Source organism: Pseudomonas sp. Con_6, from assembly GCF_059379395.1.
Map to the genome: position 1 here is coordinate 2805239 of NZ_CM182011.1, position 111772 is coordinate 2917010.

The 111772-nt window shown below is 63.8% G+C and carries 106 protein-coding genes, 1 tRNA gene, 1 other RNA gene, 2 pseudogenes and 1 riboswitch (1 of these 111 only partly in view); of the genes and pseudogenes, 55 read left to right on the forward strand and 55 right to left on the reverse strand.

The genetic code is table 11. The annotated features are described in order from the left end of the window. Positions 1-122: 122 nt before the first annotated feature. Positions 123-374 carry a DUF2790 domain-containing protein gene (locus AC5QPF_RS12530; RefSeq protein ID WP_494963510.1) on the forward strand — a complete coding sequence of 84 codons (252 nt, stop codon included), beginning with the start codon at positions 123-125 and terminating at the stop codon, positions 372-374. 1 nt (position 375) lies between these two features. Here AC5QPF_RS12530 and dkgB read toward each other — a convergent pair whose 3' ends face one another. The 3 genes from dkgB to AC5QPF_RS12545 all read right to left on the reverse strand — a co-directional run bounded on the left by dkgB (position 376) and on the right by AC5QPF_RS12545 (position 3096). After that, complete coding sequence (gene dkgB, locus AC5QPF_RS12535) at positions 376-1179, reverse strand: 2,5-didehydrogluconate reductase DkgB (protein WP_494963511.1); 804 nt, start codon at positions 1177-1179, stop codon at positions 376-378. 227 nt (positions 1180-1406) lie between these two features. After that, the gene (locus tag AC5QPF_RS12540) at positions 1407-2294 is read right to left on the reverse strand and encodes a dihydrodipicolinate synthase family protein (protein WP_494963512.1); all 888 of its coding nucleotides are present in this window, start codon (positions 2292-2294) and stop codon (positions 1407-1409) included. Positions 2295-2313: 19 nt separating this feature from the next. Then, a complete protein-coding gene (locus AC5QPF_RS12545; protein WP_494963513.1) occupies positions 2314-3096 on the reverse strand; it encodes an aldolase in 783 nt (260 codons plus the stop codon). Between the two features lie 164 nt (positions 3097-3260). Between AC5QPF_RS12545 and AC5QPF_RS12550 the strand changes: the two genes are divergently transcribed. The 3 genes from AC5QPF_RS12550 (at position 3261) to AC5QPF_RS12560 (ending at position 7133) form a co-directional block, all read left to right on the forward strand. Continuing rightward, entirely contained in the window at positions 3261-3800 is a 540-nt protein-coding gene (locus AC5QPF_RS12550) for a helix-turn-helix domain-containing protein (RefSeq protein ID WP_494963514.1), read from the forward strand. Between the two features lie 72 nt (positions 3801-3872). Beyond that, positions 3873-6293 carry a hypothetical protein gene (locus AC5QPF_RS12555; protein WP_494963515.1) on the forward strand — a complete coding sequence of 807 codons (2421 nt, stop codon included), beginning with the start codon at positions 3873-3875 and terminating at the stop codon, positions 6291-6293. 54 nt (positions 6294-6347) lie between these two features. Continuing rightward, positions 6348-7133 (forward strand): helix-turn-helix domain-containing protein, encoded by a 786-nt coding sequence (locus tag AC5QPF_RS12560; RefSeq protein WP_494963516.1) that lies wholly within the window; start codon positions 6348-6350, stop codon positions 7131-7133. On the opposite strand, the gene AC5QPF_RS12565 is transcribed toward AC5QPF_RS12560, so the two are convergent. Both AC5QPF_RS12565 and AC5QPF_RS12570 read right to left on the reverse strand, forming a co-directional pair. Beyond that, entirely contained in the window at positions 7122-7709 is a 588-nt protein-coding gene (locus AC5QPF_RS12565; protein WP_494963517.1) for a LysE family transporter, read from the reverse strand. The two genes, AC5QPF_RS12560 and AC5QPF_RS12565, sit on opposite strands and share 12 nt — an antisense overlap. A 129-nt stretch (positions 7710-7838) precedes the next feature. Further along, positions 7839-8714, reverse strand: coding sequence for a LysR substrate-binding domain-containing protein (locus tag AC5QPF_RS12570; RefSeq protein ID WP_494963518.1), 876 nt, complete (start codon positions 8712-8714; stop codon positions 7839-7841). Between the two features lie 251 nt (positions 8715-8965). Here AC5QPF_RS12570 and AC5QPF_RS12575 point away from each other — a divergent pair, with 251 nt between their 5' ends. Both AC5QPF_RS12575 and AC5QPF_RS12580 read left to right on the forward strand, forming a co-directional pair. Further along, positions 8966-10282 (forward strand): MFS transporter, encoded by a 1317-nt coding sequence (locus tag AC5QPF_RS12575; RefSeq protein ID WP_494963519.1) that lies wholly within the window; start codon positions 8966-8968, stop codon positions 10280-10282. Between the two features lie 111 nt (positions 10283-10393). Beyond that, positions 10394-11104, forward strand: coding sequence for a YebC/PmpR family DNA-binding transcriptional regulator (locus tag AC5QPF_RS12580; protein ID WP_494963520.1), 711 nt, complete (start codon positions 10394-10396; stop codon positions 11102-11104). Positions 11105-11230: 126 nt separating this feature from the next. Here AC5QPF_RS12580 and AC5QPF_RS12585 read toward each other — a convergent pair whose 3' ends face one another. Further along, positions 11231-11995: a protein kinase gene (locus AC5QPF_RS12585; protein ID WP_494963521.1), complete on the reverse strand. Its 765-nt coding sequence runs from the start codon at positions 11993-11995 to the stop codon at positions 11231-11233. 133 nt (positions 11996-12128) lie between these two features. On the opposite strand from AC5QPF_RS12585, the gene AC5QPF_RS12590 reads away from it, so the two are divergent. Then, the gene (locus tag AC5QPF_RS12590; protein ID WP_494963522.1) at positions 12129-14018 is read left to right on the forward strand and encodes an AMP-binding protein; all 1890 of its coding nucleotides are present in this window, start codon (positions 12129-12131) and stop codon (positions 14016-14018) included. Positions 14019-14118: 100 nt separating this feature from the next. On the opposite strand, the gene AC5QPF_RS12595 is transcribed toward AC5QPF_RS12590, so the two are convergent. From AC5QPF_RS12595 to AC5QPF_RS12615, 5 genes are all read right to left on the reverse strand, one after another. Continuing rightward, on the reverse strand, positions 14119-16506 hold the full coding sequence (locus tag AC5QPF_RS12595; protein WP_494964164.1) for a TonB-dependent receptor domain-containing protein: 2388 nt from the start codon (positions 16504-16506) through the stop codon (positions 14119-14121). Positions 16507-16601: 95 nt separating this feature from the next. Continuing rightward, a complete protein-coding gene (locus AC5QPF_RS12600; RefSeq protein ID WP_494963523.1) occupies positions 16602-17102 on the reverse strand; it encodes a Rid family hydrolase in 501 nt (166 codons plus the stop codon). A 20-nt stretch (positions 17103-17122) separates the two neighbouring features. Beyond that, positions 17123-18703, reverse strand: coding sequence for an FAD-dependent oxidoreductase (locus AC5QPF_RS12605; RefSeq protein ID WP_494963524.1), 1581 nt, complete (start codon positions 18701-18703; stop codon positions 17123-17125). A 234-nt stretch (positions 18704-18937) separates the two neighbouring features. Then, the gene (locus AC5QPF_RS12610) at positions 18938-19840 is read right to left on the reverse strand and encodes a LysR substrate-binding domain-containing protein (RefSeq protein WP_494963525.1); all 903 of its coding nucleotides are present in this window, start codon (positions 19838-19840) and stop codon (positions 18938-18940) included. 109 nt (positions 19841-19949) lie between these two features. Then, the gene (locus AC5QPF_RS12615) at positions 19950-20552 is read right to left on the reverse strand and encodes a tetratricopeptide repeat protein (RefSeq protein WP_494963526.1); all 603 of its coding nucleotides are present in this window, start codon (positions 20550-20552) and stop codon (positions 19950-19952) included. Positions 20553-20669: 117 nt separating this feature from the next. Here AC5QPF_RS12615 and AC5QPF_RS12620 point away from each other — a divergent pair, with 117 nt between their 5' ends. Then, positions 20670-21176: a GNAT family N-acetyltransferase gene (locus AC5QPF_RS12620; protein ID WP_494963527.1), complete on the forward strand. Its 507-nt coding sequence runs from the start codon at positions 20670-20672 to the stop codon at positions 21174-21176. A 29-nt stretch (positions 21177-21205) separates the two neighbouring features. Here AC5QPF_RS12620 and AC5QPF_RS12625 read toward each other — a convergent pair whose 3' ends face one another. From AC5QPF_RS12625 to AC5QPF_RS12640, 4 genes are all read right to left on the reverse strand, one after another. Beyond that, positions 21206-21991, reverse strand: a complete 786-nt coding sequence (locus tag AC5QPF_RS12625) for an ATP-binding cassette domain-containing protein (protein WP_494963528.1) — start codon at positions 21989-21991, stop codon at positions 21206-21208. After that, a complete protein-coding gene (locus AC5QPF_RS12630; RefSeq protein ID WP_494963529.1) occupies positions 21988-23028 on the reverse strand; it encodes an iron chelate uptake ABC transporter family permease subunit in 1041 nt (346 codons plus the stop codon). The genes AC5QPF_RS12625 and AC5QPF_RS12630 overlap by 4 nt, the downstream gene beginning before the upstream one ends. Then, a complete protein-coding gene (locus tag AC5QPF_RS12635; protein ID WP_494963530.1) occupies positions 23028-24044 on the reverse strand; it encodes an ABC transporter substrate-binding protein in 1017 nt (338 codons plus the stop codon). The genes AC5QPF_RS12630 and AC5QPF_RS12635 overlap by 1 nt, the downstream gene beginning before the upstream one ends. Before the next feature lie 141 nt (positions 24045-24185). After that, a riboswitch (cobalamin riboswitch) is annotated at positions 24186-24383 on the reverse strand. A gap of 55 nt (positions 24384-24438) precedes the next feature. Continuing rightward, entirely contained in the window at positions 24439-25302 is an 864-nt protein-coding gene (locus AC5QPF_RS12640; protein ID WP_494963531.1) for a LysR substrate-binding domain-containing protein, read from the reverse strand. Positions 25303-25440: 138 nt separating this feature from the next. Between AC5QPF_RS12640 and AC5QPF_RS12645 the strand changes: the two genes are divergently transcribed. From AC5QPF_RS12645 to AC5QPF_RS12655, 3 genes are all read left to right on the forward strand, one after another. Continuing rightward, positions 25441-26175 (forward strand): AzlC family ABC transporter permease, encoded by a 735-nt coding sequence (locus tag AC5QPF_RS12645; RefSeq protein ID WP_494963532.1) that lies wholly within the window; start codon positions 25441-25443, stop codon positions 26173-26175. Beyond that, positions 26165-26473 (forward strand): AzlD domain-containing protein, encoded by a 309-nt coding sequence (locus AC5QPF_RS12650; RefSeq protein ID WP_494963533.1) that lies wholly within the window; start codon positions 26165-26167, stop codon positions 26471-26473. The genes AC5QPF_RS12645 and AC5QPF_RS12650 overlap by 11 nt, the downstream gene beginning before the upstream one ends. A gap of 193 nt (positions 26474-26666) precedes the next feature. Next, on the forward strand, positions 26667-28346 hold the full coding sequence (locus AC5QPF_RS12655) for an MFS transporter (RefSeq protein ID WP_494963534.1): 1680 nt from the start codon (positions 26667-26669) through the stop codon (positions 28344-28346). A 119-nt stretch (positions 28347-28465) separates the two neighbouring features. Here the strand turns inward: AC5QPF_RS12655 and AC5QPF_RS12660 are convergent, their stop codons facing one another. Then, positions 28466-29686: an MFS transporter gene (locus AC5QPF_RS12660; protein WP_494963535.1), complete on the reverse strand. Its 1221-nt coding sequence runs from the start codon at positions 29684-29686 to the stop codon at positions 28466-28468. A gap of 145 nt (positions 29687-29831) precedes the next feature. Here AC5QPF_RS12660 and AC5QPF_RS12665 point away from each other — a divergent pair, with 145 nt between their 5' ends. Continuing rightward, on the forward strand, positions 29832-30605 hold the full coding sequence (locus tag AC5QPF_RS12665) for a helix-turn-helix domain-containing protein (protein ID WP_494963536.1): 774 nt from the start codon (positions 29832-29834) through the stop codon (positions 30603-30605). A 109-nt stretch (positions 30606-30714) separates the two neighbouring features. Beyond that, positions 30715-31347 carry a hypothetical protein gene (locus AC5QPF_RS12670; RefSeq protein ID WP_494963537.1) on the forward strand — a complete coding sequence of 211 codons (633 nt, stop codon included), beginning with the start codon at positions 30715-30717 and terminating at the stop codon, positions 31345-31347. A 57-nt stretch (positions 31348-31404) separates the two neighbouring features. Here the strand turns inward: AC5QPF_RS12670 and AC5QPF_RS12675 are convergent, their stop codons facing one another. Further along, positions 31405-31947, reverse strand: a complete 543-nt coding sequence (locus tag AC5QPF_RS12675; RefSeq protein WP_494963538.1) for a hypothetical protein — start codon at positions 31945-31947, stop codon at positions 31405-31407. Positions 31948-32139: 192 nt separating this feature from the next. Here AC5QPF_RS12675 and leuC point away from each other — a divergent pair, with 192 nt between their 5' ends. After that, on the forward strand, positions 32140-33561 hold the full coding sequence (gene leuC / locus AC5QPF_RS12680) for a 3-isopropylmalate dehydratase large subunit (protein ID WP_494963539.1): 1422 nt from the start codon (positions 32140-32142) through the stop codon (positions 33559-33561). A 1-nt stretch (position 33562) separates the two neighbouring features. Beyond that, positions 33563-34171 carry a 3-isopropylmalate dehydratase small subunit gene (gene leuD, locus AC5QPF_RS12685; RefSeq protein WP_494963540.1) on the forward strand — a complete coding sequence of 203 codons (609 nt, stop codon included), beginning with the start codon at positions 33563-33565 and terminating at the stop codon, positions 34169-34171. Between the two features lie 200 nt (positions 34172-34371). On the opposite strand, the gene AC5QPF_RS12690 is transcribed toward leuD, so the two are convergent. Then, positions 34372-35289 carry a LysR substrate-binding domain-containing protein gene (locus tag AC5QPF_RS12690; protein ID WP_494963541.1) on the reverse strand — a complete coding sequence of 306 codons (918 nt, stop codon included), beginning with the start codon at positions 35287-35289 and terminating at the stop codon, positions 34372-34374. A gap of 121 nt (positions 35290-35410) precedes the next feature. Here AC5QPF_RS12690 and AC5QPF_RS12695 point away from each other — a divergent pair, with 121 nt between their 5' ends. Continuing rightward, on the forward strand, positions 35411-36745 hold the full coding sequence (locus AC5QPF_RS12695; RefSeq protein WP_494963542.1) for a 2-hydroxycarboxylate transporter family protein: 1335 nt from the start codon (positions 35411-35413) through the stop codon (positions 36743-36745). Positions 36746-36823: 78 nt separating this feature from the next. On the opposite strand, the gene AC5QPF_RS12700 is transcribed toward AC5QPF_RS12695, so the two are convergent. The 5 genes from AC5QPF_RS12700 to AC5QPF_RS12720 all read right to left on the reverse strand — a co-directional run bounded on the left by AC5QPF_RS12700 (position 36824) and on the right by AC5QPF_RS12720 (position 42649). Further along, complete coding sequence (locus AC5QPF_RS12700; RefSeq protein ID WP_494963543.1) at positions 36824-38104, reverse strand: di-heme oxidoredictase family protein; 1281 nt, start codon at positions 38102-38104, stop codon at positions 36824-36826. Further along, complete coding sequence (locus tag AC5QPF_RS12705) at positions 38101-39387, reverse strand: extracellular solute-binding protein (RefSeq protein ID WP_494963544.1); 1287 nt, start codon at positions 39385-39387, stop codon at positions 38101-38103. The genes AC5QPF_RS12700 and AC5QPF_RS12705 overlap by 4 nt, the downstream gene beginning before the upstream one ends. Then, a complete protein-coding gene (locus AC5QPF_RS12710) occupies positions 39374-41416 on the reverse strand; it encodes a TonB-dependent receptor domain-containing protein (protein ID WP_494963545.1) in 2043 nt (680 codons plus the stop codon). The genes AC5QPF_RS12705 and AC5QPF_RS12710 overlap by 14 nt, the downstream gene beginning before the upstream one ends. Before the next feature lie 316 nt (positions 41417-41732). Continuing rightward, positions 41733-41879 carry a hypothetical protein gene (locus tag AC5QPF_RS12715; protein ID WP_494963546.1) on the reverse strand — a complete coding sequence of 49 codons (147 nt, stop codon included), beginning with the start codon at positions 41877-41879 and terminating at the stop codon, positions 41733-41735. Continuing rightward, complete coding sequence (locus tag AC5QPF_RS12720) at positions 41876-42649, reverse strand: glucose 1-dehydrogenase (protein ID WP_494963547.1); 774 nt, start codon at positions 42647-42649, stop codon at positions 41876-41878. Before AC5QPF_RS12720 ends, AC5QPF_RS12715 begins: the two co-directional genes overlap by 4 nt. A gap of 112 nt (positions 42650-42761) precedes the next feature. On the opposite strand from AC5QPF_RS12720, the gene gcvA reads away from it, so the two are divergent. Next, positions 42762-43676 carry a transcriptional regulator GcvA gene (gcvA, locus tag AC5QPF_RS12725; protein ID WP_494963548.1) on the forward strand — a complete coding sequence of 305 codons (915 nt, stop codon included), beginning with the start codon at positions 42762-42764 and terminating at the stop codon, positions 43674-43676. 363 nt (positions 43677-44039) lie between these two features. Here gcvA and AC5QPF_RS12730 read toward each other — a convergent pair. The 8 genes and pseudogenes from AC5QPF_RS12730 to AC5QPF_RS12765 form a co-directional block, all read right to left on the reverse strand. Then, positions 44040-45393 (reverse strand): annotated as a pseudogene (locus AC5QPF_RS12730) (IS3 family transposase). A gap of 128 nt (positions 45394-45521) precedes the next feature. After that, positions 45522-46544, reverse strand: coding sequence for an HlyD family secretion protein (locus AC5QPF_RS12735; protein WP_494963549.1), 1023 nt, complete (start codon positions 46542-46544; stop codon positions 45522-45524). Beyond that, on the reverse strand, positions 46541-48622 hold the full coding sequence (locus AC5QPF_RS12740; RefSeq protein WP_494963550.1) for a TolC family protein: 2082 nt from the start codon (positions 48620-48622) through the stop codon (positions 46541-46543). The genes AC5QPF_RS12735 and AC5QPF_RS12740 overlap by 4 nt, the downstream gene beginning before the upstream one ends. 11 nt (positions 48623-48633) lie before the next feature. Further along, complete coding sequence (locus tag AC5QPF_RS12745) at positions 48634-49962, reverse strand: glycosyltransferase (RefSeq protein ID WP_494963551.1); 1329 nt, start codon at positions 49960-49962, stop codon at positions 48634-48636. Next, positions 49962-51329 carry a TackOD1 domain-containing metal-binding protein gene (locus AC5QPF_RS12750; RefSeq protein WP_494963552.1) on the reverse strand — a complete coding sequence of 456 codons (1368 nt, stop codon included), beginning with the start codon at positions 51327-51329 and terminating at the stop codon, positions 49962-49964. The genes AC5QPF_RS12745 and AC5QPF_RS12750 overlap by 1 nt, the downstream gene beginning before the upstream one ends. A gap of 129 nt (positions 51330-51458) precedes the next feature. Beyond that, complete coding sequence (locus AC5QPF_RS12755; RefSeq protein ID WP_494963553.1) at positions 51459-52109, reverse strand: cupin domain-containing protein; 651 nt, start codon at positions 52107-52109, stop codon at positions 51459-51461. A 198-nt stretch (positions 52110-52307) separates the two neighbouring features. After that, entirely contained in the window at positions 52308-53342 is a 1035-nt protein-coding gene (locus AC5QPF_RS12760) for an SMEK domain-containing protein (protein ID WP_494963554.1), read from the reverse strand. Positions 53343-53486: 144 nt separating this feature from the next. Continuing rightward, a complete protein-coding gene (locus tag AC5QPF_RS12765; protein WP_494963555.1) occupies positions 53487-53999 on the reverse strand; it encodes a hypothetical protein in 513 nt (170 codons plus the stop codon). Positions 54000-54226: 227 nt separating this feature from the next. Between AC5QPF_RS12765 and mrdA the strand changes: the two genes are divergently transcribed. Continuing rightward, positions 54227-56122 (forward strand): penicillin-binding protein 2, encoded by a 1896-nt coding sequence (gene mrdA, locus AC5QPF_RS12770; RefSeq protein ID WP_494963556.1) that lies wholly within the window; start codon positions 54227-54229, stop codon positions 56120-56122. Between the two features lie 277 nt (positions 56123-56399). Here the strand turns inward: mrdA and AC5QPF_RS12775 are convergent, their stop codons facing one another. From AC5QPF_RS12775 to AC5QPF_RS12800, 6 genes are all read right to left on the reverse strand, one after another. Continuing rightward, entirely contained in the window at positions 56400-57812 is a 1413-nt protein-coding gene (locus AC5QPF_RS12775) for a hypothetical protein (protein WP_494963557.1), read from the reverse strand. 337 nt (positions 57813-58149) lie between these two features. Continuing rightward, the gene (locus AC5QPF_RS12780) at positions 58150-58746 is read right to left on the reverse strand and encodes an NTP transferase domain-containing protein (protein ID WP_494963558.1); all 597 of its coding nucleotides are present in this window, start codon (positions 58744-58746) and stop codon (positions 58150-58152) included. A 65-nt stretch (positions 58747-58811) separates the two neighbouring features. Next, on the reverse strand, positions 58812-58982 hold the full coding sequence (locus tag AC5QPF_RS12785; protein ID WP_494963559.1) for a hypothetical protein: 171 nt from the start codon (positions 58980-58982) through the stop codon (positions 58812-58814). A gap of 61 nt (positions 58983-59043) precedes the next feature. Next, positions 59044-59640, reverse strand: a complete 597-nt coding sequence (locus AC5QPF_RS12790; protein WP_494963560.1) for an ATPase — start codon at positions 59638-59640, stop codon at positions 59044-59046. 171 nt (positions 59641-59811) lie between these two features. Beyond that, positions 59812-60834 carry an XdhC family protein gene (locus AC5QPF_RS12795; protein WP_494963561.1) on the reverse strand — a complete coding sequence of 341 codons (1023 nt, stop codon included), beginning with the start codon at positions 60832-60834 and terminating at the stop codon, positions 59812-59814. A 299-nt stretch (positions 60835-61133) separates the two neighbouring features. Further along, positions 61134-61295, reverse strand: coding sequence for a hypothetical protein (locus AC5QPF_RS12800; RefSeq protein ID WP_494963562.1), 162 nt, complete (start codon positions 61293-61295; stop codon positions 61134-61136). 135 nt (positions 61296-61430) lie between these two features. Here AC5QPF_RS12800 and AC5QPF_RS12805 point away from each other — a divergent pair, with 135 nt between their 5' ends. From AC5QPF_RS12805 to glgB, 3 genes are read left to right on the forward strand one after another with little or no spacing between them, the layout of a single operon-like run. After that, positions 61431-63458: a maltotransferase domain-containing protein gene (locus AC5QPF_RS12805; RefSeq protein WP_494963563.1), complete on the forward strand. Its 2028-nt coding sequence runs from the start codon at positions 61431-61433 to the stop codon at positions 63456-63458. Positions 63459-63469: 11 nt separating this feature from the next. Further along, the gene (gene treS / locus AC5QPF_RS12810; protein WP_494963564.1) at positions 63470-66781 is read left to right on the forward strand and encodes a maltose alpha-D-glucosyltransferase; all 3312 of its coding nucleotides are present in this window, start codon (positions 63470-63472) and stop codon (positions 66779-66781) included. Further along, entirely contained in the window at positions 66782-68998 is a 2217-nt protein-coding gene (glgB, locus tag AC5QPF_RS12815) for a 1,4-alpha-glucan branching protein GlgB (RefSeq protein ID WP_494963565.1), read from the forward strand. A gap of 79 nt (positions 68999-69077) precedes the next feature. Here glgB and AC5QPF_RS12820 read toward each other — a convergent pair whose 3' ends face one another. Further along, the gene (locus AC5QPF_RS12820) at positions 69078-69821 is read right to left on the reverse strand and encodes an RHS repeat-associated core domain-containing protein (RefSeq protein ID WP_494963566.1); all 744 of its coding nucleotides are present in this window, start codon (positions 69819-69821) and stop codon (positions 69078-69080) included. Positions 69822-69938: 117 nt separating this feature from the next. Beyond that, positions 69939-71444: an amino acid permease gene (locus tag AC5QPF_RS12825; RefSeq protein ID WP_494963567.1), complete on the reverse strand. Its 1506-nt coding sequence runs from the start codon at positions 71442-71444 to the stop codon at positions 69939-69941. A gap of 44 nt (positions 71445-71488) precedes the next feature. Between AC5QPF_RS12825 and AC5QPF_RS12830 the strand changes: the two genes are divergently transcribed. The 3 genes from AC5QPF_RS12830 (at position 71489) to AC5QPF_RS12840 (ending at position 72133) form a co-directional block, all read left to right on the forward strand. Then, complete coding sequence (locus tag AC5QPF_RS12830; protein ID WP_494963568.1) at positions 71489-71617, forward strand: hypothetical protein; 129 nt, start codon at positions 71489-71491, stop codon at positions 71615-71617. Between the two features lie 98 nt (positions 71618-71715). Further along, positions 71716-71814: a hypothetical protein gene (locus tag AC5QPF_RS12835; protein WP_494964165.1), complete on the forward strand. Its 99-nt coding sequence runs from the start codon at positions 71716-71718 to the stop codon at positions 71812-71814. 58 nt (positions 71815-71872) lie between these two features. Next, positions 71873-72133, forward strand: coding sequence for a hypothetical protein (locus AC5QPF_RS12840; protein WP_494963569.1), 261 nt, complete (start codon positions 71873-71875; stop codon positions 72131-72133). A 129-nt stretch (positions 72134-72262) separates the two neighbouring features. On the opposite strand, the gene AC5QPF_RS12845 is transcribed toward AC5QPF_RS12840, so the two are convergent. Continuing rightward, entirely contained in the window at positions 72263-73969 is a 1707-nt protein-coding gene (locus tag AC5QPF_RS12845) for an amidase (protein WP_494963570.1), read from the reverse strand. A gap of 304 nt (positions 73970-74273) precedes the next feature. Further along, positions 74274-74348, reverse strand: a tRNA-Gln gene (locus AC5QPF_RS12850). A gap of 318 nt (positions 74349-74666) precedes the next feature. On the opposite strand from AC5QPF_RS12850, the gene AC5QPF_RS12855 reads away from it, so the two are divergent. The 4 genes from AC5QPF_RS12855 to AC5QPF_RS12870 all read left to right on the forward strand — a co-directional run bounded on the left by AC5QPF_RS12855 (position 74667) and on the right by AC5QPF_RS12870 (position 79303). Further along, positions 74667-76358: an Hsp70 family protein gene (locus AC5QPF_RS12855; protein ID WP_494963571.1), complete on the forward strand. Its 1692-nt coding sequence runs from the start codon at positions 74667-74669 to the stop codon at positions 76356-76358. A gap of 3 nt (positions 76359-76361) precedes the next feature. After that, positions 76362-77651, forward strand: coding sequence for a DnaJ domain-containing protein (locus tag AC5QPF_RS12860; RefSeq protein ID WP_494963572.1), 1290 nt, complete (start codon positions 76362-76364; stop codon positions 77649-77651). Positions 77652-77680: 29 nt separating this feature from the next. Continuing rightward, positions 77681-78307, forward strand: a complete 627-nt coding sequence (locus AC5QPF_RS12865; protein ID WP_494963573.1) for a LysE family transporter — start codon at positions 77681-77683, stop codon at positions 78305-78307. 126 nt (positions 78308-78433) lie between these two features. Continuing rightward, a complete protein-coding gene (locus AC5QPF_RS12870; RefSeq protein WP_494963574.1) occupies positions 78434-79303 on the forward strand; it encodes a helix-turn-helix domain-containing protein in 870 nt (289 codons plus the stop codon). Positions 79304-79430: 127 nt separating this feature from the next. On the opposite strand, the gene AC5QPF_RS12875 is transcribed toward AC5QPF_RS12870, so the two are convergent. The 4 genes from AC5QPF_RS12875 to AC5QPF_RS12890 all read right to left on the reverse strand — a co-directional run bounded on the left by AC5QPF_RS12875 (position 79431) and on the right by AC5QPF_RS12890 (position 85179). Then, positions 79431-80726, reverse strand: a complete 1296-nt coding sequence (locus tag AC5QPF_RS12875) for an FAD-dependent oxidoreductase (protein WP_494963575.1) — start codon at positions 80724-80726, stop codon at positions 79431-79433. Between the two features lie 14 nt (positions 80727-80740). After that, on the reverse strand, positions 80741-81826 hold the full coding sequence (locus AC5QPF_RS12880) for an extracellular solute-binding protein (RefSeq protein WP_494963576.1): 1086 nt from the start codon (positions 81824-81826) through the stop codon (positions 80741-80743). 48 nt (positions 81827-81874) lie between these two features. Then, complete coding sequence (locus tag AC5QPF_RS12885) at positions 81875-83230, reverse strand: glutamine synthetase family protein (RefSeq protein WP_494963577.1); 1356 nt, start codon at positions 83228-83230, stop codon at positions 81875-81877. Positions 83231-83370: 140 nt separating this feature from the next. Continuing rightward, positions 83371-85179, reverse strand: coding sequence for an alpha/beta fold hydrolase (locus AC5QPF_RS12890; protein ID WP_494963578.1), 1809 nt, complete (start codon positions 85177-85179; stop codon positions 83371-83373). 147 nt (positions 85180-85326) lie between these two features. On the opposite strand from AC5QPF_RS12890, the gene AC5QPF_RS12895 reads away from it, so the two are divergent. Then, positions 85327-85632 (forward strand): NIPSNAP family protein, encoded by a 306-nt coding sequence (locus tag AC5QPF_RS12895; protein ID WP_494963579.1) that lies wholly within the window; start codon positions 85327-85329, stop codon positions 85630-85632. A gap of 71 nt (positions 85633-85703) precedes the next feature. Further along, a complete protein-coding gene (locus AC5QPF_RS12900; RefSeq protein ID WP_494963580.1) occupies positions 85704-85916 on the forward strand; it encodes a DUF3079 domain-containing protein in 213 nt (70 codons plus the stop codon). Positions 85917-85918: 2 nt separating this feature from the next. Here AC5QPF_RS12900 and AC5QPF_RS12905 read toward each other — a convergent pair whose 3' ends face one another. From AC5QPF_RS12905 to AC5QPF_RS12925, 5 genes are all read right to left on the reverse strand, one after another. Continuing rightward, on the reverse strand, positions 85919-87676 hold the full coding sequence (locus AC5QPF_RS12905; RefSeq protein WP_494964166.1) for a glycoside hydrolase family 15 protein: 1758 nt from the start codon (positions 87674-87676) through the stop codon (positions 85919-85921). A 197-nt stretch (positions 87677-87873) separates the two neighbouring features. Further along, positions 87874-90066, reverse strand: a complete 2193-nt coding sequence (locus tag AC5QPF_RS12910) for an OsmC domain/YcaO domain-containing protein (RefSeq protein WP_494963581.1) — start codon at positions 90064-90066, stop codon at positions 87874-87876. A 92-nt stretch (positions 90067-90158) separates the two neighbouring features. Further along, positions 90159-90467, reverse strand: coding sequence for a hypothetical protein (locus AC5QPF_RS12915; protein WP_494963582.1), 309 nt, complete (start codon positions 90465-90467; stop codon positions 90159-90161). Between the two features lie 29 nt (positions 90468-90496). Continuing rightward, on the reverse strand, positions 90497-91081 hold the full coding sequence (locus tag AC5QPF_RS12920) for an HD domain-containing protein (RefSeq protein ID WP_494963583.1): 585 nt from the start codon (positions 91079-91081) through the stop codon (positions 90497-90499). Between the two features lie 24 nt (positions 91082-91105). After that, positions 91106-91723, reverse strand: a complete 618-nt coding sequence (locus tag AC5QPF_RS12925; protein WP_494963584.1) for a helix-turn-helix domain-containing protein — start codon at positions 91721-91723, stop codon at positions 91106-91108. Positions 91724-91865: 142 nt separating this feature from the next. Between AC5QPF_RS12925 and AC5QPF_RS12930 the strand changes: the two genes are divergently transcribed. Beyond that, positions 91866-92831 (forward strand): GNAT family N-acetyltransferase, encoded by a 966-nt coding sequence (locus AC5QPF_RS12930; RefSeq protein WP_494963585.1) that lies wholly within the window; start codon positions 91866-91868, stop codon positions 92829-92831. On the opposite strand, the gene AC5QPF_RS12935 is transcribed toward AC5QPF_RS12930, so the two are convergent. Then, complete coding sequence (locus tag AC5QPF_RS12935; RefSeq protein ID WP_494963586.1) at positions 92797-93219, reverse strand: NUDIX domain-containing protein; 423 nt, start codon at positions 93217-93219, stop codon at positions 92797-92799. The genes AC5QPF_RS12930 and AC5QPF_RS12935 overlap by 35 nt on opposite strands. Before the next feature lie 91 nt (positions 93220-93310). On the opposite strand from AC5QPF_RS12935, the gene AC5QPF_RS12940 reads away from it, so the two are divergent. Then, positions 93311-94393: an XAC2610-related protein gene (locus AC5QPF_RS12940; protein WP_494963587.1), complete on the forward strand. Its 1083-nt coding sequence runs from the start codon at positions 93311-93313 to the stop codon at positions 94391-94393. On the opposite strand, the pseudogene AC5QPF_RS12945 reads toward AC5QPF_RS12940, so the two are convergent. From AC5QPF_RS12945 to AC5QPF_RS12960, 4 genes and pseudogenes are all read right to left on the reverse strand, one after another. Further along, positions 94387-96212: pseudogene (locus AC5QPF_RS12945) on the reverse strand (TonB-dependent siderophore receptor). The gene AC5QPF_RS12940 and the pseudogene AC5QPF_RS12945 overlap by 7 nt on opposite strands. Positions 96213-96316: 104 nt before the next feature. Further along, positions 96317-97255, reverse strand: coding sequence for a FecR domain-containing protein (locus AC5QPF_RS12950; RefSeq protein ID WP_494963588.1), 939 nt, complete (start codon positions 97253-97255; stop codon positions 96317-96319). A gap of 4 nt (positions 97256-97259) precedes the next feature. Next, positions 97260-97760, reverse strand: a complete 501-nt coding sequence (locus AC5QPF_RS12955) for a sigma-70 family RNA polymerase sigma factor (protein WP_494963589.1) — start codon at positions 97758-97760, stop codon at positions 97260-97262. Between the two features lie 281 nt (positions 97761-98041). Next, positions 98042-98719, reverse strand: coding sequence for a S24 family peptidase (locus AC5QPF_RS12960; RefSeq protein ID WP_494963590.1), 678 nt, complete (start codon positions 98717-98719; stop codon positions 98042-98044). 239 nt (positions 98720-98958) lie between these two features. On the opposite strand from AC5QPF_RS12960, the gene AC5QPF_RS12965 reads away from it, so the two are divergent. From AC5QPF_RS12965 to AC5QPF_RS13075, 23 genes are all read left to right on the forward strand, one after another. Next, positions 98959-99246, forward strand: a complete 288-nt coding sequence (locus AC5QPF_RS12965) for a helix-turn-helix domain-containing protein (RefSeq protein WP_494963591.1) — start codon at positions 98959-98961, stop codon at positions 99244-99246. A 44-nt stretch (positions 99247-99290) separates the two neighbouring features. Next, entirely contained in the window at positions 99291-101324 is a 2034-nt protein-coding gene (locus AC5QPF_RS12970) for a Mu transposase C-terminal domain-containing protein (protein WP_494963592.1), read from the forward strand. A 62-nt stretch (positions 101325-101386) separates the two neighbouring features. Then, a complete protein-coding gene (locus AC5QPF_RS12975; protein ID WP_494963593.1) occupies positions 101387-102109 on the forward strand; it encodes an AAA family ATPase in 723 nt (240 codons plus the stop codon). Continuing rightward, entirely contained in the window at positions 102109-102888 is a 780-nt protein-coding gene (locus AC5QPF_RS12980) for a winged helix-turn-helix transcriptional regulator (protein ID WP_494963594.1), read from the forward strand. Before AC5QPF_RS12975 ends, AC5QPF_RS12980 begins: the two co-directional genes overlap by 1 nt. Then, the gene (locus tag AC5QPF_RS12985) at positions 102885-103259 is read left to right on the forward strand and encodes a hypothetical protein (protein WP_494963595.1); all 375 of its coding nucleotides are present in this window, start codon (positions 102885-102887) and stop codon (positions 103257-103259) included. The genes AC5QPF_RS12980 and AC5QPF_RS12985 overlap by 4 nt, the downstream gene beginning before the upstream one ends. After that, complete coding sequence (locus AC5QPF_RS12990; protein WP_494963596.1) at positions 103243-103734, forward strand: hypothetical protein; 492 nt, start codon at positions 103243-103245, stop codon at positions 103732-103734. Before AC5QPF_RS12985 ends, AC5QPF_RS12990 begins: the two co-directional genes overlap by 17 nt. Continuing rightward, positions 103734-104228, forward strand: a complete 495-nt coding sequence (locus AC5QPF_RS12995; RefSeq protein ID WP_494963597.1) for an HI_1489 N-terminal domain-containing protein — start codon at positions 103734-103736, stop codon at positions 104226-104228. Before AC5QPF_RS12990 ends, AC5QPF_RS12995 begins: the two co-directional genes overlap by 1 nt. Beyond that, entirely contained in the window at positions 104221-104691 is a 471-nt protein-coding gene (locus tag AC5QPF_RS13000; RefSeq protein WP_494963598.1) for a hypothetical protein, read from the forward strand. The genes AC5QPF_RS12995 and AC5QPF_RS13000 overlap by 8 nt, the downstream gene beginning before the upstream one ends. Then, positions 104691-105332 (forward strand): DUF3164 family protein, encoded by a 642-nt coding sequence (locus AC5QPF_RS13005; RefSeq protein WP_494963599.1) that lies wholly within the window; start codon positions 104691-104693, stop codon positions 105330-105332. The genes AC5QPF_RS13000 and AC5QPF_RS13005 overlap by 1 nt, the downstream gene beginning before the upstream one ends. Before the next feature lie 31 nt (positions 105333-105363). Next, on the forward strand, positions 105364-105597 hold the full coding sequence (locus AC5QPF_RS13010) for a hypothetical protein (protein ID WP_494963600.1): 234 nt from the start codon (positions 105364-105366) through the stop codon (positions 105595-105597). Further along, an RNA gene (locus tag AC5QPF_RS13015) (hammerhead ribozyme type II) lies at positions 105596-105667 on the forward strand. The genes AC5QPF_RS13010 and AC5QPF_RS13015 overlap by 2 nt, the downstream gene beginning before the upstream one ends. Positions 105668-105675: 8 nt before the next feature. Then, a complete protein-coding gene (locus AC5QPF_RS13020; protein ID WP_494963601.1) occupies positions 105676-106083 on the forward strand; it encodes a hypothetical protein in 408 nt (135 codons plus the stop codon). Between the two features lie 21 nt (positions 106084-106104). Continuing rightward, positions 106105-106785 (forward strand): DUF7168 domain-containing protein, encoded by a 681-nt coding sequence (locus tag AC5QPF_RS13025; RefSeq protein ID WP_494963602.1) that lies wholly within the window; start codon positions 106105-106107, stop codon positions 106783-106785. Further along, positions 106782-107186, forward strand: coding sequence for a phage protein GemA/Gp16 family protein (locus AC5QPF_RS13030; protein WP_494963603.1), 405 nt, complete (start codon positions 106782-106784; stop codon positions 107184-107186). The genes AC5QPF_RS13025 and AC5QPF_RS13030 overlap by 4 nt, the downstream gene beginning before the upstream one ends. Continuing rightward, complete coding sequence (locus AC5QPF_RS13035) at positions 107179-107631, forward strand: Mor transcription activator family protein (protein WP_494963604.1); 453 nt, start codon at positions 107179-107181, stop codon at positions 107629-107631. The genes AC5QPF_RS13030 and AC5QPF_RS13035 overlap by 8 nt, the downstream gene beginning before the upstream one ends. Before the next feature lie 405 nt (positions 107632-108036). After that, entirely contained in the window at positions 108037-108351 is a 315-nt protein-coding gene (locus AC5QPF_RS13040; RefSeq protein WP_494963605.1) for a putative holin, read from the forward strand. Between the two features lie 2 nt (positions 108352-108353). Next, complete coding sequence (locus AC5QPF_RS13045) at positions 108354-109001, forward strand: transglycosylase SLT domain-containing protein (RefSeq protein ID WP_494963606.1); 648 nt, start codon at positions 108354-108356, stop codon at positions 108999-109001. Further along, positions 108998-109636 carry a DNA-packaging protein gene (locus tag AC5QPF_RS13050; protein ID WP_494963607.1) on the forward strand — a complete coding sequence of 213 codons (639 nt, stop codon included), beginning with the start codon at positions 108998-109000 and terminating at the stop codon, positions 109634-109636. The genes AC5QPF_RS13045 and AC5QPF_RS13050 overlap by 4 nt, the downstream gene beginning before the upstream one ends. Next, positions 109623-109838 carry a TraR/DksA C4-type zinc finger protein gene (locus AC5QPF_RS13055; RefSeq protein ID WP_494963608.1) on the forward strand — a complete coding sequence of 72 codons (216 nt, stop codon included), beginning with the start codon at positions 109623-109625 and terminating at the stop codon, positions 109836-109838. Before AC5QPF_RS13050 ends, AC5QPF_RS13055 begins: the two co-directional genes overlap by 14 nt. Continuing rightward, positions 109835-110167 carry a hypothetical protein gene (locus AC5QPF_RS13060; protein WP_494963609.1) on the forward strand — a complete coding sequence of 111 codons (333 nt, stop codon included), beginning with the start codon at positions 109835-109837 and terminating at the stop codon, positions 110165-110167. The genes AC5QPF_RS13055 and AC5QPF_RS13060 overlap by 4 nt, the downstream gene beginning before the upstream one ends. Beyond that, complete coding sequence (locus AC5QPF_RS13065; protein WP_494963610.1) at positions 110164-110472, forward strand: hypothetical protein; 309 nt, start codon at positions 110164-110166, stop codon at positions 110470-110472. The genes AC5QPF_RS13060 and AC5QPF_RS13065 overlap by 4 nt, the downstream gene beginning before the upstream one ends. Positions 110473-110502: 30 nt before the next feature. Next, positions 110503-110994: a phage protein Gp27 family protein gene (locus tag AC5QPF_RS13070; RefSeq protein ID WP_494963611.1), complete on the forward strand. Its 492-nt coding sequence runs from the start codon at positions 110503-110505 to the stop codon at positions 110992-110994. Beyond that, on the forward strand, positions 110991-111772 hold the 5' portion of the coding sequence (locus AC5QPF_RS13075; RefSeq protein ID WP_494963612.1) for a DNA cytosine methyltransferase. 145 nt of this gene lie beyond the right edge of the window; 782 of the gene's 927 nt are visible here — the first part of the coding sequence; its start codon is at positions 110991-110993; its stop codon lies off the right edge, out of view. Before AC5QPF_RS13070 ends, AC5QPF_RS13075 begins: the two co-directional genes overlap by 4 nt.

Below are 111772 nucleotides of genomic sequence, written 5' to 3' on the forward strand. Positions count from 1 at the left end.
CGAGGGTAACCGATTTCCTCGCCGTTCATCCCTCCAGACCACGGAATCCGTGGGCTGGATCCACACTGAAGGGGTGACGTGATCGCAGCACGGTGCATGACCTTGAACCAAGGAGATTCGCCATGAAATTGCGTTTGATGTTGCTTCCCCTGTTGCTCCTTGCCGGCGCCGCCCAGGCCACGCAGCCCCCCACTCCGGTCGACTACCACTACGGCATGCCGCTGGATATCGCCAAGGTCCTCGACATGCGCGAGCCGGCCACGGACTACCAGTGCAAGGTGGTCGTGGCGACCATGACCTACCTCGATTCCCGGGGCCAGGAGCACGCGTTGAATTACCGCAAGCTTTCTTCGGAATGCTCCAGCCAGGGCTGACTCAGTCCCATTGCGGTGCCAGTCCGGCCGGATTGGTCAGGCGCAGGCCGTTGTCGAGCGCGGCGATGCGGGCCATGTCCGCGTCGCTGAGGTGGAGGTCGACGGCCTTGAGGTTGCCGGCCAGGTTCTCGCGGCGGGTCGAGGACGGAATCACCGCGTAGCCCAGTTGCATGGCCCAGGCCAGGGTGACCTGCGCCGGGGTGGCGTTGTGCTGGGTGGCGATTGCCTGGATCAGCGGATCCTGCAGGACCTTGCCGTAGCCGAGGGTCATGTAGGAGGTCACGGCGACCTGCTGGCTGTGCATGAACTCCACCAGCCGACGGTTCTGCAGGTACGGGTGCAGCTCGATCTGATTGGTAGCGATCTGGCCCGGGCCGGTCACGGCGATGGCCTGGCGCAGCAGGTCGATGGTGAAGTTGGACACGCCGATCTCGCGGGTCAGGCCCTGGGCCCTGGCTTCCAGCAGGGCGCCCATGAACTCGGCGACTGGTACTGCGCTCTTGGGCGAGGGCCAGTGGATCAGGGTCAGGTCCAGGTGGTCGGTGCGCAGCTTGTGCAGGCTTTCCTTGAGGCTGGGAATCAGGCGGTCGGCGCCGAGGTTGTCGGTCCATATCTTGCTGGTCAGGTACAGCTGGTCACGAGCCACGCCGCTGGCGGCGATGGCCTGGCCGACTTCGGCTTCGTTGCCATAGATCTGCGCGGTGTCGATGGCCCGGTAGCCCAGCTCAAGGGCCATCGACACAGAGCCGATGACCACTTGGTCCTTGAGGCGGAAGGTGCCGAGGCCGAACAGGGGAAGGGTCATGGGAGGTCCTCATCGGTTTGGGTGGGAATGAGCCTAGTATCCCGGGGTCGATGGGGCTGGAAAAACCGGTGGTGGGGAACAAGATCTTTGCGTGTGGATCACGAATCCGACTGGGCCCGGAAGCCGGATACCGAACCTTGCGGGAGCGGGTTTACCCGCGATTACGGTCGTGAATTCAACATCGCAATCGCGGGTGAACCCGCCCACAGGGGCCCGTGTCCGCCTTGTCAGGCCAGTTGAGCCAGCAAGCCTTTCAACTTCCCACACCCAGCCTCATCCAGCGGGAACACCGGCGCACGCGGCACACCACAATCGATCCCGGTCAGCTTCAACCCCGCCTTCACCGTCGCCGGCAAGCCACCCTTGAGGATGAAGTCCAGCAGCGGCAACTGCCGGTAGAACAGCTCCCGTGCCCGCTCCATATCGTTGCTGGTCACCGCGCGGTACAGCTGCTGGTTGAGCACCGGAATCAGGTTGGCCGCCGCCGTGCACCAGCCGGTCGCCCCGGCGACGAAGGCCTCCAGGGCCAGCGGGTTGCAACCGTTGTAGTAGGGCACCTGGCCTTCACCGAGCTGTTGCAGGGCATGCATGCGCTGGATGTCGCCGGTGCTCTCCTTGACCATCGTCACGTTCTCCACCGCCTTGACGATGCGCAGGATCAGTTGCACCGACATGTCGGTGCCGCTGGTGGCCGGGTTGTTGTAAAGCATGATCGGGATGCCGATGCTGTCGCCGATGCGCTGGTAGTGACGGAGGATCTCCGCTTCGCTGAGCTTCCAGTAGGCCGCCGGCAGCACCATCACCGCATCGGCACCGTGCTCTTCGGCGAAGCGCGCGCGGCGGATGGCGTTGGTGGTGGTCAGGTCGGACACACTGACGATGGTTGGCACGCGTTTGCCGATATGGCTGAGGCTGAATTCCGCCACCTGGCTCCATTCGCGGTCGTTGAGGTAGGCGCCTTCGCCGGTGCTGCCCAGCGGTGCGATGGCCTGCACGCCGCCGTCGATCAGGCGCTCGATGGAGTGGCCGAGGGCAGCCAGGTCGAGGCTTTCGCCGTCGCGGCCGCTGAATGGGGTGACGGTGTAGCCGATGATGCCGTGGAAAAGAGTGTTCATGCGCAAGGCTCCAAAGCGGTCAGTTCAGGCAGTCGGCGTGCTTGCGCAGGCTTTGCCGGGCGAAATAGTTGAAGGCGGCGCCATGGCGCTTGGGCCGGTCGATCCAGTCGTGGGCTTCGCGCCCCAGGGCGGGGTCGATCGGCTGCACGGCGCCGGCGGACATGGCCAGCAGTTGCAACTGCGCCGCGCGCTCGATCAGGTTGGCGGTGACACAGGCCTGCTCGATATCCACGCCGGTGGACAACTGACCGTGGTGAGACAGCAGGATGGCACGCTTGTCGCCCAGGGCGGCGGCGATGATCTCGCCTTCCTCGTTGCCCACCGGCACGCCCGGCCAGCGTTCGAGGAAGGCGCAGTCGTCGTACAGCGGGCAGACATCCATGTGCGAGACCTGCAGCGGCACTTCCAGCATCGACAGCGCGGCGACATGGGTGGGGTGGGTGTGAATGATGCAGTTGACGTCCGGGCGAGCGCGGTACAGCCAGCTGTGGAAGCGGTTGGCCGGGTTGGCCATGCCCTGGCCTTCGAGGACTTCCAGGTCCTCGTTGACCAGTAGCAGGTTGCTGGCGCTGATTTCGTCGAAACCCAGGCCCAGTTGCTGGGTGTAGAAGGTCCCGGGCTGCGGGCCGCGGGCGCTGATCTGTCCGGCCAGGCCGGAGTCGTGACCACGGTCGAAGAGGATACGGCAGGTCAGGGCCAGCTTTTCCCTGACAGTCCACGTATTATCTGCCAGCGAGCCTTGCATCCGCGCAAGGGCCTGCTGGACCAGTTGGTCCTTGGGCAATGCCATTGTGTTGGTCATCGGGGTGTCCTCGGTGAGGTAAGTGCGATGTCATGGCTGGCCCGCCCCGCGAGCCTGAGAAACAAACGGGGCGGTCAATCCTGGTGACACAAACAAGGCTATATGACACAAAGTGTCATGGGCAAGGGAAAAGTTGCACTCTTGACGGGAATCCATCGCGCCGCATGTCTATCCGTTTGAAATTATTGAGAAAAAAACTGGGTATTACGTTGGAAGTGCTGGCCGAGCAGTCGGGCATGACCAAGAGCTATCTGTCCAAGGTCGAGCGCGGGTTGAATACCCCGTCGATCGCGGCCGCGCTCAAGCTGGCCCGGGCCCTGGGGGTCAATGTCGAAGAACTGTTCGCCGAGGACACCCGGCAGCAGGCCCGCTACAGCCTGGTGCGCAGCGGTGAGCGCCAGTTGCTCGGCGGCAATGCCGGGGGACCGGGCTATGCGGTGCTGGCCAACCAGATCGGCCAGCGCAGCCTGTTGCCGTTCCTCACCAGTCCGCCGATGGATTTCAGTGATTCGACCTTCAAGGAGCACCTCGGTGAGGAGTTCCTGTTCGTCCACGAGGGGCGAGTCGAGGTGGACTTCATGAGCGAGCGGGTCGTGCTCGAGCGTGGCGATGCCCTGTATTTCAACGCGCAGACCCCGCACCGCTTGCGCTCCCTGGGCGAGGCGCCGGCGCAGTTGCTGGTGGTGGTGCACGACGCCGGGTAGGCTTTGCCGGTCCTTTGTCGGCAGGGGGCGCGCTAGCATCGCGACTTCCCCCGGCCCTCAAGGATGATCGCCATGACCCAGCCCTCGCGAGGCTACACCCGCCTGCTCAACACCCTGATCGACCAGCGCATGGCCGCCGCCCCTCGGCGCAGCCCATGGTTTCACCTCAACCCCGGCGAGCGCGCCGACTTTCTCGGTGAAGTCGACGCGCGCCTGCTGGAGATCCAGCGCACCACCCTCAGCGTGCTCGCCGCCCAGTGCCTGAGCCTGGACGACAACCCTCGCGATATCGATGAACACCTCGCCGTACTGCGCCAGCGCCGTGCGCAGCTGGACAGCGACAGCCCGTACCGCCAGGCGCTGGATCGCGATATCAGCCTGTATATGCGCCAGCAGATGGCCGCGCACGGTTTCGAAGGCGCCTGGCGCAAGGCCCTGCGCCTGTTACGCGCCGGCAACGGCCTGGCGGTGCCCTGTGCGGGGCTGCTGCAACGCCTGCAACGGATGATCGACTTGCTGCAACGCAAGCTCGATGCCGAAGGCACGCCGCCGCGCATCAGCCCGTTTGCCCGGCAGCAGGGCTGGAAGGCGGTGGCCGAGCGCTATCAGACGCTGCTCGCCGCGCCGTCAGAAACCAGCCTCGCCGCACTGGAACGGATTCCGGCGGAGTCCGACGGCTGGCCGGTCAACCTCTCGCTGCTGCTGATGGAGGAGCGTCCCGGGTATGTGCGGATGAACGTGGCGCTGGTCGACCCGAGCTATGACGGACGCTACAAGGACCTGCACCTGGAGCACGGGCGCCTGGTGACCCAGACCCGCGGCCTGATGCATTTCTCCTTTGGCACCGCGGCGCGCTCGCTGGCCTGGCAGCAGCACTACCGGCTCAAGCACGAACCCCCCGGGGCCCATTCGCCGACCTTCGCGCCGATCCGCTCCGTGCTGGTGCGCAACGCGTTCGTCGAGGCCTTCCTTGGCCACTATCTGGTTTCGGAGCACAGCCTGCGTCATGGCTTCCTGCTGCGGGAGCTGGAGGATGGTGCGCGGCTGCGGGTGCTGAACGTCGATCGCAAGGTGTGCAACCAGATCGGCATCGAGGCCTTCGACGATCCGCGACTGCTGTGGAAGGTACCCAGCGTCGACCAGCCCCGCCGACTCGAAGAATTGCTCAACCGTTACGCCGATATCGATAGTTTCGAGACTATCGCCGTTCCGGGCTATGCCCAGGTCCACCACGACCCCGACCGCGATGGCCGCTTCGTCAGTATCCGGACGCTGGAGCGCGATCTGGGCTTTGGCGAGCACCTGTACTTGCTGGAGCTGCCCCAGGGTGGCGAGTACCCGGCGGTGACGCCGTTCGCAGTGCTGGAAGTGCAGGGCGGACGGCTCAACAGCAGGCACCTTTGCGTGGGCGATGTGCAGCGAGCCCATGCCCACAACGCGGCGTTCTTCAGCCGCCTGGAAGCCCTGCGCGAGGAGGGAGAGGGCGCCTGCTTGTGGCTCAATAGCCCGCGTGAGCGCGAAGCGTTCCTGGCCCAGTGGCTGCGTCTGCTGGAGCGCAACCACCTGACCCCGGGCGGCGTGTTGCCGGTGCCGGAGGTGGGTCGCGACAGCCTGCGCGATGTCCGGGGCAACCCTCTGGGCAAGGTTTTGTGGGAACGGGCGTTCGCCGATAGGGTCTGGCAATGGCGGGCAGTAGAGCCCTTGCTTGCCAGGCTTGCCGGGCAACTGCTGCACAGCGGCGGGTTGGCGAAGTTGCTGACCGATCCGTACCTGCAAGCCATCGTGGCCCAGGCCCGGCAATTGTCCGGTGACCCCCTGGCGGCCATGCCCCATCAGGTCAGGGCCCGGCGCTTGCTGAAAGCGCTGCTGGGCGACCAGCAGCCGGACAGCGAGGACGCCCGCAGCCTGGGCAAACAGGCGCTGTTCCACTGCCTGCGCTTCCGGGCCGGACAACCCGCCTCCAGTAATCGCCTGGAGCGTCCCGACCCTTACCTGATTCTCAACGCCTGTCCGGAACGGCTGCTGGCGGCAGACAACCGCTGGGTGATCGCCGAGGACAAGTACCGCGGGTATCTCCAATACGTTGCCGATCCGCAACATCCGCAGACCCGTGTCATGGAAACACTGGATGTGCCGTTCACCGGTGGCATCAGCCGCGTCACCGAAGTCCTGTCTCGGGAGTTCACGAAACTGCTGGAGGAGCCGCCGACCCTCGTCGACTACTGGCGCTTCCAGCTCGCCAACAGCGCGTTCTGGCTGCGCAATGGCTATCACTCGCTGTTCGAGACGCTGTACGTGGCGGCGTGCCAGGAACCGTCGGGGCCGGAGGGCATCGGCACCCCGTTGCTGGCCCTGTTCGAGCGCTGCCGGGCTGCGGACAGCGCGCCGGGTGCGCTGTATGACGGCGCCATGGCGTTGATCCTGCCGCTGGTCAATAGCGATCTGGCGCTGGCGGAGCGACTGGAGATATCGCGCTACACAAGCGCCGGGTGATAGGCTGCCTATTGTTTTCGTATTTGTTTTCGTACAGCCCCGGGGGAATTTTCGATGAGCAATGGTTCGACTTTCTGGCGCGATCCGGCCCTGTCGTTCATCGAGGCCCGGGGTGTCGCCGACGGGCGCAAGGTCTGCTATTCGCGGCATTCCCATGAAGGCTTCTCCATCGGCACCATCACCGCCGGGCGCAGTACCTATTTCGACGGCCAGCGCTGGCACGAGATCGAGGCGGGCAGCGTGGTGATGATGAACCCCGGCGTAGTCCATGCCTGCAACCCGATTGCCGATCAGCCATGGTCGTACCTGATGCTTTACGTCGATATGCCCTGGCTGGAGGCGCAAGGGTTCGAGCCCCTGGCGCAGACACTCAGTACCTCGCCTTCGCTCTATCGTAGCCTTGTCGCCCTGTATGAACGATTGACCGATAGCGGTTGTGCCAGCGACGACAAGCGCCTTGCGGCAGAGTGCTTCTTTGGCCAGTTGCGCGAGCAGATCGAGGCGGCGCCGCTGGCTGCGGGGCAGGGCAACGAGCGTCTGCAGCGGGCGGCGGACTATATCCGCGCGCACTGCACCGAGCCGTTGAAGCTGGAGGACATCGGTGAGGCAGCAGGGCTATCGACGTCCTACCTGATCCGCGCCTTCAAGCAGCATTTCGGCCTGACGCCCCATGGTTTCCTGCTCGACCACAGGGTGCGCTATGCCCGTGCGCAACTGCGCCAGGGCCGCTTGATCGCCGAGGTCGCCCATGAGGCCGGTTTCGCCGACCAGGCCCATCTGCAGCGGGCCTTCAAGCAGCACCTGGCCGCGACCCCGGGGCACTACCGCTCAGCCCAGTAGCAGGTAGCCGGCGCTGGCGGCCAGCAGGCCTGCCAGGGTGCGGTTGAACAAGCGCATGCGCCGCGGTTCCTCCAGATGCCGACGGATCACCGTGCCGGCCCAGGCCCAGCACGCGAGGGACAGGTAGCAGATCACCAGATAGATCAGGGTGAACTGCCAGAGCAGCGCTGTCTCGCCCTGGCCGACGAAGGCCCCGACCCCGGCGACGCAGGCCAGCCAGGCCTTGGGGTTGAGCCACTGCATGGCGGCGCCGTAGAGATAGCTCGGGGCCTTGTGCGGGTCGCGGTCGCCGAGGCGGCCGTCGTCGCTGGCGAGTTTCCAGGCCATGTACAGCAGGAACAGGATGCCGGCCCAGCGCAGGGCTTCGGTCAGTCCCGGCCAACGCAGCAGCAGCGCATGCAGGCCGAAGCCGATCAGCAACAGCAGCAAGCAGAAACCCAGGGTTGCGCCGGTGACATGCCGCAAGGCCGGGCGCAGGCCATGTCGGGCGCCGGCGGCCAGGCCCACCAGGTTGACCGGGCCGGGGGAGATGGAAGCGGCCAGCGCGAAGGCGGCCATGGACAGCGACAGGCTCATGAAAGGCACTCTCGATCAGGGGAGGGAGCCTGGAGACTATCGGGGCTGAATGTGCCGGTATTGAAGAAAACTGCCCTCGGCGTCGTTACCCATGCGGGTGAACACTCATCCTGTGGGAGCGAGCCAGCTTCAAGGGGTAGGTACTTCCTCGAACATCTCCATGAACGTCGCCACCAGCCGCCGCGAGCGCTGTTCATTCAGGCACACCAGCGTCTCCTTCAAGCGCCGCTGGCAATCGACGATAGGTACCGCGCAAACCCGCGCATCGGCGCCAAACTCCGCCGCCGACACCACCCCCACGCCGATCCCCACCACCACCGCCTCCCGCGCCGCCTCCCGTCCTTCCACCTGGATCGCCGCCCGTACCCGTAGCCCGGCCCGGCGCATTTCCTCCTCCAGGGTCTGCCGCGTCACCGAGCCGGGCTCGCGCAGCACCAGCGGCGTGTCATCGAGATCGGCCAGGCGGATCTCGGTACGCCCGGCCCAGGGATGGTCGCGGGAAACGAAGGCCACCATGGCCTCGTCACGCAATGGCAGGCAGAACAACCGCGCATCCTCCACATCGCGCCCGAGCAGGGCGATATCGGCCTGGTAGCTGAACAGCCGGGCCAGGGACTCGTCGGTGTTGCCGGTCTCGATCTTCACGCTGATGCCGGGGAAGCGCTGGCAAAAGCGGGCGACCTGGCGCAGAACGTGCACCGGGGCATCCACCGCCAGGACCAGGGTGCCGGTCTGCAGGGCGCGGGAATCCTGGAGCAGTTCATTGGCCTCGGCCTCGCAGGCGAACAGGCGCTGGGTGATGCCCAACAGGCGTTCGCCGAGGTCGGTCAGTTGCACCGAGCGCTTGTTGCGGTGGAACAGCAGCACGCCGTAACGCTCCTCCAGCTTGCGCACCTGGTCGGAGATTGCCGGCTGGGTGAGGAACAGTCGCTCGGCGGCACGGGTGAAGCTGCCGTGCTGGGCGACGGCATGGAACGCCTTGAGTTGAGCCTGGGAAACCGACATCGCCTCTCCTGTAACAAGCTGGGCTTATATTTGAAATACGATAAATCGATTTTGTTTATCAGTGTGTATTTGTTTCCATCTTCCGGCCCGCGACAGTCATCCGAATGACTGTCCGGTCATGGGCGCCTGGCGGATGAAAAGGCGGCCCATCTGACCCGGTGACGGCCACCTGTCACCGGAGTGCTCAACACAACAACAAAACAGGCGTTTTTTCCAATTCTGCCGGCACACTCAGATCCGAGGTCAGATTCATGAACAAGCACACCCCCGACATCCAGCGTTGGCGCATGCAGATCTTCGCCATCACCTGGCTGGCCTATGCCGCGTTCTATTTCACCCGCAAAGCCTTTTCCGTTGCCAAGCTCGGCATTGCCGAGGACCCCGACTTCACCCTCGACAAGATGGCCATGGCCAACCTCGACGCTATCTACCTGGCCGCCTATGCCGTGGGCCAGTTCACCTGGGGCATGCTCGCCGACCGCTTCGGGCCGCGCGTAGTGGTTCTCGGTGGCCTGCTGATTTCCGCCGCCGCCGCCGTGGTGATGGGCAGCTACGCGACCTTCCCGATCTTCGCCAGCTGCATGCTGGTCCAGGGCCTGGCCCAGTCCACCGGCTGGGCCGGGCTGTGCAAGAACATCGGTAGCTTCTTCCCCGCCGCCCAGCGTGGTCGGGTGCTCGGGCTGTGGAGTTCCTGCTACGCCTTCGGCGGCTTGGTGGCCTCGCCCTTCGCCGGCTGGTGGGCCTATACCCTGGTCGGCACCTGGCACGCGGCGTTCTTCTCCAGCGCTGCGGTGGTGGCCGGGGTAGCGCTGCTGTTCTTCCTGCTGCAACGCAACAAGCCCGAGGATGTCGGTCTGCCGCCGGTGGAGCCGGAACCGCAGAGCATGGTTCCGGCCAGCCACCTGTGCAGCATCTGGGCACCGCTGCGCGACATCCTGCGCAACCGCACGGTGCTGATCCTCGGTCTGGCCTATTTCCTGCTCAAGCCGGCGCGCTACGCCATCCTGCTGTGGGGCCCGGTGATCGTCTTCGAGCAGATGCCGTCGGTGGGCAAGGTGGGTGCGGCGATCATTCCCACCGCCTTCGAACTGGCCGGATTGCTTGGCCCGATCATGATCGGCCTGGCCTCGGACAAGCTGTTTGGCGCGCGACGCATGCCGGCCTGCGTGATCAGCCTGATGGTGCTGACCGTGGTCCTGGGGTTGTTCATGGGCGCGTTGCACACCGGTAGCGTGGCACTGGTAGTGGCCCTGCTGTTCGTCATGGGCCTGACCCTGTACGGACCGGATTCGATGATCAGTGGCGCTGCGGCCATCGACTTCGGCACCGCCAAGGCTGGCGCCACGGCGGCCGGTTTCGTCAACGGCTGCGGCTCGGTGGGAGCGATTCTCGGCGGGCTGCTGCCGGGTTACTTCGATGGTGTCACCGTGTTCATCATCTTCGCCGGCTGCGCACTGTTTTCCGCGCTGGTGCTGCTGCCGCACTGGAACAGCCGCCCGGCCAGTCCGGGCCACGATCCACAGGTGGCGCCGAACACTGCCATGGCGGTCAAGCCGCTGCGCACTTGAGGTGGAACGGGCAATCGACATTTTTTGTCGATTGCCCGTCGCCGCGCGTATAAACTGCTCGCCACTTTGTCGGTCGTTTCCTGAACCGACACCTGAAACAAGAGAGTCGACATGGGCGCACAGTGGAAAGCCAAGCATAAAGAACAAGCTGCCAATGCCAAGGGCAAGATCATGGGCAAGCTGGCCAAGGAAATTCAGATCGCCGCGCGCAGCGGTGCCGACCCGGACATGAACGCCCGCCTGCGCCTGGTGGTCGAGCAGGCCAAGAAAGCCTCCATGACCCGCGAGACCCTCGAACGCGCGATCAAGAAAGGCGCGGGCCTGCTGGGCGAGCAAGTGCAGTACCACGCGGTGAAATACGAAGGTTTCGCCCCGCACCAGGTGCCGTTGATCGTCGAATGCCTGACCGACAACGTCAACCGCACCGTCGCCGAAGTCCGCGTGTTGTTCCGCAAGGGCCAGCTGGGTGCCGAGGGTTCGGTGTCGTGGGACTTCAACCACGTCGGCCTGATCGAAGCCACCCCGGACAGCGCCGATGCCGACCCTGAAATGGCCGCCATCGAAGCCGGTGCCCAAGACTTCGAGCCCGCCGAAGAAGGCGCGACCCTGTTCATCACCGAGACCACCGACCTGGACAGCGTGCAGAAAGCCCTGCCGGAGCAGGGTTTCACCGTCATCTCGGCGAAGATCGGCTACACCCCGAAAAACCCGGTCAGCGCCGCGAGCCTGAGCGCGGAAGCCCTGGCCGAGGTGGAAGCCTTCCTCGAAGCCATCGACGGGCATGATGACGTGCAGAACGTCTATGTCGGCCTGACTGCCTGATTGTCGCTGGCCTTTAGGGCCTCATCGCGGGCAACGCCCGCTCCCACAGGTTTTGCGGTACACGCGATCCCTGTGGTAGCGGGCGTTGCCCGCGATGAGGCCATCAGCAACGACGAAGATGCCGGCCTAGTGCTCCAGCAGTTGCATGATCCGGGCGAATCCCGGTCGCTCCAGACCATCACTTCCCAAGCACTCCCTGCATAGTGCTTCCAATCCCGGCAACGCCTGATCACACCGCTCCAGCAACTCCCCCAGCAACACCCCGAACGCCCGCACCTCGATCCGCTCGATCAACCTCGCCGCGACACTCCCATCTGCGTCATGGAACGATGCCGCGCCAAAGTCCCCCAGCAGGCTATGCCCCTGCGCGTCACACAGAATGTTGTGCCCATACAGGTCGCCATGACTGATGCCACGCCCATGCAAGTGCGCGCCCACTGACGCGATCGCCAGTGCCAGGCGCTTCACGCCAGTGCCATCCAGCCGGCGTTCGACGGGGTAGATATCGCGGGTACAGCTGTCCAGGCTCGGCGGACCGGCGAGGTTGAACCAGGCCGAGTCGATCAACTCCATGACCAGCACCGGAATTCCCTGCGGATGATTGTCCACCCGGCCGATCAGCGGAATCAGATGCTCGTGGTTGCCCGCGGCAATGCATGCCTGCATCTCCAGCAACGGGCTGCCATCGCTGGTGATATCGCCCTTGTACAGCTTCACCGCCACCGGCGCGTCGTGCCCTTGCAGCCGGGCGCGATGAATGACCCCGGATGCGCCCTGGCCAAGCTGCCGTTCCAGGGTGATGGCCTGCCAGTCGACCTGCGCGCATTCCCGCGCCGGCAGCTCGCCGTGCAACGGATTGCCGGCATAGGCCAGCCAGGCCAGATTGGGCATGGGCGCTGTCGCGGCGAAAAAAGGCGGCCATCATAGCAGCGCCCATGCGACTTAAGTTCGATGGCGTGCCGGCCGCCACCGGCCATACTCGACGTTCGCCCTTTAACAACAACAAACATAGGGTTATACATCGATGAACTACCAGCAGTGGTATGACCGCTCCATCTGCGCGCCCGCCGAATTCTGGGCAGAACAGGCCCAGCGCCTGGCCTGGTTTCGCAAACCCACGGAAATCCTCCGCGACAATCCCGACGGCACCCATCAATGGTTCGCCGACGGCCGCCTGAACAGCTGTTACCTGGCGCTCGACCAGCACATCGAGGAAGGCCGCGGCGAGCAACTCGCCCTGATCTACGATTCTCCGGTCACCGGTAGCCAGCAGACCTACACCTTCAACCAGTTGCGCGACGAAGTGGCACGCCTGGCCGGCCTGCTGCGCGAGCTTGGGGTGAAGCAGGGCGACGGGGTGGTCATCTACATGCCTATGGTGCCGCAGGCGGCCATGGCCATGCTGGCTTGCGCGCGGATCGGTGCGGTGCATTCTGTGGTATTCGGTGGCTTTGCTCCTCACGAACTGGCCCTGCGCATCGACGACGCCCGGCCGAGCCTGCTGCTCACCGCTTCCTGCGGCCTGGAATTCGATCGGATCATCGAATACAAGCCGCTGGTCGACCGTGCCCTGGAGCAGTCGACTCACCAGCCGCGCAAGGTCCTGGTCCTGCAACGCCCGCAAGCCCGCGCCACGCTGGTCGACGGCCGCGACATCGACTGGCAGGCGGCGATGATTGCCGCCCAGCCGGTGTCGCCCGTGGAGCTGCGTGCCACCGACCCGCTGTACATCATGTACACCTCCGGCACCACCGGGAAACCCAAGGGCATCGTTCGCGAGAATGGCGGCAATGCCGTGGCCCTGCGCTTCGCCATGGAACATGTCTACGGCATGCAGGCCGGCGAGGTGTGGTGGGGGATTTCCGATGTCGGCTGGGTGGTGGGGCATTCGCTGATCGTCTACGGCCCCTTGATGCAGGGCTGCACCACGGTGCTCTACGAGGGCAAGCCGATCCGCACCCCGGACGCTGGCGCCTACTGGCGGGTGGTCGAGCAGTATCGGGTCAACGGCCTGTTCTGCGCGCCGACGGCGATGCGCGCGATCCGCAAGGAAGACCCGGACGGTCTCCTGTTACGGCGCTATGACCTGAGTTCGCTGCGCCAGCTGTTCCTCGCCGGCGAGCGCCTCGATTCCAGTACCCACGAATGGCTGGAGAATGTCAGCGGCAAGACCGTCCACGATCACTGGTGGCAGACCGAAACCGGCTGGCCGGTGACCGCGCCGTGCCTCGGTTTGCACGGCAGCGGCGGCCGCGCCGGTTCCAGCAACCGTGCGGTGCCGGGCTATCACGTGCAGGTAGTGGACGAGGACGGCCAGTTGCTCGGCGCCAACCAGCAGGGCGCGATCGTCATCGCCCTGCCGTTGCCACCTGGGTGCAGCCAGACCCTGTGGGGCGATCATCCGCGTTACCTGGAGTCTTACTTGCAAGCCTATCCGGGCTACTACCACACCGGGGATGGCGGCTACCTGGACGAGGATGGATTCGTCTACATCATGGGGCGCACCGATGACGTGATCAACGTGTCGGGGCATCGCCTGTCCACGGGCGAGATGGAGGATCTGGTGGCGCGCCATGCGGCGGTGGCCGAATGTGCGGTGGTCGGTGTGCGCGACGAGATCAAGGGCCAGGTGCCGTTGGCATTGCTGGTACTCAAGGATGGCGTGGGTTGCGGCGAGGCGCAGTTGCAGGCCGAACTGGTGGCCGTAGTGCGCGAGCAGATCGGCGCGCTGGCCTGTTTCAACCGGGTGCGGGTGGTCAAGCGCCTGCCCAAGACCCGTTCGGGCAAGATCTTGCGCGCGGTTTTGCGCAAGATCGCCGACCAGCAGCCTTACGTGGCGCCGTCGACCCTGGATGATCCGGCGGTGCTGGTGGAGATCGAGGAGGTGTTGGCGGGGTTGGCCAGGGCTGGCTGAGGATCTTCACTGGCTTCATCGCGGGCAACGCCCGCTCCCACAAAGGTTCGGCGGTGCACTCGGTCCTTGTGGGAGCGGGCGTTGCCCGCGATGGGGTCACTCAGAAGTCATAGGTCAACCGCGTGTAGTAATACCCCCCGGTAAACCCATACGGAGAGTAGACCCCGTAGCCACTGACCATGGTCTTGCTGCTCGGCGCCTGCCGCTCCGGGTACACGTCGAACAGGTTCTTCGCCCCCACCGCCAGGTTCAGCCCCTTGGTCAGTTGGTAGCCGACATCCAGGTCGGTGATCCAGCGCGCCTTGTACACCCGGTCCAGCGAGCGGTCGTTGGCGTCGTTGACTTCGCGATACGACCCATAGCGGGTCAGCCCCAGGTTGACGCTGTAGCGGTCCAGCCGCCAGTTGCCGCCCAGGAGCAGCTTGGTCCTGGGTTGCACGCCGTCGATCAGGTTGCGCGCCTGGCGGTTCATCAGCTCGTAGTCCTTGCCGAGAATGCTCACGCTCTGCTTGTAGCCGAGGATCTCGGTGTCGTTCCAGTTCCACGCCGCCGTCCATTTCACGCTGCCGAAGCCGCCCAGGTCCTGGTCGTAGTTGCCCACCAGGTCGAGGCCCTTGGTCCGGGTGTCCGCGCCATTGGTGAAGTACTGCCCGCCAGAGGTCGAGTCAATGCCGTTGGCCACCAGGGTCTGGGTGACTTCCGGACCCAGCAGGGTCCCGGTCAGGGTGATGCGGTCGCGCACGTTGATCACGTAGGCATCGGCGGTGAACGACAGGCGGTCGCTGGGCTGGAAGGTCAGGCCGAGGCTGTAGTTGCTGGATTTTTCCGGCTTCAGCGCCTCGGCACCCAGGGCCTGTGCCGCCGCCGAGTCCACCGGCAGCACACCGTAGTTGATCGACTGGTACACCCCGTTGACCACGCCATAGGTGGTGGAGCGTGCACTGAACAGGCTGTTGGCCAGTGACGGTGCACGGAAGCCGTTGCTCACCGTGGCTCGCAGCGCCAGTTGCGGGGTGAACTCGTAGCGGGTGCTGAGTTTGCCGCTGCGGGTCGCGCCGATGCCATGGTCGTAGTGCTCGTAGCGCAGCGCAGTGCCGACGTACCACTGCGGCAGCGGGTTGAAGCCCACATCGACATAGCTGGCGACGCTGTTGCGGTGGGTGTTGCCGGCCTCCGCCGGGGAGATGCCGTTGGTCACCTGTGCCCCTGACGAGGCGCACTCGCCGGGGGCCCGGCAGTAGCCACCGTCGGCCCAACTGGCCCAGTCGCCGTCTTCCACTTCATAGCCGTCGCGGCGCTGCTCCAGACCCCAGGACAGGTCCAGCGGCTTGCTGAGGCCGACCTCGAAGGCGCGATGCAGGTCGAGGTTGCTGGTCAACTGGCTGGCGATCCAGGTACCGGACTCGAAGTGGTTCGGCGTGGCTTCGCCAAGCGACGGGTTCTGGTTGTTCCAGGTGCCCTGTTCGGCGCTGTTGCGCCCGTAGGTGGTGGACAGGTCCCAGTCCCACGTACCGGCCACGCCCCTGGCGCCGAACGCTGCCTGGAAGTCGTGTTCCTCGATGTACCAGGTCGGCGTATAGCCGGCGGGCCGGCCGTTGGGCCCGGTGGTGATGGTGTTGACGATGGTCGGCAGGCGGAAGTTCTGTCCTTGCTCGGCCTTGCGGTACGACCAGGTGCTGAAGGAATACAGGCTGAGGCCGTCGTCCAGCGGCAGATCGGCGTTATAGCCCAGGGTCAGCAGGTTGATCTTCGGCGTGCCGTAGCCGCCGTAGGTGACCTTGCCGGCTTTCTCGTGGGCCTCGGCGACGCTGTAGCCATTGGCGCTGGCCTTGTTGTCGTCGTTCTGGCTGCGGGCGTCCAGGGCCAGTTGCAGCACGCCGTCGCTGCCGATTTCGAATCCCTTGTTCAGGCTCTGCTGCACGGTCTGCTTCTTGCCGTCGTAGCCCTGGCCAACGTTGGTCACCGCAGTGCCGCTGGTATCGGCCTTGAGGATCACGTTGATCACCCCGGCGATGGCGTCGGAGCCATATTGTGCGGCGGCGCCGTCGCGCAGTACCTCGACATGGTCGATGGCGCTGATGGGGATCAGGTCGAGGTCGGCGGGGGCGGCGCCGGCGTTGATCCCGCTGATGTTCAGGGTGGCGCTGGTGTGGCGGCGCTTGCCGTTGACCAGCACCAGCACCTGCGCCGCGTTGAGCCCGCGCAGGTTCGGCGCGCGGGCCATGCCGCTGGCGTCCCAGCCGGTCTTTTCCGGCAGGGTGAAGGACGCCACGGTGGCGCTGAGGGCTTCCATCAGGCCGGGCTTGCCGGTGGCTTGCAGTTGCTTGGCGCTGATCACGTCGATCGGCGCCGGGCTGCTGGTGACGGTGCGTTTTTCGCTGCCGCGGCTACCGGTGACGATCACGGTGTCCAGGCGCGAGGTGTCGCTGGCGGGCTCGGCGGCGAGCACGGGGAAATTCAGGCCGGTGAGCAGCGCGACACCCAACAGTGGGGTGCGCGCCGTCGCCGCCGGCCACAGGGCGGGACGGGCAGTGTTCAAGGCAGATATTCCTGTTCTGGTTGGGTCCGGGCGTAATCCCCGGTTCACGGCGCCTTGGCGGCGATGGCTTCGATTTCCACCAGTGCGCCGGGCAGCGGCAGGGCGACCACCTGCAAGGCTGTGCGGGTCGGTTTGTTGGGCTGCTCGGCCGTGGCGAAGAAGCGCGTGTAGGCGGCCTGCAGGCCGGCGAAGTCGAGGGTGTTGCCCTTGGCCGGATCACCGACCAGGAACACCCGCAACTGGACGATATCGCCCAGGTCCAGGCCCTGGGCCTGAAGAATGCCGCGCAGCTTGGTCAGCACCGAGAAGGCCTGGGTCTCGGTGTTGCCGTAGGCGGCGATGCTGCCCTTGGGCGCCTTGGGGTCGGCGACATCCGGCAGGGTGCCGCTGATGAAGGTCAGGCGGGCCGAGGCCGGCACCGTGACCACTTGCGAGATGGGGAAGTTCGACCCCGGCGGGTCGACACGCTGGATGCTCTCGGCATGGACGGTATTCAGGGTCAGGCTCATCAGGGCTCCGAGTGCCAGGCGAGTGGTGGTGTTCATGGGACGTTCCTTGTCGGGGGTCAGGCGGCGGCAACGCCGGGGTTGGACTGGCTGGCGTGCTGGGCGATCAGGCCGACCACCCGCCGCGCCGACTCGGCGGCGCTGTTCTGCCAGATGCCGACCCCGCCGTGGGCCAGGGCGTCACTGGCCAGCCAGGTGCGGCCTTGCGGCTGGTTGAGGATGTCGTAGGCCGGCTGGGCCACTTCGTCGTGGACGATCCATGGCGCTTCGCTGAAGGGAATCTTCGACCAGTTCACTGCCACCGGCCGGCCCAGCTTGTGCGAATGGCCCGGGTGCAGGGATTCCACGGCCGCGCGGGACGAGGCGAACTGGGCCTGCCACGGCTTGGCAGCGAAGCCTTCGGCGACGTCGCCGTTGTTGTAGGTCGCTACCAGCACGCCTTGGGCGCTGTTCAGGTGGTCGCTCGGGTACCACAGGGTGCGCGCCTCGTGGTTGATGTAGGAGAGACCGCCGTAGATCTGGAAATCGGTTTCCCAGAAGCGCGGCGACTGCCAGGCCACCTTGTTGGCCTTGTCGCCCTGAGGAACGGCCAGGGCGTTCTTGAAGGCCGGGGTGAAGTTGCTGTCGAGCTTGCGCAGCAGCGGCAGGGGCAGGGCGATCACGGCGTAGTCGGCGTCCTCGGTGTGCTCGCGGCCTGTCAGGCGGTCGCGCCACACCACGCGGCTGCCGCGTTCGGACGTCTGGATCGAGCGCACCTCGGCATTGAGCTGCACCGCGTCCTTGACCTGGCGGTAGAAGGCCTTGGGAATCTGGTCCATGCCGCCAACGGGCTGGAACATGGTCGAGGAAAACTCGGGGATCTCGTCGAATACCAGCGGCAGCAGCAGGTTGCTGTCCAGCAGGCGTTTCAGTTCCACCGGCTCGCGTTGCACCGGGGTCTGGTCGCCGGCGCCGGCGAAGCGGGTGTAGCCGGAGCGCACCGAGCCGCGGTACTGGCGGTCGTCGTTAAGGTCGCCATAGACCTTGAGGAAGTCCAGCAGCGCTTTGCGCTCGCCGGCATTCAGCTCCTGGTCGAGGCTGTTGCGTTGCACGCTGCGCGCCAGCAGTTCGCTGAGGTGGCCGCGGGTGTCGTTGACCGCCTGGCGCAGCAGCAGCGGCGGTTGCGCCAGGTCCGGCTGGGCCAGGGCGTTGCGGCTGCTGTTGACCAGCACCTGCAGTTCCACGCCGAGCTCGCGGCAGTAGCCGAGGATGGTCAGGTGATGGCTGGGCAGGCGCGCGGCGCCGGCGTTGAAGAACAGACCGTCGTCGAATTCCACGGTCTGCCGGCTGCCGTCGTTGTGCTCGATGCGATCGCCGTTGCGCAGGGTCCAGACCCGACCGCCGATGCGCTCGCGGGCTTCAAGGACTTTCACCTCGAAGCCGGCCTTGCGCAGTTCGTAGGCCGATACCAGGCCGCTGATGCCGCCGCCGACGATCAGCACGCGCTTGCCGTTTCCGGCGCGGCTGGCCAGCTTGAGGGGTTCGAAGGTCGCCGCCCGGGCGTTGCCGGGCAGGCCGAGGGCGGACAGGCCGCCGAGTGCCGCCGAATAGCCACCGATGGCGGCCAGGCGGGTTACCAGGTCTCTACGAGTGAGCCCCATGTCGAGTTCTCCATGAATTCGCAATATCGGCATTCCGCATGCGGCCAGGGAGAACCCGCGAAGGCGGGGAGGAGCGAGGGCGGGTCAACCCTCTGGCGGCGGCGGAAATCCATTTGCCTCCACCAGGTCGGGGTCGGTGAACAGAACATAGGCGTCTGAAAGACGCTTGTGAAAGGCTTTTTGGTTCTAAGTTAATTATCAGAAAAAAACATAAAGAAAATTTTTAACATGCAATCAAGCTATTTTGTGATCATCCAGCCGCTGCGCCGCCACCGCGCCGAACAGTTCCACCGGCTCCTGCAGGTTGCCCAGGTAGCGCGGGTGGAACAGCCACAGGTCGACCTGGGGCTTGAAGTCGCTGACATTGAGCACGTCCAACTGGTCACGGTGCTTGCTCAGCGCCAGCAGCGGTTCCGGCACCAGGCCCAGGCCCTGACCGTTGGCGACCAGGCCCAGTTGCAGCTCGGTGCCGAAGGTTTCCAGGTTGATCTGCAGCGACAGTCCCTGTTCGCTCAGCGCCCGTTGCAGGCCGGCGCGGAAGCCGCAGCCGTCGGGGTTGAGGACCCAGCCGCGCAGGTAGCAGTCCTTGAGCTTGTAGCTGCGCTTGGCCGCGCTGCCTTTGGCCGCAACGACGCGCAGTTGCATGCGCCCGATGGAGCGGCTGGCGATGCCTTCGGGGAAGATCTTGCCGGTGGGGAAGAGGGCGGCGGCGGCGTCGAGGTCGCCGTTTTCCATGCGCGCGATCAGCGAGCTGCCCCAGCCGCTGACCACCTGGGTGCGCAGCTCCGGGTAGGCTTCGCGGATCTGCGCCAGGGCGTCGAGCAGGACCACGTCGCCGAGGGTCTGCGGCACGCCCAGGCGCAGGGTGCCGCTGGGCGCGCCGTCGCTGGCCACCAGCTCGCGCAGGGTGTCGATCTCGCGCAGGATCGCCTTGCACTGCTCGTAGACCCGCCAGCCCATGGGTGTCGGCTTGAGTGGCTTGGTGTTGCGGTCGAGCAGGTTGGCGCCCAGGTCTTCCTCGAAATTCTGCACCCGCCGGGTGATGGCTGGCTGGGTCAACTGCAAGGCCTCGGCGGCGAGGTTGGTCGACTGGCAGCGGATGACCGCGACGAAGGCGTCCATGTCATCGATCTTCATATTCGCTTCTCACATAGTGTCGGGCGGGGAAATGTTTTTGCAGAATAATCCTTCCGGCGGGGTTTTGCAGGTGGGAATGTATTGGGTGCGGATACTGTAGGAACTGGCTTTACCAGAACTTCCACCAGGCACCCTTGCCCAGGTGCTCGATCATCTTCATCTGCTCGCCAAGCATGGCAATCACCTGCTCGTCGCGCGGGTTTTGCACCTGGCAGATCCCCAGGGCCTCGCCGAATGCCGTGTGCGCGGCGCGCAGGTTGTCCTGCTGCAGGTGGGCCAGGCCCAGGGAGGCCAGGCAGGCGCTGACCGGCTCCAGATCGTCGGGGGTGTCTTCGCGGTAGACCTGCACGGCGCGCTCCAGCAGGCGCGAGGCCTCGTCGATGCGGCCCTGCTTGAGGTAGCAGTTGCCGAGGGTCTGCAGGCTCTGGCCGACCAGTTGGTGGCTGGGAGAGAACAAGCTTTCGCGGGTGTTGAGGACTTCGAGATAGAGTGCCTCGGCTTCGTCATGCCGCTGCTGCACCCAGCGCAGCCCGGCAAGGCCGTCGCGCAGCAGGGCGAGGCTGGCGGGATCGAAGCCGTCGACGCTTTCGGCCAGGGTCAGGGCTTCGTGGAAACATTGCTCGGCTTCATCCAGGTGACCGTGGTTTCGGTAGTGCACCGCCTGGTCGTTGAGGGCCATGACGCGTGCGTTGTCGAAGGCGGTGCTGAGCATGGGACGTCCCTTGAGGAAGCCTGGCGGCGGCCGTTATTGTTTTTGGAGTGTGCGGATTTAATGGGAGGTTTCCGTGGCGGGTCAAGCAAATCCCGGCTTTTTTTGTGGCTTATTGACATGAGTTCGGTGGATGTTCGCATCGAGGTGTCTGGCGAGGGTGATATCGCCTGCGTCGTGGACTTCGTCATGCAGGCGCGGGCGAGGATTTTTCCGATGCTGGCGGACGCGCCGATGCCGGCGGACATGGCGGATTTCGCCGCGCATTACCTGGCGCCCGGGGCCGGGCGCTTTCTGATTGCCCGGGCCGCCGGGCGAATCGTCGCGGCGATCGGATACCTGCACTATGACCATCGTTTCCCGCAACTCGACTATCGCGCCCGGCGGGTGGTGGAAGTGGTGCGGTTGTTCGTTGAACCGGAGTATCGGCGCGCTGGCCTGGGGCGGCAGTTGTATGAGGCGCTGAAAGACATGGCGCGGGCGGAGGGCATCGAGGTCCTTTACCTGCATACCCACCCGTTTCTGCCGGGGGCGGTCGCGTTCTGGCAGCGGCTGGGCTTCGTGGTGCTGGATGTGGAGGACGATCCGGTATGGCGCACTATCCACATGGCACTTGAATTGGAGTGACAGGTGTCGGGCCCGCAAAGCAGCCCCAGTCAGCGCGGCCGCAAGCTCAGGTAGCGGCTGCCGTCCAGCGGGTCTTCGATGAAATGCCCGTGCACGCCGAAGGTGTCGTGCAGGCGTTGCGGGGTCAGTACGTCGAGCGGCGCGCCAAGGGCGACCAGGCGGCCGCGGTCCAGCAGCGCCAGGCGGTCGCAGCCGAGGGCCTGGTTGAGGTCGTGCAGGGCGATCAGGGTAGTCACTGGCAGGGCCTGGACCAGGGCGAGGATGCCCAGTTGCTGCTGGATATCCAGGTGGTTGGTCGGCTCGTCGAGCAGCAGGATCCGCGGCTGCTGGGCCAGGGCGCGGGCGATGTGCACGCGCTGGCGTTCGCCGCCAGACAGGCTGTGCCACAGCCGCTGCGCCAGATGGGCCATGCCTACCGCCCGCAAGGACCGGTCGACGATCGCATCATCGTCGGCGCTCCACGGCGACAGTGCCGACAGCCAGGGCGTGCGCCCCAGTTCCACGGCATCGCGCACGCGCAGGGCGTCGTCGGTGCTGGCCTGTTGTTCCACCACCGCCAGCTGTCGCGCCACTTCGCCGCGCCGCAGCTTGTGCATGGGTTCGCCGTTGAGGCGGACGTCGCCACTGTGGGGACGCAACAGGCCCGCCAGCAGCCTGAGCAGCGTGGACTTGCCGGATCCGTTGGGCCCGACGATGCCCAGGGTTTCCCCAGGCCGCGCCTGCAGGTTCACCTCGCTGAGCAGCACGGTGCCTTTGACCTGGTAGCCGAGGTCACTGCATTCGAGCGCGGCGGTGTGTTGATCGAAGGCGTTCATCGTGGACGCTGCCCCCGGACCAGGATCAGGGCGAACACCGGCGCGCCGACCAGGGCGGTGATCACTCCGATGGGCAGCACCTGGCCCTTGAGCAGAGTGCGCGAGAGCACGTCGGCGGCCATCAGGAACAGCGCACCGCACAGCGCGCTCAGCGGCAGCAGCCGGGTATGCCGCGGTCCGGTAAGCAGGCGCACGGCGTGGGGAATCACCAGGCCAACGAAGCCGATGGAGCCGACGATGGACACCAGCACCGCGGTCATCAGTGCCGTACAGGCCACCAGCAGCATGCGCACGCGGCGCACCGCAATGCCAAGGGCCGCCGCCGAGTCGCTGCCGAAGGTGAAGGCATCCAGGGCACGGCGGTGCCACAGGCACACCAGCAACCCCAGCAGTACCACCGGCAGCGCCAGCCACACCGCCGGCCAGCGGATCCCGCTGAGGTTGCCCAGCAGCCAGAACATCAGGCCTCGAGCCTGTTCGGCGCTGGCCGAGGCGGTGATGAGGAAGGAGGTCAGGGCATTGAACAGCTGCGAACCGGCGATCCCGGCGAGGATGATCTGGCCGTTGCTGCCGCCGCCGCGGGCACTGCGGGCGAGCAGGGTGACCAGGGCGAAGGCACCGAGGGCACCGATAAAGGCGCCGCCGGACATGCTCAGCATGCCCGCGCCGACCCCGAGCAGGGTCACCAGCACGGCGCCGGTCGAGGCCCCGGCGGAAATCCCCAGCAGGTAGGGATCGGCCAGCGGGTTGCGCAGCAGCGCCTGCAGCACCGCGCCCGCCGTTGCCAGCCCTGCCCCGCAGGCCCCGGCCACCAGGGCGCGGGGCAGGCGGTAATTCCAGATGATGCCTGCGTCGATGGGGTCGAGCAGGTGCCCGGCGTTCCACAGTTTGTTGCCCAGCACCTCCAGCACCACGGACAGGCCGAGGTGGGTCTCGCCGATGCTGGCGGCGATGATCACCGCCAGGCCCAGCAGGGCGCCGACCCAGAGGGCGTGCAGCAGCGAGCGCAGGACGAGGCGGGCAACGGCGGGCAGCATCAGTCGGCCTTGCGCAGCTTCTGGCTGGCGTCTGCCAGCACTTCGATGCCGTCCATCAGGCGCACGCCGGCGTGCATGGCGTCGGCGTCGATGATGACGATGCGCTCGTGCTTCACCGCGTCCATGTTGCGGGTGACCGGGTCGTTCTTGAGGAATTCCAGCTTCTTCCGGTAGTCGTCCGCCGGGAAGCGGCGGCGGTCCATGCGGGCGATGACGATGAAGGTCGGGTTGGCCTTGGCCAGGGTTTCCCAGCCCACGCTCGGCCATTCCTCGTCGGATTCGACCACGTTGCGCATGCCCAGGCTGTTCAGCATGAAATCGGGAATGCCCTTGCGCCCGGCGACATAGGGGTCGATATCGAGGTTGGCGCTGGAGAACCAGAACATTGCCGACTGGTCCTGTTGGCGACGCTGACCGGCACCGGCGGTGACCGCCGCCAGGCGCGCCTTGAGCTGGTCCACCAGGGCTGTGCCGCGGTCCTGTACGTCCATGATCTGCGCCAGTTGCTCGATGCTCTTGTACAGGCTGTCGACGCGGAAGGTTTCCAGGCGGGTGCCGTCGGCGCCGGTCAGGTTGTCCTTGCCTTCGCAGTCGGAGGGCAGCAGGTAGGCCGGGACCTTGAGTTCGGCAAACTGCTCGCGGGTGGCGACTACGCCTTGCGGACCGACCATCCATTCGAACTGCACCGTCACCAGGCCCGGGCGCTTGCCGATCACCGCCTCGAAGCTCGGGTCGTTGTCGGCCAGGCGCTCGACCTTGTCGTTCTGCGCCTTGAACTGCGGCGCCACGTCGTTGAACCACAGCGAGGTGCCGGCCAGCCGCTCGCCCAGGCCCAAGGCGTAGAACATCTCGGTGCCGGCCTGGCCGATGGTCACCACGCGGGCGGGGGCTTGCTCGAACGTCAGCTTCACGCCGCAGTTGTCGAGGGTCAGCGGGTACCGGGTCGGTGCGGCGAAGGCGGCGCTGCCCAGGCCAAGGCTGGCCAGCAGGACAAGGGCGAGGCGGGAAGGGGACATGCGGATGCGATCTCCATTCGAACGAGTGCGGCTACAGAAAGGCACAGGTCTGGAAAACACATCCCGGAAACTGATACGAGCCGGCCACGCACGAGCGGTGGCCGGAAACAGGATGCCCTTCCCGGACACCCCGCCGGTGGGTTTGACGATGTCGTGCCGGCAGGTCTCCTGACTTGCACGTCAGCGCCGGCTCCGGCCTTCCCGGGCGCGGGCCCAGTGGCGTGTGTGGAGCAGGCTCGGTGCCTACAGTTGCGGGGGCAGTTCCGTTTTCGCGGGCCTGGGCGCGCGGATGGATTCCCTGTTGGGTTCCTTTCGGAAACCGGCGGGGCGGGATGGTACGGGATAGAGCCAGAGGAAACCAGCTCGAAGGGCAAGCACGGCTCCAGGAGCTAGCTCAGGATACGGCCGCGGTCTTCAGGGTCTTGATCAGCAGCCCATACAACTGGTCCACCGGCTTTGAACCCTGGGACGCCCGGCTGCGATACACCGCCACTTCCATCGGCTCCAGCGGCCCGAGGCCATGCTCGGTACCGAGGATCTCCAGATGCTCCGGGGCGCTGCAGCGAGTCAGCACCGCCACCGCCAGGCCGCTTTCCACCGCGGCGATCTGCCCGGCCAGGCTGGAGCTGTTGTACACCACCCGGTAGTCGCGTCCTTGGAGGGCCAGCGAGTGGATGGCGCAGCGCCGCGCCAGGCTGGTGCTCTCGTAGGTGGCGATGGGCAGCGGATCGCGGCGCCAGACATCGAACTGCGGTGAACCGACCCAGACCATCGGTTCGCGGAACAGCAGGGTGCCGCGCCGCGGATGGTCGCGGGACACCAGGGCCAGGTCCAGATCGCCCTGCTCGATCCGCGGGATCAGCGAGGTGGACTGTTCGCAGTCCAGCTCGATCTCCACCGCGCCATAGCGCAGGGCGAAACGTTTGAGCACCGGGGTCAGGTAGCGTGCGGCGTAGTCGTCCGGGACGCCGAGGCGGATCCGCCCGGTGAGCTCGTCGCCATGGAAAGCGTTCTGCGCATCGCTGTGCAGGTCAAGGATGCGCCGCGCATAGCCCAGCAGTACCTGGCCGTCCGGGGTCAGTTGCTGCTGGCGGGCATCGCGCACCAGCAGTTGCCGACCCACTGCCGCCTCCAGTTTCTTCAACTGCATGCTCACCGCCGATTGCGAACGGTGCACCTCGGGAGCGGCGCCGGACAGCGAGCCGGTGTCCACTACGGCAACGAAACATTTGAGCCAGTCGATCTGCAGGTCCTGCATGCGGGCGCGTCCTCGGCATTCGATTAACAAATAGGTCGGATGCGTAATATGCGCTTTTCGCAAAAGAGTGTCTGCTGGATAGTGGCCGTCGTCCGAAAACGTTGCCAGAAGAACAGCGGTCCGCCAGACGGGCCGCGGATGAGGAGGTTTGTCGTGTTATCGGTTGCCAAGGGCTCCACGGAGCTGGGCTACAACGAGGTATGGGACGGGTTCCGGCAGTTGCTGCCGATCTCGATGTTCGTGGTGGTGTTCGGCCTGGCCTTTGGCCTGGCGGCGGCCCAGGTCGGGCTGGATTCGCCGACGATCATGTGGATGAGCACCCTGGTGTTCGCCGGCGCGTCGCAGTTCGCCGCCCTCGACCTGTGGGGCGCGCAGGTGCCGCTGGTGCCGTTGATCGTCACCGTGTTCGCCATCAATGCCCGCCACCTGCTGATGGGCGCCACGCTCTATCCGTGGCTGCGGGAACTGCCGGTGGCGCGGCGCTACGGGATCATGTTGGTGGTCTCCGATGCCAACTGGGCGATGGCGATGCAGGCGCTGTCTGCCGGCAAGCCGGGGTTGGGCATTCTGTTCGGCGGCGGCCTGGCGCTGTGGTCGACCTGGATCCTCGGCACCTGGCTCGGCCTGTATTTCGGCAACCTGGTCAGCGATCCGGTGAGCTGGGGCCTGGACATGGTCATGGGCTGCTTCCTGCTGTCCATGGTGGTGGGCGGCAAGAAGGACCTGCGCATGCTGCTGATCTGGGGCGTCGCCGCCGGTTCGGCATTGCTGGCGTACTGGTTCCTGCCGGAGAACAGTCATGTGGTGGTCGGCGCACTGGCCGGCGGCATCGTTGGTGCGGTGTGGATGGAGAAAAACAAAGATGAGCATTGAAACCACGGGCTACGGCTCGTTGATCCTGGTCCTGATCATGGCTGTGGTGACCCTGGCGACCCGCTGGGGCGGGGTCTTCGTGATGTCCTTCGTGCCGATCAACTACCGTGTGCAGCAGTTCATCGGGGCCATGTCCGGCTCGGTGCTGGTGGCGGTGCTGACGCCGCTGGCGGTCAGCGGGGATAACGGCGCGCGGGTGGCGCTGGCCAGTACCGCGGTGGTGATGTTGCTGGTGAAAAAGCCATTGCCGGCGATTGCGGCGGGGATCGTGGCGGCGGCATTGTTCCGGCACTTCTGAGCCCAGGGGGCAGCACTGGCTATCTGCCAAGCTGCGATTATTCTTAATCTTGCGTGCAACGCGAGGCCGTCCGCCTGTTCCCCAGGCCCGGCGCAGTCCGTGATCCGATGTCATCAGCCTTTCGAATGGCCAGAGTGCGTGCGGGAATCAAAGCGGGAAGCTCCGGCCTACAAGAACAAGACGGAGAATATCCATGGCGGCAGTCAGCGGTACTTCATCCCCGGGCAGCACGTCCGGCAAGAACATCACCCACGACGAGCGCAAGGTCATCTTTGCCTCGTCCCTCGGCACGGTCTTCGAGTGGTACGACTTTTACCTGTACGGTTCGTTGGCGGCGATCATCGCCAAGCACTTCTTCGCCGGAGTCAATGAAACCACCGCGTTCATCTTCGCCCTGCTGGCTTTTGCTGCCGGCTTCGCGGTACGACCGTTCGGTGCCATTGTCTTCGGCCGCCTGGGCGACATGATCGGGCGCAAGCACACCTTCCTCATCACCATCATCATCATGGGCGTGTCCACCGCCGTGGTCGGCCTGCTGCCCAGCTACGCCAGCATCGGCGTGGCGGCGCCGATCATTCTCATCACCTTGCGCCTGCTGCAGGGTCTGGCCCTGGGTGGCGAGTACGGCGGCGCGGCGACCTACGTCGCGGAACACGCGCCACCGGGCAAGCGCGGCTTCTTCACCTCGTGGATCCAGACCACCGCGACCCTTGGCTTGTTCCTCTCCCTGCTGGTGATCCTCGCCTGTCGCACTGCCCTGGGCACCGAGGCCTTCGAGGCCTGGGGCTGGCGGATTCCGTTCCTGCTCTCGATCCTGCTGCTGATCGTCTCGGTTTACATCCGCATGCAGTTGCACGAGTCGCCGGTGTTCAAGCGCATGAAGGAGGAGGGCAAGGCGTCCAAGGCGCCGCTGACCGAATCCTTCGCTCGCTGGGACAACCTCAAGGTGGTGATCATGGCTCTGCTCGGCGGCACCGCCGGCCAGGCGGTGGTGTGGTACACCGGGCAGTTCTACGCGCTGTTCTTCCTGTTGCAGACGCTGAAGATCGACCCGCAGACCGCCAACCTGCTGATCGCCGGTTCGCTGCTGATCGGCACGCCGTTCTTCATCTTCTTCGGCAGCCTGTCCGACCGTATCGGGCGCAAGAAGATCATCATGGCCGGCTGCATCCTCGCCGCGCTGACCTACTTCCCGATCTTCAAGGGCCTCACCGAGTTCGGCAACCCGGACATCTACACCGCCCAGCAACAGAACCCGGTGACGGTGATCGCCGACCCGGCGCAGTGTTCGTTCCAGTTCGACCCGGTGGGCAAGGCGCGCTTCACCAGCTCCTGCGACGTGGCCAAGAGCCTGCTGGCGAAGAAGGCCATTCCTTACGAGAACGAAGCGGGCGAGCCGGGCGCGGTGGCCCAGGTGCGCATCGGCAACAGCATGCTGCCGAGTTTCGACGGCAGCACGTTGCCGGCTGCGGAGTTCAAGGCGGCCAACGACAGCTTCACCGCCACCCTGGGCGGCGCGCTGAAGAATGCCGGATATCCGGAAAAGGCCGATCCGTCCAAGACCAACTACCCGATGGTGCTGCTGCTCCTGACCATTCTGGTGATCTACGTGACCATGGTCTACGGGCCGATCGCGGCCTGGCTGGTAGAACTGTTCCCGGCGCGCATCCGCTATACCTCGATGTCGCTGCCGTATCACATTGGTAATGGCTGGTTCGGAGGTTTCCTGCCAACCGTGGCCTTTGCCATGGTGGCGGCCACCGGGGATATCTACTACGGGCTGTGGTACCCGATCGCGATCGCGGTGATGACAGCGGTGCTTGGGATCTTCTTCATGCCGGAAACCAAGGACCGGGATATTTCCCATAGTTGAAGGTTGACGCATAACCCTGTGGGAGCGGGTTTACCCGCGATTAAGGTAGTGGATTCACTATTGCAATCGCGGGTGAACCCGCTCCCACAGGTTCTTCACAGTGTTCGAGACCGGTTACATCAGACCCCTTTGGTCGAAGGCAACAGGATCGTCATGATCCCCAGCAACGGCAGGAACGAGCACAGGGTGTAGACCTCGGTGATCCCGTGCAGGTCCGCCAAGTGCCCGAGCAAGGCCGCGCCAATCCCGCCAAAGCCGAACATCAGGCCGAAGAAGATCCCGGCGATCATCCCTACGTTGCCCGGCACCAGTTCCTGGGCATAGACCACGATGGCCGAGAAGGCCGAAGCCATGATGAAGCCGATGATCACGCTGAGTACGCTGGTCCAGAACAGGTCGGTGTAGGGCAGGGCCAGGGTGAATGGCGCCGCACCGAGGATCGAGAACCAGATCACCGCCTTGCGCCCGATACGGTCGCCGATCGGCCCGCCGAAGAAGGTGCCGGCCGCCACCGCGCCGAGGAAGAGGAACAGGTACAACTGCGAACTGGCCACCGACAGGTCGAACTTCTCGATCAGGTAGAAGGTGAAGTAGCTGGTGAAGCTGGTCATGTAGAAGTACTTGGAGAACACCAGCAACGCCAGGATCACCAGGGCGAACGTCACCCGGCGTTTCGACAGGCCGTGGGTGGCCTTGGTCCCCTGCTTGAGCTTGAACAGGCTGAGGTGGTTGCCGTACCAGCGGCTCAGCTTGTACAGGACGAACATCGAGAACAGTGCCACCAGCCCGAACCAGGCGGTATGGCCCTGGCCGTAGGGAATGATGATCGCCGCGGCCAGCAGCGGACCGAACGCCGAGCCGGCGTTACCGCCGACCTGGAAGGTCGACTGGGCCAGGCCGAAGCGCCCGCCCGAGGCCAGGCGGGCGATCCGCGAGGCTTCCGGGTGGAAGGTCGACGAGCCGATGCCCACCAGTGCCGAAGCCAGCAGGATCGAACCGAAACTGCCGACGAAGGCCAGCAGGACGATGCCGATCAGCGTGCAGATCGAGCCTACCGGCAGCAGCCAGGGCTTGGGATGGCGGTCGGTGTGGTAGCCGACCCAGGGCTGCAGCAGCGAGGCGGTGAGCTGGAAGGTCAGGGTGATCAGGCCGATCTGGGTGAAGCTCAGGCCGTAGCTGGCCTTGAGGATCGGGTAGATCGACGGCAGGACCGCCTGGATCAGGTCGTTGACCAGGTGGGCGAGGGCGCAGCCGGCGATCACCTGCATCACCAGCGGGCTGCTGTTGCTGGTGCTGGCGGAGGCTGAAACGGGTGAAGCGGTGGTACTGCTGGCAGACATGCTGGACCTTCCGGAGAGTCACGCGGCACACAAGAGGAAAATGTGCTCACAGGGGTTCAGGGTTATGGTTTCGGAGCTTATGCTAGGCGCCGGCCAGTCGCCTGTCTCGCGCGATTGGGACAACGACTGTCGAGAAACGGGCAAGATGATCAGACCCCTGGACGAATTCCTCCGCGATATCGACCTCGCGGAGTGGACCCTCAGCAGCAGCGCCACTGATTACCCGGAAAACTGGACCATCCCGCCACACTCCCACGAGAAGCACCAGTTGATCTATGCCATCGAGGGCGTGATGGTGGTGCGTTCGGCGCTGGAGCAGTGGACCGTGCCGCCCAGTCGCGGCATCTGGATGCCCCGGGGGCAGGTGCACTCGATCCGCTGCGTCGGCGCAGTGAAGATGCGCAGCGTGTTCGTCCAGGCTGACGCGCATCTGGAACTGCCTGGCGAGACTTGTGCGGTGAGTATCTCCAGCCTGCTCAGCGAGTTGATCAAGGTTTCCGTGGACATTCGCCATCCCCATGCGCCGAGTTCGCGGGAGGCGCGGATATTGCGTTTGATTCTCGATGAACTGGAAATTCTCCCGACCCTGCCGCTGAACCTGCCGCAACCGGCGGAGCCGCGGCTGCGCAAGATCTGCGCCGCGTTGCAGCGCGACCCCGGCGACAACTCGACCCTGGCCGACTGGAGCGCGCGCCTGGCGCTGGATGAAAAGACCATCCAGCGTTTGTTCCATCGCGAAACCGGCATGACCTTCGGCCAGTGGCGGCAGCAGGCACGGCTGCTGGCGGCGCTGGAGCGGATCGCGGTGGGGGAGAAGATCATCGAGGTGGCGGGGGCGCTGGGGTATGACAGTCCCAGTGCGTTCAGTGCGATGTTCAGGAAGCATTTCGGGCGTACGCCGAGCCAGTTCTTTCGCTGATTTTTCCGCTACGCAACGTAAATGTCCTTTTGCCATCATTGGCGACTCTCTAGAATCCGCACTCGTACTCCCTCCGTGGAGACGTCGTGAATCATTCAAGGAAGTTGTCATGCATATTGGAAAAGCCCTGGGCCTGTCTCTTGCTCTGACGCTGGGCGGTTGCGCCAGCTTCACCTCGGATCAGGTTGCCCCGGTCAATCTGCCTTCGATGGCCAGTTATTCGAACAAACCGAACGTCTATGTCGATTTCGATTTCTACCAGGGCGAGCCCAATGGCTCGTCGGTGGAAATGCCTCAGGCACGCGACATGCTCCGGCCCAACTTGCAGAAGACCCTGAACGACTCCGGTCTGTTCGGCCGTGTCACCCTGGACGAGTTCCAGAAGCAGCCGGGTGACTACACGCTGCGCCTGAAGGTCTACAACCACGGCGCCAATGGCGGCCAGATGGTCCTGGCGTTCATCAGCGGCTTCAGCCTGATGGTGATTCCGGCGGTGGCGACGGACCAGTACACCATGACGTTGGAGACCATGGACGGGCAGGGTGCGTCGCTGAAGACCGCCAGCAACCACGACGAGATCAACACCTGGATGGGCATCTGGTTCATCCCGATGATGGGCAAGACCCCGAACTCAGCGGTCAACGACACCTTCACCCGTCAGGTCAACGCCCTGCTCAAGCAGATGGTGGAAAGCCAGCAACTGAAGTACTCGGCGCTGGAACACCGCACGCCTCGGGCGTAACGAAAAACAGCCGCGAACGCGGCTAAAGAGAGCCGCGAATGCGGCTCTTTTTTGTGCTTACTTCATCGCCTGGATGAACAGCGGGTTGCTGTACAGCGACTTCAGCAAGTCCTGCACCATCGGGTTGTAGGCGTTGGCCGCTGCCGGAATGGCGATCGGGCCGAAGAAGCTGCTGCTCCAGGTGCGGGTCACGTACTTGGTTTCGTCGTAGACCACCTGGCCGCTCTTGCTCAGGGTAAAGCGTGCACCCAGTTCGCCATCACCGGTGGCCATGCCGGCGGTGAGATTGCTCTTCACCACCAGCACGTCGAGATGACGCTGGGAATTCGTGTCAAGCAGCCCGGCGCGGCCCAACTCGTCGTTGATCGCTTCCTGGATGTGCTGAGGGATGCTGCCGCTAGGCGATCGCACCGGGTTGGCGCGCACGGTCAGCGAGCCCTGGCCGCTGCCGGCCTTCACCTGGGCGCGATCCACCGCCTGCAGCGGGGCCTGGGCCTTGAGTTCCTGGACATTGGCATAGCTCGGCTCATAGCGGGTCATGGTCACGCCACAGCCCTGCAGGACCAGGATCAACGGCACGAGCAGAAGAGATTTTTTCACGGTACTTCCTTGTGAATGACTTGGAGCGCGGATTATCCGGCGATGGCTGTTTGCTATCAAGCGGGCCCTGTGCCTCAAGCGTGATATTGAGCACAGATCGTGAACCAAGACATTCCATTCCCCTCATTGATGCCCCATCCGCACTGAATGATCCTGTGGCAGGCCTGCATGAACAACCACAAGAGACCTGCCATGACCCACCCCAGAACCCTCTACGACAAGCACATCGACAGCCACACCGTGTGCGCCCTCGACGACCACGGCCATGTCCTGCTCTACATCGACCGCCAGGTGGCCAACGAGTACACCAGCCCGCAGGCCTTCAGCGGCCTGCGCGAGGCGGGACGCAGCGTATGGCGGCCCAAGGCGACGCTGTGCGTGGTCGACCACGTCAACCCCACCGTCCCCGAGCGCGTCGCGGCCATGCCGGATGCCGGCGGCGCGCGGCAGGTGTCGTATTTCGAGGAAAACTGCCGGGACTTCGGCATCGAACTGTTCGACGTACTCGACAAGCGCCAGGGCATCGAGCACGTGGTCGCTCCGGAACAGGGCTTCATCCTGCCGGGCATGGTGGTCGCCGCCGGTGACAGCCACACCACCACCTACGGCGCCCTCGGCGCCTTCGGCTTCGGCATCGGCACCTCGGAAATCGAACACCTGCTGGCGACCCAGACCCTGGTCTACAAGCGGCTGAAGACGATGCGCGTGACCGTGCACGGCGAACTGGGCGCGGGCCTCGTTTCCAAGGACATCATCATGGCCCTGATCCGCCGCATCGGCGCCTCCGGGGCCACCGGCTACGCCATCGAGTTCGCCGGCCCGACCATCGCCACGCTGAGCGTCGAGGCGCGCATGACCATCTGCAACATGGCGGTGGAAGCCGGTGCCCGGGGTGCCTTCATGGCCCCGGACGACAAGGTCTTTGCCTACCTGAAGGACAAGCCCCGGGCCCCGCGCGGCGCGCTGTGGGAGCAGGCCGTGGCCCGCTGGCGCGAGCTGTACAGCGACCCCGGCGCCACCTTCGATGCCGAGGTGGAGCTGGACGCCAGCGCCCTGGAACCCATGGTCACCTGGGGCACCAGCCCGGACCAGGTCGCGCCCATCGGCGCCGAGGTCCCCGACCCGCAGGACGAGCCCGACCTGATCCGTCGCCACGACCTGCAGCGCGCCCTGCGCTACATGGGCCTGGAGCCCGGCGCACGGCTCAGCGACATCCGCATCAGCCACGCCTTCATCGGCTCCTGCACCAATGCCCGGATCGAAGACTTGCGCGACGCCGCCCGGGTGGTGCGCGGGCGCAAGGTGGCAGCGGGGGTGCGGGCGATGATCGTGCCGGGCTCGACCCTGGTTCGTGACCAGGCCGAGGCCGAGGGCCTGGCCGGGATCTTCCGCGATGCGGGTTTCGAATGGCGCCAGTCCGGCTGCTCCATGTGCCTGGCGATGAACGACGACGTGCTGGCCGCCGGCGACCGCTGCGCTTCCAGTACCAACCGCAATTTCGAGGGCCGCCAGGGCGCCGGTGCGCGCACCCACCTGATGAGCCCGGCGATGGTCGCCGCCGCTGCCGTCAGCGGCCACCTGACCGATGTCCGCCACTTTGCCCTGGAGGCCTGAGATGCAGCCTTTCGATTCCGTCTGCGGCACCGCCGCGCCTTTTCTCGCAGCCAATGTCGACACCGATGTGATCATGCCCAAGCAGTTCCTCAAGGGCATCGACCGCAACGGCCTGGACCGCGGGGTGTTCTTCGACCTGCGCTTCCTCGGCGATGGCCAGCCCAATCCCGAGTTCATCCTCAATCGCGAGCCGTGGTGCTGGTCGCGGTTCCTGGTGGTGGGGCCGAACTTCGGTTGTGGTTCCAGCCGCGAGCATGCGGTGTGGGGACTCAAGCAGTTGGGAATTCGCGCCTTGATCGGCAGCAGCTTTGCCGGGATCTTCTTCGACAATTGCAAGCGCAATGGGGTGTTGCTGATCCAGTTGGCGGAGGAGCAGGTGCAAGAGCTTGGTCGGCAGGTCGGTGAGGCGGGGGAGGCGGAATTGTGCATCGATCTGCCGGCTCAGCAGATTCGCCTACGGGATGGCCGGAGCATTGCTTTCGATATCGATCCGCTGCGCAAGGAGGCGTTGGTGCTGGGGCTCGATGCCATCGGCAGCACCTTGCAGCGCACGGCGCAGATTCGTGATTTCGAGGCGGTGCATCTGCAGGGGAATCCCTGGTTGGTGTAAAGCCTTGTGGAACAACACATGACTCATTGATTTAGCAGGGACCCTGTGGGAGCGGGTTTACCGGGACGCCGGACCGCCGCGATGACGGAGGTGAGTCCACCATCGCAATCGCGGCGGTCCGGCGTCCCGGTAAACCCGCTCCCACAGGGGGCCGCGTCGAGCTCTCGACTTGTGTTCTCTACGCGACATGGGTCGAAGCCCTACAGGGTTCGCGACGCTTTCAGATAGCTTTCAAGAAACTCCACGCACACCCGCAACTTGGCCGAATCCGACAGCCGCGTCGGGTACACCGCCCATACATTGGCACTCTGCGTGTAGTCGTGCAGCACCTGCACCAGCTTGCCCTGCTCCAGCAGCGGGCGCACATCCCACAGCGAGCGCAGCAGGATGCCCTTGCCGCCCAGCGCCCACTGCAACACGATCTCGCCGTTGTTCGACGACAAGGGCCCACTGACCCGCACCGCTTCTTCCCGCCCGCCGTTCCTCAGGTGCCAGATCCCGAACGGATTGTTGCGTTCCTTGAGCACCAGGCAGTCGTGCTCCGCCAGGTCCTTCAAGGTCTGTGGCGTGCCGCGGCGTTCCAGGTACTCCGGCGTGGCACACAGCACTCGATGGTTGTCCAGCAGCTTGCGGCTGATGTGCTGGCCGGGGATGTCGTCGCCGACGCGGATCTCCAGGTCGAAGCCCTCGGCGACGATGTCCACCACCCGGTCGAACACATCCAGGCGAACCTCCAGGTCCGGGTACAGCGAACTCAGCTCGGCGATCGCCGGGGCCATGTGGTTGCGACCGAAGCCGAAGCTGCTGCACAGGTGCAGCATGCCCCGCGGCGCCTTGCGCGCGTCGGTCAGCTCGCCGACGAAATCGTCCAGGTCATCGAGGATGCGGATCGCCCAGCGCTGGGTGCGTTCGCCGGCTTCCGTCAGGGCGATGCGCCGGGTGGTGCGGTGCAGCAGGCGGGTGCGCAGGGTTTCTTCAAGGATGCGGATGCGCTTGCTGACATAGGCCGGCGACTGCCCCAGCTCGTCGGCAGCACCGGCGAAGCTGGCCTTGCGGATCACCGTGAGGAACACACGGAGGTCTTCGGGGAGTGGTGATTCGATACGATGTGTGTTCATAGGCCCCATGGTTTGCACGTTTATTCCACCAAGCGCGAAGGATAGCATCCCTCCATCGATGCGCCGAGCCGCGGATTCGGGCATCGCCACTCCTCCTACAACAACAAACAGAGGAACGACCATGAGCCTGGTTTCCGACTCCGTGGCGGCACCTGCCGACGCTACCGCTTCTCCGCTGCGCCGCCTTCTGCGTTATGAGATCGGTGTTATCCCGCTGCCGTATTTCCTGGCCATTGCGCTGATCGTGTTTCTTTCCGCGCACTTCGGCCTGCTGCCCAAGACCATGATCGGCGGCCTTGCCGTGATCATGACCCTGGGCATGTTCTTCGGCCAGGTCGGCCAGCGCCTGCCGATCCTCAAGGAAATCGGCGGCGGCGCCATCCTGTGCTTGATGCTGCCGTCGATTCTGGTATTCCATGGCTTCTTTGGCAGCACCACCATCGACGCGACGAAGATGCTGATGAAGGACGCCAACTTCCTCTACTTCGTCATCGCCAGCCTGGTGGTGGGCAGCATCCTGGGCATGAACCGCTTCATCCTGGTCCAGGGCATGTTGCGCATGTTCGTGCCGCTGCTGGTGGGAACCCTGGCTGCGGTGGCGGCGGGGTTGCTGGTGGGCACGCTGTTCGGCTACAGCGTCTACCACACCTTCTTCTTCATCATCGTGCCGATCATTGGCGGCGGCATCGGCGAAGGCATCCTGCCGCTGTCGCTGGCCTATTCGAGCATCCTCGGCGGCAGCCCGGAGCAGTACGTGGCGCAACTGGTGCCGGCGGCGGTGGTGGGCAATATCGTCGCGATCATCTGCGCCGGGGTGTTGGCGCGGCTGGCCTTGCGCAAGCCGCATTTGAACGGCGAGGGCATGCTGATCCGCTCGCGGGACGAGAACGACAAGTTCCGTGAGCAGGAGGAGACGGCCCACGGCATCGACTTCCGCTACATGGGCGCCGGGGTGCTGCTGATCTGTGCTTTCTTCGTGCTCGGCGGGTTGCTGGAGAAGGTGGTGCACATTCCAGGGCCGGTGATGATGATCCTCGTGGCAGTGCTGTTCAAATACCTGCAGGTGCTGCCGACGCGGCTGGAGGAGGGCAGCAAGGCGTTCTACAAGCTGGTGTCCACGGCGTTCATCTGGCCGGTGATGATTGGACTGGGGATGCTCTATGTGCCGCTGGACAGCGTGGTGAAGGTGTTTTCCGTGGGCTACGTGGCGGTATGCGTGGCGGTGGTGGTGGCCATGACGCTGGCGGGGTTCCTGATTGGCAACCTGCTGAAGATGTTCCCCATCGAGTCGGCCATCGTCACCTGCTGCCATAGCGGGCTGGGCGGGACCGGGGACGTGGCGATCCTGTCGGCGGCGGGGAGGATGTCGCTGATGCCGTTTGCGCAGATTTCGACGCGGATTGGCGGGGCTTCGACGGTGATTCTGGCGACAGTTTTGCTGGGACTGTTCCACTGATCGGTGTTTGTCCTTCCGGGCCTCATCGCTGGCTTGCCAGCGATTGGCCTGTCCGGACACCCTCACAATCGGGTCAAGTCATAGTGATTGCAGGAACATCAGCAGGGCTTCGCGATCACTTTGTGGCATCGCCACAAACCGATCCCGCGCCGCCTGCGCCTCGCCGCCATGCCACACCACCGCCTCGGCCAGCGTCCTGGCCCGTCCGTCATGCAGGTACCCGGCACCGGGGTTGATCCGCTCGATCAACCCCACACCCCACAACGGCGCTGTGCGCCATTCCCTGCCGGTGGCGAGAAAATCTTCACGCCCATCTGCCAGCCCATCGCCCATGTCATGCAGCAACAGGTCGGTATACGGCTCGACAACCTGCGTCCCAGCCCGCAATTGCGGACGGTGGCAGGCCCCACATCCTGCCGAAACGAACAGCGCCTCCCCACGCCCGACCTTGTCCCGATCACGCCGTGCCGGCGGAGCCAGTTGCGACAGATAGAAATGCAGTTCCATCAACTGCATCCCATCCACCTCCGGCTGCCCGCCACTCAACGCCTTCTGGCAATCCCGCTGCTGCGGCGCGCAGTTCTCCTGCGGATACAGCGGCGAGGTAATCCCCAGGTCGCCATGCAGGGCACTGGCGATCTGTTGCATCAGGTCTGGCTGGTTGGCCTTGAGCCCGAATCGTCCCGCCTCCAGGCGCTGGCGCTCGACGCTCCAGACCTGGTTGACCCGCCCGCGCACGCCATCGGCCTTGGCCTCGCTGGCCATGCGCTGGAGCTCGTCGGCACTGACAGCCTCCAGCAACCCCAGGCCGAACACCGGCGTGCCGACCCGCGCCGAAGTGAGCACATCGCCCAACGGCCCATACCCCAGCTCGCTGAAGGACAGGTACGGCTGGCGCAGGCTCACCACTTCACCCCCAGCCAGCTCCACGGTCTGTTCCTCCCAACGAATCCGTGCCCGACCTTCGCCGCGCACCCCGGGAATCCCCAGTTCGTTGAGCTGGTCGCCGTAGGCCGGGTGCGGCCGCGGCCCGCCATGGGCATCCTGCCCCTGCAGCGACAGGCGCACGAGCATCGTGCGCATCGGCGCCTCTTCGTCCGCCGGCGCCTGGCCACGGCCATTCTTCGGATGACAGGCGATGCAGGTGATGCGGTTGTACAACGGCCCCAGGCCATCCACCGTTTCATCCCGCGACGGGGCGATGACCCAGGCCTGGCGAAACAGCCCGCGACCCTTGAAGAAGCGCTCCAGCTGCGCCTCGTCGTCCAGCCCCGGCAGCGGCCGCGAGAAGGCCTCGCGGTCGGCACTGGCGTCGGCGCAGAAGACCGTCAGCACCAGCAGCAGCCAGAGGCGCGTCATAGTCCCATCTCGTCCAGCAGGCGCGCCGCCTCGGCATGCCGGGTGGTGCTGTAGAACTGCCAGGCGATTTCACGCCGGCCCAATTCGTCCTGGTCGCTGACGGGCTGGTGCTCCATGCCGCCGTCCTGGCGTTCGCCGAACAGCTTCAGCAGGTCCGCGGAGGCGGCCTGGCCGGCGCTGATCGGTGGAACACCGAGGTAAGCGCGTACCGCCTGCAGGTCGCGGCCCATCGCTTCGCCGGCATGCACCCGGGCCCAGAGCGCAGTCAGGCGCTCATGGGGTTGGCCGAGCCACTGCACGAAGAGCGAGGTGACCAGCGCCAGACGCTCGCGGGAGGCCTCCTGATAGCGGTAGGGCGCGGCGAATGGATCGTGATAACCCACAGGCAACTGCGCATACACGCTGGGCCGCACTGGCAGCTTGCGGATATCCGGATCGGCCAGCAGCGCCTGCCCGGCATCGGACAGCACGAAGCGCACGAACGCCCGTGCGCCCTCGACCTGATGCGCCTCGCGGGTGATCGCGATATGCGCCGGGTTCAGCCCACCATGCGCCGGATAGACGAAGCCCACCGGCTGGCCGTTGCTCACCGCCGAAGCGACGAAGAAGTCGATGGACAGCCCCACCGCCGCGCGCCCGCTGGCCACCTCGTCGCTGACCAGGGTGCCGCCGCGGCTGACCAGCCGCGACTGCCCGGCGATCTCGCTCCACAGCGCCCAGCCGCGCTCCCAGCCATAGGCCTGGAGCACGATGTCCAGCAGCACCGGGGCAAAGCCGACCCGGCCCGGGTCGGGCAGGGCGATGCGCCCACGCAGGCGCGCATCGAGCAGGTCGGTCCAGTCCTTCGGTGGCTCCATGCCCAGTTCCTTGAGCATCTTCGGATTGGTGGCGAAGCCGTAGCCGGCCAGTTCCGTGGCCTGGTAGCGGGCCTGGTCATCACGCAGCGCGGTGTCGCCGATCTTCGCCGGCAGGCCCTTGAGGTCTACGCCCAAAGGTTGCCAGCCGTCCTCCCTGGCGAGCCGGGCGAAATTGCCCGGCGACGGCGCCCAGTACACGTCGACGCCACCCTGGTCCTGCTGGCGCAGGAAGGGCAGGGCATCAAAGCCCTGGCGCCAGAGGATCTGCAGGCGGTAGTCGGGGTTGGCCTGTTCGAAGGCTTCCTCGAAGCGGCTCATCATTTCCTCGGGATAGCTGGTCAGCACCACCACGGATTGCGGAGCGGCCGCGAGGGCGCTCGCCGGGCCCAGGACCCAAGCGAGCAGCCATGCCTTACAGCGGAACATTGAACTGCACGAAGTAGTTGCGGCCCATTTCCGGATAGCCCTCGCTGTACTCGTAGAGACGGTCGAACAGGTTGCGCACCCCGGCTTCCACCAGCACGTCGTTGCTGAAGCGGTAGCCGCTCTTGAAGTTGTACACCGCGTAGCCGCCGGACATCTGCGTGCCATCGGAAACGTTGTAGCGCTTCGACGCTGCCTCGGCACTGCCGGTCAGGCGCCAGGCATCGTGGTTCCAGGTGGCCGAGGCGAACAGGTTGTGGCGCGGCGTGTCGATCGGGTGCAGCTCGGGATTGCTGCGGTTCTCGCGGTCGAGGAAGGTGTAGCTGGCGCCCAGCTCCCAGTCGCCCAGGTCGCCCTTCAGGCCCAGTTCCACGCCCTGGTTACGCGCCTTGGCGATGTTCTGGTATTGCCCGCAGGGCGCTGCGCAGTTGAGTTGCGCCGGCACCGTGACCTGCTGGATCGAGTCCTCGATATTGGCCACGAACAGCGCTGCGTCCAGGCTCCACTGCGCGGTCAGCGCGCCGCTGTAGCCCAGCTCGTAGTGAGTGGCGCGTTCCGACTTCAGGTCGGGGCTGGGGATGACTGTGCCGAAGCGGGTCGAGTAGCGGTCCTTGATGGTGGCGAAGCGGCTCTTGCGCGACACGGTCAGGCGCACCTGGCCGTTGTGGTCGATGTCCAGCAGCGGGCCGGTGTTCATGAACAGGCCGAGCTGGCTGTTGACCGCGTCATCGCTGCCGGTGGGCTCGTCGTACAGCGTCTTGACCCGTGGCGAAGCGGGGTTGGTGCCGAAGTTCTCGGCGTCGAGACTCTTGCGGTAGTTGTACGAGACGCCGCCGACCACGCTGAAGATGTCGTTCAGGCGCAGGGTGTCTTCCAGGGCGATGGACTGGGTCTGGTCGCGGAAATGGGTCTGCGGGTCGCTGCCATCGCGGGAGCGGTGGATGTCTTCCTTGAAGTGGTAGGCCACGCCCAGGCGGTTGCCTTCGGTGAGGGCCAGGTCGCCTTCGATGGAGAAACCGGTGGATTCGTCGTCGTACTTGCTCGGGAAGCCGGACTGCAGGGCGCCGGGGATGCCGTTGTTGTAGTTGTAGCTTTCCAGCGAGTTCTTGAAGGTGTCGTGGTAGACCCGGGTCTTCAGGCCGTGCTCGCCGAAGCGGGTGTTGGTGGCGAGGAACAGGCTGGTCTTGTCCCAGGTCGGCCATTCCCACCAGCGCTTGCGCTGGCCGGTGGCGGGCAGGTCGCCGGCGTAGGGCGGCTGGCCCTTGCGGCCTTCCTGCTGGACGTAGCCGACCACGTATTCGTCGGTGGCGTTGGGGGTGAAACCGAGCTTGAAGCTGAACTTGCCGTCACGCTTGTTGCTGTTTTCGCGGCGGCCTTCGCCTTGCTGGTTGTTGGTCGGCTTGAAGTCGTCCGGGAGCAGCGTGTAGTCGTAGTCGACATAGGACACGCCGCCCTGCATCCACCAGTTGCCCTGGTTGGAGCCGACGTTGGCGTAGCTGCGGTAGGCGTTGACGTTGCCGTGGTCGGTCATTTCCAGGCCACCGCCGACTTCGCCTTCGAAAGCCTGGGTGGGGCGCCGGGTGACCAGGTTGATCGCGCCGCCCAGGGTGTTCGGCCCGTACAGCAGCGAAGCGAAGCCCTTGGCCACTTCGATGCGCGACAGGTCGTAGGTGGTGAAGCGCCCCAGGTCGATATTGCCGTCGTAGGGGACGTAGGTGGGGATGCCGTCGATATAAACGGGCACCTGCAGGCGGTCGAAACCGCGCACATAGACCACCTGTTCGGCGCGGCCGCCGATATAGCTCTGGTTCACGCCGGGGGCCAGGGCCAGGGCGCGGTCGACGGTTTCCCGGTCGTGCAGGCGGATGTCCTGCAACTCGACCACGCTGCTGCCGGTGGCGAGCTTGTCGTCCTGCGGGGCGGAAATCTGGATTTCACCGAGGGTGAAGGGCTTGCTGTCTTCGGCGAAGACCGACGGGGTGGTGATGGCGGCGATGGCCAGGACCAGGGTACGGGGGGCGAAGGGTTGCATGACTGCTCCGTGTTCATGGGGTGCGTCCGTTGTGGGCATCGATGTCGTTGCGGATAGCGCCGCAACATGGGCCGAAAACGGAAACATCCTGTTTCGTTATATATTTTTATATACAGCGACATCCGCAACACAGCCCGGGCCTTCCTCCCCGAAGACGTCGAACCGTTGGAAAAGCTGCGGATGGCGACCCGGGACAGCCCCGGACCGCGGCGAATACTAGCGCTGCCAGCGCCCTGCTGACAACGCTGTATATTCAAATATATAACGATGCTGTCGTGATGGCAGTCGATCCCCGTCGCTCACGGACAGCTTGCCGTCATTGCTTCTCGAACGCCGCCAGTGCATCGAACACTCGCGAGCTGTAGACCAGCGCCGCACTGGCATTCAGCGCCACAGCCACGCCCAGGGTGTTCAGGCCGCGCAGGGTCTTCGGGGCCAGGCTGCATGGTTGCTGTCCTCTCACTGGCGGCCGGCGGTGACACCGCCGTCGACCGGCAGTACCGCGCCGGTGATCCAGGACGCCTCGTCCGAGGCGAGGAACAGGATCGCCTGTGCCACGTCGGCGGGCTGGCCGTTACGCCCCAGCGGGTGGAAGGCGTTGAAGGTCGGCAGCACTTCCTTGACCTGTTCGGCGCTCATGAAGGTGCCGTACACCGGGGTCTCCACCACGGCCGGGGCCACGGTATTGATGCGGATGTTCGACGCAGCCAGCTCGATGGCCAGGTTACGGGTCAGGGCATGGACCCCGGCATTGGCTGCCGAGTAGGCCGCCGACGGCGTCGCGCCGATGGCCTGGATCGCCCACAGCGAGCCGGTCTGCACGATGGCGCCGCCGCCGCGCTTGAGCATGGCCTTGGCCGCCGCCTGGGCCATGAAGAACTTGCCCTTGAGGATGATGTCGAGGAAGCCGTCGTATTCTGCCGGGCTCACCTCCAGGAAAGGCTTGGGATTGAACACCCCGGCGTTGTTGACGAGGATGTCGACCCCGCCGAATTCGCGCTGGGCCAGGGCCACCAGGGCGTCGGCGGTGGCCGGGTCGGCGATGTCGCCGGCCAGGGTGCGAACCCTGGCGCCGCTGGCATCGATCCGCGCCGCCGCCTGTTCCAGGCGCTGGGCGTTGCGACCGCCGATCACCACGCTGGCGCCGGTCGCGACGAAGCGCCGCGCGACCTCTTCGCCGATCCCGGAACCACCGCCGGTGACGATCACGACCTTGTTAGAAAAACTTTGCATTGTGGAGCACTCCCGAGTCATCGTTGCACGCATTGGATGACCTTCATTCTTGGGGTGTATGGCACCATTCGCAACGCACGATATTTTCGTTACCGGGAAAGAAAAACTTTCAATGTCACTGGCCTATCTCAATGCCCTGCGTGCCTTCGAAGCCGCAGCGCGGCACCAGAGCTTTTCCGCTGCGGCGGCGGAGCTGAATGTCACCCCGGCGGCGGTCGGGCAGCAGGTGCGCAGCCTGGAAGCCTGGCTTGGCATCCCGTTGTTCACCCGTGCCGGCAGTGGTACTGCGCGGCTGATGCTGACCGATATCGCCCGCGCGGCCTTGCCGGATATCCAGGCCGGCTTCGATCGCCTCGGCGTCGGCCTGGCCCGGCTCAGGGATGCCAGCGTGCATGCGGGGCTGACGGTCAGCGTCAGTCCCGCATTCGCCTCGAAATGGCTGCTGCCGCGGATCGAGGGTTTCCAGCAGGCCTGGCCGGAACTGGATGTGTTGCTGGACACCAACCTGCGCACGGTGGATTTCCAGGCCGAGCGGATCGATGTCGGGGTGCGCTATGGCGGCGGCAAGTGGCCGGGGCTGACGGCGGTGCATCTGCTGGACGAGACCCTGTTCCCGGTGTGTGCGCCGGATTATCCGTTGTTGAAGAAGGGGCGGTTATCGGAGTCGGCGTTGGCCAGGAGCACCTTGATCCATGACCTGTCGATGGCCAGTGACCCGGATTACCCGACCTGGCGGATGTGGCTGGATGCCTCGGCCTTCACCGGGATCCGGGCGGACCATGGCTTGCGTATCAACAACTCGGCGGCGGTGCTGCAGGCGGCGATGGACGGCCAGGGCCTGGCTTTGGCGCGCAGCGTGATGGTGAAGGATGACCTGGAGGCGGGGCGGCTGGTCCGGCCGTTTGCCGACAAGGGCCTGGATTGTCCGTTGACCCAGGCGTACTACGTGGTCTATCGGCCGGAATGTGGGGAGCTGGCGAAGGTGCGGGCGTTTCGCGACTGGTTGCTGGAAGAGGCCGGGAAATAACCACCAGGGCAGGCGGCAGGCGCGGCGTACAAGGAGCTGGCTTGCCTACGAAGGCCTGCGCAGCGGGCCCGGTTCCCGATCTCCAGCCGGGAGATTGCATTGGCCTGGCTTTAGATCGGGAACCGGGACCGTTTCACGGTCCTTCGCAGGCAAGCCAGCTCTCATAGAACACCACATAACTCATTGATTTAGCAGGGACGGCGTGGGAGCGGATTCATCCGCGATTGGGCGCGAAGCGGCCATAAAACCTGAGTCCGCGGTGTGTCAGGAGAACTCGGGATTTAGGTTTTACGACGGCTTCGCCGCCGATCGCGGATGAATCCGCTCCCACGCCGTGGACTGCCCCCCAAAAGTTGGACAGTTTCAGCTAGCGGCCTGGGCCCTGTAATCGACAGGGCTCAGGCCATCGAGTCTTAGCTTGATGCGGTCATGGTTGTAGTACCAAATGTACTCATCCAGACCTGCCCTCAACTCCTCAATGCTCTCAAATCGGTTCAAGTAGAAAAACTCAGACTTGAGCGTGCCGAAGAAGCTTTCCATAGCAGCGTTATCCAGGCAATTGCCTTTACGAGACATGCTCTGCTTTACGCCCCGTTCTTCGAGTTTTTCGCGGTATTGGCGTTGTTGATGTTGCCAACCCTGGTCAGAGTGCAGCACCAGCTTGGGGTTCTCTCCCAAGCAGCCAAGGGCTTTGTCCAACATGTTTCCGACCAGGTCATAGCTGGGTCGATGAGCAATCTCATAAGCCACGATCTCGCTGTTGTACAAGTCCATCACGGGCGAGAGATAGAGCTTATGCGGGCCCACCTTGAATTCGGTCACATCCGTTACCCAACTCTGGTTGGGGCGCTGCGCGGTGAATTTTCGCTCCAGCAAGTTCGGGGCAATCTTGCCAACCGTCCCCCGATAGGAACGGTACTTTTTGGGACGCACAAGCGACTTCAGCCTTCCTCCGCCATCAAGCGCTCAATGACCTTCTTGTTGACCACGACTCCTCTGCTCCTGATAGCCAGCGCGATTCGCCGATATCCATAAAGCCCTTTTTCTTTGTGATAAATCTCCCGCACCAGTTCTCTCAGGGCCGCATCCTTGTCTGGTTCCTGATGACGGCGGACCTGGTAGTAAAAGGTGTTACGCGGCAGCTCGATCATGGCCAGAAGGCCAGACAAGGGAAATCGGTCTTTGAGCTTGCAGACGATCAGCGTTTTTTCGCTTGCCTTCGCTCCTTCTCCTGCTCCAGAGCCTTTAATTCCTTTAGGACAGCGTTCTCCATGCGCAGGTACTCAAGCTCTGCCATGAGCTGTTCTCGTGGCTTGAGCGCATCGTCGAGGTCGGTAGGTTTAACGGGCTTGATTTTCTTGGTCACGTCGGCAGGCTTTCGTTTAGTGGCTACAGGGGCTTCAACAACGCCACTGTAGTACTGATGCTCCCAGATGCCTACTTGAGAGGACTGGCCCAGGCCGAAATGCGCTGCCGTCTGGCGCAGGGAGAGATGGTGCTCGCGCATGTACCGCACGACCTTGCGCTTGAAGTCAGGGCTGTGGCGCTGGCTGCGAGGCAGAGCGCTGGCGCTAGAATGGGCACGAAAGCTCGCGACCCAACGTCTCAGCAGGCTGAAATCGATACCGAAATGCTGCGCCACCTTTCGGAAGCCATCGGCTCCTTCTAGATACGCGGTGATGGCGCTGTGCTTGAACTGCTCGGTGTACTTGCTCATGAGTCCCCCAAGGGTTGGATTGGTGTCCAACTTCTTGGGGGCAGTCCACCGACCGCGGCGCTCTCGCGGTCTAGTTCTCTACACGACAGCGCAGCCCAGCGGGCTGGGTGGACTCCTACGCCGAATCTTCAGATCACCCACCCAAACACCTTGAAGTGCTGATGCGGAAACCGCACCCGCACCGGCAACGAATCGATCCGCCACTCACTGGCCAGCGGCTCGTTGAACCGCGCCGGCACCATCAGCCCCCGGGTCGGGCTGCTGAACGGCTTGCGCAGGTCGCTCGGCAGCGGGTTGGCACTCTCCGCCGGGCTGATCACCTCGGCCCCCACCCACTCACCATTGGGCAGGCGCACGTCCAGCTGCGACCCCGGCGTCGAATGCTCCACATCCTTCGGATCCAGGTACACCCACAACTGCGCAGGCCCCTCGCGCTCCAGGCGCATCAGCAGCGTCCCCGGCCCGACATTCTCACCCGGTGCCGCGATCACTTCCGCCACCCGCCCGGCCTCGCTGGCCTGCACGTCCATCCGTGCCAACTGCTCCTTGAGCCACTGGCCCTCGCGCTGCTGTTGCTGGGCATAGCTGTTGTCCGCGCCACCGCTCAGGCTGCGCTCGAAGGCCAGCAACTCGGCCTTGCGGTTGTCCAGGGCATTCTGCGCTTCCACCAGCTCGCCCCGGGTCGCCGCCCCCTGGCGCAGCAGTTGCCCGACCTCGCCAACCTGTCGCGCCGCACGGTCCACCAGGCTCTGCAACGCCGCCCGGTTGCGCTCGCTCACCGAGGCCGGCACGGCGGGGGCAGTGCCGGCCTGCAACAGGCTCAGGCGCAGGCGCCACTCCGGATTGTCCAGGTCTGCCAAGGGCATGCCGGCCGTTACGTGATCACCCGCCTGCACGTGCAGCGCGCGAATCTCCCCCGGCTGCATCGCCCGTACTTCCAGGGTCGGCAAGCGCACCAGCGCGGGGGCCTCGACACGCATCAGCGCCAGGCCGTAGCGGCCCGCCAGCCACAGCGCCGGAAGCAGGATCAGGAAGAGGATCAGGTACCAGCGCAGCTTGAACGCCAGACGCTTGCCCGGCGCATAGAGCACCTGCATGCCGTTGTCCTGGGTGGGATGGTGTTCCTTGGGACTGCTGAATCGGATCTTCATCGGCTTCTCGGGTAGTCGGTCCAGGATTGCCAGTCGATACCGCTGATGCCCGCAGGCAGCAGCGCGCGTTGCCACTGGGTGGTCTGTGTCCGCAACTCGCCGGGCGCGGCGTCGGCCCAGCTCAGGTCGGCGGGTTGGTCGGCTTCCACGCTCTGCGCCAGGCGCAGGTGCAGGGCCGGCCAGCGCCGGGCGATGTCCTTGGCGCGAACGGTGGCGGTCTCGGCGTTGCGGGTGTAGATCATCAGGCTGATATCGCTGACGCCCAGGTGTTCCAGCTCGCAAGGCACGCATGGCGTGCGCCGGGCTTCCTCGCGGAACCAGCGTGGATGGCTGGACAGGTGCAGCGGCCACGGACTGGCGCTCTTTGCCGCACGCAAGGTGTCGAGCCAGTCGCGCAGGCGCTGGTCCGGCACCGGCCAGCCCAGTTGCTCGACTTCCAGGTCCAGGTGCAGGCCATCGAAGGGCAGGGCGGCGAACTCACGGATCAGCCCGGTGAGCTGTCCGCGCTGGCGCGGCTTGATCCAGGCCGGATCGCCCAGCAGCAGGTTGACCAGCAGCCCCTGGGCATGGGCTTCACGCAGCAACTCGCCCAAGGCGGACCGGGTACGGGCAAGGTCGCCGACCTGGCGCGCATCGAGGCCGACATTCAGCACGCCGATTCCCGCTTCACGCAGCGCCCGCAGTTCGGCTCCGCGCCGACGGGCGTCGAGCAGCGCCTGGCTGTCCCAGATGTACACGCCCTGGCGCCAATGCGTCGCCTGCATCGGCGCGCCCGTCTCCTGGGTCTGCCAGCGCAGCCACTCGCTGCCCAGCAGTGCTTCGAAGTCTGCGCTGTCATCGCCGAACAGACGCAGCGCCGCGTCCTGCAACCAGGCCGCGTGCCACGCGGAAACCTGCGCGAAGCCGGCGTTGTAGTGATCGACCTCGGCCTGCATCAGGCGCAGGCTCGCTTCCCCGGCATCCAGCCCGGTGCGCTGGCGGCGCTCGGCGACGATGCGGTCCACCGCCTCGCGACGCTCACTGCGCCACACATATTCGTTGGCATTGCGCCGTTGCTGCTCCAGCACCTTGCCCAGTTCCCGCAGCAGGCTGCCCTGTTCCTGCTCGCGGGCGCGCACGGCTTCCTGGTAACGCGCCTCGCCTTCGCGGTTGCGTGCCGAGCCGTAGTCGAGCAGGTCCAGCGGCGCGCTGAAGGTCACCCCGGCGCTCAGGCCGCTGCCGTTCTCGCCGGCGCCGCTGCGCTGCTCGACGGTCTGGGTGACGTTGAACGATGACTCGATGGCGCTGTACCACGGACGCTTGCGCCCCTGTTCGGCCAAGGCCAGCTCGGCGTCGCGACGGGCCATGCGCGGGTTGCTGTCCAGCAGCGCGCGCCAGGCCTCCAGCGGGCGCGGATGGCCGGCCAGCGGGATGGCCACTGGCGTGCTCGCGGCATCGACCTTGACGCCAAGGCTGCGCAGGCTCTCCCGGACATCCGCCAGCAGGTCCGGCTGCAGGTCGCAGCGGCGGGTCACGGCGGTCCATTCGCTGCGCATCAGGCGGGCATCGGAGGGCAGGATCCACTTGCCGTCCAGGCGTTCGCTGATATGCGCGTCGGCGGTGCGCGCCGCGGCTTGCGCGTCCTCGCACAGTCGTTGTTCCTGGGTTGCGCGCCACCAGTCGGCATAGGCGCTGCGCACCGCCAGGCGATGGCGGGCGCGCTGGTAGCCGACCTCGATCTCGCTGACGCGGATATCCCGCTCGCTGGCCCGCACCGCGTCCATGCGCCGCGCCAGGCTGCCGAGCAGCGGATAGCGCACGCCGATGGCGGCGTTGCGACCGTAGTAGTCGTCGCGCACATCCTCGGTGACCAGCTCGTGGTAGCGCCCGACATTGGCCGCGCCGAACACCTCCCAGCCGCTTTCGCTGTCGCGCTGGTCCTTTGCCGCGTAGCGGGCCTGCAGCCGGGCGTTGCTGGCCGCGCTGCCGTGGCCATCACCGGCCATCTGCAGGGCCTGGTCGAGGGTCAGGGGCGTGGCATTGGCCAGCAGCGGGGCGCAGAAGGCCGCCGCCAGCAGGCGGTATGCTGTTTTCGTCATGGTCTGCTGCCTTAGAACCGATTGGCCCGCTTGAGTACCCACCAGGGCGCCATGCTCGATTCCTCGTGCCCGCGCCGCAGGGTTTCATTGAGAATGGCGACCACGCTCCAGCAGCGCAGGGCATACATCGCCAAGGGGTAGAAGGGCAGCACCCAGGCCAGCCTGAGGTCCTCCCGCGGACGCTCGCTGACCATCAGCATCAGCCCCAGGTACAGCAGGCCGCTGAGGGCCAGGTACAGGGTGTAGATCAGCAGCGAATAGAACAGGAAGGCCATCGGCGGCAGGATGAACAGCGCCACCAGGCTGTAGCCGAGGATGATGAACGGCAGCACCAACTGGAAGAACAGCCCGCTGACCAGCAGCATGAGGAAGTTCGGCCAGCCAAGCAGCCCCGGGTTGAAGGCATGGCGGTGCTTGCGCAGGTAGACGAACAGCAGGTCGCCGTCCCAGCGCAGGCGCTGGTCGAGGAAGCCGCGCAGGGTCGCCGGGGCGTCGGTATGGCCGATGGCGCGGGGCTCGAAGGGGATGCGCAAGCGGTAGCGGCGGAAGTAGCTCTTGATGCGCAGGGTCAGGTCCAGGTCTTCGGCGGTATGGGTGTCCCAGCCGCCGATCTGTTCGAGGAAACTGCGGCGGAACGCGCCGAAGGCCCCGGACACGTTGTTGACCAGGTTCCACTCGGCCAGGCCGATCTTGCACATCTGGATCGACAGCAGGTACTCCAGCGCCTGCACCCGCGCCACCCACGACTGCCGCGCATTGCGCACCCGCAGGCTGCCGGCCACTGCCGGCACGCTCGGGTCGCGGAAATGGCGGACCATGCGCACGACCATGTCGTTGTCGAAGGAGGTGTCGCCATCGACGTTGATCAGGATCTCGCCGCTGCTGAAGGCCAGCCCGCTGTTCAGCGACGACACCCGCCCACCGCGCTGCCACTTGGCGAGGGGCCGCAGCAGGCGGTTGCCGGGCAGCCGGTGTTCGGCCTTGAAGCGTCGCACCGCCTCGGTGGTGGCCTGGTTGGCGCTGGCACCGTCGACGATCGGAATGATCTCGATCATCCCGGGGTAGGTCTGCTCGGCGAGGCTGCGCAGGGTCAGCTCGACGTCCTTGCCCTCGCTGTAGCAGGTGATGATGCACGACACCCGCGGGTACCAGGCCTCATGGCGCGGCACCGCCGTGTGTTCGCGAACGAACCAGCGCAGGGTGCCGAGCAGCACCAGCAGGTTGAGCGGCACCTCCAGCAGCAGGAAGTAGGGAAAGACCATGAGGAACAGGCGCCAGTGGCCGTCCGGTCCCTGGATCTCGGCGAGCCAGGCGTCGAAGTGGGCGAGCAGGGCGTCCATCAGAGTGCCCCCGCCAGGCGCGCCATCAGCAGCTCGGCGTCTTCCTTCTCGACCAGGTCGGCCGGGGCCACGCAGCCGCTGGTGGTGAGCACGATGTCTTGCAGGTCCTGGCCGACGAACAGCTCGCTGATCCGGTTGAGGCGTTCGGTGACCCGCTGCAGGCCGACCTGGTCGGTGCACATCAGCAACAGCCAGAGCTGTTCCTCGCTGGTGCGGGTGCAACGGTCGGTGTCGCGGATGGCCACCTGGATGCGTTCGATCAGGGTATCCAGCAGCGCATGCCCGCGCTGTGGGCCGAGGCGGTCCAGGGCGGTGCCGAGGTTCCTGAAGCGCACGCCGAGCAGGGCGAACGTCGGTGCGCTGTGGCGCGCGATCAGTTCCAGCTGCCAGTCCAGCAGGGTCTTGAAGGCATTCACCCCGACCAGCGACAGGCCGCCGAAATACTGGTCGAAATCCCGCTCCAGGCCTTGCCGCGCGGTGAGCAGGCCGGTTTCGGAGAGATGGTGGTCGTGGATCTGCCGCACCAGCAGTTCGTCGGGCTTGTGCTGCTCGCCGCAGTCCAGGCAACGGGCCTGGATATCCGCATCGACGAAGAACGCCGTGCACGCCTTGCACTTGTAGTTTTCCAGCGGCCGGTCGTAGTCGGTGCCGATATGGCGCAGGCGGGTCAGGCAGTTGGGACACACCAGCACGCCGTCCTTGAGGTACTCGGCCTGGGCGCCCACATGGCCGCAGGTGAAGCAGTGCAGTGAGGGTTCGCGGACGATCTCCAGCGAGCTGCATTCCACGCACACATCCACGTAGTTCAGGTGCCCGCTGCCGCAGCTGCGGCACAGGCGGATGCGGTCCACCAGCGCGCTGTTGTCCAGCAGGTTGCGCTGCACCAGGCTCTGCACCAGGGCATGGCCGTTGAGATGGTCGTCGCCGAAGGCATCGATCAGCGGGTAGTGGTAGAGCGCCGGGGACTGCGGACTGCGCAGGGCCTTGAGCCTGCCGGGGGCACGCAGCCACAGGTAGGCGAGCACATGCGCCTCCGGCCCTTCCGGGGCGCGGCCGCGGTTGAACAGGGCCATGCGTTCGCGCCATTGCTCGAACGCTTGCCCGGGATCGGCGGGCAGGGCACCATCGGTCAGGGCCTCATGCAGCGGATGGTCGCTGGCGCAGTAGACCAGGCGCAGGGCGTAGGCCGGATGGCGGCGCAGTCGTCGTGCGTGGTCGGCGTTCTGCTCCGGGTTGCCGACCAGCACCAGCACATCGAACGGCGCCTGGGCGAACAGGGCGTCGAGCTGGTCGAAACGGTGAAAAGTGGAAGGGAGGGTTGAGTGGCCGGGGCCGATCGCAGCAATGCGCAGGGTCGTATCGGTCATCGAGCTTTCCAGGTTTCATAGCCTGTCAGGTCCGACCGAAGGTTTGTAGGAAAAGTTCTACAAGAATTTGGGTTGTACAAGTTTCATGTACAAATTTCCGGGGCTCCCACAGGGGCCCTGCAAACTCATTCAGGCAGTGCCAGGATCGAATGCCGCCTCCTTGATCCAGATCCGAATCCCTTGAGGTCCGGCCCGACCGAGCAGGTCACGTTCTCGGGGCAAGCGCATCCAGCCCAGCCTCTCCACGCGGACGTCGGCGATTTCCAGCTCACCGGCCAGGACCAGAATCTCCAATCCCTGTGCATTTGCGATCACCACGTCCGCACCCGGAGGAAAATCCCTGACCCAGACCCGCTCGAACGCATTCTCGAACAGCAACGCATCCCCACGAGCCGGCATTTCCCTTACCACCTGCTGCTCATCCTGCGGATGAAACTGCCGCAACCGCACGAAGATCATGCACCCCTCCACGGACCCCGGCGCATGCTCGCTCCCCGGTGGATTGCGCACATAACTCCCGGCCGGATAGCGGCCATGCTCATCCTCGAATACGCCCTCCAGCACCACGAATTCTTCCCCGAGCCCATGCTGGTGGGGACTGAAGTGGCTTCCCGGCGCATAGCGTACCAGCGACGTCGCCCGCGCCTGTTCGCCACCCAGGCGATACAGCGGTCGCCGTTCGACCCCAGCCAACGGGCTGGCCAGCCAGGGCAGGGTGGCGCCATGCATGATCGCGGGTTGGTCGAGGTCGGCGTTGAGGTGTTCGTTCAAGGTGGACATGGCGATTTCCTGCGCAGGGACGCCGGCATTATCGGCCTGGCGCAGCGGCGTGGCGAACAAGGATTTCTGCGCGGCGGCGATGCAGTCCTTGTCCGTCCGCTCGGCGGTCCGGGTTGAGGTAGTAAGCAGTCTCGACTGCCGCAAGAACAACGGGCTTGATCTTGCTTCCAAGAAGTGCGGCCTCCAGTATCGGTATGATCAGGACTCTTCCAAGTCAGTAAAATCAGCTTCCTGGAAGGCTTTAAGTAGCTTGGCTGCGTTGTACCTTGTCAAGTAGAAACTTTTTAGTGCCGTATAGATGTTCATATCTGGTTCGCATGACATCCATGTGAGCTCGATATGGTGATCGTGGTTGAGTGTTAATCCATCGTCGGCAACTCTTGAGTTGCTGGCCTGCAAGTGTCCGTGAGAGTTTTTTTCAATGATTAGAAGCAGGTCTTCGAGCTCGTCTCGTTCTGCGTTGCTTAAATGATAGTAAAACTCGGTGAGCTCGACTTTTAGTGGCTTCATCAAGTTCTCTTGGATGGGTGCATAGTGCACTATTTTTGTGATGGCTTCTCTGGCGGGTGGGGGGAGAGCTGTGTAGCTTTCAATGAAGTTATTAAGTTTTTTTATGGTTGCAGGAGAGACGTCTTTAACTTCATCAAAATGTGACCATAGGTTGTGGTGGTTGATAAATTCGGTGGGTGATTTGGAAATAAGCTTTGGCAGGTTTACCTCTAAGCGCATCGGACGATTGTGATTGAACCAGCCTGAAAGTTTTTCTTTGGCTTTTTCAACGGTTAAGAAGAAGGCGTCGTCAGGAAGCGCAGATATCTGCCGGAGTACATCGTTGATAGTGATGGTTTGGGCTCTATATTTTCCGTGCTTTCTGTGTCCGCCATGCCGGCTTGTTGTAATTACTAAAAACCATATTTCTTTGGATGTTTCTACATTGTGTCGAATCAACGTGTCGATGCTGTCACTTATCTTCGACTCGTCTTCGGTTACGGTTACCTGAAGTCCTGTCCGGTACTGAGTTTCGATCCAATCAATTCCCGGGTGGTCAATTTTCTGCGAGTTCAAATTGATAAATTTTGAGCCGTAGGCAAGGTTGACGATGTCAATAAGTGTGTTCTCGGCATCTTTTGCTGAGTCAGTGAGACCTTCCTTTGCCGAAAGTTGCACCTGGCTTGCGTAGCTACCAAGGGCGTGCATAAGCTCGTTCATATATTGCAGGCGTTTGGATTGCATAACTCTTGTCTGAATAGTGGGTGGTGGTCAAATGGCCGGTGCGTGTCATTCGGATCTTAATTCAGACCAAGGGCGGCAGTGCAGCCAGAAAATAAAATCGAGCATTCTCATAAAGTGATCTCGATACAGGGATAAAAAAGCGGTTCAGAGCTGGGATTCCTCCTTGCTCTTCTTCTGCTTGTTACTCTCGCGTCGTGCGTCAGTGTATGCCTTGTCGAATGCGTTGGTCAGATAGGTCATGTCCGTCTCAAAGGACATGTGCGGTGCCTCCAGGAAAATCTTCGAATTGCCATCCTTGTAGGTCGCGTGCTTGTTGCCGACGAGCGGAATCTGCTTGCTCACCTGCTTGTACTTCTTGCTTAGTGCCTGGTTGAGGTAGTCGAACTTTCCTTTGGGAAACTGTGCGGAGACATAAACCAGCGTGCCTTTGTCGTCGAAGATCACACTTACCTTCTGCAACCCGTCGAAATCGATGTTCGCGGGATCGACGTTATAGATCGGACCCCCGCTGTAAAGACTCTCGCCGACCTCCTTGGCAGGGTATTGGGCAAGGAACTGCTGCTGCGTGGTCTTGCCCAGCGTGAGGCCGAAAACGGTGGGGTCTGCCTGGGCGGCGGTTGCCATGAACGCAAACATGAAGGGCAGGGTAAAACGCATTGCCGAACCTCCTTGAACGACGGATTTGATGGGGTGAGGCATTGTGCCATCACTCTTTCTACGAGTGCTACACGAGGTTGGTTGGTTGAGTCTGGCTTAGTGCGTAGGGTCAACAGAGAGGGGGGACTCATGCTGCCCACTCGGCAGCTCGGGTTGAGCCACCTGTCAACCTTGACTACCATGCCCGGCTTTGCCCGGTCTTCCGGGCTTGTCGCGAGGCGTCAAGCGTGCCCAACCCGATCCCCCTCAAGGACCACGAAAAGGAAGGCCGGCTGGTCAATCGCCGGCTGCTGGCCTGCGGGGCGCTGGTCCTGGCCGCGGCCTGTGCCCTGGTCGCGCGCCTGTATTTCCTGCAGGTGGTCGAGTACGACTACAACTCCACCGTCTCGGAAAACAACCGCGTCCACGTCCTGCCCATTCCGCCCGAGCGCGGGCAGATCCGCGACCGCAACGGCGTGGTACTGGCCGACAACCGTCCCAGCTTCAACCTGACCCTGACCCGCGAGCGCGCCGGCAACACCGCACAGGTGCTCGATACCCTGTGCAACGTGCTGCACCTGTCCACCGAGCAGCGCCACGATTTCGACAAGGACCTCAAGCGTTCGCGGCATGCGTTCGAGCCGGTGACGCTGATGTACGCCCTCAGCGAAGAGCAGATCGCCGAGATCGCGGTGAACCAGTACCTGCTGCCGGGGCTGGATGTCGAAGCACAGTTCGTCCGCGAGTACCCCTACGGCGAACTGTTCGCCCACTCCCTGGGCTATGTCGGGCGGATCAACGAGAAGGAAGCCAAGACCCTCGACCAGACCGAATACCGCGGTACCCAGTCGGTGGGCAAGACCGGTGTCGAGCATTTCTACGAAGCACAACTGCACGGCCACGTCGGTTTCGAAGAAGTGGAGACCAACGCCCAGGGCCGGGTGATGCGCGTGCTGCGCCATACCGACCCGGTGGCCGGCAAGGACATCACCCTGAGCCTGGATATCAACCTCCAGCGCGCTGCGGAAAAGGCTCTGGACGGCCGCCGCGGCGCCATCGTCGCCCTTGACCCGCGCACGGGCGAGGTGCTGGCGATGGTCAGCGAGCCCGGCTACGACCCGAACCTGTTCGTCACCGGCATCAGCTACAAGGAATACACCGCGCTGCGCGACTCCATCGACCGGCCGCTGTTCAACCGCGTGCTGCGCGGGCTGTATGCCCCGGGCTCGACCATCAAGCCGGAGGTGGCCATCGCCGGCCTGGATGCCGACGTGATCAACGCCGGCACGCGGATTTTCGACCCCGGCTACTACCAGTTGCCCAACTATGACCACAAGTACCGCAACTGGAACCGCAGCGGCGATGGCTGGGTGGACCTGTACGCGGGGCTGATGCGTTCCAACGACGTGTACTTCTATGAAGTGGCCCACCGCCTGGGCATCGAACGCATGCACGACTACCTCAGCCGTTTCGGCCTGGGGCAGAAAGTCTCGCTGGACATGAGCGACGAAGCGCCGGGGCTGATGCCGTCCGAGCAGTGGAAGCGGGCGACGCGGCGCCAGCCGTGGTTCCCGGGTGAGACGTTGATCCTGGGGATTGGCCAGGGCTACATGCAGGTCACGCCGTTGCAGTTGGCCGAGGCTACGTCGCTGATTGCCAGCAAAGGCGTGTGGCATCGACCGCACCTGGCGATGTTGGTGGGTGATCAGGCGCCGGTGGATGAGCATCCGTTGCCGGATATCAAATTGCGCGATCCGGGGGCCTGGGAGCAGGTCAACCGAGGGATGCAGGCGGTGCTGCACGATCCCCGCGGTATCGCCCGGGCCTCGGCAGTGGGGGCGCAGTACCGGATTGCCGGTAAGAGCGGGACGGCGCAGGTGGTCGCGATTCGCCAGGGCGAGCGCTACAACCGTAATCGCACGGCGGAGCGGAACCGGGATAACGCGTTGTTCGTCGGCTTTGCGCCGGCGGAGAATCCGCGGATCGCGGTGGCGGTGATGATCGAGAATGGCGAGGCCGGCGGCAAGGTGGCGGGGCCGGTGGTACGGCAGGTGCTGGATGCGTGGTTACTGGATCAGGACGGGCATTTGAAGGCGCAGTATGCGGTGCCTTCGACCAAACCGGTGAATCCGGGGCATGTTTGATGGCTTGATACAACCTGGGAAAAACAAACGGGCCGCACCTGCGGCCCTGCGAAGCAGTTGGTTTCATAGCCGGACTTCAGCGATGTCGGCAGATGCACCAGGGCATCTCCCGGTGAGGCGCCTTCGCACACGGCGAAGAGCGGCGGGTAGATGCCGTTGCGGTCTGCGAAGGTTCTGTCGCCATATGCGACACCATGCCCTCTCATTCACGATTAGTTGGACGGGTCGAGAGCGGGTCAGAACTGATCGGCGGAATTCACAAAGTTGACGATGCCAGCTAGAACACTATATTGCTGATATCCGCTGCTGCATTGAGACCACCGCGATAATCACTGCCTGTCTTTGGCAGGGTGTAGGTATAACGCTCGTCGTCCTGGTAGGTTATTTTCCAGTGTCTGCCTTCACTGCTAAGGCTGAAGCCGATGTCCTCGAGGGCTTTCTTGATTTTCTTGTTCATCTCTCTATAACCGCGCAAGTTGTCCTTGATTTTCTGGGCCTGTGTCTGGCGTAGTTCGGAGTACGGGTTGTTGTCGATGATCGATGAAATGATGTGCGCTTTTCTCGAGTTCGCCCGGGTGTTTTTTTTCAAATGATCGCTCAGGGCCATGACGACCGTGGAGAGTATTTCGTCCTGGAAATAGTCGTCCTCCTCGCCGGTGTTCAACGTCAGGCTGCCCTGGATCGGGGTTTTCTGCTCAACCTTTTTGATTGCCGAGCCCATGCGTTCGATGTCTTGCCGCAGATGGCGGATATATTCGTCCTTTTCCCTGATCTCTGCTTCGTAGAGTTGAACCAGCTGGTTTGCCGTTGTCGCGATGTCACCTTCCTGCTTTATTTTTTTCAGGGCTATTCGATTCTTGGTTTGAATGACTTCTTCCCAATTGCATTTGACTGGCAGGATCGACAGTGACAAGGCCTGGGCAACACGAGTGAAGATCGCGTCCTCGAAGTCCTTTATTTCACTCGAGCCTCGCTTGAACAGTGAAACACCACGCCCATTGGGCCAATAGATGCCACACGCGCCGCCATGGACGTTTCTCGACAGTACGTCTGGCCGGATGTCGTGAGAGAAGGTCCTGCTGGGTTCGACAACCACGTGCGCCATTCCGCACAGCTTTCGAGCCAGTCTTGCGGGGATCACCATGTGGCGGTTGGACGGATTGGCACTGATATAGACGACAGGCAGGTTGTTGGTTGTTTCGCCATTGATTATGCCCTTGGCGATCAGTCTTCCGTTTGCCGTGTCGCTGAGTGTGAAGGGGGAATGCGTAACCGGAAAGTCTCCATCACTGCCTGCCTGGAACCTGTCGAGAATCCTGATGGCAAGGACCGGCTTTTTTATCCCTGGCGGGTTGACCGAGGCCGAGGTGGTCACGACGCTTGCATGTATGTAAATCCAGAATGATCTGGAGTCTTTCCGCGTTGTTATTTCAGTAATCCATCGAAGTGGGTTCGAAAGTTTGTGATATCGAAGCGAGGCGATTGTCAGGTCTTCGGAGCTTGCGTAGGAGTACTCGATCAGTTCATGGCTCGATTCGAGGCTGAAATCAGCGGTCAGGGCAAGGTTGGAGAAGTTTTCCTGAGCGAAGGATGTATAGGGCGAGTCAAGTATCCAGTTCAGGCATTCATTGAAGATGTCCTGGCTGGTAACGGATGTACCAAGCGGGAAACCTATTTTGATACTGTTCACGAGTACTCTCCTTCCTGGCGGAGAAGTGGAAAGTGATCAAGCGATGGCGGCGACTGTACGGATTCAGCAATGTCAGCCTTCAAGTGGCTGCACGATCAGATCGAGCGCTTGTGCGTGTTGGCTCAGGTGACCAGGCCGGATCGCTGTTATGTAGCGACCGCCGGAGAGTAGGCAGTGATGTCCAGGTGCGCAACGATTTATACGGATCGAAAGCGTGCTTGGGAAATTACCTACAAGAAAGACGGAGTTTTCTATGGTTTTGTAGTTATATGCACCGCCTTATTACCCCTCAATCGGGTTGCGTTACACAATCGCACAGGTTGGCACCGCATTCCTTTCAGGATTCGTAGTGGCGTTCTTGTATTGGCGTATCGAGGTCTCCAACGACGCCTCGATCTTCAACGGCTATCGTCAAGCAATCTTCTGCGTGTGTCGTCAAGATGCGCTTTCCTCCCTGATCCCCGTCCAGTGCTTGCAAGTGCTCCCAGAAACCCCGTCCAAATACAACCGGATGCCCTTGTCGCCCCTCGAACGCCGGCACCACGATCCGTGTTTGATGGGCGAGATTCTTCAGCCTTTCCAGCGTCCCGACCTCAATCCAGGGCATGTCCCCCAACATCACCGCGACCGCCTCGAAGCCTGTACCCTCCAGGGCGAGCATTCCCGCCGCCAGGCTGCATCCCATCCCCTCATCCGCTCGCTCAGCCCTGACCACTGTCACCCGCTCATCCACTCCGAGCGCGACCGGATCATCCCCGACCCGTAACACCACCCATACCTCGGAGAAAGCCGCCAACGCCCGTTCCAGTGTCTGCGTCAGCATCCGCTGTCCGGACGGCAGCACGGCCGCCCTTTTGTCGCTGCCAAACCGCCGACCCCGTCCAGCCGCAAGCACCAGTGCGACACAGGCCCCGGTCATTTCTCTCATAGGCATTTCGCAATTTCCCACTCGTACTCGAGAAGACAAGCATAACGACCGTGAGCGCACGCCGATGTCGGTCAGGCGATGAAATCCGTAGCGGTCGGCTCTGGTGCCGGTGGGTCCTGGCTCATGTCAGCCAACACGGCGGCGGTGCAGACGCCCACCAGGCCGATGCTGGCCAAGACTATTTCGCCCAGCAGCATGCCGACGACCAGAAGCAGCAGGGCGAGGCGAGGGAAGGTGAACATGGTGGCTCCCAGCGGTGTAGTAATCCTGTAACAGGATATTGCCTCAGCCTGGTCGGGTAGCCTAGCCCCGCAGGAGGTTTTTCAAGGACTTATCGAACTGGCGCAGGGCATCAGCCTGCACCGCCGGTTCCTCGTCGAGCTGGTGGACCAGGTCGGTGCTGCCAATGTCCTTGCGTGCGCTGCCTTGGGCCTGGCCGATATAGGTCAGTTGGTTGTCGAAGAAGCGTGCTACCACCCGGGCCTGGATCGCTTCGCTACCGGCATTGGCCAACTGGCTTTGGGCATCGAGCAGGACGATCACATCGGGGTGATCGGCGAGCAGGGTGTCGAGGTCGTCGTAGAAGGTGACTTCGGCGAATTCTTGGGACAGCGAACGGGCCAGCCAGGTGTAGGCTTGTGTACCGCCGAGGGTGGCGACCGGGGTGGTGCGTGATGCGCCCTGGGTCGCCTGGTCGCGGTGGCGCTGCAGGTAGTCGAGGGTTGCGGCGGCGTTGCGGCCCAGCAGGACGGCAACTTGCTGGCCGCGGTCCAGGGGCACGCGGGAGAGTTCGGTGGCGGCGTAGAAATGATCGTCTGATTGCGCCGGGGTGCCTGGGGTGGCGCATCCGGTGAGGGAGGCCAATAGCGCGAGCAGGGCGGCGAGCATGCCGGTTTTCATGATTGGGTTCCTTGGCGAGGTGGGGAATGGCGCTATCTTCTTCGCGCCGCCTGGCTTGGGGAACTTGATGGCAACGATGGTGGGTATCGATGGGATCGATAGGTGGTTCTGGCAGGCAGATTTGCGGGTGACATTGTGGGCGCGAGCAGGCGCGCTCCCACGGGGTTGGGCTCATCCGACCTGTGCCAATCCGTCGAGCTCCTGCTTCGCATCGACCACTGACAACGTCCGAGGCAGCACCACGGCATTTTTCTCTGCGAGCACCTGCGCCATCACGCTCACCGCAATCTCCGCCGGCGTCTTGCTGCCAATATAGATCCCGATCGGCCCGTGCAAGCGTTTCAGCGATGCCTCGGTCTCGCCAAAATGCTCGATCAGGCGCTCCCGCCGGCTCTGGCTGTTGCGCCGCGAGCCAATGGCGCCGATGTAGAACGCCGGGCTGTGCAGGGCCTCAAGCAACGCCAGGTCGTCCAGCCTGGGGTCGTGGCTGACAGCGATGATGCAGGTGCGCACATCCGGCACGAAGGTGCGGACCACATCGTCCGGCATGCCGACCAGCCGCTCTACGCCCTCGACCTTCCAGGCGTCCATGTACTCAGGGCGCGGGTCGCAGACGCTGACCTTGAAACCGTTGAACACGGCCATGGTGGCGAGGTATTCGGCCAGCGCGCCGGCGCCGATCAGCAGCATGCGGTAACCGGGACCCAGGGTATTGGTCATGCTGGTCGGGTCGCAGCTGAAACGCTCTGGTGCGCCCGTTGTTTCCAGCGTGACCCGGCCGCTGGCGATATCGAGGTGGCGGCGCACCAGATGGCCGTTGTCCAGGCGACGCAGCAGTTCGCCAAGGCTGTCCGCCGCTGGAGCGAACTCGAGCACCAATTCCAGCGTGCCGCCGCAAGGAAGGCCGAAACGGTGGGCTTCGTTGGCATCGATGCCGTAGCACACCAGGCGCGGGGTGTCGCTGGGCAGGCCGGGACCCCGGTAGGCGGTGGTGTAGCGGTGGATCAGGTCGTCTTCGATGCAGCCCCCGGAGACACTACCGATCACCCGACCATCGTCGCGCAAGGCCATCATCGAGCCCACCGGGCGCGGCGAGGAACCCCAGGTGCTCACTACGGTGGCGAGCAGGGCGCGGCGGCCGCTGCTGAGCCAGTCATGAAGGGTGCGCAGGACCAGAAGGTCGATGCTTTCCATGGGGGCGGATCCTCTATCGGATTTGCGTTGTTGCGTGGGAGCCAAGGCACCCCCAAGGAGTGGCCAACTCGAAATCACAAGCCAGCGACAACTCAGAGCGCTCTGACGCTTGAGTGTAAGAAAGCTTGGACATGATTGCCTGCTTCGTTGGCATCGATGTCTGAAAAGCGGGTCTTACCAGAGCGACATCGCTGCGCGGTATCGCTGGTAAGACCCTGTCTGAGGGAATGGTTTGAAAATAGACAGGTGCTTCTGCCGGCCGGGAATAATCATTCCAGGTTCCGGCAACCCGTCTACTCTCAACCTTTCACCGGCGGTTCTTCGCTCGGCGGGTCCCCTACTGTGGGTGGCACCGTCGGCTTGACCGGCACGCCTTCGGGTTCGTCCCGGGGTACCGGTGGTGGCAGGTTCGGGTCGTCGATATTCGGATCGGGCGTTTCCGCCGGGACAGGGATGCTCATCGGGCGTTTCCTCGCGTTCAACACGACACACCTGGGTTGGACCCCGGCACTCCGACTTCGCTCATTTTTTATTGAACCCCCGCGCCGGCCATTGCTCTGAATCCTTACCGCCACGTCGTAACGGAGCGATGATCGATGACCCGCAACGAGCCTTTCGAAACCGAGCGCATGGCCGCTGGCGACACTCCCGCAGACGCGCCGCTGAGCCTGTCCCAGGCGTTGTTGCTGCCGCGGGTGGTGATTGAGGACACAACCCCGGTGATCGACGCCGGGCTGTACGCGGTGAAGACCGAGGTGGGCAAGACCGTGACCGTCGGCAGCAAGGTGTACGCCGATGGGCACGATGTACTGGCCGTCACCCTCAACTGGCGCAAGGCCGGCAGCCGGCTCTGGCACAGCCAGCCGATGCACGTCCTGGGCAACGATCGCTGGGAGGCCGGTTTCACCCTCGGCGAAATGGGTCGCCACCTGTTCCTGATCGAAGCCTGGATCGACGCGTACGCCACTTATTGCCACGATCTGGAGAAGAAATTCACTGCCGGCGTGGACATTGCCCTGGAACTGGAGGAGGGGCGCCTGCATCTGGAGCACGGTGCCGAGCGCAGCGGCAATTCACTACGCGATCATTTGGCGACGCTGGTAAAGCGGCTGCGCAAGGGTCTGCCGGCTGCGGCACAGGTCGAGCTTTTGCTGGCTCAGGATACCCGTGCACTGATGGCCCAGGCCGATCCCCGCGGCTACCTCAGCCGCAGCCCTGAATTCCCCTTGGACGTGGAGCGTGAGCGTGCCGCGTTCGCCAGCTGGTACGAGTTGTTTCCCCGTTCGGTCACCGATGATTCCCGTCGCCACGGTACGTTCAATGATGTCCATGCTCGCTTGCCAATGATCCGCGACATGGGCTTCGACGTCCTCTATTTCCCGCCGATCCACCCCATTGGCAGCAAGTTCCGCAAGGGCCGCAACAATGCGCTTCAGGCCGGTCCGGACGATCCGGGCAGCCCGTACGCCATCGGCAGCCCGGACGGGGGCCACGATGCGATCCATCCGCAACTGGGCAGTCGCGAGGACTTCCGTCGCCTGGTGGCCGCCGCCGCCGAGCAGGGTCTGGAAATCGCCCTCGACTTCGCCATCCAGTGCTCCCAGGACCACCCTTGGCTCGGCGAGCACCCTGGCTGGTTCTCCTGGCGTCCGGACGGCAGCATCCGCTATGCGGAAAACCCGCCGAAGAAGTATCAGGACATCGTCAACGTCGACTTTTACGCCCCCGACGCCGTGCCCGCCCTGTGGCTGGCCCTGCGCGACATCGTGCTGGGTTGGGTGGCAGAGGGGGTCAAGCAGTTCCGTGTCGACAACCCGCACACCAAACCGCTGCCGTTCTGGCAATGGCTGATCGCCGATGTCCGCGCGCAGCACCCCGAGGTGGTGTTTCTCGCCGAGGCCTTCACCAAACCGGCGATGATGGCCCGCCTGGGCAAGGTCGGCTACAGCCAGAGCTACACCTACTTCACCTGGCGCAACAGCAAGGCGGAGATCCAGGAGTACTTCGAGACCCTCAACCAGCCGCCGTGGTCGCTGTGCTACCGGCCGAACTTCTTCGTCAACACGCCGGACATCAACCCGTACTTCCTGCACCACTCCGGCCGCGCGGGTTTTCTTATCCGCGCCGCACTGGCAACCATGGGCTCGGGCCTGTGGGGCATGTATTCGGGCTTCGAACTGTGCGAATCGGCGCCCATTCCGGGCAAGGAGGAATACCTGGATTCGGAGAAGTACGAGATTCGCCCGCGGGACTTCAACCAGCCTGGCAACATCATTGCCGAGATCGCCCAGCTCAACCGCATCCGCCGTCAGCAACCTGCGCTGCAGAGTCACCTGGGCGTGCAGTTCTTCAATGCCTGGAACGACAGCATCGTCTACTTCGGCAAGCGCAATCCGGACGGTGGAAGCTACGTGCTGGTAGCGGTCAGCCTTGATCCGCACAACGTCCAGGAGGCGCACTTCGAGTTGCCGCTGTGGGAACTGGGCCTGGATGACAACGCCGTCACCCGCGGCGAGGACCTGATGAACGGTCACCGCTGGGAGTGGTATGGCAAGACCCAGTGGATGCGCATTGATCCGGCGCAGTTGCCGTTCGGCATCTGGCGCCTGGACAAGGCGGAATAAGGACATCGAGCATGGCGAAGAAATCCCGACCGGCAGCGTTCATCAATGATCCGCTCTGGTACAAGGACGCGATCATCTACCAGATCCACGTGAAGTCCTTCTTCGATTCGAACAACGATGGCATCGGCGACTTTCCTGGCCTGCTGGCCAAGCTCGACTACATTGCCGATCTCGGGGTCAACACCCTGTGGTTGCTGCCGTTCTACCCCTCGCCACGGCGCGACGATGGCTACGACATCGCCGCCTACAAAGCGGTGCACGGCGACTACGGGACCATGGCAGACGTGCGCCGCTTCATCGCCGAGGCGCACAAGCGCAACCTGCGGGTGATCACCGAGCTGGTCATCAACCATACCTCGGACCAGCACCCCTGGTTCCAGAAGGCCCGGCGCGCCAAGCGCGGCTCGGCGGCGCGGGACTTCTACGTGTGGTCCGACACCGATGACAAATACGACGGCACGAGGATCATTTTCCTCGATACCGAGAAGTCCAACTGGACCTGGGATCCGCTGGCCGGACAGTACTACTGGCATCGCTTCTACTCGCACCAGCCGGACCTCAACTTCGACAATCCGCGGGTGATGCAGGCGGTGATCGGGGTCATGCGCTTCTGGCTCGACATGGGCGTCGACGGCCTGCGCCTGGATGCCATCCCGTACCTGATCGAGCGCGACGGCACCAACAACGAGAACCTCCCGGAAACCCACGCGGTCCTCAAGCAGATCCGCGCCGAGATCGACGCCAACTACCCCGACCGCATGCTTCTGGCCGAAGCCAACCAGTGGCCGGAGGACACCCAGTTGTACTTCGGTGAGGGCGAGGGCGACGAATGCCACATGGCCTTCCACTTTCCGCTGATGCCGCGCATGTACATGGCGCTGGCCCAGGAAGACCGTTTCCCGATCACCGACATTCTGCGCCAGACCCCGGAAATCCCGGCCAATTGCCAATGGGCTATCTTCCTGCGCAACCACGATGAGCTGACCCTGGAAATGGTCACCGATCGCGAGCGCGACTACCTGTGGAACTACTACGCTGCCGACCGCCGCGCGCGGATCAACCTCGGCATCCGCCGCCGCCTGGCGCCGCTGCTGCAGCGTGACCGGCGCCGCGTCGAGCTGCTCACCAGCCTGCTGCTGTCCATGCCGGGCACGCCGACCCTGTACTATGGCGACGAGATCGGCATGGGCGACAACATCTACCTCGGCGACCGCGACGGCGTGCGCACGCCGATGCAATGGTCGATCGACCGCAACGGCGGTTTTTCCCGCGCCGACCCGGCGCGCCTGGTGCTGCCGCCGATCATGGATGCGCAGTACGGTTACCAGACGATCAATGTCGAGGCCCAGACCGAGGATCCGCATTCGCTGCTGAACTGGAACCGCCGCCTGTTGGCGGTGCGCAAGCAGCAGAAGGCCTTCGGTCGCGGCAGTCTGAAAATGCTCGCGCCGAACAACCGGCGCATCCTCGCCTACCTGCGCGAATACACCGGGCCCGATGGCGTCAGCGAGACTGTGCTGTGCGTGGCCAACGTGTCCCGGGCGGCCCAGGCCGTCGAGCTGGACCTGGCGCCGTTCATCGATCGCGTGCCGGTGGAAATGCTTGGCGGCTGTGCCTTCCCGCCCATTGGTCATCTTCCTTTCCTGCTGACCCTCGCGCCCTATGGCTTCTACTGGTTTCTGCTCGCGCCGAAGGATCAGATGCCGAACTGGCACGTCGAGGCCTCGCAGCCCCTGCCGGAGTTCACCACCTTGGTTGTCAAGAAACGCATGGAAGAGCTGCTGGAGGCTCCGGCCCGGCAGGCTCTGGAACAGAACATCCTGCCGCAGTACCTGCCCAACCGGCGCTGGTTCGCCGGCAAGGACGCGACCATGGAAAAGGTGCACCTGGCCTACGGCGTGCGTTTCGGCACACCGACCAGCCCGGTGCTGATCAGCGAAATCGAGGTGGACAGCGGCGGCCAGCGTCGGCGCTATTTCCTGCCGTTCGGCCTGGTCGGCGAAGAGCAGATCCACAGCGCCTTGCCCCAGCAACTGGCGCTGGCACGGGTACGGCGCGGGCGCCAGGTGGGCTTTATCACCGACGGCTTCAGTCTCGACACCTTCATCCGTGAATTGCTCCAGGCGTTCCAGCAGCATGTGCGCCTGGACGGCAGCGATGGCGAGCTGCAGTTCGAGTCGACGCCGCAACTGGCCGCCCTGCGACTCAACGAGCACTCCGAGGTGCGCTACCTGTCCGCCGAGCAATCCAACAGCTCGGTGGTGGTGGGCGGCAGCCTGGTGCTCAAGCTGATCCGTCGGGTCAACGGCGGCATCCACCCGGAACTGGAAATGGGCGCCTACCTGACCGCCGTCGGCTTCGCCAATATTTCGCCGCTGCTGGGCTGGCTGACCCGCGTCGATGCCTCCGGCGAGCCGCACCTGCTGGCCATCGCCCAGGGCTACCTGAACAACCAGGGCGATGCCTGGGACTGGACCCAGAACAACCTTGAACGGGCCATTCGCGACGAACTGGAAGCGCCGCAACTGGGTGAAACGCACGCTGCCGATGCACTCGACGACCTCACCGGTTTCGCCGCCTTGCTCGGCCAGCGCCTGGGCGAGATGCATCAGGCCTTGTCCTTGCCCACCGACGACGAGGCCTTCAAGACCCGCATCAGTGACAGCGCCGACAGCCAGCGCTGGGGCGAGCAGATTGCCGAGCAGTTGCGCACGGCCCTGGACCTGTTGGTGCAGCACCGCGCCGAGCTGGACGAGGAAAGCCAGGCCCTGGTCGACGACCTCGAACAGCAGCGCGACGGCTTGCTGCGCGAGGTCGGCCAACTGGCGCAGCAGGCCGAAGGCGGTCTGGTTATGCGCGTCCACGGCGACTTGCACCTGGGCCAGGTTCTGGTGGTGCAGGGCGATGCCTACCTGATCGACTTCGAGGGCGAGCCGGCGCGGCCGCTGGACGAGCGCCGTGCCCGGCACAGTCCGTACAAGGATGTCAGCGGCGTGCTGCGTTCCTTCGACTACGCTGCTGCGATGGCCTTGCGCGGTGCTGCCGGCGCCGGTGCGCTGGCGGACAACCAGCAGGCGCGCCAACGGGTTGCCAAGCGCTACCTGCATGCTTCGCGGCACGCCTTCGTCCAGGCCTATGGCCTGGCCACCGCCAGCCTGCCGCATGCCTGGCTCAAGGAGGGCGGCGAGCAGGCCGCGCTGGAGTTGTTCAGCCTGGAAAAGGCTGCCTATGAAATCGCCTATGAAGCAGAAAACCGCCCGAGCTGGCTGGCCGTGCCCTTGCATGGTTTGCACGGGCTTGTCAGTACCTGGGGAGAGCAGTAGATGAGCGTGCACAAGAAGGAATACGGCGGACTGAGCCGCGGCGACATCGATGACCTGGTCAATGCCAGGCATGTCGATCCGTTCGCGGTGCTGGGCGCGCACGCTGATGGTGCAGGAGGCACCTGGCTTCGTGCGTATTTGCCGGAAGCCCTCAGCGTGCTAGCGCTGGGACGGGACAACGACGAAGTGCTCGCCGAATTGACCCAGGGCAGCGTACCGGGGCTGTTCAGTGCGCACCTCGATGGCGCGCCGCCGTCCTATCGCTGGCGGATCAACTGGGCCGGGGGCGAACAGGTTACCGAAGACCCGTACAGCTATGGCCCGCAACTGGGCGACATGGACCTCTACCTGTTCAGCGAAGGCAACCATCGTGATCTGGCCAACCGCTTCGGCGCCCAGCCGTTGACGGTGGACGGCGTCGAGGGCGTGCGCTTCTCGGTATGGGCGCCGAATGCGCGGCGGGTCTCGGTGGTGGGTGATTTCAACAACTGGGATGGTCGTCGCCACCCGATGCGCCTGCGCCATGCCAGCGGAGTCTGGGAACTGTTCATCCCGGGCCTGCGCGCTGGCGAAACCTACAAGTACGAAGTACTCGGGCATGACGGTGTCCTGCCGCTCAAGGCCGACCCGCTGGCCCGCGCCACGGAGCTGCCGCCGAGCACTGCGTCGAAGGTCGCCGGGCCGCTCGCCCATGAATGGAACGACCAGGATTGGCTGCGCGAGCGTGGCGAGCGACAGGGCCTGAATGCGCCGCTGTCGATTTACGAGCTGCATGCCGGCTCCTGGCAATGCGAGCTGGACGAGGCGGGGGAGGTCAGCCGCTTCTACAACTGGCGCGAACTGGCCGAGCGCCTGATTCCCTATGTACAGGAGCTGGGCTTCACACATATCGAACTGATGCCGATCATGGAGCACCCGTTCGGCGGCTCCTGGGGCTACCAGCCACTGTCGCTGTTCGCGCCGACCTCCCGCTACGGCACGGCGGAGGATTTTGCCGCCTTCGTCGATGCCTGCCACCAGGCGCGCATCGGCGTGATTCTCGACTGGGTGCCAGCGCATTTCCCCACCGACAGCCATGGCCTGAGCCGCTTCGACGGCACCGCGCTGTATGAATACGACAATCCGCTGGAGGGCTTCCACCAGGACTGGGACACGCTGATCTACAACCTCGGCCGCACCGAGGTGCACGGCTTCATGCTGGCCTCGGCGCTGCACTGGCTGCGCGAGTTCCATGTCGACGGGCTGCGGGTCGACGCGGTGGCTTCGATGCTCTACCGCGACTACTCGCGCAAGGCCGGCGAATGGATTCCCAACCGCCACGGCGGGCGGGAGAACCTGGAAGCCATCGACTTCCTGCGCCACCTCAACGAGGTGGTCAGCCTGGAAGTACCGGGAGCCTTGATCATCGCCGAGGAATCCACGGCCTGGCCGGGGGTCAGCCAGCCGGTGCAGCAGGGCGGGCTGGGCTTCGCCTACAAATGGAACATGGGCTGGATGCACGACACCCTGCACTACATCCAGAACGACCCGATCCACCGCCAGCACCATCACAACGAGATGAGTTTCGGGCTGATCTACGCCTATTCAGAGCATTTCATCCTGCCGATTTCCCACGACGAAGTGGTGCACGGCAAGCGCTCGCTGATCGACAAGATGCCCGGTGACCGTTGGCAGAAATTCGCCAACCTGCGGGCCTACCTGGCGTTCATGTGGTGCCATCCGGGCAAGAAGCTGCTGTTCATGGGCTGTGAGTTCGGCCAGTGGCGCGAGTGGAACCACGACAGTGAGCTGGACTGGTACTTGCTGCAGTACGGCGAACACCTCGGGGTGCAGCGCCTGGTCGGCGATCTCAACCGCCTGTACCGGGAAGAGCGCGCCTTGCATGAACAGGACTGCCAGCCGCAGGGCTTCCAGTGGCTGATCGGTGATGATGCGCACAACAGCGTGTATGCCTGGCTGCGCTGGAGCGCCAGTGGCGAACCACTGTTGGTGGTGGCCAACTTCACCCCGGTGCCGCGTGAGGGATATCGCATCGGCGTGCCGTTCGGCGAGCGCTGGGACGAGGTCTTCAACAGTGATTCGCAGCGCTATGCCGGGTCGAATTTCGGCAATGAAGGGGTGGTGGAGGGCAGTGCAGTCCCCAGCCATGGGCAGCCTCTGTCGCTGGCGCTGAATCTGCCGCCGTTGGGGGTGCTGATCCTGCGGCCGGCCAGGTAGATTCCTGAAGAGGACGTCAGTTCCTGTGAGCATGCGCGAGGCTGGTATGACCGGCTCGGCTTCCGGTCTCCAGTGGTTGTCAAAGGCTGGTGTCGCGGATCATCTTGTTGGCAGTTTTTGTGGCGGTTACCGGACTGTAGGGGGGCGGGAGGTTAGCTATCGATTCTTCGTAAGAAGGAGGCAGGACGGTGTATTTCACTTCCTTGTAGGAAGGAGGCATATCTGGAAGGTCTGGCATGGAGCCTGTCGTGGAGGCTTGGCCGACATTCGTTCCTGCCAGGGCAGGGTGATGGGTAGACATCTCGAAAGCGTGACTCATGCTTTCACGCGGACTGGCTTCATTCCGGGGTGTTGACAGTCTCGGTCTCCCGAGAAGTCGATTAGCGATCTTGGGGTAGGTGTTGGGCATTACATGTTTCAGCAGGGGGGTCCCAGCGAGCACGAGGGCAGTGCCCAACAGCGCCGCCGATGCTATGCCTATTGCGTCTTTGGCTTTGCCCTTCGGCATGATAAACCACGTCGCGGCAGTGGCTATTGCGGCTACCAGCGGGAAGATCGCCAATTTGGCTGGAATTGATTGGGTCCATTGGTCATACGTCAGGTGACCTGTAGGGTCCGAATGATTCACCGGGTCGCCCAGACAATAGGTGTATGTGTTCAACCCGCCGTTGCCAAATGGACTCAGGCTGTCCGGTTTGTGGAAGCGCATCAAGACTGGATTGTAGGCCCGGTAGCTACCGAGCAACTGAACGGCGTGGCGTTCCGAGTATTCGCCATTGAAACCCAGCTTTGACCGGAGCCTGGGACGGGAAGCGATGTGCATGGCCGGGTCACTCCTGGTGTGCGATCGCGATGGAGGCGGCCCTCCACCGACAGGACTCGTCGCATGCTAGCAAGCGCCGGGATCATCGGCAGCTAGCAGAAATACCAGGTCGCGGCCTCACAGCGCGATCCACCCGCCCAGCAATCCCGCCAGCGCCACGATCGCCCCCAGCAACACCGCCGCGAATACTATCCGCTCCCGTGCGCTGAACGCAGCCAGACCCTGCTCGTGCCGGGCCTTCAAGTACAGCAGCGTTCCCGGCGCATAGATCAGCGCCGACAGCAGCAGATATCTCAAGCCACCGGCGAACACCATCAACACCGCGTAGGCGGTGGCTAGCAGGGCGACCAGCAGATCCTTTCGACGCCCGACCCCGTCCTCGTAGCTTTCGCCGCTGCGCGCCAGCTTCACCGCGTAGGCCGCCACCAGCAAGTAGGGGACGAGGGTCAGAGAACTGGTCAGTTCGAGGGCCAGGGTGAAGGCCGCCTCGGTAAAGAAGGTGAGGACGAGGAACAACTGCACGAATAGCGTAGTCAGCCACAATGCCGTACTTGGTACGCCATGACTGTTCTGCCGGGTCAACAGCACCGGCATGGCCTTGTCATGGGCCGCTGCATACAGCACCTCGCACGCCAGCAGGGTCCAGGACAGGAAGGCGCCGAGCACCGAGACGATCAACCCGATACTGATGAAGATCGCCCCCCAGCGCCCGACGATCATCTCCAGTACCCCGGCCATGGACGGCTGGCGCAGCGCAGCCAGTTCCGGACGCAACAGCACGCCGTAGCTGAGCAGGGTGATCAGGATCAGCAAGCACAGCACGCCGACGAAGCCCAGCACCGTGGCGATGCCCACATCTTTCGGATTGCGCGCATAGCGCGAATACACGCTGGCACCCTCGATGCCCAGGAAGACGAACACCGTTACCAGCATGGTGCTGCGCACCTGTTCGAACAGTGACTGCTGGGGCAGCACGGCCAACTCGGCGGCGGCGTGGCCGATGCGGCCGTAGTCGTCCAGATGTGCCAGGTCCGGGTCCGGTGCGATCGCGGTGAGGTTGCCCCAGAAATTCACGGCGAACAGTTCGCGGTCGAAGGCCACCGCCACCACGATGATGAACACCAGGATCGGGATCATCTTCGCCACCGTGGCAATGCTGTTGATCACCGCTGCCTCCTGCACGCCACGCAGCACCAGGAAGTGAAAGCCCCACAGCAGCAGCGAGGACACGACGATGGCGATCACCGTGTTGCCGTCGCCGAACACCGGGAAGAACGCGCCCAGGGTCGACTTGATCAGGATGAAATAGGAGACGTTGCCGATGCAGGTCCCGGCCCAGAAGCCGAAGGCCGAGGCGAAGCCCAGATAGTTGCCGAAGCCGGCGCTGGCGTAGGCGTAGATGCCCGAGTCGAGGTCCGGCTTGCGCCGGGCCAGGGTCTGGAAGACGAAGGCCAGCATGAGCATCCCGGAGCCGGCGATCAGCCAGGCGATGATCGCGCCGAAGCCGCCGCTGGCGCGGCCGAAGGTGGCCGGCAGGGAGAAGATCCCGGCACCGATCATCGAGCCGACCACCAGCGCGGTCAGGGCGCCGACACTGAGTTTTGCATCGCTGGGCGTGCTCATTGCGACCTTCCTTGGCGAGGGGCGGGAGTCGATGAGTCAAGACCATGCAGCACCGTTGCGCCAGCGCTGAAGTAACGATTCAGCGCGCAGAAGCCAGGCTGAAGGCGCAGGTGAATGTTAAGAAGCTGACGGTGACGGTGACGGTGGCGGATCTGATTTACCAGTACGGGTGAGGCTGGCTCTCTGTACAAAAAAGACCACAAGGCAAACCTACGCCAGCCTCGATTACAGTCGTCATTGCGCCGAAGCCTGGGGTAGCCGTTTCCTTGAAGTGGGCATGCTCGGCCATATCAATGCCGACAGCGGCCTGGGCGACAGGCCTCGGGGCAGGGTGCTGCTGGATGAACTGGCAGGGCGTCGATCCGGTTGAATCTCCGTCGGCGGGAGGCGGTCACACGCACAACGACCACCCACCAAGAGAGGCAACCATGAGCAACGATGAACTGGAGCGTGAAGTCCTGACCCGTCTGCTGCACGCGCATCCGGAGGGATTGGGCAAGGAGGTCCTCGACAACTACCGCGGCGAGAAGGCGGTGGCGGGGATGCTCAAGACCTTGCAGGAACGCCACCTGATCCAGGGCCAGCCAGTGACCGTGGAAGGGCATGAGCCGAGCGTAGTGTTTCCGATCAAGCTGAGCAGTGCGGGGGTGGAGGCGGCGAAGCGGTTGGAGGAGGGCGGGGCGGACTGATTGCGCGGCAGATGGCCTCATCGCCGGCAATGCTGGCTTCCACAAGGATCGCGTGCACCGTAGAACCCTGTGGGAGCGGGCGTTGCCCGCGATGGCGTCCGACCAGCCCCCACAGATTTACCGCCTGGCTTACTCGCCCAGCACCGGAGTACGCGGCGGAATCATCCGCCGGTTGCCAGTAGCTTCGAACGCCGCCCCCAGCTTCAGCAGGTTGGAGTCGTCATAGGCCTTGCCGGCGAAGGTCAGGCCCACCGGCATGCCGATATCGCCCATCACGCCCATTGGCACGGTCACGGTCGGCACGCCGAGGTGACGGATCGCCAGGTTGCCGTTGGCCACCCAGATACCGTTGCTCCAGGCGATATCCGCCGACTCCGGGTTGACGTCGGCATCCGCCGGACCCACGTCGGCAACGGTAGGGAACAGCACGGCGTCGAGGCCCTGCGCATCCAGCCAGTCTTCCAGGTCCTGCTTGCGGGTCTGCTCCAGGCCGCGCAGGCCATCCGGCACGGTCGGAATCTCGTTCCACGGGGTGATGCCGCGTTCGGCCATTTTCACGTATTCGTCCATGCCCGCGGCCAGGTCGCCCTCGCGGTTGGGCAGGGTGCCCGGGTCGTGGGGGAAGATCTTCGGCCCGTCGACATCCACCAAGCGGTTCAGCTTCGGATCGCCGTTGGCTTGCAGGAAATCATCGAAGGCCCAGGCGGTCAGGTCCCACAGTTCATGGTGCAGGAATTCCTTGGAGACGATGCCGCGGTTGAACACGGTCGGTGCGCCCGGACGGTCACCCTCGCAGTTGGATACCAGCGGGAAGTCCACCTCGATGACTTCGGCACCGGCCGCTTCCAGGGCCTGGCGCGCCTCTTTCCACAGCTCGATCACCGAGGCTCGGGTGTTGATGCGCTGGCCGGTCGGGCCGCCGATACCCGGCTCTTCGGAGGTGCCGGCGGCTTCGTCGGCATTGATGTACATCTTCGGCACGCCCAGGCGCTTACCGGCCAGGAACGCAGTGCCCACTGCCAGTTCGGCGTAGGAGGCCGGACGCACCGAGGCCACGCTCGGGATCGGCACCCAGGGCTGCAGGCGCCACAGGTCGCCGCGGGTGTCGGTGTCTTCGGCGACCACCACGTCAAGGACTTCCAGCAGGTCGGCCATGGTTCGCGCGTACGGCACCACCACGTCCATGGTCGGGGTCAGCGGCCAGTTGCCGCGTACCGAGATCACCCCGCGCGACGGGGTGTAGGCGCACAGGCCGTTGTTGGAGGCCGGGCCGCGGCCGCTGGACCAGGTTTCCTCGGCCAGGCCGAAGGCGGAAAAGCTGGCAGCGGTGGCGGTACCGGCGCCGTTGGACGAGCCGGAGGCGAACGGCGCGGTCAGGTAAGCGGCGTTATACGGGCTTTCCGCCCGGCCATAGACGCCGCGCTGCATACCGCCGTTGGCCATGGGGGGCATGTTGGTCTTGCCCAGGCAGATCGCCCCGGCCGCGCGCAGGCGCTCGATGGTGAAGGCATCGCGATAGGCTACCAGTTCGGCGAAGGCCGGGCTGCCGGAGGCGGCGGTCAGGCCCTTGACCAGATAGCTGTCCTTGGCGGTGTAGGGAATACCATCCAGCGGGCCGAGGGTTTCGCCACGGGCACGGCGGGCATCGGAGGCTTCGGCTTCCTTGAGCGCCTCGGGGTTGCGCACCACCACGGCATTCAGGGCAGTCGGGGTGTCGGCACCATCGTAGGCATCGATCCGGGCCAGGTAGGCCTTGACCAGCTCGACCGCCGTGGTCTGGCCGGACTCGAGCGCGGCACGCAGTTGGGCAATGGAAACTTCGGTGACCTCGATCATGCAGCTTGCTCCGGTGGCTGACAGGTAACAGGGAAGGGGATTCCCCCACGCAGGGACATCACGCTTTTCAAATTGTTTTCTCGTTGGATACCCCGTTGTGTGGTTTTACACAACGGCTAGGCCTAAAGCGGGTGATATTTTTAACACTTGGCGCTCGACAAGGGAATGGGGCGTGATGCAAACCCAATGAAATAGCCGATGACCCGCACTTTAGCCGGTTGGTATGTCGAAAAATATGAACAGCTGATCGTCCTGTGCCGATGCACGGGAAGCCGAAAAGGAGGGAAGAATAGAAGAAGAGAAATGGCAGGGGCGGCTGGATTCGAACCAACGCATGGCAGGATCAAAACCTGCTGCCTTACCGCTTGGCGACGCCCCTGTTGCGACGGATGAAGGATCATCCTGATGCAGAATCCTGCTGCTGAAACGATGGACGCTGGGGTCCGTTGCAGGATGGGCGGCAATTTAACAACATTTGTTACGTCTGTGAAGCCTTTTTTGCAAAAAAACAGGTTTTAAAACAGCGACTTACTCCGGGACCCGGGAGGCAGAAGTCTGGCTGGGCTATTTCGTACAAGGTAATAGGCTATTTCCGACGTACTCTCTTTACTCGCCTGATCGGTGCCGATCTAATGAACGGCCCCGCAGCGCGGGCCTGGCACGGACCGCCGCTGCTTCACCGCAAGGAAGAGTGACCATGATCATCGGTATCGACCTGGGTACGACCAACAGTCTGGTCGCCGCCTGGGATGGCGAATCCGCCCGCCTGCTGCCCAATGCCCTCGGCAACCTGTTGACCCCCAGCGTGGTCGGCCTGGATGACCAGGGCCAGTTGGTGGTCGGCGATATCGCCCGGGAACGCCTGCAGACCCACCCGCAACTCACCACCGCGTTGTTCAAGCGCGACATGGGCAGCGCCCGCGAGACGCGCCTTGGCGCGCGCGCCTATCGCGCCGAAGAACTCTCGGCGATGCTGCTGCGCAGCCTCAAGACCGATGCCGAGCGGGCCCTGGGCCAGCCGGTCACGGAAGCAGTCATCAGCGTTCCCGCCTATTTCAGCGATGCCCAGCGCAAGGCCACGCGCATTGCCGGCGAGTTGGCCGGCCTGAAGGTCGACAAGCTGATCAACGAACCCACCGCCGCCGCCCTGGCCTACGGCCTGCACCAGCGCGAGGAAAGCACCTTTCTGGTCTTCGACCTGGGCGGCGGCACCTTCGACGTGTCGGTGCTGGAACTGTTCGAAGGGGTGATGGAGGTGCGTGCCAGCGCCGGTGACAACTTCCTCGGTGGCGAGGACTTCGATGATGCACTGGTGGCGCATTTCGTCGAGCGCATCGGCACCCAGGATCTGCCCGATGTCACCCGGCCGGAACTGGCCCAAAGGCTGCGCCGTGAGGCACAGCGGGTGCGGCACGCCCTGGGGCAAGCCGGCAGCGCTCGCTTCACCCTGGCCGACGATGGTCGCGAGTGGTCCCTGGAGCTGACCCAGGACGACCTGGCCACGGTGGTCAAACCGTTGCTCGACCGGCTGCGCGCGCCTATCGAACGGGCGCTGCGTGATGCCCGGATCAAGGCGGCGGAGCTCAGCGAGGTGCTGCTGGTAGGCGGTACCACGCGCATGCCGCTGATCCGCAAGCTGGTCGCCTCGCTGTTCGGGCGCATCCCGGCGATGCAGTTGAATCCGGACGAAGTGGTGGCCCAGGGCGCGGCGATCCAGGCCGCGCTCAAGGCCCGCGACGCCTCGCTGGAAGAGGTGGTGCTGACCGATGTGTGTCCCTACACCCTGGGCATCGAGACCTCGGTGCAGATGGGGCAGGGTTACCAAAGTGGGCATTACCTGCCGATCATCGAGCGCAACAGCGTGGTGCCGGTGAGCCGTTCGCGAATGGTCTCGACCCTGTCCGACGGCCAGGAGCACGTGATCGTGCGCATCTTCCAGGGCGAAGGCCGCCTGGTTCAGCACAACATCTTCCTTGGCGAACTGGATATCCCGGTGCCCAAGCGCCGTGCCGGCGAAGTCGATCTCGACGTGCGCTTCACCTACGACAACAACGGCCTGCTGGAAGCCCAGGTGTACCTGCCGATCAACGGTGAAACCCGTTCGCTGGTGATCGAGAACAACCCCGGCGTGCTGGACAAAGCGCAGATCGCCGAACGCCTGGCTGCGCTGCAGGAGCTCAAGGTGCACCCGCGCGACCAGCAGGCCAATACGCTGCTGCTGGCGCGACTGGAGCGCCTGTACCAGGAACACCTCGGTGATCGCCGTGCCTATATCGCGCAGTTGGCGAACTACTTCCAGCAGGCGCTGGAGAGCCAGGATGACCGCGAGGTTCGCAAGGCCTACACCAGTGTTCTCGAACACCTGGCCCAGTTCGAGCGGGAGGGCTGAGACGTGGATGCCTGGGAAGTATTGGGCCTGGAGGCCGACGCCGACGAGCGGGCGATCAAGCGCGCCTATGCCCGGCTTTTGAAAGTCCACCGCCCCGACGAGGATGCCGAGGCGTTCCAGCGTCTGCGCGAGGCTTACGAGTCGGCGCTGGGCGAGGCGCGTTGGCGGGCGGAACACGAAAGCGAGGAGGACGGCGACGTCGCGCAGCCGCTTCTGGCCGAAGCTGCGGTTGTGCAGGAGCAAGCGCCGCCCCCGGCCTTGCTGCCGGCAACAGAGATTCCGGCGGACTACCACCTCGCTGCGGTACCTGAGCCGGAAATCTCCATGAGCCTGATCCGCCAATGGCTGGAGGAAGGGCGCGAGCGGCAGTTGATGGAGGTGTTGCCTGGGCTGTTGAACAGCGAGGCATTGTTGTCCTTCGACCGGCGCCAGCAATTCGAGGAGCACTTGCTGGAGCTCCTGGAGTACAGCGAGCACTGGTCGCCCGCGCTGTTCGAGCGGATTTCCCGGCTGCTGGGCTGGGACGATGCCCGAGGTCATCTGCCCTGCGAACCCTGGCGCTGGCACCGCTTGCTCGACCGTTGCACGGCCGTGGCCGAGCTCGAAGGCTTGCGCCGCGACCTGGACGGACCGCGGCCGGAGCGTGCACTGTCGTTCGTTTTCAACGATCTCGACGACCTGCATCGACGACGCCTGGCGGACAGCTTCACGGAGAGCGAGTGGCAGCACTGCCTGCGGGTTTCCGATCAGGTGGAGAGCCAGAGCCAGACGCTGTGCGAAAGGCTGGGGCTGGACGTCCAGGAGGGCTGGCGCCGTTGGCTGCCGCGCAGTTTCGGGCCGTTGTTCGTGTACATCTGGTTGATGTACGGCACCGTCATGCTGCTGCAGGACGATCTTTCCAGGTGGCGCTGGACGACTATCGATGTGGTTCTGCGGCTGCTCTTTTCCCTTGTTGGCGGTGCTCTCTGCATTGGGGTGTATTCCGTCCTTTCTCGCTTTGCGACATGGCTGGTATCCGTGGATATCTCGCTGAGCCGAGTACTGTTGCCTGCAGGCTTGTACCGACGTGGTGCTGGCCTGCTGGTCCTGCGCCATGTGCTGCCCGTCGTGGTGCTGGCGGTGGGGGCCGCGTCGATGCTGGCGACCCAGCCGTGGTGGGAGCGCGCGGTGCCGTTCCTGCTGCTGGCGTTCTCGCTGTACCTCACCGATGCGACCCTGCGTGACCGCGTTCCGCGGCCGTGGAGCAGGGTCTACCTGTCGCTGACCCGGCCAACCCAGGAAGCCGGTTGGTAATTGCCATCGAACGAAAAGGAGTTCCGCCCATGTTCCCGCTCGATACCTGGCTCACCTACACCGCCGCCTGCCTGCTGCTGGTGATCTCCCCCGGCCCCGACAACCTCCTGGCCATCGGCCGCGGCCTCAGTCAGGGCCGCCTGGCGGCAATCATCTCCGGCGTGGCGTCCGGCGCCGGCATCCTGTTCCACACCACCACCGCGGCCCTGGGTCTGACCCTGCTGATGCAGACCTCCGCCGTGGCGTTCTGGGTGGTGAAGCTGATCGGTGCTGGCTACCTGCTGTGGCTGGGGATCAAGGTGCTGCGTTCGCGCAACCTGATCAACTTCGCCCCGGCGGCCCGGCAGCCCTTGCGCAGCATTTTCCTGACAGGCTTCCTCTCGGCGGCGCTGAACCCCAAGCCGGGGCTGTTTGTGCTGGCCTTCATCCCGCAGTTCGTCAATCCGCAACTGGGGTCGGTAACCGTGCAGATGTTCGTCTATGGCCTGTGGTTCGCCATGCTGACCGCAGTGGGCTTCGCCCTGATGGGGGTGTTCGCCACCAGCTTGACCAACGCCATCCGCAACCGCCCGCGGGTGGTCAACGGCCTGAATATCGGCGCCGGCGTCACCTTCGTCGCTTCCGGAGTGTCAGTGGTCGCGCTGAGCCAGAAATAACCGCGCCGATCATCATCGGTGCTTTGACTCGGCTTATCCCTGTTTATTATTCTTGACGGCGTTTGGCCCAGGAACTCCTGGGCCAGGCAACGGACAAGAATTCGAATAAAGATCCGGGGTGCGTGCATGACGATCAAGGTACTGGAAGCCCACGAGGTGAACGAACACCGCGTGGCCCTGCCGGGCTGGCAGGAACAGTACACGCAGATGTCCGCCGGGCGCTTCCACGGGCGCCTGGTGCATGCCGAGAGTGCCGATGTCGAACTCTACGAGGAGCGCATGAACCTGCGGGTCGAGCAGGAATTCCATGCGCCGGCGGACGCCCTGGTGTTCAGCTTCGACATGAGCGACAACGCCCTCTACCTGCTCGACGGCCAGACCCGCAACGCCTGGGTGACCCCGGAAAACTACCGGGAAGTCGCCGTGGTGCTGAAACAGCCGGCGGCCTGGAACCGCTCCGCCAGCGAGTTCCACCCCTTGATCCTGCAACCCTTGCGTTCGTCCGGCTGCAGCACCTTCGCCAGTTCGCTGTGCGGGGTGCTGGCGGATGCCGTGCAGGGCCATGTCGACGTGGAGGCGCCCGGGTTCGCCCAGCAGCTTGCCGACGGTTGCTTCCAGTTGCTCGACGAGGCGATGGAGGTGGGCGGCCGTGGCCGCGCCGAGTGCCATGCGCGGCGGGTGGTGGAGCGGGTCAAGGAAGTGGTCAACGACTGCCCGCAGGACAGCTTCGGCGTGCTCGACCTGGCGCAAGCGGCGGGGGTGTCGGTGCGGCATCTGCAGCAGTCGTTCATGCGCTATGCCGACATGCCGCCGACGGTGTGGCTGCGCAACCGCCGGCTGAATGCGGTGCGGCGTGACCTGCTGGCAGCGGATCCGGCGCAGGTGACGGTGGCGGAGGTGGCGATGCGCTGGTCGTTCTGGCATCTGGGGCGGTTTTCCCAGTCGTACCATGGGTTGTTCGGGGAGTATCCGAAGGCGACCTTGAAGCGGGGGTAGGGATCGGGTTTTCTGCCGGTCTTGAGGGCCTCATCGCGGGCAACGCCCGCTCCCACAAGGTTATGCGGCGTTCGCGATCCTTGTGGGAGCGGGCGTTGCCCGCGATGAGGCCATCAGCAACAACCTGTCAGCCCAAAGCCTCCCGCACCCGATACCAGAACATCCCCAACGCCAGCAACGGCGAGCGCAACAGCTTTCCACCCGGGAAGGTCAGGTGCGGCACCGCACTGAACACATCCAGCCCCCGGCTCTGCCCCACGGATATCGCTTCCGCCAGCAGCTTCGCCGTCCAGTGGGTGACATTCAGCCCATGCCCCGAATATCCCTGGGCGAAATACACGTTCGGATGCTGGGCCAGACGGCCAACCTGCGGGAACCGGTTGGCCGTGATGCCGATCATCCCGCCCCACTGGTAGTCGATGCGCACATTGGCCAGTTGCGGAAAGACCTTGAGCATCTTTGGCCGCATATAGGCGCCGATATCCTTCGGATCGGTCCCGGAGTAGTGGCAGGCACCGCCGAACAGCAGGCGCCGGTCCGCCGTCAGACGGTAATAGTCCAGCCCGACCTTCTGGTCGCACAGCGCCAGGTTCCTCGGGATCAACTGCGCCGCCACCTCTTCGGACAACGGCTCGGTGACGATCACGTAGCTGCCCGCCGGCAGTACCTTGCCGGTCAGCCGCGGCTCCAGTTCCTCGAGGTGGGCATTGCAGCCCAGCACCAGGCTATCCGCGCGCACCCGGCCGCGGGCACAGTGCAGCACCACCTGGCTGCCATGCTCGATGCGCAGCACCGGGCTCTGCTCGAAGATCTGCACCCCCAGCCCGCTTGCCGCGCGGGCTTCGCCGGTGACCAGGTCGAGCGGGTGCAGGTGCCCCGAGCCCATGTCGATCAGGCCGCCGGCGTAGCAGTCGCTGGCCACCACCTCACCCATGCGCTCTGGCGTCACCAGCTCGATGGGGTGGGCGTAGCCGGCCGCCGCGAGCTCGTCGCGTTCCTCGCGCAACCCGGCAAACTGCGCCGGGGTGTTGGCCAGTTCGCAGAAGCCCCAGCGCAGGTCGCAGTCGATGCCGAACCTGGCGATGCGTTCGGCGACCAGGGTCACCGAGTCCTCGCCGGCCCGTTGCAGATAGCGCACGCCATCCTCGCCGACATACTTGCCGAAGCCGCTGACATCGTGGCCGATGCCGCGAATCAGTTGGCCGCCGTTGCGCCCGCTGGCGCCCCAGCCGATGCGCCGGGCCTCCAGCAGGACCACGGAGTGGCCGCGCTGGGCCAGCTCCAGGGCGGTGTTGACCCCGGTCAGGCCGCCGCCGACCACGCACACGTCGGCGCGGATCTCGCCGTCGAGCACGGGGTAGGGCTGGCTGTCGCGGGCGCTGGCGGCGTAGTACGACGCGGCATGCTCGGCGTGTGGGTTCATGGAAGGATTCCGGCTCATTGGTTGAACTTGACCTTGCTCCAGCTGCGGGTCATCAGGCGCATGATCTTCGGCGATGGCGCCTTGGAGATGTACAGCTTGTCCAGCACAGCCTGGGGTGGGTAGACCTCGGGGTTGTTCAAGGTCTCAGGCTCGATGAACGGCTTGGAGTCGACGTTGGCGTTGGGGTAGCCGACGTAGTCGCTGATCCCGGCGATCACCTTCGGCTCCATCACGTAGTTGATGAAGGCCAGGGCCTGGTCGGGGTTCTTCGCGTCGGCGGGAATGGCGATCAGGTCGAACCACAGGTTGCTGCCTTCCTTGGGAATGCTGTAGGCGATCTTCACCCCGTTCTTCGCCTCGCGCGCCCGGTTGGCCGCCTGCAGCACGTCGCCGGAGAAGCCGAAGGCCACGCAGATGTCGCCGTTGGCCAGGTCCGAGATGTACTTCGAGGAGTGGAAGTAGGTCACGTAGGGGCGCAGTTCCAGCAGGCGCTGCTCGGCCTTGGCGTAGTCGGCGGCGTTGCTGCTGTTGGGGTCCAGGCCCAGGTAGTTGAGGATGGACGGGATCAGCTCGTCGGCGGAGTCCATGAAGGCCACGCCGCAGGCTTGCAGCTTCTTCAGGTTTTCCGGCTCGTAGAGGGTGGCCCAGGAGTCGATATGGTCGACGCCCAACACGGCCTTGACCTTGTCGACGTTGTAGCCGATGCCGTTGGTGCCCCACAGGTAGGGTACTGAATGACGGTTGCCAGGGTCGTTCTGCTCTAGCAGCTTGAGCAGCGCCGGGTCCATGTGCTTCCAGTTCGGCAGCTTGCTGCGGTCCAGTTCGAGGAACACTCCGGCGTCTACCTGGCGGGTCAGGAAGTGGTTGGACGGCACAACGATGTCATAGCCGCTCTTGCCAGCCAGCAGCTTGCCTTCCAGGGTCTCGTTGGAGTCGAAGACGTCATACACCGGCTTGATCCCGGTGGCGTCCTGGAACCCGGTGAGGGTGTCCGGGGCGATGTAGTCGGTCCAGTTGTAGATACTGACGCTGGGCTGCGCGGCGGCCGCCAGCGGCAGCGCCAGCAAGGCGAAGGGTGCAAGACGTTTCAACAGTTTCATGTCGGCTCCTGTCCATCCATTTTTATTGTGTGCGGCGTGGGTCTCGGCTCAGACGCTGAGCAGCAGGAATTCCCGTTCCCACGAGCTGATCACCCGTTTGAAGTTCTCGTGCTCGGTGCGTTTTACCGCGACGTAGCCCTTGACGAACTTGGCGCCCAGGTACTGCTCCAGCACTTCGCAGTTCTCCATGGCGGCCAGAGCGTCCTCAATGGTGATCGGCAGGCGCAGGTTGCGCCGCTCGTAGGCGCGGCCCTGCACCGGCGCGCTCGGCTCGATCTTCTCGATCATGCCCAGGTAACCGCAGAGCAGGCTGGCGGCGAGGGCCAGGTAAGGGTTGGCGTCGGCGCCGGGCAAGCGGTTTTCCACGCGCATGGCCTGTGGCTCGGACGGCGGCACGCGCAGGCCGGCGGTGCGGTTCTCTTCGCCCCACTCGACGTTGACCGGTGCCGAGGTGTCCGGCAGGAAACGGCGGAACGAGTTGACGTTCGGTGCGAACATCGGCAGTACCTTGGGGATGTACTTCTGCAGGCCGCCGATGTAGTTGAGGAACAGCTCGCTCATGCTGCCGTCTTCGTTGGCGAAGACATTGCGCCCCTCGGCGTCCACCACGCTCTGGTGGATATGCATGGCGCTGCCCGGCTCGTCGGTGATCGGCTTGGCCATGAAGGTCGCCGCCACGTTGTGCTTGAGCGCGGCCTCGCGCATGGTGCGCTTGAACACGGTGATCTGGTCGGCCAGGCTCAGGGCGTCGCCGTGACGGAAGTTGATCTCCATCTGCGCCGGGCCGTCTTCGTGGATCAGCGTGTCGAGGTCCAGGCCCTGGGCTTCGCACCAGTCGTACACGTCTTCGAACAGCGGATCGAATTCGTTGGCCGCGTCGATGGAGAAACTCTGCCGACCGCTTTCCGGGCGGCCCGAGCGGCCGATCGGGGCTTCCAGGGGGAAGTCCGGGTCGCTGCTGCGCTTGGTCAGGTAGAACTCCATTTCCGGCGCGACGATCGGCGTCCAGCCTTTCTGCGCGTAGAGGCGCAGGACGCGCTTGAGTACGTTGCGCGGCGACAGCTCGACGGGGTTGCCGCGCTTGTCGTAGGTGTCATGAATCACCATCGCGGTGGGCTCGATGGCCCAGGGCACCAGGAAGATCGCCTCCGGGTCGGGGCGGCAGAACATGTCGATGTCCGCCTCGTCCAGCAGATCGTAGTAGATGTCGTCGTCGACGAAGTCGCCGGTGACGGTCTGCAACAGCACGCTTTCCGGCAGGCGCATGCCGCCTTCGCCGAGAAACTTGTTGGTGGGGGAAATCTTGCCGCGGGCGATGCCGGTGAGGTCACTGACAATGCATTCGACTTCGGTGATCTGGTGTTGCTTCAGCCAGGTGGCCAGCTGATGCGCGGGGGTGTTCATGCAAACCTCTAGCGGGTTAGTTGGAAGGCACGCGACCGGTGTTGGACCGGTGGGCGCGTACCTAGTCTTGGCCAGAGGTGGGGGCGGGTTCTATCCGTTTTCCGCAGGAATGCCGTTGCCTGGAACGATTGGTCGGTGCTTCAGACGGAGGTGAGGACGGCCAGCAAAAGCGCCAGGTAGGCCCAGCCGAACCAACGATTTGTCGAGAAGGCGAGGTAGGCAAGGGCAGCGAGCAACGACGCAGCAATGAGCCACAGAAACCAGGTGATGTTCGACAGGATCGAGAGCCAGTTCGACGGGCTTGGCTGATTGTCGAACACCTCCCGGAGGCTCTTGTGGTCTCCGGAAACGAGAAAATCGGCGATCGCATTGAGCTTGCATACATTCTCGGCATCCACACCGGTGCTATGGGTGCCGCTGGCGTACTTGACGTTGACGACCGCCCGATCCGCCGCCGAGGCCGCCTGAAATCCGCGAAAACCGGCGGAGCCGATATCCAGTTGCCCATCACCCGGCTGGACGTCCGCCCAATCGGCGATCTGCTCGAAAAAACGTGGTAGCAAGGCGACCACCCAGTCGCCGGCAGCCACCACATTGACCACCTTGATAACGCGGTGGGCATCGAGTAGCGGCTTCCAGTCGTAGTGTTTCGGCACCACGCTGCCAGCAAAGTAGACATTCCCCACCTTCAATGTCTTGTAGTGATGCAGGGCGCTGGCAAGGATATAGGTGCCATTGGAGTGTCCGGCGTAGTCGGGCTTCGCCACGGACGGATAGCGAGCGAGGTTCTCCGTGTATTGGTCCATGAACAGACGTACGTTCTTTTGCCGATCGGCATACAGCACGAAGGGCAGCATGGGGAAATAGCCGTATTTCTGGTTGATCACCAGCTGCTTCGAGCCGTTACTCGCCTGGTTTTCCATGACTTCACGCAGTTCATCGGTCCAATCGCCGAAATCCCGGATGCCATGCATCAGGTAGACGATGCGCGTGATCGAGGTGTCTTCTATCTGGTCGTCGAGCTTGTCTATGTCCTGCTTTTCGAGTGAACCCTGCAAAGCCTTCGCGACCACGTCGCGCCGCTCCTGGTCCTCTGGCGAGGGGCCTCCCCCCAGGGCGCTGGCAATATCACTATGGCCGGTATTTTCCAGGGTCACGAAGAGCGTTCTTTGAGAAACACGCAGATCCATGCTGTCGGCTCGGCTGACGATATCGTCTTGATCACCCAGTAAATGGATGACCTGCGGCAGACGGCGCGGTGGCAGGGTTTCCCGGCAGAGTTCAATCCACTGAACCCGCGAGTCCGCAATGAACGGGGCACCACGTTGCAGACCAAGGAGCAGTTGCCCGCTATGACTGAGGCGGGCCAGGCGTACGCCGAGTGAGAACAGCAGGTACTTGTCGGTGCTCATGTTGCGTGGCGCCGGGTCGATCGACCAACCGCGGTTGATGCTTGCGAGGGAGACGAAGCGGGTGACCTTGCTTGTCCACTCTCGTACTCCGCGTTTGCCGTAGTCCCCGCGGTCGTCCTCCAGGCCGCTGCCCCAGAGGAAGGACTTGCGCAGCAGCATGCCTCCCAGGCTGTGGCCGACCAGCACTATTTCCTCATAGTTGTGCTTGCTGTCGACCTTCTGGATCCTGCGCTCGATGCTATTGGCAATTGCATAGGGGTTGGCGTTGGAAACGGGTCTGGCATCGTACTCGACTATCAACTGATCGGAGCCGGGGAGTGCCTCCCGCGCCAGCTGGATGGCAGGCTGGAAAGAGCGTTTGCCGTTCAAACCGTGGACCAGTACCACCAGCCGTTTGGCGCCTGGTTCGGTGATGAGGGTGATGCGTGTCGGCTGGGGCGTGGCGTACCAGTGCAGCCAGGTCAGGAACAGCAGGAATGTGATGCCGGCGCTTGCTGTCAGCTTCGCCCAGGTCGGAAGGCGCTTGATAACGTCCATGTCGGGCGGTTCCATGATGGCAATACGCCAATTAGCATGGCCGAGCGCTACACGATGTCAAATCGCCGCAAAAGAGCAGTTTCGTTCAAGGTTCGCCAGCTTATGCCCGGCTAGACTCCCGCTTCACGTCATCGATCAGGATTCGCCATGATCACCTGCCACGTCCGCTACCTCATCGACCCCTACCAGCTCCCCGCCTTCGAGGAATACGCCCGTCTGTGGATCCCCCTGGTCCAGCGCCTGGGCGGCCAGCACCACGGCTACTTTCTTCCGGCCGAAGGGGCCAACAACGTCGCTTACTGCCTGTTCAGCTTCCCGGGCCTGGCCGAGTACGAGCAGTACCGCAAGCTCGCCGAGACCGATCCGGAGTGCATGGCGGCGGTGGCCAAGGCCGTGCAGTCGAAATTCATCCTCAGCTACGAGCGGACGTTCCTGCGGCCTGTGCTGGGATGACACGGATCAATGTCCCGGCCCAGGCGGCGGGCTAGGGTAGAACTCCCTCACTCCGTAGCAGGGAGCCCGTCATGGCCAAGCCGTTCCCCGTCAACCCGAAGCACCCCGAACGCATCTGCTGGGGCTGCGACCGCTATTGCGCCGCGTCCGACCTGGCCTGCGGCAACGGCGCCGATCGCACCATGCACCCCGCCGAGATGCTCGGCGAGGACTGGCACGAGCATGGCGACTGGGGACTGGAGGTGACGGGCAAGGTCGCCAGCGACAAACAGCCGGCCGCCTGACTTCAGCTCGTGTGCTCCTGCCCGCCAATGGCCAGCGCCGCGCGGATCAGCGCCAGGTGGGTGAGGCCCTGGGGCAGGTTGCACAGGTAATTGCCGTTCTGCGGATCAATCATCTCCGCATAGATCCCGACCCCATGAGCCAGACCCTGGATGGCCGCCTCGAAGGCCAGCGTCGCCTGCTCGCGCTGGCCCAGCAGGGCGCGGGCCTCGATCAGCCAGAAGGTGCAGGCGAGGAAGCAGCCTTCTTCGCGATCGACCTCGCTATAGCGGTAATGGAAGGCGCCACGGCCCAGCTCGCGCTGGATGGCGTCGAGGGTGAGGCTCAGGCGCTCCTTGCTCGGGTAGCCGAAGTGCAGGGCCAGGGCTACGGAAGCGTCCAGTTGCTCGCTGCCGGGATAGAACTGATAGGCCTGCAGCGTTTCGCTCCAGCAGTGCTTCTCGATCCAGTCGTGGATGCGCTGGCGCTCGCGGTCCCAGCGTTCTCGGCAGGTGGTCGGCAGGTGCCCGTCGTCGGCCAGTTCCACCGCCCGGCTTAGCGCCTGCCAGCAGGCGATCTTGGACAGGGTGTAATGCTGTTCTTCAGGCAGCTCCCAGATCCCCGAGTCCGGTTTGCGCCAGCGGTCAGCGCACTGGTCGGCGATGCCGGAGAGGATCCGCGCGCTGACCGAATCGAGGATATTGCCGCAGTCGATGAAGCAACGTGCGGTCTGGAAGATATCGCCGAAGATGCCGTGCTGGATCTGGCTCACCGCGTCATTGCCGATCTGCGGCGGCGAGTTCTTGTAGCCGGGCAGGTGCACCGGGCGGGTGCCCTTGGCGATATCGCCTTCGAGGGTAAAGAGCACCTGCGGGCCGTGCTCGCCAAGGCGATGGAGCAGCCAGGTAAAGGCCGCCTTGGCTTCCAGTTCGGCGCCGATACCCAGAAACGCCTCGATGGTGTAGCCGGCATCGCGCACCCAGGCGAAGCGATAGTCCCAGTTCTTCGGCCCGCCGATACGCTCTGGCAGGGAGGTGGTGGCTGCAGCCATGATCGAGCCAGTGGACGAGGACAGCAGCAGCTTCAGGGCCAGGGCGCTGCGGATCACCAGAGGCTTGTAGACGCCTTCGTAGCTCAGGCCGTCGCTCCATTGCAGCCATTCGCGGTGGGAGCCGTCGATGCGTGCGTCGATCAGCTCCAGGGGCGGCACTACCAGCGGCTCGTCGCGACCACAGATGATCGCCAGCACGGTTTTTTCCCCGGCCCTGAGGCTCAGACGGGCGCGCAGGCCGAGGTCGTCCTTGCGTTCGACGTCGAGCAGGGTTTCGTCGTAACGCACCAGACCGAGGATATGCCCGGCGTGGAAGACCCGGCCGTTGTGGTTGGGGGCGAGAAAGGGGCTGACGGTGTCGGCCTGGGTGCCGAAGTCGATGCGGATGGCGAAGTCCACCTGGCCTTCGAGCACTTCGATGCGCCGTGCCAGTTCACCCCAGGGCAGACGCCCGGCGGGGCCGCTGTTGAGGGATTCGGTGAGGCGAGCGCGGCCGGTATTGCTGATGAACAGGGTTTCCAGGACGTTGCTGCCGGGCAGGTAGTGGCGTTCGACGCGGTAATCGCCGTCGGGGGTGATGGCGAAGCGGCCGCCTTCATGGGGCGAGAGCAGGCGGTCGAACAGCGGCGGGGAGTCCATGTGTGGCACGCACCACCAGTCCACCGAGCCATCCCAGCCTACCAGGGCCACCGAGCGCCCGTCGCCGAGGGCGGCATAGCCTTCCAGGGGCAGCCAGCCGCCGGCGTCCCGTTGCGGGGTACCGAGCTGGTAGCCGTTCATCACGCTGTCGTCCACGGGGAGTGTCTCCGAAATGCAAGGGGTCATTCGGAGAGATTCGTGGGGGAGGGGTTTGGTTCCGGGAGGTGTGGTGTTGCTGAGGGCCTCATCGCTGGCAAGCCAGCGATGAGGCCCTCAAGATCACTACAGAATCAGGCCCTGGCCGCCCTGGCCGCATGCAGCTTCTTGTAGCTCTCGATCAAGCGCAGGTGCCGGTCCAGGCCTTCAAGCTTCATGCTGGTCGGGGTCAGCCCATGGAAGCGCACGCTGCCGTCAACCGAGCCCAGCACCGCCTCCATCCGCGCATCACCGAACATGCGGCGGAAGTTGATCTCGTAGTCGGCCATCTCCAGGTCGCTGTCCAGCTCCACTTCCAGCACCACGTTCAGCGCCTGGTAGAACAGCCCGCGCTCGACGGTGTTGTCGTTGTACTGCAGGAACATCTCTACCAGTTCCTTGGCGTCGTCGAACTTCTTCAACGCCACCTGAATCAGGATCTTCAGTTCCAGCACGGTCAGTTGGCCCCACACTGTGTTGTCGTCGAACTCGATGCCGATCAGGGTCTTGATCTCGGTGTATTCGTCCAGTTCGGACTCCAGCAGGCGCTCCAGCAGGCTTTCCAGCTCGTCGTCATCCAGACGGTGCAGGTTGAGGATGTCCTCGCGGAAGAACAGGGCCTTGTTGGTGTTATCCCAGATCAGGTCGTCCACCGGGTAGATTTCCGAGTATCCCGGCACCAGGATGCGGCAGGCTGCGGCGCCGAGGTGGTCGTAGGTGGCCATGTAGACCTCCTTGCCCATGCCTTCGAGGATGCCGAACAAGGTCGCGGCTTCGTCGGCGTTGGAGTCCTCGCCCTGGCCGGAGAAGTCCCACTCGACGAACTCGAAGTCGGATTTGGCACTGAAGAAGCGCCACGACACCACGCCGCTGGAGTCGATGAAGTGCTCGACGAAGTTGTTCGGCTCCATCAGCGCATGGCTTTCGAAGGTCGGCTGCGGCAGGTCGTTGAGGCCTTCGAAGCTGCGGCCCTGGAGCAGTTCGGTGAGGCTGCGCTCCAGCGCCACCTCGAAGCTCGGGTGGGCGCCGAAGGAGGCGAACACGCCGCCGGTGCGCGGGTTCATCAGGGTCACGCACATCACCGGGAATTCACCGCCCAGCGAGGCGTCCTTGACCAGTACCGGGAAGCCTTGTTCTTCCAGGCCCTGAATACCGGCGACGATGCCCGGGTACTTGGCCAGCACCTCCTGCGGCACATCCGGCAGGGCCAGTTCGCCTTCGAGAATCTCCCGCTTCACCGCGCGCTCGAAGATCTCCGACAGGCACTGCACCTGGGCTTCCACCAGGGTGTTGCCGGCGCTCATGCCGTTGCTCAGGTACAGGTTCTCGATCAGGTTGGACGGGAAGTACACCGTCTCGCCGTCGGAGTGGCGCACATAGGGCAGGCAGCAGATGCCGCGCTCGATATTGCCCGAGTTGGTGTCGTACAGGTGCGAGCCGAGCAGCTCGCCGTCCGGGTTGTAGATGGCCAGGCAATGCTCGTCGAGGATCTCCTTGGGCAGGGCGTCCTTGCGCCCCGGCTTGAACCAGCGCTCGTTCGGGTAGTGGACGAACCCGGCGTTGGCGATCTCCTCGCCCCAGAACTGGTCGTTGTAGAAGAAGTTGCAGTTCAACCGCTCGATGAATTCACCCAGGGCCGAGGCCAGCGCGCTTTCCTTGCTCGAGCCCTTGCCGTTGGTGAAGCACAGCGGCGACTGCGCGTCGCGGATATGCAGGGACCAGACGTTGGGCACGATATTGCGCCAGGAGGCGATCTCGATCTTCATCCCCAGGTCGGCGAGGATCTGCGACATGTTGGCGATGGTCTCTTCCAGCGGCAGGTCCTTGCCCGGGATGACCGTGCGGGTCTGCCCGTCGAGGCCCGGCATCAGCAGGGCCTGGGCGTCAGCGTCGAGGTTTTCCACTTCCTCGATGATGAACTCGGGGCCGGTCTGCACCACCTTCTTCACCGTGCAGCGGTCAATGGAGCGCAGGATGCCCTGGCGGTCCTTTTCGCAGATGTCCGCCGGCAGCTCGACCTGGATCTTGAAGATCTGGTTGTAGCGGTTTTCCGGGTCGACGATGTTGTTCTGCGACAGGCGGATATTGTCGGTGGGGATGTCGCGGGTCTGGCAGTAAAGCTTGACGAAATAGGCCGCGCACAGTGCCGAGGACGCCAGGAAGTAGTCGAACGGTCCCGGTGCCGAACCGTCGCCCTTGTAGCGGATGGGCTGGTCGGCAATCACCGTGAAGTCGTCGAATCTGGCTTCGAGGCGAAGGTTGTCGAGAAAGTTGACCTTGATTTCCATGGGGGTACCGTAGCGGGCGAAACGAAATTGGCGGCCATTATCCGGTTTTTCACCGGGAAGTCTTGTCCTTTCGCCCGCCGGCAGAGGGCCGGCTAGGGGGTGACGGGCGGCAGTTGGCGCACCCGCTTGGCCACCAGCAACGGCGAGTCGTCGCTGGCGCGCGGCGCCGGCAGGTAGGAGGTCGAATACTCGAAGCGGCCGTCACAGGACTCGACGAACCAGGTCGCGCCGCGGCGGCCATTCTGCCCGTTGCTTTCCAGATAGGATTTCAGCCGGGTGATGCAACCTTCCTTGAAGTCCTTGCTGATCAGCGTGCGCCACTGTTCGTCAACGGGGTCGGCGGCATTGGCCTGGGAAAACGCCAGCAGGACGGCGGCGAGGGGCGGGGCGAGGTACTTCATGTCGGGCATCCATGCGAACGAAGGCTCGACTATAAAGGAAAACGCTTCTGCTTCTCAGCCAGTTTTCGTGTTTCCTCATCGAGCAGACCGCGCAAAGTGGCGAGAAACGGCGTGGCGTCGGTGTAGCGCCGGCCGTAGTCGAGGTTGAAGGCGTAGTCGAAATCCGCCGGGTTGGCGCCCTGGGTGTGCTGGAGGAGGGTTTCCAGCTTGTCCAGGGCCTTTACCGCCTGGGCTTCCGGTGTGATGGCGGCCTGGTATTCGTCGAACAGGGCAAGGAGGCTGGCCTGCATCGCCGGTTCCAGGGTGGCGCTGATGGTCTGCAGGTCCCGGCGTTCGTTGTCGTCCTTGTTGCCGTGGGCCTGGGCCTCCACGGCCGGGATATCGCCGGCCAGGGCCTCGCCCAGGTCATGCACCAGGCACAGCTTGAGCACCTTGGCGATGTCGAGCGGCCCGAGGTCTTCCTCGAACACCAGCGCCAGCAGGGCCAGGCGCCAGCTGTGCTCGGCGGTGCTTTCCTGCCGGCCGGTGGAGGTATGGGCGCTGCGCAGTACGCTTTTCAGGCGTTCGGCTTCGCGCAGGAAGGCGAGTTTGCCGTGGATATGCTGGAGGTTCATGAGGGATGGCCTGTGTTGTCTGGTTCACCGGGCATCTTGCGCAGGCGCTGGTCGGGCGTCCACGTATGAAATATGCGTGGGCGCTCGGAGAGTCTCGACCATCCGTGCCGCCGAACCATCCGACAGGGTGATGCGGGTCCAGCGGCACTGGCTGTGGTGGATCGGTATCAGCAGCGAGCCATTGGCCCCGCTGGCGAACTCCAGTGCCGGCGGCGCCAGGCCGTCGCGCCAGCCGAGACCGTCCAGGCGCGCTTCCTGGCTGGCGATGGCCTCGGTGACGAAGGGCCACAGCGAACGCCCCAGCAATTCCCCCAGCGGCAGGCTGAACTCCGCGGCCCGCGACGGGGAACAGGCGAGCAGGCGGTGGCTGAGGTCGCAGACCAGGTGCACCGGTTGCCCGCTGCCGCTGACCAGCCGCGCCAAGGCCTGGTCGGCGGCACTGTCGAGGCGGGCTCGCAGCAGGGCCTCGATGCGCTCGCGTTGCTCGGGCTCGGGGTCCTGGATGCCGGATTCCCAGCGCGAGATGGTCGGCTGGGACACCTTGAACAGCTCGGCGGCATGGCTCTGCTTGACCCGGTGCAGCAGGCGCCAGCGCTTGAGCAGGGGGCCGAGAGGCGTTTGATCGAGGGACGGGGTGGTCATGGGCGAAGTGTCTGGGCGGAGTGCGTGTCAGCATAGTCGAAGCGATCCTCAGGAAGGGATACCTGTTGTCCGATACAGGCCGGGGATTGCCGGTTTCAAGATTATGGTTGTATCGTGCAACCTTTCCTCAGGAGCCACGCCGATGAGCATCGATCCCATGCTGGTTGAACAGATCCGCCGCGCATCCCGCACCATGGTCCGTGAGCTGGGCTTCATGCAGCCGACACTGGCCGGTACTGCTTACTCGGCATCGGCCGTGCATGCCCTGATGGAAATTGCTGGCCGCGAAACGATGACCGCCGCCGAACTGGTTCAGGTGCTGGGGTTGGAGAAGTCCAGCGTCAGCCGCATGCTGGCCAAACTGCTCCAGGCCGGTGAAATTGCCGAAGGTGCCGCCGGTCGTGATGCCCGCAGCAAGTCACTCGGCCTGACCGCCAAGGGGCTGCGCACGGTGGCGCAGATCCATGCCTTCGGCCAGCGCCAGGTCACCACGGCCCTGGCGTCGCTGACTCTTGCCCAGCAGCAGGGCGTCGCCCAAGGGCTGGCGGCCTATGCCGGGGCCCTGCAGGCGTTGCACTCAGGCGATGCCACCCGCCCGGCGTCGGACGTGGCTATCCGCTTCGGCTACCGCCCTGGCCTGGTGGGGCGGGTCGCGGAAATGCACGGGGCCTTCTATGCCCGTCATTCCGGCTTCGGTCAGTTCTTCGAAAGCCAGGTGGCCAGCGGCGTGGCGGAATTCGCCGGACGCCTCGAAAAGCCTCGCAACGGCATCTGGAGCGCAGTGCATGGCGAGCGCATCGTTGGCTCGCTGGCGATCGACGGCGAGGACCTGGGCGACAACCAGGCCCATCTGCGCTGGTTCATCCTCGACGATGCCTGTCGTGGGCGTGGCGTTGGCCGGCGTCTGCTTGAGCAGGCCCTGGCATTCTGCGACGAGCGAGGATTCGCTGCCGTGCAGTTGTGGACGTTCAAGGGCCTGGACGCCGCGCGGCGCCTGTATGAATTCTGCGGTTTCGAGCTGGCGTGCGAGCAACCCGGTAGCCAGTGGGGGCGCGAGGTCATCGAGCAGCAGTTCACTCGACGTCCGGGCCTGCGTCCTCCAGCCTGAGCAACACCTCGCGCAGCGCTCTCTGGAACAGTGGATGGCAATCGTCGAACGGCAGTTGATCCAGTGGCGCCCAGAAGAAGTCGAAGATATGCCCGTTGTCGTCCTCGGTCTGGTGCGACCAGTGCTCCGGCAGGGCCAGGTCGGTGGCGCAGAGATGGAACGACCAGACCTGGCCGCGATGGCCGGCCTTCCAGCAGCCGAGGTCGTGCAGCACCCTGGCCGGAGCGATGCCCGATTCTTCCTTGAGCTCGCGCAGCGCGGCCTGCGCCGGGGATTCGCCGGCTTCGATGGTACCCTTGACCAGTTGCACGTCGCCGCGCGGATGACGGAACAGCAGCAGGCGTCGCGCGTCGTCGAGCAGGACGACGCAGGCTTTGTTCGGGGGCACGTAGGGAATTCCTTTTCAGATATGGGCGGGGATTTTGCCAGATTTGCCGCTAGAATCCCCGTTTTCCGCTTCACCAGACAGGAGTCTCCCCGTGCGGGCTTCCACCCTCCCGCGAACCCTGGTTCGCCTGCTTGCCTGCGGCCTTGCCGCGCTCGCGCCACTGCATGCCGTCGCCACCGAAACCCGCGGCGAACTGGACAGCGCGCATTTCCAGGGCCTGCCCCGTACTACCTACCCGCTGGAGAACTTCTCCGAGCGTTACCGCGCCACCCTGGAAATCAGCGACGAGGACGAGGTGTTTCGCCCCGGTATCATCCGCGTCTACGACAAGCAGGGGGACGTGCCGTTGATCCAGGTGAGCTCCGAGGAACTGGTGCTGGACCAGCAGCCTGGCTCCGAGGAAGTGCGCGCCAATATCCACGAGCTGCCCTACGGCGAACAGAGCGTGGTGGTCTACCAGGACTTCAACCTCGATGGCATCAAGGACCTGGCCTTGATGGACGGCCAGTTCAGTTGCTATCACGGGCCGTCCTACCAGGTCTTCCTCGGCACTGCGGACGGTTTGCGCCACAGCGCATCCTTCACCGAACTGGCCCAGCAGTACTGCGGTCTGTTCTCGGTGGACGAGAAGGCCCGGGAGATCAACGTCTTCACCAAGGACGGCTGCTGCTGGCACGAGTCCAGCACCTACACCCTGGAAAACGGCGAGCCGGTGCTGAAGAGTCGCGCCGCCATTGGCCAGAACGACCCCTCCGGGCTGGTGGTCGAGACCCTCAGTGAAAACCGCGACGGCAAGCTGGTCAGCAGCACCCGGCGCTACTGGAATGCGGACAACGCGCCGCAGGTGTTGCTGTCGTTCCGCCTGGCCCCGGCGGGCAAGCGTATCGTCCTGTTCAAGAGCCCGAACGACGACAAGCCGGCCTACGTCGCCCTGGACAAGAGCGACGAGGCGGTCCTGCTGTATCCGGAAAACGACGGCGAGCGCATCGACTACGATGCGGCTGCCCGACAGTTGCGCTTCGTCCGCGGCGACACGACCTATCGCATCCTCGGTGATGCCCAAGGCAAGCCGGTGAAGATGCAGGTCGAGGCGCGCGGCAAGGTCACCGACCTGAAACTGCAGCCGGGTGGCGTCGAGGGTTCCCTCGACGCGGTGGCCGGCCTGCTTCAGTAGGCATACCGCAACGTCGTCATGAAATTCCGCGGCGCGCCATACAATCCCGCGGCCGTGGTGGTCAGGTACTCCCGGTCGAACAGGTTGTTGACGTTGACCGTTGCCGACAACGCCGGGGTGATCTGGTAGCGCGCCATCAGGTTGGTGATCGCATAACTGCTCTGGGTGGTGGCGTAGCTCAGGGCGTAGCCGGCTTCGCTCTGCCAGTTGACCCCGCCACCGACGGTCAGCTTGTCCCACTCGCCAGGCAGGTGGTAGGTGGTGAAGATCTTCGCGCTGTTGCGCGGGATCTCGGTGACGATGCGCTTGTCATCCGAGTCGAAGCTGACGCTGTAGGAGTAGCCGCCGCTGACCTGCCAGCCCTCGGCGAGCTCGCCATTGACCTCGAATTCCACACCCTCGCTGCTGGTCCCGCTTTCCGCCTTGTAGGCCTGGAAACCGCTGGGTTGCAGGTTCTTGCCATCGGCCACGGCGAGGTTGTCCTGCTCGACGCGGAACACGGCCAGGCTGGTGTTCAGACGGTCGTCGAGAAAGCCGGCCTTGATCCCGATCTCGTAGCCGGTGCCTTCCTGCGGGTCCAGCGGGGTGCCGTTGACGTCGCGAATGTTGCTGCCCTGCGGGTTGAAGATCTGCGTGTAGCTGGCGTAGGCGGTCCAGGTGTCATCGAGGTCGTAGACCAGGCCGGCGAGGTGTTGAACGAGCGCTTGAAGTCGGTACGGTCGCCGTTGGTGGTGAACAGCGGGAAGCCGGTGCGCATCGGCGCGTTGCTGTTGGTGATCTGGTGGCTGAAGCCGGCGGTGAGCAGGGTGTCCTCGTCCAGATCCAGCTCGCCGATGCCATAGAGGGTGGTGAGGTGCTGGTTGAAGCGGTCGATCCAGGCGTGCTGGTCCTTCTGCTCGGCGACGAAGCGCGCACGCACGTTGCCGGCCTCGTTCAGCGCGCCACCGACGTCCAGGCTCAGGCCGTAGCGGTCCCAACTGCCGGCTTCGGCGCTGATCAGCACCTGCGGTTCGACGGTGGGGCGCTTGCGGATCAGGTTGATGGTGGCCGAGGGGTTGCCCAGGCCACTGATCAGGCCGGTGGCCCCGCGCACCACTTCGACGCGGTCGTACATTGCGGTGTTTTGCGTGTAGTTGTCCATGCGCGACGAGGTCGGCACGCCGTCGATCTCGAAGTTGCTGATGGCGAAGCCGCGGGACAGATACGCGGTGCTGTCGGCGCCGAGGCTTTCGCGGACCACGGTGATGCCGGTGGTGGCATCGAGGGCGTCGGTGAGGTTGTCGAGCTTCTGGTCTTCCAGGCGCTGGCGGGTCAGCACGGTGATCGACTGCGGGGTTTCCTTGAGCGACAGGTTGAGTCGGGTCGAGCTGCTCGACGACTCGGTGGTGTAGGAGCCGGAGCCTTCGGTGGTGGAGCCCGGGGCCTTGCCGGAAATGCTCAGGGCAGTGAGTTCCAGGGCGCCGTCGCCGGCGGCGCGGGGCATGAGCACGTAGCTGCCATTGGTTTCGCGGCGGGCCTGCAGGCCGCTGCCTTCGAGCAGGCGGACGAGGCCGTCGTCCACCGAGTACTCGCCGTGCAGGCCGGGAGACATCAGGCCCTGGGTTTGCTCGCTGGGGAAGGAGAAGGTCACCCCGGCGCGGGCGGCGAACTGGCTGAGGGCGACACCCAGCGGGCCCGGGGCGATATCGAAGCGGGCCGTTTGCGTCTGCGCGACGGCCAGGCTCGGCAGCGCAATCACGGGGCTGGCAAGCAGCCCCAACAGGGCCAGGTGCACGGCACGGGCCAGGGGGCTCGCCGCTTGGGTGACAGAACGGGACATGCGGATTTCCTTCGGTTGGCGTGGCAAACGTGCGGCAGTGATCGCCGCTTCAGTGCTTGGCCGGATGAGAATGAAAATCGGCAACCCCTCGGGGAGAAGTTTTTTCACGCGGCGTCGATGCGCACCCAGTAGCGGGTCAGGGACTGCACGCGCACGGGCAGGGCGGTGGCGAGGTTCTGTAGCACTGTGTCGGTGTCGTCGAGGCGCAAGGCACCGGTCACGCGCAGGTTGGCCACGGCGTTGCTGCAGGCCAGGTAGCCGGGCCGGTAGCGTGCCAGTTCGTCCACCACGCGGCGTAGCGGCCAGTCCAGGGCCATGAGCATGCCGCGGGTCCAGGCGTCGCTACTGTCGTCCAGGGCGCGGGCCGGGGTGATGCTGCGTGCGTCGAAGCTGGCCTGCTGGCCGGCGTCGAGGCGCAGCACGGTGCCGGGGTTGGCGGCGGCGCGCAGTTCCACGGCGTGCTCGAATACCTGCACGTCGCTGCGATCGTCGTGGCTGTAGACGCTGAAACGGGTGCCGAGGGCGCGCACGCTGCCTTGTCCGGTATGCACCAGCAACGGCCTGCGGGCGGGGTCGCTGGCGGTCTGCAACAGCAGTTCACCGTGGTGCAGGCGGATTTCACGTAGCTGGTTGCCGTAGTGCACGTCCACCGCGCTGTCGGTGTTGAGGTTCATCTGGCTGCCGTCGGCCAGTTGCAACTGGCGCCGTTCGCCCTTGGCCGTGCGGTACTGGGCCATGCGCGCCGACAATGGCTCCACCGCCAGCAGGCTGGCGCCCCCGGCGCCGGTCATCAGCAGCAGGCCGAGGACCTTGTTCACTGCACGGCGTCGGGCGCGGACATCGGCCAGGGCGGGCAGGGCGGTGTCCGGGGAGAGCAGGGCCATGCGCTGTTGCAGTTGCTCCACCTGGGTCCAGGCCTCGGCGTGGCGCACATCCTGCGCCAGCCAGAGGCGCCATGCCTTGCGTTCGTCCTCGCAGGTCGGATCGGCGCTCAGGTTGACGTACCAGGTGGCGGCGGCTTGCAGCACTTCGCGATCGAGCATGGCGTCAGGCCTGGGCCAACAGCAGGCAATGGGTGATGGCGCGGACCATGTGCTTTTTCACCGTGGTCACCGAGACCCCGAGGCGCTCGCCCACGGCCACGTAGCTCAGGCCTTCCAGTTGCACCGCGAGGAAGATCTCGCGGGTGCGTTCGCCGAGCTCGTCGAGCATGGCGTCGATGGCGGTCAGGGTTTCGATGATCAGCAGGCGGGTTTCCGGGGAGATGTCCACGGCTTCCGGGCGCAGGGCCAGGGCATCGAGGTAGGCCTGTTCCACGGCGTTGCGGCGGAAGCGATCGATCATCAGGGCGCGGGCGATGGCGCTGAGGTAGGTGCGCGGCTCGCGGATGGCGTCGACATTGCGTGCGGCGAGGACGCGGACGAAGGTGTCCTGGGCCAGGTCCGCGGCATCGCTGGAGTTGCCCAGGCGCGTGCGCAGCCAGTGGGTCAGCCAGCCGTTGTGTTGCTGGAAGAGGTGGTGCAGGGCGGTGGGGTCGGATGGGGACATGGGCGTGGATGAGGTATTGAGAATAATTCTCTGTATTGTTGGCTCACGTAGAGGGAGATAACAAGATGTCGGGCTTTCGGGCCTCATCGTGTGGGGAGGTGTTGTGTATGGCACTAAACGAAATGAGGAGGGAAGAAACGGGGGGAAGTGGGAGAAGGCAGGAACGACGGGGGTTATAGGGCTGCCAGGTCAAAAAAAACGAGGCCAAATAGGCGCTAAGCAGAAAATCCCGACTTTGATCCAAAGAGCCCGAATTTAGCGGGCTCTTTGGCATTCGGGTTTCAGATCATCCAGCCGCCGGCCCAAACCACCCGGCCGATGATGTGGAGCGACCCCAGTTGATCTGGAGGAACGACCATAGGGTCATAAGCGGTATTTGCGCTGATTATCTTCACGCTACCGTCATAGAGGCGTTGCACGCGTTTGGCGTACAGAAGGTCATCGAGGCGTATGACGTAGAATGCTTCGCCCTGTAAGACGTTGCGGCTGAGGTCGACCATCACGGTATCGCCGTCGCCCAAGATTGGCTCGTTCGAGTCTCCGTCCACCCGCACCGCCGCCAGCATCTCTGGGACAAGTCCTTTCTTACGCAGGCTATAGCGCGTGAAAGCGAGCTTGGTCAGCACCTTGGCGCCTTCGGTCCACGCTCCATATCCTTGGCTGATATGAGCGTCATATAGCGGAACATAGGCATAAACGTCGTCGCCTGCTGGTGCATCGGCGGCGACCTGGCGATGCCTTCCTGTCACAAGCCATTCAATATCAGCTTCTACGGCTTGCGCAATCGCGAGCAGGCGAGAAACCTTGGGTTCACTCTCGCCGTTTAGGTACGACTCCAGGGTGCTCCTGGGGATTCCCGCCCTACGAGAAAGCTCCTCACCACTCCCCGCTATGCCTGCACAGGTCCTGATGCGCTCTCCCAAGGCCCTGGCGAACGCTTGGCTATCTATATCGGACATTTCGTTTTCCAGTGGAGGGAAAGCGAAATGCCGTTTGTCAGGCAATCCGAAATTTCGCTTTCCGAAAAACTGTTGGTAAATCAGTGGCTTGCGTCATTTTCCGGCAAGTAAATGCCAAAAACCGAAAGCGAATCTTCCGTTTTCTGTTGTGCGACCTTCCGAAAACGGCTAGCTTATTCACAAGGGAACGTTAGAACCCCTAAAAAAACCACCTTTTTCAGTGGCCACGGATACAGAAAATGAAACCAGCTAACGGAATTCCGAAGGATCCTGCTTTGCGTTGGGAGTGGCTCAAGTTCCAGCTCCGTGCACACGGCACCTCGCTGTCTGCGCTTGCTCGGAAACTGGGAGTTGAACGCAACGCTCTCCACAACGTGAAGCGCGGTCCTTACCCAAGGATGGAAACGGCCATTGCCAAAGCTATCGACCTCAAGCCTGAGCAGATTTGGCCGGAGCGCTGGAACAGTGACGGAACCCCAAACCGACAGCGAAGCACGCGCAGCGGGTCGCCTTCGGAAAACGGCTAGAAGTCTAACGCTTATTACCAAGAACACATAACAGGTTCGGATAGATGAACAATCAACTTGGCTATTTTACAGCTCGCGAGCTAGCGGGATTGCCAGGCATGCCCGGAACCGAAAGGGCAATCCAAATTCGAGGGAAAGCTGAATGGCAAGGCCGCAAGCGTGCGGGCTCCAAAGCGGTAGAGTATTGCCTCACGGATCTGCCGGCAGAAACACAAACGGCAATTCTCGCAAAGTTCTTGGATGACTCGGCAGTCGCTGCGCCAGTCTTGGCGAGTGCGGAAGACGAGGCCAAGTACACGCGCCTCAACCAAAAACAACGCTCTGTGATGCTGGCACGGCTGGCATTTTGCCGGGAGATTGAACGCCTTACGGAGTTCACGTCTCAGAAAGCCGCAATTGATACTTTGGTAAAACACGCTCAAGACGGACAGCTTTCGCAATATTTGCAGGAAAGAATCGAGCTTGCTAACGATCGGAAGACGGACGGTCGAGGTTTGTCCGAGCGAACGCTAAAGCGTTGGTTGTCGGCTTGGCGTGCTGCGGATAAGAATGAAACGGCGCTCGCCCCATTGCGCCAACGAGCGAGTTTGGATATCCCAGAATGGGTACCAGCATTTCTACGTTGTTATCAGCGACCGACCAAGCCTAGTGTTGCTGCCAGCTATGCGGAGTTTTCTGATAAATGGGATGGGGTTGCTCCCAGTATCCATGCTGTACAGCGTTTTTTAAAAAAAATGTCGCCGGAGGCTTTGAACGTTGGCCGGATGAGTTCTCAAGAACTCAAAGCGCTACAACCATTTCGTCGACGCTCTACTAAAAATCTTCTTCCAGGGGATGTATACACAGCCGACGGTCACAAATTTGATGCCGAGGTGATCAATCCGATTACTGGAAAGCCTTATCGTCCAGAAATCACGACGGTACTTGATGTGGCCACACGGAGAGTAGTTGGTGTTTCAGTGGGTGAGGCTGAGTCGGCCATTGGTGTCCTAGACGCGCTTCGGGATGCAATTCGAGAATGCATGTTCTCAATCTTCTATGTCGACAACGGAGCAGGTTTCACCAATACGGCTGTACGTGAGGTTGTGGACCGTTTGGGCGGAACAATAACCCACTCTTTGCCATACAACAGCCAAGCCCGAGGACTATCAGAGCGGGGCCATCAGACTATATGGGTTCGTGCTGCGAAGAAGCTCACCTCCTATATCGGTTCAGACATGGATAAACATGCGGGCACGAAGGTTCATCGCATCGGGCGGAGCCAGCTCCGGCAGTCTGGGAAGACTCAACTAATCCCTGAGTTCAGTGTATTCATGTCGGGTATCGAGCAGGAAGTGGAAATTTATAACAGCACTCCCCATCGAGGACTAGACAAGGTTCGCGACCCACAAAATTTGCAGTTGAGGCATATGACGCCAAACGAAGCCTGGGAGAAAGCAATCTCCGAAGGTTGGGAGCCTATGCATGCGTCTGTTGAAGTGATCGAGTCACTGATGCGCCCCCAAGTCATACGTACTACTCGGCGAGGAGAAATCGCGTGGGCCGGAAGTAATTATTTCATGGCAGATCTAACAGCCTTTCATGGACAAGAAATACGCATTGCATACGACGTTAGAGATTCTAGCAAGGTCTGGGCATACACCTTTGACGGTGAGCTGATCGGCCCTGCAATGCTCGATGGGAATAGTACCGACTACATGCCTAGAACCATGGTGGAGCAGGCACGCGATAAGCGGGAAAAAGGCCAGTTCAAACGAGCACGGGATAAGTTGGAAACACTGACAGGGCACCGAGTCGAAATGATTGCTCCCACGTCTGCCCCGTCGGCGCACCTGAGCGAAGGTGAGCGAGCCGCAGCATTGGGGTATGCAGAAGACATGCAACTCCGACAAGACGCCTTCGACATTCCAAGAACCGACGTAGCGCGCTACGAGTTGTGGACTGAGTTAGATCAGAGGCAGTCGGCGGGAGAGACCTTGAATGCTGATCAGGCTCGCTGGTGGAAAGCCTACTCGACCCATCCTGACCTGATTTATCAGCGTGATCTGATGGAAGGATTTGAAAAGCACGCGGGCTGATTGCCAGCCCGCGTTTGTACTGCCGGCGTGCGCCAACACGCCGATTTACAGGAGTAAGCGAAGTGAGTGTAACTAAAGTCGTTGCGTTAACCAATGTTGGTTTGCTGGGTGGGGCCTTGCAGCGTGCTCAGGCACGCCCCGCAGGAATGCCCGGGGTGGTAGTGATGTACGGCCCAAGTGGGCTGGGTAAAAGTGTTGCAGCAGCCTACGCAGCAAACGCTCACCAGGCTTACTACGTCGAATGCCGGGATACTTGGACCAAGAAAGCATTCTTGCTAGCCGTTCTGAAAGAGATGGGTGTCATGCCCGGGCGCACACTCAGCGAAATGCTGGATCAGATCGCTGAACAGCTATCGCGATCAATGCGTCCGCTTATCGTCGACGACGTGCAGTACATGCTCGATAAGTCTATCGCCAACGTGTTGACCGACCTGTACAACGCGAGCCAAGGGACCATCGTCCTGATCGGCGAAGAGCGCGTCCCTACCTCGTTGGTCAAACTTGAGCGCCTCCACAACCGGGTGCTCGAATGGGTACCAGCGCAGCCCGCAACCGTCGCGGATCTTCGCAAATTCGCAGGTGCGAACTACCCGCAACTACATATCGCGGACGATCTTCTGGAAGAGCTGACCCGTGTTACTCACGGTTGTCTGCGCCGTGCCGCCGTCAACTTGCATCGGGTGCAGGGCGAAGCCTCGGCAAACATGATTGATCGCGTAGACCTCGCGACCTGGGGTAAGCGTGGCTGGTTCACTGGCGAAGCTCCTTCTCGGAGGGCTCGCTAATGGGTGCCAAACATCACCTGGTCGTTCAAGGGCCGAAAGAACCACGGCAAAGGATCTGGGAATCCATTCGTGTGCTAGCACAAGGATTTTCGGTCAATGACATCGCACGCCGAAGCGGTCAGAGCCCGCAGTCCATCAACCGTTATGTCAAAGCTCTGATACAAGCGGGACTGGTCCAGCTTGTTTTTGAGCCTACCGCTCCAAGGGGAAGGGATAGCAAAGTCTACGCGCTTCTACGGGACGAAGGCGTCGACCATCCGCGTCTGAACCCTCAAGGCCAGCGCACGTATGCACATCTTGCGACAGAGAATATCTGGCGGAGCATCAGGATTCTGAAAGGCGATCTGACACTCTCCGACCTTTTTCAGACCGCCTCCGTCGGGAGCGCGGCACTTAACCCGTCCAAGGTCCGCCAGTATGTGTTCGCACTGGTGGAAGCCGGATACCTTGAAAGACGCCATAACGGCCCGCAATCGCCAGATACCTACAGTCTCGTCAGGGGCCGTAACACCGGCCCTCGTCCGCCCGAAATTCGACAAATTGACTCGCTTCAGATCTACGACCCGAACTTGAGCAAGCTTGTCTATGTGAAAACGACGGGTTCCATCAACGCTGACCGCAGTCTGGTCGAGCCCGGAATTGCACTGATCCGCAGCCGTGATCTGCTCGGTGAATGGCTTGAAGCCGCTACCAACGGGAAAGGGAATATTGCTGGCGACCTGGTCGAGCGCACCCGCCTTGAGTTGGCCGAGCCGGGAGATTCTGGAGGTCTGCAATGACCAAGGTCGATATCTCCGGTTGGGGCGCAGAGCCGCCCCTCTTTGTCCGGTTGCTTGCCGCTGAGACCATCGCAACCGACCGGGGAAAAGCCGCCGCCCGGATCGGCATGAGTCGCACCACGGTCAGCCTGATTCTCGCAAACAAGTACTCCAGCCCGAGCACGGCCCACGTTGAGCGTCGCGTGATGGATGCTCTTGGCCGTATCGACTGCCCGGCACTCGGCGAACCGCTGACCGTCGAGCAGTGCCAGGGCTACTACCAGCGCTCCGCTCCGACTCACAACCCAATGGCAATGCAGCACTGGCGCATCTGCCAGCAATGCCCGCTCAACCCCAACTGTGGAGGCAACGGAAATGCAGCAGTTCACTAAGGCAGTACCAGCAATTCAGATCCATGTAAGGGGCGCAGGCATGATCCGGCTTCAGTTCGCAGGGCAGTGCGTTGGGTTCGCCGTGTCGTACCGCTCAGCAGGCCACCAGGCCGCCCAGTTGGACCGCCTTCTTTTCGCCATCCGAGAGCACGGGCATAACTTACCGTCCGATGCGACAGCGAACGTTTCGTTCAGTTCCGCGTTGTCGGAAAAATCTGTAGTCGGTGTGCTCGGCGTCGCAAAAGAAACCTGGCTTGTCGAGGCCGGCGACGGAACGCCAATCCGCTCATTTCCCACGCAAGAGGTGGCGGAAGAGTTTCGTCAATTGGTGGAGGCCTACCACCGCCTCCTACCTCCTGCCGCTGACGATGGCGAGTGGTCTCCGGCACAGGTCGCTTGGTTCCGTAATCACCCTGCGCCCATCGCGTCGGCCTGCGGCGGACGGCTCAGCGTCCGCCCGGTGGAGGTCCACTGATGCGGACACGTTGCCCTAACTGCGGGACGACCCTGTCCCTGGACGCCCTGATTGCCCACGACGGCGCCCGCGAGGCGCTGGGTATCGCCTTCAAGATGTCCGGCCCGCTCGGTAACGCCCTGGTGCGCTACCTCGGAATGTTCCGCCCTGAAACTCGCGAGCTGACCATGGACCGCGTCGCGAAGCTGCTCGGCGAGTTGCTGCCTGACGTCCAGGCGCAACGCATCGAGCGCGGCGGCGTGGCTTACGGGGCACCGCCCGAGTGCTGGTTGTGGGCCATCGAGCAGACCCTCGCAGCGCGTGAAAGCGGAAAGCTCGTCACGCCGCTCAAGGGCCATGGCTGGCTGTACCAGGTCATGACCCAGTACCAACCTGGGGCGACTAACACGGCGCTGGCTTTGGCACCGGACGGACGCGGTGTGCAGCCGGCACCACGGAGGGAAAGCCAGACCGTTGCAGCCCTGAGCGCGCTGGAGGCCAGGCTCCGTGGCTGAGAAATGGCTAGAGCGCGAAGTCGGCACGGGGCTGATGGGGTTGGTCGCGTTGAGGCTCGATGGCGCCCCTGCGGCCGACGCAATCACGCTGACGCTCGACGTCTGGCTGGTCGCGCTCAGCAAGGGCAGCCAACGCGAGGAACACGTCGACGCGCCTCGGATTCGCAAGGGGTTTGAAACGTTGTTCGCAACCTGCGAGCGGTGGCCAGCACCGGCTCAGTTGCTGCGCGCTATGCCGGCGGCCGAGGCACCGTTGCAGATCCCGAAACCGAAGCGAACAGGCAAGCAGATACAGACCGGAAATGCCGCGCTGGATGGGCTGATGGCGACGATGAAGCGCAGGGCGAATCCAGACGCAGCACTCAAATCGGACGAGCAAATCGAAGACTCAAAAAAACAGGCCATGAAGGCAGTTGCGCAGCAAGGCCAGGCCACTCAACAAACGAACATGGAAAACAGTTGATGAACATCCCACAAGGTTTTCGCCAGGACGCCAAAGGCCACCTGGTCCCGGAAGAACTGATCAAGCCGATTGACCTGGCTCGCGACGAGCTGGTCAACGAGCTGGTAGGCCGCGCCAAGGCTGTGTCGGCGGCGCTGAGTCAGTTCAAGACGTCTGCATTTGGCGACATCAAGGCGTTCGTCGAGATGTCGGCCGAGCAGTACAAGGCCACCATCGGCGGCAAGAAGGGCAACGTTACCCTCCTGTCGTTCGATGGCCGCTACAAGATCGTCCACGCGGTGCAGGACTCGATCAAGTTCGACGAGCGCCTGCAAGCGGCTCGCGCGCTGATCGACGAGTGTGCCGCCGAATGGACGCAGGACGCGCGCAGTGAGGTGCGCGTCCTGGTCAACGAAGCATTCCGGGCGGACAAGGCCGGGGAAATCAGCACCGGTCGCGTCCTCGGGCTGCGTCGGTTGGAGATCCAGGACAAACGCTGGGTGCGTGCCATGAAAGCCATTGGCGAAGCGGTCCAGGTCGTGGGCTCGAAGAGCTACATCCGCGTGTACGAGCGCATCGGCACGACGGATCAGTACGCACCGATCCCGCTCGACATCGCGAGCATCTTCGTCGCCGACCAGGCACCGGCAACCCTGCACTGATCCCCACACGACCGAATCGAGAGTAGTACCAATGGCTAAGATCCAAATCACCGTCGACGACAGCGAAGGCGCAGTTTCTATCAGCATCGACAACCAGAGCGACCTGCACAGCACCCCCGCCGGGCGGGTGGTGGACGCCATGATGAACGGCGTAAAACTGCTGGGCCGCATCGCCCTGCCGATCAACGCGGCTATGCCTGGCTGTGACTGCGAAGTCTGCAAGGCCACCCGCGAGCTGCTTCAAACCAAACCGACCATCCACTAAGCGAAACCGCCTCGGCTTGTCCGGGGTGGTCTGCCCGCCATGGTGGCCGGGTACTGACGAGCAGCCGAGGATTGAGACATGCAACAGTCGGATTGGGACGATTTAAAGGAACAGATGGACTCGCCCTATGGGCAGATGGCTTTGATGTGCGATGGCTTTCGCGTGGACCTGATCCAGTACATCGAACCTGGTAAGCGGAGCTGGTGCACAAACATCTACGTCAACGACTCCATCAAAGGGGCCTGGCTGAGCGTGGACCATGGCGGGAAACCGGTTCACGACGAAGCGCGCCGCTTCTATCGCCGGTCCAACAAGAAACTGTACTCCGCTGCCGAGATCGCGCTTCACCGCAAGGCCTATGGCAAGAAGCGGGCCGATGAACTGGCAGCGAAGGTCATCACCTCCCTTAGCTGGGACTGGTCGAGCTTCAACTCACTGAAGAAGCACCTTGAGGCCAACAACACCAAGATCGAACGCATTCACTGAGCCGCACGGATAGGGAAAATCATGGACCGTAAAAAGGCCCTAGACAAAATCAAGAAGTGCCTGCGCTTGGCGACCAGCGCCAATCCGCATGAGGCGGCAGCGGCGATGCGCCAGGCCCGCGCGCTGATGAAAGAGCACGGCGCCGGCCAGGCGGACGTCGACATGTCGGGCGTCGAAGTGAGTACCGCCGTCGCGGGCTCCAAGGTGACGCCTGCGAAGTGGGAAAGCCAACTGTCGCAGACCGTGGCGAAGGCGTACGCCTGCAAGGTGCTGTTCGCCAGCGGCATCGGGCGCTGGAACTTCGTCGGTGAGATTGCGGAAGTCGCGAGCTACACAATGACCGTGCTGTTGCGGCAGATCCGCCAGGCGCGGCGGGATTTCATTCTGACGACGCTGAAGCGCTGCAAGCCTGCGACGAAGATCAAGCGTGCGGACGTGTTCTGTGAAGCCTGGGTATCAGCGGTATACGAGCAGGTGATGCAATTCACAAATGCCGAGCTGTCGCCAGCAGTGGAGCTGTACCTCTCCCATCACTACCCAGACACGGTGCAAAAGAAGCCACGCGACCGAGCTGCGACTACTCGCCAGCGGTTCGGTCTGCGTGCACTCAGTGACTCCATGCATGGCCTACTGGCCGCATCGGACGTGCGCCTGAACCACGGCATGACCGGCACGCCGAGGCCGGCACTGGAGGCGTCATGAGCAACCGCAATAAGCAACTGAGCAAGATCCACATCGCCAAGAAGGATCTGCAACTGGACGATGACACCTACCGGGCCATGTTGGTCCGGGTTGCCGGCAAGTCGTCCTCCAAGGATCTGACCCCGCTGGAAGTCGCGAAGGTTCTGCATGAGCTGGAGCGTCTTGGCTGGAAGGCGAAGCCAGGTCGCGCGAAGCCCAAACCCGCAGCAGATCGCGCGAAGCTTGTGGGCAAGATCGAGGCGCAGCTCGCGTCAGCAGGCCGGCCATGGGAGTACGGGGACGGCATCGCCAAGCGGCTGTACAAGGTGGAAAAAGTGGAGTGGCTGAACCCCGAGCAGTTGCGCGGCGTCGTCACTGCTCTGGCGAAAGACGCCAAACGACATGGGAGGCAGCATGAGTAACGGAGAGCTGTTCGATAGCGCAGACGTCGACAAGCTGGACCCGGCCAAGGTACTGGCACTGATGAACGACCCCGTAGTGCTGACGCGCTGGGAAGGTACGTTGATCGAGATGTCTACGCTCGCGGAACTCAAATTACGCGAGGTGCTGCCGAATGACCAGGACCAGGTGCCGATCATTGCCCGCGCGGTCGTGTTCGCGATCTGCGACGTCATGGGCGGGTCGGTCGTCTACATTCCGCGCGGGGACCGGTTGAAAAGGGCACTGCGGGACGCCGAGATCTTCCGCCACTGGCGCGAGCACAACACGCGCGTCGACGAACTGGCGCGTAAGTTCGACCTCTCAAGCCAGGCCGTTTATGACATCATTGCCCGCCAGCGCGAGCTGCACCGCCGGGCAGAGCCCGACTTGTTCGGATACGAAGACCTGCCCCCACGGCTGCACTAGCCTCCCCCTTCCAACCCCGCCACCGAGCGGGGTTTTTCTTGCGTGCGCAAGAAACTCAGTTGCTCTCGATAGCGCGCGAATCTAGCCAAGTCCACACACCCTGGCAGATTCGACCATGTTTGAACACGAACCCCACTCCGCAGAATACGCCCAGCGCGTCATTGACGAACGCTGCGCGGTGGCTCGTAGAAAGCTGATCGACGATTGCCCGAAAGAGTGGCGCACATACGTCATTTCACGGCTCGCCGTGCACCAGCGCCAAGTAGCGCGCGACTGTTCCTCTCGATCAAACCATCCCTCCAGGCAAGAGCGCGCCCCGGTCAACTCGCGGGGCAATCCCGCAGTTGCCGCCCGCTCTCTCGCCGCCATTCGCGCAACCCTGAAACCCACCAAGGAAGTTCGCCAATGAACAACTTTCGCGCCCGCCTGCGCGCTCGCCTGCGCATCCGCCGGCCCCGGATTCCACGCCTGACCTTCTGGTCCGTGATCACTGTGCTCCTGCTGATCGCGCTCTATCTGATCGCGCCTACCAAAATCGCGGTCGTGCTCTACAAGGCCGCACTGGTCACAGGCGGCGTTGTCCTGGGCTACTGGCTCGACCGCGCTCTGTACCCCTACGCCAGGCCTGATCAGGTCAGGCTCCCCCATCAACCATGGGCTGGCCTGCGCCGGGCGATCATCGTTCTTGCCTGCGTACTCGGCCTGACTCTGGGGCTCTGACCATGAAGCTGAAGCGAAACCGAATCATGGCCCCGCTTGTGTTCCTGATCGCCGTGGCCCTGCTCGCGACCTTCTCGAAACCACGGTCCGCATCCGCTGCGGTCCCGGCTGAAGCCGAGCAGTACCGCCGCGAGCTGACCCGCATCGCCCATGCCGAGTTTGGCCTGGACGCGCCGGTCGCTACCTTCGCGGCGCAGGTTCACCAGGAGTCGCGCTGGAAGTTCAACGCGAGATCCCCGGTGGGTGCGCAAGGCTTGGGCCAGGTGATGCCCTCAACCGCGACCTGGCTCGCCCAGTTGTTCCCCAAGACTTTGGGCAAGGTCGAGCCGTACAACCCGACCTGGTCCCTTATGGCCCTGGTCAGTTACGACCGCTGGCTGGCTGACCGCATCAAGGCCCGCAATGCGTGCGAGCAAGCGGCAATGGTCCTGTCCTCCTACAACGGTGGCCTCGGCTGGCTGATCCGCGACCGCAAATTGGCATCGGCATCGGGCGCCGATTCGCTGACCTGGTTCGGATCTGTCGAGCGGTTCAACGCTGGACGCTCGGCTGCTGCCTTCAACGAGAACCGGGGCTATCCCCGGTTGATCCTGCGCAAGTGGGAAGCCGATTACATCGCCGCCGGCTGGGGCTCGGGGGTGTGCTCATGAGCGGCCTGAAACCGTTGCTCGGCTGGCTGCTCGCCGTCGGCCTGGCCGTCGCCGGCCTGGCGATCAACCACAGTGCCGGTTACGACGCCGGCTTCACCGACGCGAAATCAAAGGGCGACAAGGCTCTGGCTGAGAAGGATGCGACCTACGAGGCGGAGAAGCGTCAGGCCGCTGAGCAAGCCTTGGCCGCGCTCCAGGTTCAGACCGACAAGCTCCGCGCCGAGCAAGCGCGCGGTATTCAACTGGCTGCGGAACTCGGTGCCAAGAAGGACGAGCTGCGGGCCGTCACTGAGAAACTTTCGGGAGACGTTCAACGTGTCACAACCCTCTATCGCCGTGCGCTGGACGCGCAACTGGAGCCGCTGCCTCCTGCTGACTTCACTGCTGGCTTTGTCCGCGTGTGGAACAGCGCCCTCTTTGGCACCACCTCCGCAGTCGCAGTGCCTTCCACCGGCCCAGCCACCGGCCGAGCTGATGCGACCAGCGCAGGAGCCGGAGCCGCTGACGACCTGATTGTCAGCATCACCCGTGCTGACCTGCTCACGAACCACACCCGCAATGGCGAGCGCTGGGCGGTGTGCCGCGCGCAGCTCAACGACCTGATCAAATGGAATTCGAACAATGGAAGTAAATGACATGGCCTCCGAGGTGGAGGAAATGTTTCGTGAGCACGCGATTGCCGCGCAACTGGCCGTGCATGCCAGTGGCTCCGGAGCTTCGGCAACGCATTGCGAGCACTGCGGCGAGGCGATTCCCGAAGCGCGCCGTTTGGCCGTTCCTGGGGTGGTGCTCTGCGTCCCCTGCAAGCAGCACATCGAACGGATGGGCGGCCGATGACAACTATCGAATTGCCGCTTTGGCAGTTGATCGGTGCGGGATTCACCCTGATCGGTAGCTTTCTTGGGCTGCTGAAACTCGTTGTTGCCGCCATCGAGCGCCGTCTCGACCAGCGTTTCGAAGCCATGGACAGCCGATTCGAAGAGCTTGCGAAAGACTCAGACCGGCTGCGCCAGGTCGAACTCGGCCTGGAACGGCTTCGCGGCGAAATGCCCCTGCACTACGTACGTCGCGAAGACTTCGTGCGCAACCAGACAGTGATCGAGGCCAAGCTCGATGCACTGGCCTTCAAGCTTGAAAACGTGCAGCTCAAAGGAGCGCGTCAATGATCGATCCAGCCAAAACCCGGCGCGAGTCCCTGCGCTGGTACATCCTGCTTACCCTCAACACCAGCCGTCCCGTTGACCCTCACGAAGCCGTCGTGCTGTCGACCATTCAAGGCATCTATCCAGACGCGACCGCAATGGAGCTGCGCCGCGAGCTGGATTACCTGGCCGACCGCTCGCTGGTCACGCTCGTCAAGCAGCCAAGCGGCGTCTGGATCTGCGGCCTGACCCACTACGGCGTGGACATCGCCGAGTACACCATTCCGTGCAATCCAGGGATCGCCCGTCCCGAAAAATACTGGTCCTGAGCCATGCCGCCACGGAGCAAAGTCGCGGCGTTGCCGCGCGAGCTGAAAGCCTGGCTGGACCAGCACCTGGTCGAAAACAACTTCAGCGGCTATGAGGCGCTGTCGGCCGAGTTGGGGGCGCGCGGCTACTCCATCGGCAAGAGCGCGCTCCATCGCTATGGCAGCGAGTTCGAAGAGAAGCTGGCAGCGCTGAAGATGTCGAGCGAGCAGGCCAAGGCCGTCGTCCAGGCAGCGCCCGATGATGAAGGCGCGGTCAACGAGGCGCTGATGCGCCTGGTTCAGGAACACCTGTTCAAGCTGCTGATGGCGACCGGCGACGATCAGAAGATGGATCTGCCCAAGGTTGCCAAGGCCGTCGCCGAGCTGGGCCGGGCTTCTGTCGTGCAAGCGAAATGGAAAGCCGAAGTCCGAGCCCGAGCCGAGGCTGCGGCGAATCAAATCGAGAAAATTGCGAAGAAGGGCGGGCTCAACGCCGAGACCGTGGCCGAGATTCGCCGAGAGATTCTGGGGGTTGCATCATGACTACCAAAGCAGTTGACCTCTTCGCCGGATTGGGCGGATGGAGCACCGGTGCGCGCGATGCGGGCGTCGACGTTCTTTGGGCTGCAAACCACTGGCCTGTCGCTGTCGAGTGGCACAGAGCAAACCATCCTGGCGTACAGCATGCCTGCCAAGATCTGCAACAGGCCAGGTGGGAGGATGTGCCTGCGCACGATCTGCTTCTTGCTTCGCCTTGCTGCCAAGGGCATTCCCCTGCTCGCGGCAAGGCGTCGGGCAATCCACAGCACGACGCTTCGCGGTCGACCGCATGGGCCGTTGTTTCGGCGCTGGAGTTTCACCAGCCGTACGCCGCACTGGTCGAGAACGTCAAAGAGTTCATGCAATGGGCGTTGTATCCGGCCTGGGTCGCGGCAATTCAAGCGCTTGGCTACCAGGTCTCTCCGCATGTGATCGACTGTGCCGACCTCGGAGTGCCGCAACACCGGCTGCGCCTGGTCCTTGTTATTACGCGCAGCAGTGCTCCACTGATGCTGGATCTGCCGAAGCTGCCCCATGTTCCGGCAACCAGCTTCATCAACTTCGATTCCGGACGCTGGTCCCAGATCGATAAGCCAGGACGCGCCCAAGCAACGCTTGACCGTGTGCGCAGCGGACGTCAGCGATTCGGTGATCGATTCGTCATGCCGTACTACGGGACGGGCTCTGGTACGACTGGGCGCGACATCAATCGCCCCATCGGAACGATCACTACCCGGGATCGTTGGGCCCTTGTTTGTGGCAACCAGATGCGGATGCTCAC

What these genes read in the sequence shown, in the direction of transcription:
- AC5QPF_RS12980 (WP_494963594.1), top strand. Translation starts at nt 102,109, where the DNA reads ATGGGTGCCAAACATCACCTGGTCGTTCAAGGGCCGAAAGAACCACGG.
- AC5QPF_RS13030 (WP_494963603.1), top strand. Translation starts at nt 106,782, where the DNA reads ATGAGCAACCGCAATAAGCAACTGAGCAAGATCCACATCGCCAAGAAG.
- AC5QPF_RS13050 (WP_494963607.1), top strand. Translation starts at nt 108,998, where the DNA reads ATGAGCGGCCTGAAACCGTTGCTCGGCTGGCTGCTCGCCGTCGGCCTG.
- AC5QPF_RS12750 (WP_494963552.1), bottom strand. Translation starts at nt 51,329, where the DNA reads ATGACCGATACGACCCTGCGCATTGCTGCGATCGGCCCCGGCCACTCA.
- AC5QPF_RS12760 (WP_494963554.1), bottom strand. Translation starts at nt 53,342, where the DNA reads ATGCAATCCAAACGCCTGCAATATATGAACGAGCTTATGCACGCCCTT.
- AC5QPF_RS12875 (WP_494963575.1), bottom strand. Translation starts at nt 80,726, where the DNA reads ATGAACCCACACGCCGAGCATGCCGCGTCGTACTACGCCGCCAGCGCC.
- gcvA (WP_494963548.1), top strand. Translation starts at nt 42,762, where the DNA reads ATGTCACTGGCCTATCTCAATGCCCTGCGTGCCTTCGAAGCCGCAGCG.
- AC5QPF_RS12670 (WP_494963537.1), top strand. Translation starts at nt 30,715, where the DNA reads ATGCATATTGGAAAAGCCCTGGGCCTGTCTCTTGCTCTGACGCTGGGC.
- AC5QPF_RS12885 (WP_494963577.1), bottom strand. Translation starts at nt 83,230, where the DNA reads ATGAACACCCCCGCGCATCAGCTGGCCACCTGGCTGAAGCAACACCAG.
- AC5QPF_RS12570 (WP_494963518.1), bottom strand. Translation starts at nt 8,714, where the DNA reads ATGTCGGTTTCCCAGGCTCAACTCAAGGCGTTCCATGCCGTCGCCCAG.
- AC5QPF_RS13025 (WP_494963602.1), top strand. Translation starts at nt 106,105, where the DNA reads ATGGACCGTAAAAAGGCCCTAGACAAAATCAAGAAGTGCCTGCGCTTG.
- AC5QPF_RS12705 (WP_494963544.1), bottom strand. Translation starts at nt 39,387, where the DNA reads ATGTTCCGCTGTAAGGCATGGCTGCTCGCTTGGGTCCTGGGCCCGGCG.
- AC5QPF_RS13010 (WP_494963600.1), top strand. Translation starts at nt 105,364, where the DNA reads ATGGCTAAGATCCAAATCACCGTCGACGACAGCGAAGGCGCAGTTTCT.
- AC5QPF_RS12930 (WP_494963585.1), top strand. Translation starts at nt 91,866, where the DNA reads ATGAGCATCGATCCCATGCTGGTTGAACAGATCCGCCGCGCATCCCGC.
- AC5QPF_RS12540 (WP_494963512.1), bottom strand. Translation starts at nt 2,294, where the DNA reads ATGAACACTCTTTTCCACGGCATCATCGGCTACACCGTCACCCCATTC.
- AC5QPF_RS12985 (WP_494963595.1), top strand. Translation starts at nt 102,885, where the DNA reads ATGACCAAGGTCGATATCTCCGGTTGGGGCGCAGAGCCGCCCCTCTTT.
- AC5QPF_RS12660 (WP_494963535.1), bottom strand. Translation starts at nt 29,686, where the DNA reads ATGTCTGCCAGCAGTACCACCGCTTCACCCGTTTCAGCCTCCGCCAGC.
- AC5QPF_RS12780 (WP_494963558.1), bottom strand. Translation starts at nt 58,746, where the DNA reads ATGCCTATGAGAGAAATGACCGGGGCCTGTGTCGCACTGGTGCTTGCG.
- AC5QPF_RS12710 (WP_494963545.1), bottom strand. Translation starts at nt 41,416, where the DNA reads ATGCAACCCTTCGCCCCCCGTACCCTGGTCCTGGCCATCGCCGCCATC.
- AC5QPF_RS12650 (WP_494963533.1), top strand. Translation starts at nt 26,165, where the DNA reads ATGAGCATTGAAACCACGGGCTACGGCTCGTTGATCCTGGTCCTGATC.
- AC5QPF_RS12995 (WP_494963597.1), top strand. Translation starts at nt 103,734, where the DNA reads ATGCGGACACGTTGCCCTAACTGCGGGACGACCCTGTCCCTGGACGCC.
- AC5QPF_RS12720 (WP_494963547.1), bottom strand. Translation starts at nt 42,649, where the DNA reads ATGCAAAGTTTTTCTAACAAGGTCGTGATCGTCACCGGCGGTGGTTCC.
- AC5QPF_RS12615 (WP_494963526.1), bottom strand. Translation starts at nt 20,552, where the DNA reads ATGCTCAGCACCGCCTTCGACAACGCACGCGTCATGGCCCTCAACGAC.
- treS (WP_494963564.1), top strand. Translation starts at nt 63,470, where the DNA reads ATGGCGAAGAAATCCCGACCGGCAGCGTTCATCAATGATCCGCTCTGG.
- AC5QPF_RS13045 (WP_494963606.1), top strand. Translation starts at nt 108,354, where the DNA reads ATGAAGCTGAAGCGAAACCGAATCATGGCCCCGCTTGTGTTCCTGATC.
- AC5QPF_RS12530 (WP_494963510.1), top strand. Translation starts at nt 123, where the DNA reads ATGAAATTGCGTTTGATGTTGCTTCCCCTGTTGCTCCTTGCCGGCGCC.
- AC5QPF_RS12560 (WP_494963516.1), top strand. Translation starts at nt 6,348, where the DNA reads ATGAGCAATGGTTCGACTTTCTGGCGCGATCCGGCCCTGTCGTTCATC.
- AC5QPF_RS13055 (WP_494963608.1), top strand. Translation starts at nt 109,623, where the DNA reads ATGGAAGTAAATGACATGGCCTCCGAGGTGGAGGAAATGTTTCGTGAG.
- glgB (WP_494963565.1), top strand. Translation starts at nt 66,782, where the DNA reads ATGAGCGTGCACAAGAAGGAATACGGCGGACTGAGCCGCGGCGACATC.
- AC5QPF_RS12665 (WP_494963536.1), top strand. Translation starts at nt 29,832, where the DNA reads ATGATCAGACCCCTGGACGAATTCCTCCGCGATATCGACCTCGCGGAG.
- AC5QPF_RS12915 (WP_494963582.1), bottom strand. Translation starts at nt 90,467, where the DNA reads ATGAAGTACCTCGCCCCGCCCCTCGCCGCCGTCCTGCTGGCGTTTTCC.
- AC5QPF_RS12755 (WP_494963553.1), bottom strand. Translation starts at nt 52,109, where the DNA reads ATGTCCACCTTGAACGAACACCTCAACGCCGACCTCGACCAACCCGCG.
- AC5QPF_RS13040 (WP_494963605.1), top strand. Translation starts at nt 108,037, where the DNA reads ATGAACAACTTTCGCGCCCGCCTGCGCGCTCGCCTGCGCATCCGCCGG.
- AC5QPF_RS12845 (WP_494963570.1), bottom strand. Translation starts at nt 73,969, where the DNA reads ATGATCGAGGTCACCGAAGTTTCCATTGCCCAACTGCGTGCCGCGCTC.
- AC5QPF_RS13065 (WP_494963610.1), top strand. Translation starts at nt 110,164, where the DNA reads ATGATCGATCCAGCCAAAACCCGGCGCGAGTCCCTGCGCTGGTACATC.
- AC5QPF_RS12735 (WP_494963549.1), bottom strand. Translation starts at nt 46,544, where the DNA reads ATGAAGATCCGATTCAGCAGTCCCAAGGAACACCATCCCACCCAGGAC.
- AC5QPF_RS13035 (WP_494963604.1), top strand. Translation starts at nt 107,179, where the DNA reads ATGAGTAACGGAGAGCTGTTCGATAGCGCAGACGTCGACAAGCTGGAC.
- AC5QPF_RS12610 (WP_494963525.1), bottom strand. Translation starts at nt 19,840, where the DNA reads ATGAAGATCGATGACATGGACGCCTTCGTCGCGGTCATCCGCTGCCAG.
- AC5QPF_RS12630 (WP_494963529.1), bottom strand. Translation starts at nt 23,028, where the DNA reads ATGCTGCCCGCCGTTGCCCGCCTCGTCCTGCGCTCGCTGCTGCACGCC.
- AC5QPF_RS12690 (WP_494963541.1), bottom strand. Translation starts at nt 35,289, where the DNA reads ATGAACACACATCGTATCGAATCACCACTCCCCGAAGACCTCCGTGTG.
- AC5QPF_RS12555 (WP_494963515.1), top strand. Translation starts at nt 3,873, where the DNA reads ATGACCCAGCCCTCGCGAGGCTACACCCGCCTGCTCAACACCCTGATC.
- AC5QPF_RS12840 (WP_494963569.1), top strand. Translation starts at nt 71,873, where the DNA reads ATGAGCAACGATGAACTGGAGCGTGAAGTCCTGACCCGTCTGCTGCAC.
- AC5QPF_RS12830 (WP_494963568.1), top strand. Translation starts at nt 71,489, where the DNA reads ATGCAGCACCGTTGCGCCAGCGCTGAAGTAACGATTCAGCGCGCAGAA.
- AC5QPF_RS12550 (WP_494963514.1), top strand. Translation starts at nt 3,261, where the DNA reads ATGTCTATCCGTTTGAAATTATTGAGAAAAAAACTGGGTATTACGTTG.
- AC5QPF_RS12640 (WP_494963531.1), bottom strand. Translation starts at nt 25,302, where the DNA reads ATGCAGGACCTGCAGATCGACTGGCTCAAATGTTTCGTTGCCGTAGTG.
- AC5QPF_RS12825 (WP_494963567.1), bottom strand. Translation starts at nt 71,444, where the DNA reads ATGAGCACGCCCAGCGATGCAAAACTCAGTGTCGGCGCCCTGACCGCG.
- AC5QPF_RS12635 (WP_494963530.1), bottom strand. Translation starts at nt 24,044, where the DNA reads ATGTCCCCTTCCCGCCTCGCCCTTGTCCTGCTGGCCAGCCTTGGCCTG.
- AC5QPF_RS12625 (WP_494963528.1), bottom strand. Translation starts at nt 21,991, where the DNA reads ATGAACGCCTTCGATCAACACACCGCCGCGCTCGAATGCAGTGACCTC.
- AC5QPF_RS12800 (WP_494963562.1), bottom strand. Translation starts at nt 61,295, where the DNA reads ATGAGCATCCCTGTCCCGGCGGAAACGCCCGATCCGAATATCGACGAC.
- AC5QPF_RS13005 (WP_494963599.1), top strand. Translation starts at nt 104,691, where the DNA reads ATGAACATCCCACAAGGTTTTCGCCAGGACGCCAAAGGCCACCTGGTC.
- AC5QPF_RS12965 (WP_494963591.1), top strand. Translation starts at nt 98,959, where the DNA reads ATGAAACCAGCTAACGGAATTCCGAAGGATCCTGCTTTGCGTTGGGAG.
- AC5QPF_RS12745 (WP_494963551.1), bottom strand. Translation starts at nt 49,962, where the DNA reads ATGGACGCCCTGCTCGCCCACTTCGACGCCTGGCTCGCCGAGATCCAG.
- AC5QPF_RS12575 (WP_494963519.1), top strand. Translation starts at nt 8,966, where the DNA reads ATGAACAAGCACACCCCCGACATCCAGCGTTGGCGCATGCAGATCTTC.
- AC5QPF_RS12795 (WP_494963561.1), bottom strand. Translation starts at nt 60,834, where the DNA reads ATGGAAAGCATCGACCTTCTGGTCCTGCGCACCCTTCATGACTGGCTC.
- AC5QPF_RS12700 (WP_494963543.1), bottom strand. Translation starts at nt 38,104, where the DNA reads ATGACGCGCCTCTGGCTGCTGCTGGTGCTGACGGTCTTCTGCGCCGAC.
- AC5QPF_RS12655 (WP_494963534.1), top strand. Translation starts at nt 26,667, where the DNA reads ATGGCGGCAGTCAGCGGTACTTCATCCCCGGGCAGCACGTCCGGCAAG.
- AC5QPF_RS12970 (WP_494963592.1), top strand. Translation starts at nt 99,291, where the DNA reads ATGAACAATCAACTTGGCTATTTTACAGCTCGCGAGCTAGCGGGATTG.
- AC5QPF_RS12900 (WP_494963580.1), top strand. Translation starts at nt 85,704, where the DNA reads ATGGCCAAGCCGTTCCCCGTCAACCCGAAGCACCCCGAACGCATCTGC.
- AC5QPF_RS12925 (WP_494963584.1), bottom strand. Translation starts at nt 91,723, where the DNA reads ATGACCACCCCGTCCCTCGATCAAACGCCTCTCGGCCCCCTGCTCAAG.
- AC5QPF_RS12605 (WP_494963524.1), bottom strand. Translation starts at nt 18,703, where the DNA reads ATGGGGCTCACTCGTAGAGACCTGGTAACCCGCCTGGCCGCCATCGGT.
- AC5QPF_RS12920 (WP_494963583.1), bottom strand. Translation starts at nt 91,081, where the DNA reads ATGAACCTCCAGCATATCCACGGCAAACTCGCCTTCCTGCGCGAAGCC.
- AC5QPF_RS13060 (WP_494963609.1), top strand. Translation starts at nt 109,835, where the DNA reads ATGACAACTATCGAATTGCCGCTTTGGCAGTTGATCGGTGCGGGATTC.
- AC5QPF_RS13020 (WP_494963601.1), top strand. Translation starts at nt 105,676, where the DNA reads ATGCAACAGTCGGATTGGGACGATTTAAAGGAACAGATGGACTCGCCC.
- AC5QPF_RS12620 (WP_494963527.1), top strand. Translation starts at nt 20,670, where the DNA reads ATGAGTTCGGTGGATGTTCGCATCGAGGTGTCTGGCGAGGGTGATATC.
- AC5QPF_RS12990 (WP_494963596.1), top strand. Translation starts at nt 103,243, where the DNA reads ATGCAGCAGTTCACTAAGGCAGTACCAGCAATTCAGATCCATGTAAGG.
- AC5QPF_RS12585 (WP_494963521.1), bottom strand. Translation starts at nt 11,995, where the DNA reads ATGCCCAATCTGGCCTGGCTGGCCTATGCCGGCAATCCGTTGCACGGC.
- AC5QPF_RS12910 (WP_494963581.1), bottom strand. Translation starts at nt 90,066, where the DNA reads ATGGAAATCAAGGTCAACTTTCTCGACAACCTTCGCCTCGAAGCCAGA.
- AC5QPF_RS12870 (WP_494963574.1), top strand. Translation starts at nt 78,434, where the DNA reads ATGACGATCAAGGTACTGGAAGCCCACGAGGTGAACGAACACCGCGTG.
- AC5QPF_RS12580 (WP_494963520.1), top strand. Translation starts at nt 10,394, where the DNA reads ATGGGCGCACAGTGGAAAGCCAAGCATAAAGAACAAGCTGCCAATGCC.
- AC5QPF_RS12855 (WP_494963571.1), top strand. Translation starts at nt 74,667, where the DNA reads ATGATCATCGGTATCGACCTGGGTACGACCAACAGTCTGGTCGCCGCC.
- AC5QPF_RS12545 (WP_494963513.1), bottom strand. Translation starts at nt 3,096, where the DNA reads ATGACCAACACAATGGCATTGCCCAAGGACCAACTGGTCCAGCAGGCC.
- AC5QPF_RS12895 (WP_494963579.1), top strand. Translation starts at nt 85,327, where the DNA reads ATGATCACCTGCCACGTCCGCTACCTCATCGACCCCTACCAGCTCCCC.
- AC5QPF_RS12865 (WP_494963573.1), top strand. Translation starts at nt 77,681, where the DNA reads ATGTTCCCGCTCGATACCTGGCTCACCTACACCGCCGCCTGCCTGCTG.
- AC5QPF_RS12785 (WP_494963559.1), bottom strand. Translation starts at nt 58,982, where the DNA reads ATGTTCACCTTCCCTCGCCTCGCCCTGCTGCTTCTGGTCGTCGGCATG.
- AC5QPF_RS12820 (WP_494963566.1), bottom strand. Translation starts at nt 69,821, where the DNA reads ATGCACATCGCTTCCCGTCCCAGGCTCCGGTCAAAGCTGGGTTTCAAT.
- leuD (WP_494963540.1), top strand. Translation starts at nt 33,563, where the DNA reads ATGCAGCCTTTCGATTCCGTCTGCGGCACCGCCGCGCCTTTTCTCGCA.
- AC5QPF_RS12740 (WP_494963550.1), bottom strand. Translation starts at nt 48,622, where the DNA reads ATGACGAAAACAGCATACCGCCTGCTGGCGGCGGCCTTCTGCGCCCCG.
- dkgB (WP_494963511.1), bottom strand. Translation starts at nt 1,179, where the DNA reads ATGACCCTTCCCCTGTTCGGCCTCGGCACCTTCCGCCTCAAGGACCAA.
- AC5QPF_RS12590 (WP_494963522.1), top strand. Translation starts at nt 12,129, where the DNA reads ATGAACTACCAGCAGTGGTATGACCGCTCCATCTGCGCGCCCGCCGAA.
- AC5QPF_RS12950 (WP_494963588.1), bottom strand. Translation starts at nt 97,255, where the DNA reads ATGCTCGATCGCGAAGTGCTGCAAGCCGCCGCCACCTGGTACGTCAAC.
- AC5QPF_RS12645 (WP_494963532.1), top strand. Translation starts at nt 25,441, where the DNA reads ATGAGGAGGTTTGTCGTGTTATCGGTTGCCAAGGGCTCCACGGAGCTG.
- AC5QPF_RS12790 (WP_494963560.1), bottom strand. Translation starts at nt 59,640, where the DNA reads ATGAAAACCGGCATGCTCGCCGCCCTGCTCGCGCTATTGGCCTCCCTC.
- AC5QPF_RS12565 (WP_494963517.1), bottom strand. Translation starts at nt 7,709, where the DNA reads ATGAGCCTGTCGCTGTCCATGGCCGCCTTCGCGCTGGCCGCTTCCATC.
- AC5QPF_RS12880 (WP_494963576.1), bottom strand. Translation starts at nt 81,826, where the DNA reads ATGAAACTGTTGAAACGTCTTGCACCCTTCGCCTTGCTGGCGCTGCCG.
- AC5QPF_RS12765 (WP_494963555.1), bottom strand. Translation starts at nt 53,999, where the DNA reads ATGCGTTTTACCCTGCCCTTCATGTTTGCGTTCATGGCAACCGCCGCC.
- AC5QPF_RS12695 (WP_494963542.1), top strand. Translation starts at nt 35,411, where the DNA reads ATGAGCCTGGTTTCCGACTCCGTGGCGGCACCTGCCGACGCTACCGCT.
- AC5QPF_RS12890 (WP_494963578.1), bottom strand. Translation starts at nt 85,179, where the DNA reads ATGGACGTTATCAAGCGCCTTCCGACCTGGGCGAAGCTGACAGCAAGC.
- AC5QPF_RS12600 (WP_494963523.1), bottom strand. Translation starts at nt 17,102, where the DNA reads ATGAACACCACCACTCGCCTGGCACTCGGAGCCCTGATGAGCCTGACC.
- leuC (WP_494963539.1), top strand. Translation starts at nt 32,140, where the DNA reads ATGACCCACCCCAGAACCCTCTACGACAAGCACATCGACAGCCACACC.
- AC5QPF_RS12805 (WP_494963563.1), top strand. Translation starts at nt 61,431, where the DNA reads ATGACCCGCAACGAGCCTTTCGAAACCGAGCGCATGGCCGCTGGCGAC.
- AC5QPF_RS12955 (WP_494963589.1), bottom strand. Translation starts at nt 97,760, where the DNA reads ATGTCCCCATCCGACCCCACCGCCCTGCACCACCTCTTCCAGCAACAC.
- AC5QPF_RS12960 (WP_494963590.1), bottom strand. Translation starts at nt 98,719, where the DNA reads ATGTCCGATATAGATAGCCAAGCGTTCGCCAGGGCCTTGGGAGAGCGC.